Raw genomic sequence first — 111,757 nt, 5'->3', positions numbered from 1 at the left:
CGCGCTTGCGCATGGGCGTGGCTCGGATCGTGCTGTCTGCGCTGGGAATGCGCATCACGCACCCGGGCTATGAGGTATTGATTTCCTGGAGCCATATGGAAGGCGTGATCGTGACCGAGCGCGGGCTTCTGTTGCTGATCGACGCCTATGATTACTGCCCCATTGGGCGTTCTGCCTTCAATAGCGACGCCCATATGCAAGAGGTCGCCGACCAGATCGACGCATGGCGCGCCACGGTGATCGCGGACACCAGCGCGACCGACGCTTGACCCGCCCAAATCGGGGCGCTAGGCCACAGGGGCTTGTTTGAAAGGACACAACATGCCCACCTGGACCGCTCTAACCACCCTTGATGGACAAGACGCCGCCGAAGCCCTTGGGGCCGCGATGGAGCATCTTGTGCCCGAACCCACGGGTGTCGGTGTTTTTGAAATCGAAGACGACAGCGGCATTTGGGAAGTTGGGGGCTATTTCGTCGAAGAACCTGACGCCGCCGGGCTTGCGCTGTTGGCGTCCATGCACGGCGCAAATGATTTCAGCGTGTCCGAACTGCCCGAGGTCGACTGGGTCGCCCATGTCAAACGTGAACTGGCCCCGGTCGAGGCCGGGCGTTTCTTCGTTTTTGGAAGTCACGACGCCGCATCTTTGCCCGACGACAAGATCGGGCTGTTGATTGACGCGGCGATGGCTTTTGGTACAGGGCATCATGGCACCACTTTGGGCTGCCTGCGTGCGTTGGATCATCTGGCGCAAACCGGGTTTGTGGGTAAAAATGTGGCCGATATCGGCTGCGGCACCGCCGTTCTGGCGATGGCGGCGGCTAAGATCTGGCCCAATCCCGTCATCGCAAGTGATATTGACGAGGTCGCCGTTGATGTCGCCCGCGCCAATGTCGCGGCCAACGATTTGTCGGACCGCGTGCAGTGCGTCGAGGCCGCTGGGTTTGGCGCTGAAGAGCTTGCGTCCAAGGCCCCGTTCGATCTGGTTTTTGCCAATATTCTCAAAGGTCCACTGATCGGTCTGGCACCCGATATGGGAAAAAATATCGGTAAAAATGGCTATGCGATCCTGTCTGGGATTCTTAACCCTCAGGCTGAAGATGTATTGGAAAGCTACAATCAAAACGGGTTCAAGTTGACCTTACGTGAAGAAATTGGGGATTGGACAACATTGATTTTGCAGAGAAAATGAAGAAAATGTGGCAAGAAACAATAGGTTTCCTAGCAATTGCCACAAATTTGCTTTAATCTGGAATTGCTGCAATAGTATTAATCTGGGCTCATCAACTAGGGGAAGTTGACCATGGCCGAAACTCAAGTACGAGATTTTCGAAAACGTATCCGGCAAATTGATCGCCGTCACAACAAAATGGCTCGGGGCTATGTCCACCTTGTGGAACGCGACGGGCTGTTGGTTCCGAAGGAAAAAAGCTTCAAAAGCCGCAGCTTCCCGCTGCGTGCGATTTTGCTGGCTCTTGTTGGTCTGGTCCTATTCAAAGGGATTTTGGTCAGTCAGGTCGGTCTTTCCAGCTATTCGACACGGCTTGAAAGCCTTGCCGAAGGTGGAGCGATTGAAAAAGCCGGTGCTTGGCTGATGCAAATTGACCCGCTGACACGGGCCGTTGCCGAGTACCTTTCGGGCCTCTTCTAAATTCACTTTCTGTTCCCGCGATCAGAAGTCTTACCCATCCGAAGCGATTCGGGTGGGTTTGTCGTGTTTGTCTCGCAAACGGGCTTGTGAAGCCCACGCGACATTTTTCGCCGTTTTTAGGCTCGAAATTACGTGATTTCATTGCTATCTGGTCTGTCGAACGAAATGACCGTCGTCCGCGTGGAGGAAGCAAACCCATGCGCGATGCGCCAGAGAACGGAGAGGCCACATGGCTAAGATCACCTATATCGAGCACAACGGAACCCAACACGTCGTGGACGTTGCTCCTGGCCTGACTGTCATGGAAGGTGCGCGCGACAATAATGTTCCCGGAATCGAAGCAGATTGCGGCGGCGCCTGCGCCTGTTCGACCTGCCACGTCTATGTGGACAACGCATGGATCGAAAAGATCCCCGCGAAGGACGCAATGGAAGAAGACATGCTGGACTTCGCCTTTGAACCCGATGCAGCCCGTTCGCGCCTGACCTGTCAGATCAAAGTCACGGACGATCTGGACGGTCTGGTCGTGCATATGCCCGAAAAACAGATCTAATGCGCGGCTACACAGCTGCTCTTATATCTTTGTGTCTGGCCGCGCCTGCTGCGGCCGACATTGTCTCGGCTCGCTATGTCGAACCGACCGACCGCTACGGCCATGGGGCGGTGCCTGGCGGGGAATACGGCGCGCTTGAGGTCACGCTGACGGACGGTACACGCCTTGTGACGCGGGCAAGCACAGGCGTCTTCGAAGACACAGCCCCGCGCCTGCATGATTTCGACAGCGATGGCTCGCCCGAGGTCGTCACCGTCTTCAGCGGAGACACCACCGGTGCGATGATCCGCATCTATGGAATGCAAGATGACACGCTGACCGCTCTTGGGCACAACGCCCCCATTGGCACCCGGCACCGCTGGCTGGCCGTGGCTGGGATCGCTGATTTCAACGGCGACGGGCTGGACGAGATAGCCTTCGTCGACCGCCCCCATCTTGCGCGCCAACTGCGGTTGCAAACGGTCGAAACCTCTCAAGCGCCATTTACCTTCACCGAGATCGCATCCGTCGGCGGGCTGACCAATCACAAATACGGCAGCCCCGAGATCGAAGGCGGTGTAAGGCTTTGCCTGGGCCAACCGCCCGTGGTCGTGACTGCCAGCGCAAACTGGTCCCGCGTGATGGAAGCGCGCTTGATTGATGGCGAATTCGAGATCAGCCCGTTCGGCCCCTACAAAGACCCCAGCAGCCTAATCGCAGCACTCCGCTGCGACTGACCTTGTGTTCTTGTCATAAATACCTTGGGGGAACGTGTCCCCGATAGGGCGCGCGTGGGGGCAAAGCCCCCTAAAGTCTCACGACGTCAGTTGCCGCCCTAAAGCGCCCGCCAGCCAATATCCGAACGGTTGAAGCCTTCCGGCCAATCAATCCCCTCGATCATCGCATAGGCCCGGTCACGCGCTTCTTGCAGGCTTGCCCCGCGCGCGGTGACGTTCAGCACCCGCCCGCCCGAGGCTGTGATCTTACCATTCACTTCGGTCGTGCCCGCGTGGAACACCATGTTCTTAGAATCCTCAGTCAAAGCACCCAATCCGTTGATCACGGATCCTTTTTCATACGACCCCGGATAGCCATTGGCGGCCATTACCACTGTCATCGCGTGATCGTCCGCCCAGTTCACCTGCGCCTCGTCCAGACGTTCCTCGGCGCAAGCCAGCATCAGGTCCAACGCCTGAGCGCCCAGGCGCATCATCAATACCTGGCATTCCGGATCACCGAACCGCACATTGTATTCGACCAGTCGCGCCTGTCCGTCCTTGATCATGAAGCCCGCATAGAGAACCCCCTGATAAGGCGTCCCGCGCTTTGCCATTTCGTCCACGGTTGGCTGTACAATCTCGCGCATCGCGCGGGCAGCGATCTCGTCCGTTAGAACGGGGGCCGGGGAATAGGCACCCATGCCGCCGGTGTTCAACCCGGTGTCGCCATCGCCCACGCGTTTGTGGTCCTGTGCGGTGCCGATGGGTAAGGCGGTTTTGCCGTCACAAAGGATGAAGTACGAGGCTTCTTCGCCTTCCATGAACTCTTCAATCACAACCTCGGCCCCCGCGCCCCCGAAGGCGCCGCCGAACATATCGTCGATTGCATCCAGTGCGGTCGTTTCGTCCATCGCAACGATCACGCCCTTGCCAGCAGCCAGCCCGTCGGCTTTCACCACAATCGGCGCACCCTGTTCGCGGATATAGGCCTTGGCGGCCTCGGCGTCTGTGAAGTGGCCATAAGCGGCAGTCGGCGCGTTTGCCGCGTCGCAGATTTCCTTGGTGAAGCTTTTTGACGCTTCCAGCTTTGCGGCTTCGGCTGATGGGCCAAATACCTTGATGCCCGCCTCGCGAAGACGGTCCGCTACACCCGCAGCCAGCGGGGCCTCGGGGCCGACAATCACGAAGTCGATGGTGTTGTCTTGAGCGAAAGTCGCCACCGCGCCGCCATCCTCGATATCGAGCTTTGCGCATTCCGCGATCTGAGCCATGCCCGCGTTGCCCGGCGCAACAATCAGTCGGTCGCATTTCGGGTTCTGCATCACGGCCCACGCCAAAGCGTGCTCGCGCCCGCCGCTGCCCAGAATAAGGATGTTCATGGATGCTCTCCCGCTTGGCCTTCCGTTACGGGCGTTCTAAGGTCGCAACACGCAATGCACAAGAACCGAGACCACATGTCAGACCTGATTGACGACCCAACCCCCGGCGAAAACACGCCCGAGTTCACCGTTTCGGAAATTTCCGGCGCGGTTAAGAAAACCATCGAGGGCGCTTTTGGCCGCGTTCGCGTGCGCGGAGAGGTCGGGCGCGTGATGCTGGCACGCTCGGGCCATCTGTATTTCGATGTGAAAGACGACCGGTCGGTGATCGCAGCGGTCAGCTGGAAAGGGCAGGTCAGCCGCCTGTCGATCATGCCGGAAGAGGGGATGGAGGTCATTGTCTCGGGCAAAATCACGACCTTTGGCAGCCAGTCGAAATACCAGATCAACGTCGATGACGTCGTAGTCGCGGGCGAAGGCGCGTTGATGGCGATGTTGGAAAAGCGCAAGAAAGCGCTGGCGGCCGAGGGGTTATTTGCGCCCGAACGCAAGAAAAAGATACCTTTCCTACCCGAAGTGATTGGGGTCGTGACGTCACCTTCCGGGGCGGTGATCCGCGATATCCTGCACCGCCTGCGCGATCGTTTCCCGCGCAAGGTGCTGATTTGGCCCGTGGCCGTGCAGGGGGACGCATGTGCACCGCAAGTGGCGGCGGCCATTGAAGGGTTTAACCGGCTGACGCCGGGCGGAGCACTGCCGAGACCCGATTTGCTCATCGTCGCGCGCGGAGGTGGCTCGATCGAGGATTTGTGGGGATTTAACGAAGAGGTGGTCGCACGGGCTGCTGCCGCTTCCGAGATTCCGCTGATTTCGGCGGTGGGACATGAAACCGACACCACACTAATTGACTTCGTCTCGGACCTGCGGGCGCCGACGCCTACGGCTGCTGCTGAACATGCAGTGCCTGTGCGATTGGAGCTGCTGGCATGGACCGAGGAACAAGGCACGCGCCTGACCCGCGCTCTGGAACAGGGCGTCACGCAACGCAGCCAGCGCCTTCGTGATCTTTCCCGCGCGCTGCCCCGCTCGGATGCGCTTTTGGATGGGCCACGACAGCGGCTGGACACGGCATCCTTGAAGCTTCCTATCGCCTTGACCCAAATGACGCAAGCGCGACGCGTGAAGCTGAGCGAGGCGTCAGCCGGCCTGCGCCCGCGCGCTCTGACCGCACGCCTTGCGCCGCTACGAGACCGGCTGACCATGGCGACCACCCGCCTTGGGCCGGGCCTGTCACGTGGCACCGCTCAGCATCGACGCGAGCTTGACCGTTTGGCCGCGCGATTGGATGCGGGGCGTTTTGTGCAGGCAAATCAACAGCGTGCGCAAGCCTTGCAAGACACGGCGTCCCGACTGGACAACGCCTATCTTTCGACCGTCATGCGCCAACAGGACCGGCTGACCGCTCTGGAGCGGATGCGCCAGACACTTGGCTATACCGAGACCTTGAAGCGCGGCTATGCAGTGGTGCGGGATGATGGCGATGTGGTTACAACACAAGACGCCGCCAGCAAAGCCACCGCGTTAGAGATCGAGTTCGCCGATGGACGCCTGACGCTAAGCGATGCACTACACTCAACAGCGGCCACATCACCGAATCCAGCCACCAAACCCAGCAAGCCCAAGAAATCAGACCCCGGACAAGGGTCTCTGTTCTAAGAAAGCTCAGGCGCTTTTTCTTGTTTTAAGTATCCCGGGGTGAGCGGCCCCGGCCGCGAGGGGCAGCGCCCCTTTTCCCCGGTTTCATCCCGCGCTTCGGCTGAGGTTTCCCAGCCGTCCCGCGATTGCCTTTTGCTGGGCCAGATCGTTTGCGCGCGGGAGCTTTCGCAGGGGCTTCCATTCCCAATTGTTCACGCACCACGCGCTGGCGGATCTCTTCGACTTCGCCTGCTTTCAGCTCGCCCAGTTGGAACGGGCCGTAACTCACACGAAGCAGGCGGTTCACGGATAGTCCAATCGCTTCCATAGCGCGGCGAATCTCGCGGTTTTTGCCTTCGCGGATGCTGATGGTCAGCCACGCGTTTGCACCCTGCTGCCGATCAAGCGAAATCGACATCGGTTGGAACCGCTCGCCATCGACGGTGATTCCTTTGCGTGCCGGAGCCAGCATGTCATCCGTCGGTTTACCTTTCACCCGCACACGATACTTGCGGGTCCACCCCGTCGAGGGCAGCTCAAGCTTGCGTTTCACGCCACCGTCATTGGTCAGCAAAAGCAGCCCTTCCGAGTTCAAATCCAAGCGCCCCACGCTCATCACGCGCGGCATATCCTCGGGCAGCTTGTCAAAGACAGTTTCACGACCTTTCTCGTCCTTGGCCGTGGTCACCAGCCCGGTGGGCTTGTGATACAGCCAGATGCGCGGGGGCTCGGGCTCGGCCACGGGTTTTTCATCCACAAGGATCTTGTCCTTGGGGGTCACGTTCAGGGCGGGGCTGTCGATCACAGAGCCGTTGACGCTGACGCGCCCGGCTTCGATCATGCGTTCGGCCTCGCGGCGGCTGGCAATGCCTGCGCGCGAAAGCACTTTGGCGATCCGGTCGCCTGCTGGGGTGGGTTTATCCGTCATACCCCCGCATAGCCTGCGCAGTGCGAAAGGGGAAGCCTTGGCAATCGCCGGCAGGGAAGGCATGAAGGGGCATGACCCGTTTCAAAAGCCATATGGACACTGCCATGGCCGAGGCCCGCGCCGCTGCCGCCCGCGGCGAGGTGCCTGTTGGCGCCGTTTTGGTCTCGCCCGAAGGGAAGGTTGTTGCGCAGGCCGGAAATCGGACCCGCGAGTTGAACGACCCCACCGCACATGCCGAGATTCTTGTGATCCGCGAGGGCTGTGCCCAAGCTGGGTCCGAACGGCTGCCGGGCTATGACCTCTATGTCACGTTGGAACCGTGCCCGATGTGCGCCACGGCCCTGTCTGCGGCGCGGATCCGGCGAATCTATTACGGGGCCGATGATCCCAAATCGGGCGGCGTTGCTCATGGGCCGCGCATTTTCAGCCATCCGCAATGCCACCATGTCCCCGAGGTCTATGATGGCATTGGGGCCGCGCCATCCGAGGCACTTTTGAAATCCTTCTTTGCAGCAAAGCGGGATTGAGCCCCTTCAACACCCACACCGCTTGCAGCCTGCCGTCCTGCGCGATAAATGACGATGCAACGCGCCCTCGCGCACACACATCCGGAGACACCTACATGTCGATTGATATCGAAACCGCGCGCAAGGTTGCGCATCTGGCCCGCATCAAGGTCGAAGACGACCGCCTGCCGGAGCTGGCCGAGAATTTCAATGCGATCCTTGGGTTCATCGAGCAACTGAACGAAGTAGATGTGGAAGGTGTCGAGCCGATGACCTCGGTCACGCCGATGCGTCTGAAGCGTCGTGAAGATGTGGTGACGGATGGCGGCATGCCGGAAAAAATCCTGTCCAACGCACCGGATGCGCGCGAAGGCTTCTTCGCCGTTCCGAAAGTTGTCGAATAAGGGGGCAGGGATATGACCGAGCTGAACAAACTGACCATTGCCGATGCCCGTGACGCGCTGCGTAAGGGCGATGTGACCTCGGCCGAGATTACCGAAGCCTGCTTGACGGAAATCGAAGGCGCCGGTGCGCTGGGCGCTTTCGTGCACAACACCCCGGATCTGGCGCGCGAGCAGGCTAAAGCCGCTGATGCGCGTCTTCAGGCTGGCGACGCACCTGATATGTGCGGCATCCCGCTGGGCATCAAAGACCTGTTCTGCACCAAGGGCGTGCCCTCGCAGGCGGCCTCAAAAATCCTTGATGGTTTCAAGCCGGAATACGAATCGACAGTCAGCCAGAACCTGCTGGACGCTGGCACGGTTATGCTGGGCAAGCTGAACATGGACGAATTCGCCATGGGCTCGTCGAACGAAACCTCGGTTTATGGCAACGCTGTAAACCCGTGGAAAGTGGACGACCGCGATCTGACGCCGGGTGGCTCGTCGGGTGGTTCGGCGAGCGCCGTAGCCGCTGACCTGTGTCTGGCCGCAACCGGCACCGACACCGGCGGCTCGATCCGCCAGCCTGCGGCCTTCACCGGCATCACCGGCATCAAGCCGACCTATGGCCGCTGCTCGCGCTGGGGGATCGTGGCTTTTGCATCCTCGCTGGATCAGGCCGGGCCGATGACCAAATCGGTGCGTGACGCGGCGATCATGCTGGAAGCTATGTGTGGCCATGACGCGAAGGATTCGACCAGCGCCGATATTCCGGTGCCGAACTTCGAAGCCATGCTGACCGGCGACATCAAAGGCAAGAAGATCGGGATCCCGAAAGAATACCACATGGAAGGTATTCCTGCTGAGATCGAGAAGCTTTGGGCCGATGGTGCCGACATGCTGCGCGATGCAGGGGCCGAGATCGTCGACATCTCGCTGCCGCACACCAAGTACGCGCTGCCTGCCTATTACGTGATTGCACCCGCCGAAGCCTCGTCGAACCTTGCCCGCTATGACGGTGTGAAATACGGCCACCGCGCCAAGCTGGAAGCTGGTGACGGCATCAACGAGATGTACGAGAAAACCCGCGCCGAAGGCTTCGGTGACGAGGTTCAGCGCCGCGTGATGGTCGGCACCTATGTGTTGTCGGCAGGTTTCTACGATGCGTACTATAACCGCGCGCGTCGCGTGCGTGCATTGATCAAGAAAGACTTCGACGATGTCTTCGCGGCTGGTGTTGACGCGATCCTGACCCCAGCCACGCCGTCGTCGGCCTTTGGGCTGGGCGAGATGGCAGACGCGGATCCCGTGAAAATGTACCTGAATGACGTCTTCACAGTGACAGTGAACCTCGCTGGCCTTCCGGGCATCTCGATTCCTGCGGGTCTGGATGCGCAGGGCCTGCCCCTTGGCCTGCAATTGATCGGCCGTCCGTGGGAAGAAGGCGACCTGCTGAATATCGCCCACGAGGTCGAAACCCGCGCGGGCTTTGTGGCGAAGCCGTCGAAATGGTGGTAAACCGCGCCCCATTGGCGTGACCGAAACCCGAAGGAGCCCCGCGATGCGCATCACAGTTGGACTTGCTTTCCTTGGCCTTATGGCTGGATGCGTCGGACCCATGCCGGACAGCCGGTCGCCGGAAAACCTGCAGGGCCGCGCCGCGGCGGTGGGCGCAAACGGGCAGCCTTTGTCTGCCTTTGGTGACGGAAGTTCGGTTGATGCATCGCCGACAGCAGCGTCCGAGGCGGCAACGATTTCGGACGAACAGGATTTCGCCGCTGTGTCTTCGCGTGAAAGCATCGAAAGCGATGCTGCGCGCCTGGAAGGCTATCGCGCGAATTACGAGCAAGTGCAGCCCGAAGCTTTGCCGGATCGACCTGCTGGAAGCTCGGCTTCGATCGTGCAATATGCGCTGTCCACGACCAATTCGGTTGGGCAGGCTGCGTATCAACGCTCAGCGCTGTCGGGTGACGCGCGCGCGCAACGCAACTGTTCGCGTTATACCTCGGCTGATTTCGCCCAGATCGCTTTCCTTGAAAGCGGAGGCCCGCAGCGGGACCGCTATGGGATCGACCCGGATGGCGATGGCTTTGCCTGCGCGTGGGATCCTGCACCGTTCCGCGCAGCGCGCGGTGTGCCTGCGATCGCCCCGAACACAGAAGAAGTGATCAGCTCGACAGAACTGGAAGCCATCGGCATCACGACCCAGCCGACCACGACGCCAGCACCTTCGGTCACACCTACATCTCCGGTCGCTCCCACGCCTTCTGCACAGCCTGTTCCCTTACCCGGCGATACAATGAACATCTCGACCGAGTGATGCAGCCGGTCTCGCACCCCTCGCCAAATTTCGGCGCGCGCCGGGATGGGTTGGTGCCGTCTTTGATCGTCCTGCACTATACCGCCATGTCGGAACCGGAAGAGGCGCTAGAGCGTCTTTGCGACCCAGAACATGAGGTGTCTGCACACTATCTGATACATCGCGACGGACGGCTGTTTCAGCTGGTAGATGAACAGATGCGCGCGTGGCATGCGGGTGTCGGGTCGTGGGGCGGGGTGGATGACATCAACTCTCGATCCATTGGAATCGAGATGGATAATGACGGCGGCTCGCCGTTTTCCGAACCACAGATGGCGACGCTGGAAGCGCTGTTGCCCAACATCATGACGCGTTGGAGCATCCCGCCTAAAGGTGTGATCGGCCATAGCGACATGGCACCGGGGCGCAAGACCGACCCCGGCCCGCGCTTTGATTGGGCGCGGTTGGCACGACAAGGGCTGGCTGAACGATCAGGCAATGCAAACCCGGTCCCCGCGCCCTCTGCCGAGACCTTTCGCGCCTGCGCCGAAACTCTGGGCTATCCAATAGACGTCGACGACGCCACACTGCTGGCCACTGTGCGCCTGCGCCACCGCCCATGGGGCGAGGGACCGCTGTCAGCTGACGACCTCGCCGCCCTGCCTGCCTAATCCTCATTTTCTTGTCAAAAATACCTCGGGGTGAGCGGCCCCAGCCGCGAGGGGCAGCGCCCCTTACCCCCTTGCGCCTTGACGCCATGCCCATGCATATCTAAGTCCAGCCTTGCGCGGATGGCTGGATGACCGCGGGTGACTGTCGAGGCGTGCTTCGGCGTGACGCGAGGAAAGTCCGGACTCCACAAGACAACGGTGCCGGGTAACGCCCGGCCGGGGAAACCCGAGGGACAGCGCCACAGAGAACAGACAGCCTGCGCATGCGCAGGTTATGGTGAAACGGTGGAGTAAGAGCCCACCGCGCTTCTGGCAACAGCGGCGGCACGGCAAGCCCCACCTGGAGCAATGCCTAATAGGGATCGCGCGGGGGTAACCCCAGGGGTGTCTTGCCCCGAGCGGATCCGGGTTGGCAGCTTGAACCTGTTGGCAACAGCAGGTCTAGAGGAATGGTCATCCATGGTGGCAACACCAAGACAGAATCCGGCTTACAGGCCGTCCGCGCATATGATTCTTTCGGGTTTTGTTGATTTCATGCCTCCGGCGGGGATATTTGTGACAAGAAAAAGCGGGCGGGGGTGCGAATCCTGTGGATTGCGGTTGACTCGGGTTGGATTGGCGCTAAAAGGCGGGTTCCAGAGATTTACCCCGGGCGGCATGCGCCCGCCCGATGAGGAGCTGACGATATGGCGAAGCCGACCACGATCAAAATCCGCCTGAACTCGACCGCGGATACCGGCCACTTCTATGTGACCAAGAAAAACGCACGCACCATGACCGAGAAAATGGTTGTCAAAAAATACGACCCGGTTGTGCGCAAGCACGTTGAATACAAAGAAGGCAAGATCAAGTAAGATCGCCGTTCTTTGGGTAAAGAGCCGTCCCTTTGGGGCGGCTTTTTTCGTTTGGGGTTAACGGTGCAGGATCCGCTGCGCCACTTTCTGCCCCATCAGGTGATAGGTGTTGGGACCGGGGTGAAAGCCGTCCTCGGCCATCATCTCGGGCGTCAGCGGAAGATCGAACGGGATATAGTCGATCCCTAGCTGATTGGCCTGCTGGGCCAGCGCACGATCGAAACGACGTGCTTGCAGGCCCAGAAACCACCTCAGCGGGTTGGGCAAAAGCGGGAAATCTTTCAAAGGGGGAACGCCTGCAACGATCACGCGCTTGGCCTGCCAGTCGTTCATCAAATGCGCATAGAGCGTTTCGCGTTGGCGCAGAAGGCGCTTTAACGGAACTTGGCTGGTGACGTCGTTCACACCCAGAATAACAAGCGCGACATCGATGGGCTGAGCCTGTTGCGCACGCAGCAGGGGCAGTGTTGTGCGGGTGGTGTTGCCGGTGCGGGCGATCAACTGCCACTGCACCCGGTACGAGGCCCCAAGCGCTTGAACAAGCTGTCCAGACAGGGCTTCGGTCTGGTGGGTGGCGCCGACCCCGGCGGCAGACGAATCCCCGGTGATCAGAAGCGACAAGGGCAGCCCGCGCCCACTTTCCCCAGACCGGTGCCCACGCGGCTCTGGCAGAAGTTTGGCGGTCTTGCGGACGCTCAGCGCCTGATAAGTCAAAAGCGGGCTAAGCAGCAGCTTGGAGATGGTTTCCAGAAATACGAACACAGGGCTATCTCACAACAAAAAAGGGCCGGTCGCAATGACCGGCCCTGATGTCTTTCATGCGGAGCAGATCACTCACGGTTGCCCAGGAACTGCAACAGGAACATGAACAGGTTGATGAAGTCCAGATACAGGCTGAGTGCGCCCATGATCGCAGATTTCGCCAGCCATTCGCTGTCCATAGCGTGGGCATGTGCGATGTAGTCTGTCTTGATCTTTTGGGTGTCATAGGCGGTCAGGCCTGCAAAGATCAGAACACCGATCACCGAGATGGCAAAGTGGATCATCGACGAACCGATGAAGATGTTCACGATCGAAGCGACGATGATGCCGATCAGACCCATGATCAGGAAGGCACCCATCGGTCCAAGGTCGCGCTTGGTCGTGTAGCCATAAAGGCTGAGACCCGCGAAGGCGATGGCGGTGATCAGGAAGGTTTGAGCGATGGACACACCGGTAAAGATCACGAAGATATAGGCCAGCGAGACGCCCATAACCGCCGAGAACGTATAGAAGAACAGCTGTGCACCAGCTGCCGACAGGCGGTTGATGGCCGCGCCAAAGGCAAAGACCATGATCAGCGGGGCAAACATAACGATGTAACGGGTAAAGCCGGTGAACAGCGTTTCCATCATCGCAGCGTTGTTGCCAACAGCCCATGCAGCAGCGAAGGTCAAAAGCAGACCCACCGACATGGTGCCGTAAACCTTATTCATATGGGCGCGAAGCCCTTCGTCGATCGCAGCGCGTGTGCCAGCACCAGCGCGGATCGTGTCAAACTCAGCCATAGAGACCTCCAAGCAAACTTTCGTTGGCAGTCCCCAAAACAGAAACCGCCCTTGGCCTTAATATTGGCAAGGGCGGCGCATTTTTCAAGTGCTTAACGGTGCAAATTGTTTTGTATTACCAATGCGAAGGCACGTCCCAGATTGGGCGGTTTGCTTCGCGATCCGCCTGTGCGCGGGTCAGGCCAATATCTTCCAAACGGCTTGCGTCCAGTTGAGCCAGTGCCGCACGCTCGCGGCGGGTTTCAACAACGGTCGCAATCCATGCCAGCAGCGAGAAGTTGCTTTTTGCGGCGGGGGCGTTTGTGCAGGTTACAGCGGTCATCTCGTCTCTCCTTCGTGTTTGCGATGAATGATGTTTGTTGCATCAAATTTCTTGATCGTTATGTTTGAAGTTGGGAAATAAGTAAAATGAATGATTTTGTAGTGATGTATCACGGAGGGTGATGTGCCGCGTAATCTTGACCTGACTGCTTTGCGCAGTTTCGCGACTGTAGCCGATGCAGGGGGTGTCACCCGCGCCGCCGGGCTTTTGCATCTGACACAATCTGCCGTGTCCATGCAATTGAAGCGGCTCGAGGAAAGCCTGGGTCGTCCGCTTCTGGACCGTTCAGGTCGGGGCGTGTCTCTGACCGCAGATGGCGAGCAGCTGTTGGGATATGCGCGCCGCATTCTGCGCCTGAATGATGAAGTCTATGCGCGCCTAACTGATCAGGCGTTCGAGGGCGAAGTCGTTTTGGGCGTTCCCGCCGACGTGGTTTATCCAGCGATTCCCAAGGTGCTGCGCCAGTTTCATGCGGCCTATCCGCGGATGCGGGTTCAGTTGATCTCGTCCTATACCAGCCGGTTGAAGGCGATGTTCGCGCGGGGGGAATGTGACGCGATTCTAACCACCGAAGAAGAGATGGACGCGGGCGGCGAGACCTTGACCGCACTGCCACTGGTCTGGGTTGGGGCGCCGGGCGGGCAGGCGTGGCGGCAACGCCCCTTGCGGCTTGCGTTCGAACACAACTGCATTTTCCGCAAACGCGTGCAAGAGGCGTTGGACGATGCGGGCATCCCTTGGGAAATGGGCGTCGAAAGCGATTCGACACGCACCATCGAGGCCTCGCTGTCGGCGGATCTGGCCGTTCATGCGGTGATCGAGGGCACGGTGCGCAGTGATCTGGACTTGGTCGACCACGGCGGCGCGCTGCCGGAACTGGATATCACCAAAGTGAACATGTACGCAGCGAAAAGCAGCAATCAGGCGATGGACGACTTGTTGGATATGATCCGCCGTGCGTTTGGCGAGCTTTAAGGCCGCCTAGACGTTCGGCCCCATCGTCACCACGACTTTTCCGGTGGATTTGCGCTCGCGCAAAAGCGCCAGCGCATCCTCGGCTTGGTCAAGCGGCAGGGTGTGGCTGACATGCGGTTGGATTTTTCCGTCTGCATACCAATCAAGTAACTCACGCAGGCTGTCGGTTAGAACCTCGGGTTTGAATTTCAGGTAGCCGCCCCAGTAAAGGCCAATCGCCGTTATGTTCTTCACCAGCATATGGTTTGGTTTCAGGTTCGGCATGTCGCCTGACGCGAACCCGATATATAGAAACCGCCCATCGGGATTGGTGGCACGGAAAGCGGCTTCTCCCTGTTCGCCGCCCACCGCGTCATAGACCACATCTGCCCCACCAAGCGCCTTCACGACCTCGCGGATGTCTTCCCGCGTGCTGTCGATCACATGATCGGCCCCGGCTTTCTTGCAGATTTCCAGCTTATCCGCCCCGCGCGCGCATGCGATGACCCGCGCACCCATCACTTTTCCGATCTCGACGGCGGTCAGGCCAACACCGCCCGCAGCGCCCAAAACCAGCAATGTTTCGCCGGGTTTCAGACGGGCTTTATAGTCTAGCGCCACATGGCTTGTGCCATAGGCGATCTGAAAAGCGGCGGCGTCCTCAAAGCTCATTTTGTCAGGCAAGGGTAGGCAGCGGTCGGCGGGAAAGACGCCTTCATCGGCCAAACCATCCTTGCCGGAAAACACGACCACGCGCGTTCCCGGGACTGGGCCGTTCGTATCTGGGCCAAGCTCGGTCACGATGCCGGCGGGCTCCATTCCCAGCGAAAACGGGGTCTTTGGCGTGTCTTGATAGGTGCCCTTGGTCATCAAAAGGTCCGCGAAATTCAAGCCGCAGGCGCGGATGTCCACGCGGGCCTCGCCTGTTGTGATGGGCAGGGGTGACAGGTCCGTCAGTGCGGGGCGTTTGCCAAATTCGGTGACGCGAAAAGTTTTCATGGGGCCTCCTGCCGGTGATGTAGCGCGGTTGCCTGAAAAAATCGAGAGCCGTCTGCGCGGATATGGCCTTGTTCACTTAGCGTGTGAAATTGCAATGTTTTTATGAGTATGTTAAACCGTTTTTGCGTGTGGACTGCGCAAGATATTTATTGCCAAGATAGTGTTAATCCGATTGTGAATACCATCTTTCTTCGATTGGTTTGCAGGTTCCAATAGTCGATCGCCAAATCGCGGCTGGCACGCAAGAAGTGAGTAAAGCTGCCTTTGCAGCTGATTAACGAGGAGTTATTGGATGAAGCATCCTGTGGATATCCATGTGGGTAAACGCATTCGCCATCGCCGCTGGATGGTTGGAATGACCCAACAACAGTTGGCCGAAAAGGTCGGTATCAAATTTCAACAGATCCAAAAATACGAAACAGGGATGAACCGCGTATCGGCGTCTCGGCTTTGGGATATGGCTGCGGCATTGTCGGTGCAGGTGAACTTCTTCTTTGAGGGGCTCGAGAGTCACGCGGATGAAACGGGTGACGAAGCTATGCCCAGCGACATTCTTGCTGACAAGGAAGCGTTAGAACTGGTGCGCAGCTATTATGCGATCCCAGAAAATCAGCGCCGCCGCCTGTTTGAACTAGCCCGCGTTCTGTCGGATGTCGCCTGACGCTTGACGCCAGTTAGGCATCGCTGCTACCGCGCTTAAGACAGCATAAGGGATCCGCGATGAAGCCGTTAGACGCAGACACACAAATTGACCTTATCCGCGTTGCAAATGCCTTAGCAGATGCTGCGCGTGGTGCTGTGCTTCCATTTTTCCGATCTACGGACCTGACAGCGGACAACAAACTGTCCAAGGGATTTGACCCGGTGACAGAAGGCGACCGTGAGGCGGAAAAGGCGATGCGGAAATTGCTGGCCGAGCTTCGCCCCGACGACGCGATTTTTGGGGAAGAGTTCGGAGCTAAGGAAGGCACCAGCGGATTGACTTGGGTTTTGGACCCAATCGACGGAACGCGCGGGTTTCTTTCGGGCACCCCCACATGGGGCGTGTTGATTGCTGTTGGGCGCAAAAATGGGCCTGAACTGGGCATCATCGACCAGCCCTATATCAAGGAACGGTTCCTTGGTGGGTTTGGTCAGGCTTGGGTTGAAGGTCCAATGGGAAAGCGCGATTTGAAGACCCGCGCAACCCGCAACCTGTCGGACGCCATTTTGTTTACAACCTTTCCTGAAGTTGGCACCGCTGAAGAAGGCGAAGCGTTTCACGCCGTGTCGCGCAAGGTAAAGCTGACGCGCTATGGGATGGATTGCTATGCCTATGGGCTGGTCGCTGCCGGTCAGGTTGATTTGGTGGTCGAGGCGGGTCTGCAATCCTATGACGTCCAAGCCCCCATTGCCGTGATCGAGGCCGCAGGCGGTATCGTCACCGACTGGCAGGGCGGCCCAGTCCATCAAGGCGGGCGTGTCGTGGCCGCTGCCAATGCTGACCTTCACGCCCAGTCGCTTGAGGTGCTGTCGAAGGTTTGACCCTTACTTGATCTTTCGGCCCCCGGCCCAAACGGCCGAGATTGCCCGATCATCCCCCATTATGATGGTGGGGAACAGGGCTTCCCAAAGGGTTTCGGCGCGCGCGGCACGCTGGGCGATGGCGGGGGTTGATGCTAGATCAACTGCGATGATGTCGGCCTCAAACCCCTCGGCCAGACGTCCGATCTTGTCCCCCATATGAATGGCCTTCGCGGACCCGGCTGTTGCCAACCACCACAGCTGCGCTGGATGCAGCGCAGTGCCAGACAGTTGCCCAACCTCATAGGCCGCCGCCATGGTCCGCAGCATCGAGAAACTCGACCCGCCGCCAGTGTCCGTGGCCAGCCCAATCCGATGCCCCTGCGTCATCAAGCCTTGCATGTCAAACAGGCCTGACCCGATGAACATGTTCGAGGTTGGGCAGTGGATCAGGCTGGCGTCCAGCTCACGCATCCGGTCGCGTTCTCGTTCAGTCAGGTGGATCGCGTGGCCCATCAAAGCGCCTTTGCCGACAAGTCCAAATTTCTCGTACACATCCAGATAGTCGCGCGCATCGGGAAACAGGTCCGCGACCCATGCGATTTCCTCGTGCTGTTCGCTGATATGGGTCTGCATCAGAAGGTCTGGATGTTCGGCCCACAGCGCGCCAAGGGCCTCCAACTGCTCGGGGGTCGAGGTCGGGGCAAAGCGCGGCGTGATGACATAGGACAGCCGGTCCCGCCCATGCCAGCGCTCGAGCAGCATTTTACTGTCGTCATAGGCCGATTGCGCCGTGTCGCGCAGATCGTCTGGCGCGTTGCGGTCCATACAGGTTTTACCGCCCAACGCCCGAAGCCCGCGCGACCCAGCCGCCGTGAAATAAGCGTCCACGCTTTCGGTGTGGATGGTGCAATAGCTGACGGTTGTGGTGGTGCCCGCTGCGGTCACAAGATCAAAATAGGTCTCGGCGATCTGGGTTGCGTGGTCCGCGTCGCCAAACCGGCTTTCTTCGGGGAAGGTATAGCTGTTCAGCCAGTCGATCAGCCGCTTGCCCCAAGACGCGATGATCGCGGTCTGCGGGTAATGCACATGGGTATCGACAAAGCCGGGCGACAGCAGCGCGTTGCCCATATCGGTCACGCAGGCGTCGGGATGCCTTGCGCGCATTGCGTCAGCTTCTCCTACGGCTTCGATCACGCCGTTATTCATCAAAACCGCGCCGCGCCGGATATGCGTGGCCGCATCCTCGGGGCGTTCCTGAAACGGAGTGTCGTTGAATTGAAGAACTTGTCCTAGCAGCAGTTCCATTGGCGCCTCTCTCTTTGCCGTCGTTCACGCTAGGCCGCGATTTTCCCCTGTTCAATGCCTTTCTGCCGGTTCACTTGCTGGATGGCTTGGCCTATGGTCGGGCCAAACAGCGGACGGAGGGCGCAAGATGCTGGATGACCAAATAATCGATGAGACGCCCGAAGAAGGCGATTACGAGCTGGATCACGAGACGTTTGGCCCCGTTCGTCAGGCGATTGAAGCCGAAGACGGCCCTGCGCTTCAGGCTCTTCTTGAACCATTGCACGCAGCGGATATCGCCGACCTTGTCGAACAGCTGCCAGATGAAGATCGCGACACGTTCGTGCGCCTGTACGGTTCCGAATTTGACGGCGAGGTGCTGTCGGAACTGGACGAGGGTCTGCGTGAAGACGTCGTTGGTGCGATGGAACCTACCGTTCTCGCCGAGGCGGTGCGCGAGCTGGAAACGGATGACGTTGTTGACCTGATTGAGGATCTGGACGATCCCCAGACCGAGGCCGTTCTGGATGCTCTGGACGATGACGACCGGGTGGTGGTCGAACAATCCCTGAACTATCCCGAGGAATCTGCCGGCCGTCTGATGCAGCGCGAGCTGGTCGTGGCGCCCGATCACTGGAATGTCGGCCAGACTATTGATTTTCTGCGCGCTCAGGACGATCTGCCCGAGCAGTTCTATCATGTGATCTTGGTGGATCCGAAAATGCGCCCGACCGGTTATGTCACTTTGGGGCGCTTGATGGGCAGCGCGCGCGAAGTGGCGTTGACCGCCATCACCGAGGAAAGCTTTCGCACCATTCCCGTGATGCAGGACGAGGGCGAGGTCGCCTATGCGTTCAACCAGTATCACCTGATTTCCGCCCCCGTTGTCGATGCGGACGAGCGATTGGTCGGGGTGATCACGATTGACGACGCCATGGCCATTTTGGATGAAGAGCACGAAGAAGACATCCTGCGTCTGGCAGGTGTGGGCGAAGAAAGCTCTCTGTCTGACAAAGTGGTAGAAACCACCAAACGCCGTTTCCCGTGGTTGGCGGTGAACCTTGTGACGTCGATCCTTGCATCGCTGGTGATTGCCCAGTTTGACGAGGTAATCGCCCAGTTCGTGGCGCTGGCCGTGCTGATGCCCATTGTCGCTTCGATGGGTGGGAACGCTGGCACACAGTCGCTGACTGTCGCGGTGCGTGCGATTGCCACGAAAGACCTGACATCCGCCAACTTGTGGCGGGTGATTTGGCGTGAAGCGGCCGTAGGGCTGGTCAATGGGGTCATCTTTGCGGTGGTTATGGGGATCGTCGGCGTCATCTGGTTCGGCACGCCGCTTCTGGGTGTCGTGATCGGCGTGGCGATGGTTGTGAACCTTGTGATCGCGGGGCTGGCAGGCGTTATCATCCCGGTGGTGCTGGACCGTATGGATATCGATCCGGCACTGGCCTCGGGTGCATTTGTGACCACGGTGACGGATGTCGTGGGCTTTTTCGCCTTCCTTGGCCTTGCCGCTATATTGCTGATCTGACGACGTTGACTGGATTTCGACATGACTGATCTGACTGCCGTGAAAGCGGCTGCTCGTAAAGCTGCCTTTGCCCGCCGTAAAGAGGCGCACTCTGAAGCGCGCTCGGCGTTGGGCGTGGCGCATCTGATCTCGGTTTTAAGCGATCACAAGGGCAAAGTGATGACGGGTTATATGCCTATCCGGACCGAGATCAATCCGCTGCCCGCGATGGCCGCAATGGCTGCGTGGTCGACCATCGGTGTGCCCTATATCGAGGGCGCGGGGCTGCCCCTGAAGTTTGCGGGCTGGCGCCCGGACAGCAATATGGTGGATGGGCCGTTCGGGGCGCAGGTGCCAGCCACGCTGGAGTTCATTACGCCAGAGCTTGTCGTGGTTCCGCTGGTGGCGTTTGATCGTAATGGTGGGCGTCTGGGATATGGCGGCGGCTTCTATGATCGCACGCTGGAAGGTCTGCGGGCAGAGCGACCGACCTTGGCGATAGGGTATGCCTATAGCGCGCAAGAGGCTGAGGATCTGCCGCTTGAGCCGACGGATCAGCCACTGGACGCGATTGTGACCGACGAGGGCGTGATCTGGTTCTAAGTGGGCTCACTTCGTGAGCCTGTAGGGGCTTTGCCCCTTTGCGCTTTACGCGCATTCACCCCAGGATACTTATGACAAGAAAATGCGGATTTGGTGAACACTGCGGGAAAGTCGCAGGTGCTCTTGCCCTTGGAGTGAAAGCGTCCTAGGGCTGTTTCCATGAAGATACTCTTTCTTGGCGACATTATGGGGCGTGCCGGACGGCGCGCGGTGACCGAACGGCTGAAGGGCTTGCGTGCGGAATGGAAGCTTGATTTCGTTGTGGCAAATGGCGAGAACGCCACCAGCGGGCATGGGTTGAATGCGGGCCACGCAAAAGCGCTTTTGGATGCCGGCGTGGATGTGCTCACCCTTGGCGATCACGCGTTTGATCAACGCGATATGCTGACGTTTTGCGAGCAGGAAAAGCGCATCATTCGCCCGCTGAACTTCGCCAAGGACTGCCCCGGTGTGGGCGCGCGGGTGTTTGCAGATGCGCGTGGGCGCAAGATTCTGGTCACGCAGGTTTTGGGTCAGGTCTTTATGAAACGCGCCTATGACGATCCCTTCTCGGCCATTGATCTGGTTTTGAAACGGCACACATTGGGCGGGGCGGTTCAGGCGTCTTTGGTCGACATCCATTGCGAGGCGACATCCGAGAAGATGGCCATAGGCCATTGGTGCAACGGGCGCGCCAGCGTGGTCGTGGGAACGCATACCCATGTCCCGACCGGGGATGCGCAAATCCTGTCCAAAGGCACCGCGTTTATGGCAGATGCCGGGATGTGCGGCGATTATGACAGCGTGATCGGGATGCAAAAAGAAGAGCCGATGCGCCGTTTTGTCACCGGCATGGCCAAGGGGCGGTTCACCCCAGCGGAAGGCGAGGCCACTCTGTCCGGTCTCTATATCGAAACCGATGATCGCACCGGCAAGGCAACGCGCGTTCAGATGGTGCGCAATGGCGGGAGACTCGCACAATCTTCGCCGATGGATGCGGGATAACTGCCCACCAAACGTCCAAGACTGTAAAACCGTGCTTGCCCACAGCATTTGTGCAGGGCAAAACTGGTCCAAGCGACTAAACGGGGACTTTGCATGGGTTTATTCGAGTTCAGCGCCACCACACAGGCGGTGATCGCCCTGATGACCGTGGGCGGGATGTTTGTCTTGTTCCTGCGCGAAAGCTTCCCGACCGAAGTCGTTGCCATTGGCGGCGTCTCGATCATGTTGGTCATGGGCATTTTGGATTACGAAAGCGCGCTCGAGGTGCTGTCGAACCCGGCCCCGTGGACGATTGCCGCGATGTTCATTGTGATGGGGGCGCTGGTTCGGACTGGCGCGCTTCAGTGGTTTACACAGATCGCCGAGAAAAAGGCAGAACACAGTCCGATGATGGCGCTGGCCGCGCTGATGGGGTTCGTCGTGATTTCGTCCGCGGTCGTATCTAACACGCCTGTCGTAGTCGTCATGATCCCGGTCTTTATCCAGCTTGCGAAGAAAATTGGTCAATCGGCCTCGAAACTTCTGATCCCGCTTAGCTATGGCGCGATTTTGGGGGGCACTCTGACGCTGATTGGCACCTCGACCAACCTTCTGGTTGATGGTGTGGCACGTGATGGTGGGCTTGAGCCCTTCACGATTTTCGAGGTTACGCCCTTGGGCATCGTTCTGGTCGCTTGGGGTATGATTTACCTGCGTTTCATCGCGCCCAAGATCCTGCCGGATCGCGACAGCATGGCCACGCTTTTGACCGACAGATCCCGAAAGAAATTCTTCACCGAGGCCGTGATCCCGCCGGAATCCAACCTGATCGGACGCGAGGTGAACGGGGTGCAGTTGTTCAAGCGCGAAGGCGTGCGTTTGGTGGACGTCGTGCGCGGTGATACTTCTCTGCGACGCAATCTCGACGAGGTGTCGCTGCAGGTAGGTGACCGCGTGGTTCTGCGAACAGCTATGACCGAGCTTCTTAGCCTTCAACGCGACAAAAGCCTGAAGCGCGTGGATCAGGTGTCTGCGGTGGAAACGACGACTGTTGAGGTGCTGATCTCGCCGGGTTGTAAGATGGTCGGCAAGCAGTTGGGCAAGCTGCGTCTGCGCCGTCGCTATGGTGTTTACCCGTTGGCTGTGCACCGCAAGAACCAGAATATTGGGCGTCAGTTGGACGACCTGATTGTACGCGTGGGTGACACCCTTTTGCTGGAAGGCGCGCCCGAGGATATTCAACGGCTGGCGCAAGACATGGATCTGGTGGACGTGACCGCGCCCTCGGATCGCGAGTATCGCCGAGGTCACGCCCCGATCGCCGTAGCCGCGCTGATCGGGCTTGTGGCATTGGCGGGCCTTGGGGTCGCCCCAATTTTCCTGTTGGCCGTGCTGGCTGTCGCTGTCGTTCTGTTAACCCGTTGCATCGACGCGGACGAGGCGTTCGGCGCGGTGGATGGCCGCCTTCTGGTGCTGATCTTCGCGATGCTGGGAATTGGGTCCGCGCTGGAAAGCTCGGGCGCGGTGGCGTTGATTGCGGAAGGCATTGCACCAATTCTAGGAAACTTGCCGCCTTTCCTGATTGTCTGGGCTATTTACATGCTGACGTCTGTTTTGACCGAGCTTGTGTCAAACAACGCTGTAGCCGTGGTGGTCACTCCGATTGCCATCGGTTTGGCGACTGCGCTGGGTTTGGACCCCCGTCCGTTAGTGGTGGCTGTGATGGTTGCAGCTTCGGCCAGTTTTGCGACGCCCATCGGATATCAGACCAACACGCTGGTTTACGGGCCGGGGGGGTACAAGTTCTCGGATTTCTTGAAAGTGGGAATTCCGCTGAACCTGTCCGTAGGTATTTTGGCTTCGGCCCTGATCCCGTTTTTCTGGCCGCTCTGACCCCTTCTATAGCGGCCAGAAAACCAGAATTGCAGGGATCGATACTGCGACCACGAGAATTTCCAGCGGTAGCCCCATACGCCAATAGTCTCCGAACTTATATCCGCCGGGGCCAAGGATCAGCGTGTTGTTCTTGTGCCCGATAGGGGTCAGGAACGCGCAGGATGCCGCAATAGCAACCGCCATAAGGAACGGGTCCGGGTTCTTGCCAAGGGCGTGCGCCATTTGGATGCCAACGGGGGCTGCGACGATGGTGGTGGCGGTGTTGTTCAACACGTCCGACAAGGTCATCGTGACGATCATCAAGACGGTCAGCACAGCCCATGCAGGCAACCCTTCGGTAAAGCTTACCAAAGCGCCTGCAATCAGCTCGGTCCCGCCCGAGGTTTCGAGCGCAGCACCAAGCGGGATCATCGAGCCCAGCAAGACCACGACAGGCCATTCGATATGGGTGTACAGCTCGGACAGGGGGACAATCCTGGCCAGAACATAGCCCACAACGACCAGCCCCAAGGCGACGGGCAAATAGATCAGGCCAAAGCTGGCCGCAGCGACGGCGGCGGCGAACAAGCCAATGGCGAGCCAAACCTTTTCGTCGCGCGTAACGGTCAATCCGCGTTCCGCCAATGGCAAACAGCCCAGCCATTCGGTGACGTCAGCTTCGGTTCCTTGCGGCACCAGAAGCAGCAGGATGTCGCCCGGCTGCACAACGGTCTTGCGCACCTGTTGGGTGATTCTTTTACCCGCGCGCGAAATCCCCATCAGGACCGAGCGTCGGCGCCAGTTCAATCCGATCGCTTGCGCGGTCTTGCCTGCAATGCGTGCATTTTCGGGAACGACCACTTCGATTTTTGACAGGCCTTCGCCATCCGCTTTCAGCTTTTCCTCGCGGGTTTCTTCGGCGAAGGCCAGCCCGGTGGCTGCGCGAAACTCGTCAAGTGCTTCGGGCGCGGCTTCCAGAACCAGCGCATCCCCAGCTTGCAGCATGGTGCCGCGCTGCGTGCCATAACGGCGTTTTCCGTCGCGCACCAAACCAAGGATGGCGACATCATTCTTTTCGGCAGCCTCCAGCAACTCTTTCACGCGCTTTCCGATGTGTTTCGAGCCCTCGGGCACGGTCAGCTCGGCGACATACAGGCTAAATTCATCCATCGGGTTCGAGCCGTTCTTTCCCGCGTCGGGCTGAGGGATCAGTCGCCAACCGATAACAGCTACAAAGATCAGACCGGCTATGGCGGTAACGCCGCCCACCGGAGCGAAGTCGAACATCTTGAAGGGCTCGCCCAACGAGTCCTCGCGGATCGAGGCGATGATAATGTTGGGCGGCGTGCCGATCAGCGTCACCATGCCGCCAAGGATGGTGGCAAAGGACAGGGGCATCAGGCTCAACCCTACAGGGCGGGCCGCTTTGCGGGCGGTTTGAATGTCGACAGGCATCAGCAAGGCCAACGCCGCGACGTTGTTCATAAAGGCCGACAGCACGCCTCCGATTGCGCCCATCAGCGTGATATGTGCGCCCAAGGATCGCGAGGCGTCCACCAGCGTGCGGGTGATCAGGAACACCGCGCCGGATCGTACCAACCCGGCAGACACAACCAGTACCAGCGCCACAACCAATGTGGCGGGGTGGCCGAAACCGGAAAAGGCCTCTTTCGTGGGGACAACGCCAAGGACGACCCCTAACATAAGGGCGGAAAACGCTACGATGTCATAGCGAAAGCGGCCCCAAAGAAGCAGGCCAAACACGGCCCCGAACAGCGAAAACAGAATGATTTGGTCAGTTGTCATGCCCAACAAGTACCGCGAAGGGCAGGGCGCGTCACCCGTAGATTACGGGGAAAAGCGTGGCAACCAGCAGCAGGGCCATGGTGACGTTGAAGGCACGTAAGCGTGCTGGGTTGGTTAGGATCACGCGGATTTTTTGCCCCAATACGGTCCAAGTGGACACAGACGGCAAGTTCACCGCGCCAAAGATCACAGCCACCAGAATAACTGCCCCCATGTCGCGCGTAGGGGCATAGACGCTGATCGCGGTCAGCGCCATGGCCCAAGCTTTTGGGTTCACCCATTGAAAGGCCGAAGCTTGCAGGAAGGTCATGGGCGTGCCACCCGCCTTGCCTGTGCCGGGCTCGGACGCGCGGGCGATTTTCCAAGCGAGCCACAAAAGATAAGCGACGCTGCCCGCTTTTAAAACCGTGTAGCTGACCGGGTAGAGGTCAAAGAGCTGCATAAGCCCCGCGCCCACCAACACCACCATCAACGTGAATCCTAACGCGACGCCCAGCATATGCGGGATCGTCCGCGCAAAGCCGAAATTCGCGCCTGAGGCCATTAGCATCAGGTTGTTCGGCCCCGGCGTGATCGAGGACACAAAGGCGAAGGCGACAAGCGCAAGAAGAAGATCGTAGGTCATATGTAATTATTGCATTGAGATGGCGCATCTGAATTGCAAAGTTGTGCTGGTTTTGGTTATCTTCACAATAAATGACGAAGCAAGATCGTATAACGCAACAAATATTGCATGAGCTTTCGAAGGATGGCCGTCTGCCCAACACCGAATTGGCGGATCGAGTCGGCCTGTCGCCCTCGGCCTGTTTGCGGCGTGTGCAAGAGTTAGAGCGGCAGGGCGTGATCACCGGATATCGGGCGGTGCTAGATCCCGTGGCAATGGGCGTAGGTTTTGTGGCCTATGTGACGGTCGGCTTGAAGGATCATACTAAGGAAGCACAGGAAGGGTTTGAACGCGCCGTCGCGCGCTATGACGAAGTGCGCGAGTGTCATAATATCACCGGCACCGTGGAATATCTGCTACGGGTCGAGGCAGAAGACCTGATCGCCTATAAGAACTTCCACACCGAAAAACTGGGTACGCTGCCTCAGGTGCATCAACTGGTAACACATGTTGTGATGGGCTCGCCCAAGGATGAGCGGGCCTAGACAAGGGGCTTCGCCACCGCGCCAAAACGCTTTTGACGATCTCCCAGAGTATTTCGGGTCAGAAGAAGGCGGTAAAACGGGCTTTGTCCGGTCGCCCCCTTGCCCCTTGTTAGCTGCTTGCGTTATTGAACCCCGAACAAAGGAACTAGTCGGAGGTCGCCATGGCTGGCCACTCAAAATGGGCAAACATCCAGCACCGTAAGGGTCGTCAGGATAAGTTGCGCTCGAAACTGTTTTCGAAACTCGCCAAAGAGATCACCGTGGCCGCCAAAATGGGCGATCCGGACCCGGACAAGAACCCGCGTCTGCGTCTGGCCGTGAAAGAGGCGAAATCGCAGTCGGTGCCGAAGGACGTGATCGAACGCGCGATCAAGAAGTCGCAAGGTGGCGATGCCGAAAACTATGACGAGATCCGTTATGAAGGCTATGGCCCCAACGGGGTCGCCGTCATCGTCGAGACCATGACTGATAACAAGAACCGCACCGCATCGACCGTGCGGTCGACCTTTACCAAGAACGGTGGGAATTTGGGCGAAACCGGATCGGTGGGTTTCATGTTCGACCGGAAAGGCGAAGTGATCTATCCCGCCGAGGCTGGAGACGCTGACACGGTGATGGAAGCCGCCATCGAAGCTGGTGCAGAGGATTGCGAAAGCGACGAAGGTGGCCACCGTATCGTCTGTGCCGACACGGATCTGAACGAAGTTTCGACTGCATTGGAAGCCGCACTGGGCGAGTCGGAGTCGACCAAACTGATCTGGCAGCCCAACATCACGACCGAGCTGGACCTTGAGAACATGCAAAAGCTGATGAAGCTGGTGGATGCGCTTGAGGATGACGACGACGTGCAGCGCGTCACTACCAATTTCGAAGCCTCGGACGAGGTGATGGCGCAGCTGTAAGCGCGCACTTGGCAAGATTTTTTAGACCCCGGTTCGGTTTTGCCGTGCCGGGGTCTCTTGTTTCTGGATCCAATCCGGTGTCTTGTCGCGAAATGAGCAGCACACAGACTTTGAATCGCCCCGCGCATGGGATCGCATGGATGCTGGCCGCCGGATTTCTGTTCGTCGGTCTGAACGTGCTGGTGAAATATGTAGGCCAAAGCGTGCCGTCGACTCAGGCGGCTTTTCTACGGTTTCTGTTTGGCTTGCTGTTTGTCCTGCCCGCCCTTGTGAAACTGCCGCAGGTGCGGTTTTCACCACTGGTTTGGCGGCTGTTTCTTGTCCGTGGCGTGGTGCATGTTGGGGCGGTTACGTGCTGGTTTTATGCCATGACCCAAATCACCATCGCCGAGGTCACAGCGATGAATTACTTGAACCCCATCTATGTCATGCTGGGCGCGGCTCTGTTCTTGGGCGAGACATTCTCGACCCGCCGTCTTATTGCGGTGGGTGTTGCCTTTCTTGGCGTGCTGATCGTGTTGCGTCCCGGTATGCGCGAGCTGGGAGACGGGCATCTGGCGATGGTCTTCACGGCGATTTTCCTTGGCGCTTCCTATCTGATCGCCAAACGCCTGTCGCAAGACGCCACCGCAGCCCAGATCGTGGCGATGATGTCGGTGACCGTAACCATCGGCCTTCTGCCCGTGGCGTGGTACGTGTGGGAGCCGATCAGCCTTGTCGAAGCCGGTTGGCTGGTGCTGGTGGCATTCTTTGCGACCGCAGGGCATTATGCGATGACCCGCGCTTTTGCTGAGGCTCCGGTGTCTGTCACCCAGCCCGTGACTTTCGTGCAAATCATCTGGGCATCTATGGTTGGCGTCTTCCTGTTTAACGAGCCCATCGACATGTGGGTGGTCATCGGCGCGGGGCTGATCATGGCCGCCGTCACCTATATCACCTGGCGCGAGGCCGTATTGAAACGCCGTGTGACGCCCAATCCGAATGCGACAAAAACATGAAGGGCGCCCGCTGGGGACGCCCTTTGAAGGTCTTTCGGGGATGATCAGTCCGACCAGCTAACGCCCGTCAGGTCATTGGCTTGTGTGGGCGCATTTTCCCACAGCCCATTGATCTTGGCATTCGCCACGCCTGTTTTTGCCAGCTGGAACAAATATCCGTTCACGTAATCATCCGCGATGATCTGTTGGGCCTGTTTGTTCAGCTCGGACCGCATCGCAGGGTCCGAGGTGACGGACAGCTTATCAATCAGCGCTTGGAAGTCCGCGTTTTCATATTGGAAATAATAGTCCGGGCGGGCGTAGATGTTGATGTCTGCGGGCTCGGTATGGCTGACGATGGTCAGGTCGAAATCCTTGCCTTTGAACACTTGTTCGATCCACTGCGCCCATTCGAGGTTCGAGATTTCGGTCTGAATGCCGACTGCACGCAGTTGGGCGGCGATGATCTCGCCTCCGCGGCGGGCATAGGTTGGGGGCGGTAGCATTAGGCGCAAGGTAATCCCCTCGGCGCCTGCTTCCTTCAGCAGGGATTTGGACATTTCAGGATCGAATGCGGATTGGCCGGTCAGATCCACATAGTCCGGGTTATGCGGCGCGAAATGGGTGCCGATGGGCGTGCCGAACCCATGCATTGCGCCGTCGATGATGTCCTGACGATTGATCGCGTGGGCGATGGCCTTGCGCACGCGGACATCCGCCAGCGGCCCAGACTTGTTGTTGGTGGACAGGATCGTTTCGCCTTCGGTCGAGCCGACGATGACGTTGAAGCGGGGGTCGGCTTCGAATTGGGCTAGGGTTTCTTGTGCGGGGAAGTTCGGGAAGGCATCTACGTCACCTGCCATCATGGCCGCAAACGCAGCGTTCGGGTCCGAGATGAACTTGAACGTAGCCGTTGCCAGCGCAGGCGCATCGCCCCAATATGCGTCATTGCGCGCGACCGTCACGTGATCGCCTTTGGCCCATTCAACAAAGGTGAACGGACCAGTGCCGACGGGGTTGGTCGCTGCGTTTTCGATGCTCTCAGACGCGACGATCACAGCATCACCCCATGCCATGTTGAAGGGGAAGTTCCCGTTGGGCGCAGACAGTTTCACCGCGACCGAGGTCGGGCTGATCGCCGTCACGCTTTCGATATCCTTGAACAGCGCTTTCTGTGCGTTGGTCGAATCCTCGGCCCGCGCACGATCGAGTGAGAACACCACATCCTCGGCATCCATCGTGGTGCCGTCGTGGAAGGTAACGCCCTCGCGCAAGGTGAAGGTATAGGTCAGGCCGTCCTCGCTGACCACCCACGCGCTGGCGAGGCCCGGCAGCACTGCACCATCGGGGCCAAACCGGGTCAGGCCCTCGAAAATGTTGGCATAGACGACCTCGTCAATCGCGGCTGCGGCGCCTGCGGTGGGGTCAAGGTTTGGCGGTTCAAGCACCATGCCCAGCGTAATGGCGTCATTGCCTGCCAGCGCGGTTGTTGCCATCAACGCCCAAGCGCCTGCGGAAAGTTTCAGGTTGGTCATCTTGATCCTCCTTACCCGTTCAGCGGGAGATGCCGCCATGAAACGCGGGTTTTTGGGTCAAGGCAAGGGAAAGACGTTCCGTCATTCCCCTTTGAAATTCTGCGCCGCAGCATTATAAACAACGCCAGCGAAGAGGATCAGGGGAGGAGACCATGAGCGCTTCGGCCAAAATTAAGACACCGACTCCGTCGGAAATCCGCGCACGCAAGGGTGAGACGCCCTTGGTGGTGCTGACCGCCTATGCGACGCCGACCGCACAGATGATGGACGCGCATTGCGACATGGTTCTGGTCGGTGACAGCGTAGGCATGGTTGTGCACGGGTTGCCCGACACGTTGGGTGTCACGATGGAGATGATGTGCTTGCATGGTGCTGCCGTGAAGCGCGGTCTGTCGCAGGCCATGATGATCGTAGACATGCCCTTCGGGTCCTATGAAGAAAGCCCTGAACAAGCCTTCCGCAACGCCGCGCGATTGATGCGCGAAACGGGCGCTGCAGCGGTGAAACTGGAAGGAGGCGTGTCGATGGAGGAAACCATCCGCTTCCTGACCAGTCGCTCGATCCCTGTGATGGCGCATGTGGGTCTGACCCCGCAGGCGATCAACACGTTAGGTGGCTATAAGGTGCAGGGCCGGGGTGAAGACCGCGACCGCGTGATGGCCGATGTGAAAGCCGTCGAAGCGGCGGGTGCGTTCTCGGTCGTGTTAGAGAAAGTGCCGGAAAGCCTAGCGAATGAAATCACCGACGCCGTTTCGATCCCGACCATTGGGATTGGGGCTTCGGCACAGTGCGACGGGCAGGTTTTGGTTGTCGATGACATGCTGGGCCTTTTCATGGCCTTCAAGCCCAAGTTTGCCAAGCGCTATGCGACGCTGGGTGAAGACGGCGAAAAAGCCATTGCCAAATATGCTCAAGAGGTGCGAGACCGGAGCTTCCCTGCGCCAGAGCATGTCTTTGCAGATGAGGTCAAAAAGAAATGAAGATCATCCGTTCCAAGGACGAGCTGCGCACACTGCGTCGCAGCTGGATTTTCAAAGGTGAACGGGTGGCCGTGGTGCCGACCATGGGCGCGCTTCATGCAGGCCACCTGTCCTTGGTGGACGAGGCGAAGAAACACGCTGATCGCGTGATCGTTACGATCTTTGTGAACCCTAAACAGTTCAACAATACAGATGATTTGGACAGTTACCCGCGCACCGAAGAAGAGGATGCCGAAAAGCTCGCCCCTTACGATGTGGATGCGCTTTATGCTCCAACGCCTGACCAGATTTACCCTGAAGGGTTTGCCACCAATGTACGCGTGTCGGGTCTGACTGAAGACCTTGAAGGCGCTCACCGTCCCGGCCATTTCGATGGCGTGGCAACCGTGGTGTCGAAGCTGTTCCTGCAATCGCGCGCGGATGTGGCTTGCTTCGGACAGAAGGACTATCAGCAGATGCTTTTGGTCCGTCGCCTGTCTGAAGATTTGGACATCGAGACCGAAGTTATCGGGTGTCCAACAGTGCGCGAAGAGGACGGGTTGGCGATGTCATCGCGCAATGTACGCTTAACCGCGGAAGAGCGTGCTATTGCGCCGGCTCTAAAAGCCGAAATGGACCGGGCTGCCCAGGCCATTCGCCGGGGTGCCGAACCACGCGTCGTTCTGGACAGTGCTAAGGCTCAGATCGAACGGGCAGGGTACAGCAAGGTCGAGTATCTGGAACTGCGCGACGCCGAGACGTTGCAGCCGGTGAAAGACCTTTCGCGTCCTACGCGCCTGTTGGCGGCGGCGATGCTGGGTGATGTGCGGTTGATTGACAATATCGCGGTCTAGGCGTTCGGCTTGGGCTATCCGGCGGTGGTCACGATATGCCCGGCCAGTCCCAATGCAAACCCCAAGATCGCCCCAAGAGGCGGTGACCAGCTGCGCTCGATGCGCAGTTGGGGCGCGATATCTTGAAACATCAGATACAAAATCCCGCCTGCAGCGAACAGCATCAGCCAGCCAAGGACCATTGGCGCCTGTGCTAGTACGGTCATGCCGATCATCGCTGCAATCGGGCCAAGTGGGACCAGCATCAAGAAAAGGACCATGCGGCGGGCGCGGGACAATTGCGTTCCCTCTGCAAGTTCCCTGTCTGCGTTAAACCCTTCGGGCAGGTTCTGCGCAGCGATCAGTGCGGCCAGCAAGACGGCAAGTTGAGGTTCGGCGGTGATGACCGCCCCCAGGGCGATGGTCTCGGGAATGAAGTCCATCAACATGGCCATGAACTGGGCTTTTGACCCGCCTTGGCGTGACAAGCCGATGTCGGCCGCAAGGGCTGCCAGCGCGCCGAGGATTAGGGGGATTACAGCCGAGATCCCGTTTACCCGTTCCAACCCCTCTGGGATCAGCACAAGGGCGACAGCGGACAAAAGCGCCCCCGCGCCGAACGCCATGATCCAATGGTTGGCCTGATCCCGTAACGTGCCAGGGAGCACCCGATCAAACCGCGCAAGCCATGCCCCAAAAGGAATGGCCGCCCCGGCGAGGGCGGCCAATAGAATTGCGTTTTGCAGTTCTGCGATCAAAGCTGACGCTCGACCATCATCTGCTTGATCGAAGCGATTGCCTTGGCTGGGTTCAAGCCTTTTGGGCAAGTCTTCGAGCAGTTCATGATCGTGTGGCAGCGATAGAGCTTGAAGGGGTCTTCCAGCTGGTCCAGACGCTCGCCCGTGGCTTCATCACGTGAATCAATGATCCAGCGATAAGCGTGCAGCAGCGCGGCTGGTCCAAGATAGCGATCACCGTTCCACCAATAGCTCGGGCACGAGGTCGAGCAGCTGGCGCACATCACGCATTCATAGAGACCATCAAGCTTCTTGCGGTCTTCGATGGACTGCTTCCACTCTTTCGCGGGGCGGTTGGTCTTGGTTTCCAACCACGGCATGATGGATGCGTGCTGCGCATAGAAATGCGTCAGGTCCGGGATCAGGTCTTTCACCACCGGCATGTGCGGCAGCGGATAGATCTTCACATCGCCCTTGATCTCGTCCATCCCGTAAATACATGCCAGCGTGTTGATCCCGTCGATGTTCATAGCGCAGGACCCACAGATGCCTTCGCGGCACGAGCGGCGGAAGGTCAGGGTTGGATCAATTTCGTTTTTGATCTTGATCAGCGCGTCCAGAACCATCGGACCACATTTGTCCATGTCCAGGAAATAGGTGTCCACACGGGGGTTTTCACCATCATCCGGGTTCCAGCGATAGATCTGGAACTTGCGGACATTGCTGGCACCCTCGGGCTTGGGCCATGTCTTACCGACGCGAACGGTCGAGTTCTTGGGGAGCTTGAATTGTACCATCTGGCGTCCTCCTTAGAACGTACGCGCTTTGGGCGCGATTTTCTTCAAAGCGATGCCGCCTTCGGCCTCGGTGGTTAGCGGATCAACAACGACTGGACGATAGGACAGGTCAACCTTGTTGCCTTCCACGCGGCTAACAGTGTGGACACGCCACTTCTTGTCATCGCGTTCTGGGAAGTCCTCGTGCGCATGGGCGCCGCGGCTTTCTTCGCGGGCTTCTGCCCCGTGGATGGTTGCCAATGCGTTCGGCATCAGGTTGGCCAGTTCCAGCGTTTCCATCAGGTCCGAGTTCCAGACCAACGAGCGATCGGTCACAGCCAGGTCGTCCATCTTGGCGGCCACGGCGGTCATCTTCTCGACGCCTTCTTTCATCGTCTTGGCGGTACGGAACACGGCAGCGTCAGCCTGCATCGTCTTCTGCATTTCCAGACGCAGATCGGCGGTTGGGACTGCACCACTCGCGTAGCGCAGACCGTCGAAGCGATCAAAGGCTGCGTCAACCGATGCTTGGTTCAGAACCGGGTTGGCGCTGTCCGCGTCTACAACCTTGCCAGCGCGGATCGCAGCGGCGCGGCCGAAGACCACAAGGTCAATCAACGAGTTCGAGCCAAGGCGGTTTGCGCCGTGGACCGATGCACAACCAGCTTCGCCCACGGCCATCAGGCCCGGCACAACGGCGGTCGGATCGTCTTTGGTCGGGTTCAGCACTTCACCCCAATAGTTGGTCGGGATGCCGCCCATGTTGTAGTGAACGGTCGGCAGAACCGGGATCGGTTCTTTGTTCACATCAACACCGGCAAAAATCTTGGCGCTTTCCGAAATGCCGGGCAGGCGTTCGGCCAGAGCCTCGGCAGGAAGGTGGTCAAGGTGCAGGAAGATGTGATCCCCTTCGGGCCCAACACCGCGGCCTTCGCGGATCTCCATTGTCATCGAGCGGGAAACATAGTCGCGCGGGGCAAGGTCTTTATACTGGGGCGCGTAACGCTCCATAAAACGCTCGCCTTCCGAGTTGACCAGATAGCCACCCTCGCCACGTGCACCTTCGGTGATCAGGCAGCCCGAACCATAGATGCCGGTCGGGTGGAACTGAACGAACTCCATGTCCTGCAGGGCCAGACCCGCACGGGCCACCATGCCGCCACCGTCGCCGGTGCAGGTGTGGGCCGAGGTGGCCGAGAAATACGCACGGCCATAGCCGCCCGTGGCCAGCACAACCATCTTCGCGTTGAAGACGTGCATTGTGCCGTCGTCCAGCTTCCAGCAGACGACGCCCTGACATTCACCGTCTTCCGACATGATCAGGTCAATGGCGAAGTATTCAACATAGAATTCAGCGTTGTTCTTCAGCGATTGGCCGTAAAGCGTGTGCAGGATTGCGTGGCCGGTCCGGTCAGCAGCGGCGCAGGTACGCTGTACCGCAGGGCCTTCACCGAATTCGGTGGTGTGGCCGCCGAACGGGCGCTGATAGATCTTACCTTCTTCGGTACGCGAGAAGGGAACGCCATAGTGCTCCAGCTCGTACACCGCTTTCGGTGCCTCGCGGGCCAGATATTCCATCGCATCCGTGTCGCCCAACCAGTCCGAGCCCTTCACGGTGTCGTACATGTGCCATTGCCAGTTGTCTGGGCCCATGTTGGACAGGGACGCGGCGATGCCACCCTGTGCTGCAACAGTGTGCGAGCGGGTCGGGAAAACTTTGGTCACACAAGCAGTGCGCAGACCCTGTTCGGCCATGCCAAGCGTGGCTCGCAGACCAGCGCCACCGGCGCCGACCACGACCACGTCATATTCGTGCGTTTCGTATTCGTAAGCTACAGTCATTTGGCGTATTCCTTCTCGCGCTTTAGGCCAGGGCGAGTTTCAAAAGTGCAAAAAGCGCGGTGGCGATCAGCGTATAGCTGAAGGCCGTCACTGCGATTGAAGCCAGTTTGCCGGCAGTTCCATGCACATAGTCTTCGACGGCCTCGTGAGTTTCCATCATGAAGTGGCGAATGCCGATGACCAAACAGATCGCCATTGCAATTGCCGGAACAGGGCGTGCAAAGAAGCTTTGAACATCTGCGAAGCTTCCGCCAAGTGTCTTGCCGAAAAGGAAGATAAAAAGCGGAACCAAAACGATCAGCAGCACTGAGCTGACAAGCATCTTCCAGTGGTGTTGGGTGCCTTCGCGGCCCGAACCCAAGCCCACGGCGCGTTTGCGGTCGGTCAAATAACGCATGTGCTTCTCCTTAAACGACGAGGGCCGTCAGAACGGCCAACAGGGTTGCGCCGGCAAACATTCCTTTGCCCAGCTTCTCAGCGATATCGATGTCCAGGCAATAGCCAAAGTCCCAGATCACGTGACGCAAGCGGCCCAGCATGTGATACCACAGCGCCCAAGCGGCCAGGAACATCACCAGATCGCCGAACCAGCTGCGCAGCAGGCCGTCAATGAAGCTGAAGGAAGTCTCGGACGTCGCCGCCGCCAGCAACCACCACACAACCAAAGAAGCGCCCCCCAGAAGGGCGATGCCGGTGATGCGTACCATGATTGATGAGATCGACGTGATTTGCGGGCGATAGTAAGGCCCGATCATAAACGGAGAGAGTGGCCGCTTGCCGCGGTTAACATCAGCCATGGCTACTTCCTTTGTCCTGCTTCGGCTTTGCGACAGGAATAGCGCCTTTTGCGGCACTGAGTCACGCAAGAAGCGACCCGAAAACCGGGAAATTTGCGCTAACTGAGGGGTTTTGGGGTTCTTGTGATCACGGTTTTTGTGAATGTGATCACAGAATTGTATGCGGCTGTATTCTGATAGTTTTAGTCGGAATCAACGCATTTCAAGTTGAAGAACTGCCGATGTAATAAACCATCCCTTAGTGCAAAGGCGCCAGAATCTCGTCGATATCCGTGTTGAAATTCACAACATGAAGCCGCGTATCGCCCGTTTCATTCGGAACGCCCAGGGCATAGAAAAAAGACCCGTGGCCCACCGCCTTTCGCGACAAAGCTAGACACTTCTTGCACCATGCCGCCGGTTTCAAGGCGCTGGAGCATGGTCTGGCAGCTGTCAAATCCATTAGGCGCGACCGTTTTGACCTGCGAGAACAAGTTCTCGACGGCTGCTTTGCTGACATCTTCCAAGAACAAAGGAACCATCAGATCGCTGTCATAATCGGCAAAAGCTGCTTTCGTTGCCGCCATAGTGTCGATTTCAACGCCATCATTCAATTCGCATGGCGAGGCGGCAATGCCGGGTGCGGTGGAAAGCGCAAGCGCGATTGCGGCGGGCTTGAAAGGCAATCGAAGCGACATGGGCTGGCTCTCTGAATGAATGAACTGGGGCCACGATACCACGCAGCCCCGGTTGCGTCGTATTTATTTCGGCATCAATGCCCAGTAATCCAGATCCAGCATGACCTCGGGCAGGTATTTGCCGTCTTCACCCTTCAAAGCAAACTCGGGCGCACCGTGTTTGACGGCAACCAGACGCAGACGCACGGCGCCCACGCCGGGGGCGTCGGTGTCGGCTTTGTCCAGCACCTCGGACCACGCGCGGATCGTGTCACCCGAGAAGCAGGGGTTCGCGTGTGCTCCGCCGTTCAAGCCCACGATCATCTGGGCGTTGGCCAAGCCGTTGAAGGACAGCGCGCGGGCCATGGAAATCACGTGGCCGCCATAGATCAGACGCTGACCATCGGGGCGGAAGGTGGCGTCGAAATGGACTTTCGCGGTATTCTGCCACAGGCGCGTGGCCATCATATGTTCGGCCTCTTCGACGGTCACACCGTCTACGTGGTCGATCTTTTCGCCAACCTCGTAGTCGCCCCAGCGATGCGGTTCACCCGCCAGCGTGAAGTCGTAGTCTTCGAAAGACAGCCCCTCGGGGATCGACAGGTCGGATGCGGTCAACACCCCCTTCAACTCGGGGATGACCGTATCCGGCGCGGGGGCGTCCAGATCCCCTTTGCGCACCATCACCCAGCGAACATATTCCATCACCGGCTCGCCCATTTGGTTGAACCCGCTCGTGCGGACCCAGACCACGCCTGACTTCCCGTTCGAATTCTGCTTCAACCCGATCACTTCGGATTGCGATCGCAGCGTGTCGCCGGGATAGACAGGTTTCAGCCAACGACCTTCTGCATAGCCAAGGTTGGCCACAGCGTTCAGCGAGATGTCGGGAACGGTCTTGCCGAACACCACATGGAAGGCGATCAGGTCGTCAATCGGCGATCCTTCCAACCCGCAAGCTCCGGCAAATTCGTCCGACGAATATAACGCGTGGCGGGCAGGATAGAGCGCGTGATACAAGGCGCGTTCGCCCTCGGCCACGGTGCGCGGCACTGCGTGGTCGATCACGTCGCCCAGCTTGTAGTCTTCAAAGAAGCGTCCGGGATTGGTTTTGGCAGCCATCAGTGCTCTCCAAGTTTTGTGTCAGGTGTATAGGTGCCGTCGACCTGTTTGATCACCGCTTGCGCGCAGCGCATCACGCCGGTGGTCGGGTCGTGGGCGTAGGACGGGTCGCCATAAAGCTCCCACCCTTTGTTCAGGGCGTCGGTTACTTTGTGGCAAAAGGCGGATGTGTCATCCTCGGTCAGCAGGCGATAGAGTTTCATGTCACGCACCGAACGGGGACGGGCCGACAAGTCCGTGAATGTATCCGATGACCGCAAGCAGGACAATCGAGGCCACAAAGAACATGGCGTCCTTAGCGATGGTGCCTTTCGGGTTGGGCTTCCATTCGGGCTCGGCGCGGTTGATGACCAGCATCTCAAGCACAGCCCAAACCGTCAGCGCGCCAAACAAGATGAAGGACGCCACATCCGGGTTCACCATGATGTGGGCAACCGCCCAGATGATGAAGCCCGTCAGCATCGGGTGGCGCATCTTGTAAAACAGCGCGCCTTTCGAAGGGCCGGGGCTTGTGAAGTAAAGCGCGATCAGTACCAGCAGGTTGTTCACATGCTTTAATGCAGGCGGATAGGACCACATGTCATAGCTTTCCGTCACGCGATAACCTATCACCATGAACACCACGCCGATCAAGATCAGGGCCGCTGAGAACCCTTTGGCCCGCTGCCCCATGTTTTCATGGGCGCGGGGCAGGGCGCGTTTCCAAAAATGTCCGATATACCACAGGGCGAGACCAGCGATTAGCAGGGTCATGACGAGGTTCCTTCAGATAGGGCCTCAGCCCTCCATCGCGGCGATGGCGTCGGCTTTGGCCAGAATGGATTTTGCCGTCACAACATGCAGGTTTTCGACGATTTTACCATCCACAACTGCGACGCCTTCACCTGATGCTTCGGCTTCCTCGAACGCGGCGATTTGGCGCTGGGCCAGATCGATTTCGGCCTCGGAAGGGGCGAATGCGGCATTGGCGATGTCCAGCTGGGCTGGGTGGATCAGCGTCTTGCCGTCCATGCCCATGTCGCGGCCCTGATCACATTCGGCTTTCAAGCCATCCTCATCCTTGAAGGCGTTATAGACGCCATCCACGATCACGACCCCATGCGCCTTGGCGGCGATCAGGCACATATGCAGACCGCCCATCATCGGCAGACGATCCGCGCGGAAACGGGTGTTCAGCTCTTTCGCTAGATCGTTTGTGCCCATGACGAAGCCCTTCAGGCGGGGATGAGCGGCGATCTCGGCGGCGTTCAGCATGCCGATTGGGGTCTCCATCATCGCCCACAGGTCTACGTCCGGGATCAGCGCGGCCAATTCGTCCAGTTGCGCGGCGGAACCAACTTTCGGCATCAGGATTGCGTCAATGTCGGCACCCACGAAAGCCGCCACATCGTCTTTGCCCCATTCCGTGTCGAACCCGTTGATCCGCACGATCTTGGCGCGGTTGCCATAGCCGCCCTTGTCCAGTTCGGCTTTCAGGATGGCGCGGGCTTCGACTTTGGCGTCGGGGGCGACGGCGTCTTCTAGGTCGAAAATGATGGCATCAGCGGCAAGGCCACGGGCCTTTTCCAATGCGCGCTCTTTCGAGCCGGGGATGTAAAGAACGGAACGATAGGGGCGTGTGGTCATGATTCTGTATCTCCGCAATATTGTTGCGCAAGGGATCACATTTGCGCACCAATTCGCAAGGCAAACTTTGCCGCAATGCAGAAATTTTACGTGGGGTTCACAGTTGCGCCGGGATTGGCGCGCCGCGTTAACCAGTTCTTTGGCCCGTAAGCGCAGGCTTGTTTCATAAGCGCCGAATGACAGGGGGGGCGCGGTTGGCCACGGATGCAACGGGATGCAGTTCGGCGCACGTTGGAACACGGCCTTGATGCCGCCGGTGCGCCGGTTGGCCCGGCAGAACGGCCCAATTGATAGGACAGATCTATGAAGCAGGACATTCTGGCCCTTGGACTTGGTGTCGGTGCAATTCTTCTGACGGCGGGGCAATTGCACGCGCAAGGCGCGGCCCGCTGTGCGGACCGCGACGCTGTGGTGCAACGCCTGACCGAAAACTACGGCGAAACGCGGCAATCCATCGGGCTTGCCTCGGACAGGCAAGTGGTCGAGGTCTACGCCTCGGATGAAACCGGAAGCTGGACGATCACGGTGACCATGGCGAATGGTATGACTTGTCTGGTCGCCGCCGGGCGCGGATTCGAGCGATTGGACGAAGAACTGACCCCGGCGAAACTGGGTGCCCCGGTCTAAGTCAAACCTTCCCAGATCAGTTTCGTTCCGGTCAGGATCAGGAACAGATAGGTGAAGCCAAAAAACAAGCGTTCGGACATTTTGTGATGCAAATGCACGCCGATCCAGACGCCCAGCACGGCAAAGGGGATCAGCAAAAGATCTGCCTTTGCCGTTTGCCATGTGAAGATCCCTAAGGCGAAATAGGGGAAGAACTTCATCAGGTTGATGGCCCAGAAGCAGATGACCGTGGTGGATTGAAACGTGGTTTTGTCCAGCTTTCGAGACAAAAGATACACAGCCGCTGGTGGCCCGCCCGCGTGGCTGATGAAGCTTGTGAAGCCCGCGACCATGCCCCAGAAAGCGCCCAATCGGCTGGACATAGGATGCGCTGCCGGGGCGATCAGCCCATTCGTACGTGCAAGTTGAAACGCCACAAATCCCACCGCAATCAGACCGATCAACAGCCGAAATAGGTCCGGGTTCGCGACAGAATACAACGCCCCTCCGATTGCCACGCCCGGCACCGCGCCTAGCACCAAAGCCCATGCGGATGGCGTATCCCACTTGCGCCAGTATGGCTTCAGCGCGGTCACATCCATCAGCATCAAAAGCGGTAACATCAGGCCAATGGCAGCCCCCGGTTCCAGAATCAGCGCAAGCAAAGGAGTGGCCGCGAACGCCGCCCCTGACCCGAAGCCACCCTTGGAAATCCCGGCGAAGATTACTGCTGGGATGGCGAAGACGAAGAAAGTGAGGTCCAGAACCTCGGGCATGTGACATCCTTCAAAAGGCTGGAAAATGGGCGCTTTAGCGCTATCTCGTGTTGGGTTCGGATGCAAGCTAACTGTGTCGCCGCAGCGCAGCGCTCTTGCGCGAAAGGCTCTTTCCGACTAGGCATGCGCCCGAAAACAACTGATCGGAGATCACACTCATGGCCAGAACCAAGATTGCGCTTATCGGTAGCGGAATGATCGGTGGCACTCTTGCTCACCTCGCTGCACTGAAAGAAATGGGCGACGTTGTCCTTTTCGATATCGCGGACGGCATCCCACAGGGTAAAGCGCTCGACATCGCAGAAAGCGGCCCGGTGGAAGGGTTCGACGCAGACCTGTCGGGCACCACGTCTTACGCCGACATCGCTGGCGCAGACGTCTGCATCGTCACCGCCGGTGTTCCGCGCAAGCCGGGCATGAGCCGCGATGACCTGCTGGGCATCAACTTGAAAGTCATGAAATCGGTTGGCGAAGGCATCAAAGAGCACGCCCCGAACGCGTTCGTGATCTGCATCACCAACCCGCTGGACGCCATGGTTTGGGCTCTGCGCGAGTTCTCGGGCCTGCCTCACAACAAAGTGGTCGGAATGGCTGGCGTTCTGGATTCGGCACGCTTCCGTCACTTCCTTTCGGTTGAATTCGATGTGTCCATGCGCGACGTCACCGCCTTCGTTCTGGGCGGCCACGGCGACACCATGGTTCCGCTGACCCGTTATTCGACTGTTGGTGGCATCCCGCTGCCAGATCTGGTGGAAATGGGCTGGACCAGCCAAGAGAAACTGGACGCCATCGTTCAGCGCACCCGTGACGGCGGCGCCGAGATCGTTGGCCTGTTGAAGACCGGATCGGCTTATTATGCTCCGGCTGCCTCGGCGATCGAAATGGCGCAAGCTTACCTGAACGACCAGAAACGCCTGCTGCCCTGCGCTGCTTACGTTGACGGCCAGTTCGGCCTGGACGGCATGTATGTTGGCGTTCCGACCATCATCGGCGCCAACGGCATCGAGAAAGTCATCGACATCAAGTTGAACAAAGACGAACAAGCCATGTTCGACAAGTCGGTTGATGCGGTGAAAGGCCTGGTTGAAGCCTGTAAGGGCATTGACAGCTCGCTGGCATAAGCCGTTCAAAAGCTCTGAAATTCAAGATGCGCCGCTCGGATCCGGGCGGCGCATTTTTTTTCGCCCTAACTGCGCTGATATTGAATTTGTTCCAGCATCTCGCCCAGAGCCCCTGCATTGATTGCATCAAAGGCTTTAGACGAGAAATCAGGGGTGAATTCGGGAGCGTGGGTTGCGACGGCCTCGGCTATGTCCAGCGGACATTCCATCAACGCATCCCAAGAAAGCAACTTGTCCTGTTGCCTTTGTGTCAGGTGAAACTTCTCGTGATGAAGCTGCACCCCTTCAGACACGGGATCTTGCGCCGCCAGCAAACGCTCGACCGATGCCCTGCGTGACGCGTGCATGGTCTTCAGAAGTGAGGGCCCGGCAATGGCATGGCGCAAGGGTTTCATCATCCAATGACGCGCTGTCATTCCGTCAAAGTGCAAGATCCGCGCTGTTTCAGAGATCAGGTACGGCACGGTGGAACCTTGCCGATCTTCCTTCACCCGATGAATTCCAACGAAGTGTCGATCCGCCAACCGTGCCATGGCCTTGCCAGAACCATGTCCTGACAATCCGTTTTCCAAGTAACGAGATGTCGATCCATATACCTGCTGCACAAGGTGCTTCTCGGATGTGGGCGTGCGAAATAGGCCGTCGAAGATGTTGTCCTCGGGGGTTGTCCAGACGCGCTCGACATTCGGTATGTTCAGCCAGGTTGTTGCACCCGAAAGCTCGGCCTCGATGCCATCTGGCGCCCAAAGATATTCGTCCGCGTCCACGTGCAACAGCCAGTCGGTGCGTTGTTGTTGTGCAATCAGATTGGCATTCAAGGTTTGTCGACGGGTTTGCCAGCCGGGACGGTTTCCATTGCCTATTTCTGCCCAATGATCGGCGTCACAGCGGGTGATTTCAACACCGGGCACCGATGCCAGAATTTCTGCTGCAGGGTCATCGGGGTCGTCGAAGAAAAGGTGCACCGTCTGTGCGCCCATGCTCAGGTGATGACATGCAAAGGCCAGAACAAGTGGCAGCGGTTCGCGGACGGTGGAAACGACGGACCAACTGGGAACAGACATTCTGGAACACTCGAAGCAATGGGTGCATGACGTTATCATCGCGACGAAGATGGCAGCAATAGCAAAGCAGCAAGTGATGCGTGATTGCTGCGGAGATTGGATTGGACTAAAGCGGAGGCGATATGTTGCTTGCTTTCGTTAGGAGCCTCCAGTGACGCTACTTTTCAGTATCCCAGGATGAGGGGTTTGTCTTTGCCGCGACTGGCGCGCAATATCGCGGTTTGGCACAGCGGGCTGCGAGGTCGCTGCGGGCTGTGATGGGGGACGACATCCAGATCGACCTATTCGCGGATGCGCCGGTAGAGGATCCGGTGTTCAATCAGGTCCATATTCTGAAATATGTCGGCACCCGCCCCAAGATGGAGGCCCTGCGCGAAAGCCGTTTTGCTCATACGGTCTATCTGGATTGTGACGTGGTGGCCGTGGCTGACTGCTCGGACATGTTCGCATTGCTTCGGCAGTTTGATTGCATCGGGGCGCATGATCAGTACGGCAATGGCACCGTTCCGATGCATCAGCCTACGCAGGATTTGCCGACCGTATTTCGCCAGATCAACAGCGGTGTGATGGGCATTCGCAAGTCCGAGCAGACGCAGGAATTCCTGCACAGCTGGGAACAGCATATGACCGGCGAGGGCGAGCGCTGGGACCAGCCCGTCCTGCGCGAGCTTTTGTGGAACAGCGATTTGCGGGTCTGGATCCTGCCGCCGGAATACAACCTGATGCACACCGGATACCTGCCTGCGATGGGCAAACGAATGGCCGCGCCGCGCCTTCTGCCCATCACCACGTTGCACGAGATTATCGGCATCGACGAGACGACTGATCAGCCCTTTGACTTGTATGAATTGCTGGGAAAGGGCGCTTTGACTGCGCTGCATGATCTTCTGGGACGCGATCGCACCTTGGGGGCTGCGCCCTCGGCCCGCGACCGGATCGGAGGCCTCCTGCGGCGCTATCCAAAGGTCGAAAAGCGCGCGCGTTCGATCTGGCGTCGCTTGCGGTGAAGCAAGATTCGTAAACGGGCAGGTTTGCCGGATTTTAACGATTTGTGATCACGCATTTTCTGGTGTGATCACAAAATTGGCGTCTTCGCTAGAAATTCGGCCGAAATTGCAGAAAATACTTTTTGCCAAGCGCTTCACCTGTGCATCTTGTTCGGGACCCAATGGACCAACTGGATAGGATGATTTCATGAACATTCATGAATACCAGGCGAAGGCCCTTCTGAAATCCTACGGCGCACCCGTTTCCGACGGCCGCGTTGTACTGAAAGCAGAAGATGCCAAAACCGCCGCAGGTGAACTCGACGGACCGCTTTGGGTGGTCAAAGCACAAATTCACGCAGGTGGCCGCGGCAAAGGTTCCTTCAAGGAAGCTGACGCTGGCGAAAAGGGCGGTGTACGCCTGACCAAGTCGGTGGAAGAAGCCGCTGAAGAAGCCAAGAAGATGCTAGGCCGCACCCTTGTGACCCACCAGACCGGCCCGGCCGGCAAACAGGTGAACCGCATCTATATCGAAGCCGGTTCCGGCATCGAGCGCGAGCTGTATCTGGCTCTGCTGGTTGACCGCCAAACTTCGCGCATTTCGTTCGTTTGCTCGACCGAAGGCGGCATGGACATCGAGGAAGTGGCCGAAGCGACCCCCGACAAGATCCTGAGCTTCTCGGTTGATCCGGCAACGGGCTTCCAAGCTTACCACGGCCGTCGCATTGCATTCTCGCTGGGCCTGGAAGGCGCTCAGGTGAAACAGTGTGTGGCGCTGATGAGCAAGCTGTACCAAGCTTTCGTCGAGAAAGACATGGAGATGCTGGAAATCAACCCGCTGATCGTCACCGATGGCGGCGATCTGAAAGTTCTCGACGCCAAGGTTGGCTTTGACGGAAACGCCATCTATCGCCAGCCTGACATCGCCGAACTGCGCGACGAAACCGAAGAAGACCCGAAAGAGCTGGAAGCGTCGAAATACGACCTGAACTACATCGCTCTGGACGGTGAAATCGGCTGCATGGTGAACGGCGCTGGTCTGGCAATGGCCACCATGGACATCATCAAGCTCTATGGCGCTGAACCGGCCAACTTCCTTGACGTAGGTGGCGGCGCCACCAAAGAGAAAGTGACCGAAGCCTTCAAGATCATCACCTCGGATCCCAACGTAAAGGGCATCCTCGTGAACATCTTCGGCGGCATCATGCGCTGTGACGTCATCGCCGAGGGCGTTGTTGCCGCTGTGAAAGAAGTGGGCCTGCAGGTTCCGCTGGTCGTGCGTCTGGAAGGCACTAATGTGGAAGCCGGTAAAGACATCATCAACAACTCGGACGTTGATGTGATCGCTGCCGACAACCTGTCGGACGGTGCAGAGAAAATCGTGAAAGCGGTGAAAGGCTAAGACAATGGCAGTCCTTATCGACGAAAACACTAAGGTAATTTGTCAGGGCCTAACCGGCTCGCAGGGTACCTTTCACTCGGAACAGGCCATTGCATATGGCACCAAAATGGTCGGCGGTGTCACGCCGGGCAAAGGTGGCCAGACGCATCTGGATCTGCCGATCTTCAACTCGGTTCACGAAGCCAAGCACGTCACCGAAGCCAACGCTTCCGTGATCTATGTGCCGCCGCCCTTCGCAGCGGACTCGATCCTGGAAGCCATCGACGCTGAGATGGAACTGATCGTCTGCATTACCGAAGGCATTCCGGTGCTGGACATGATGCGCGTTCAGCGTGCTCTGGAAGGCTCGGCCTCGCGTCTTGTGGGCCCGAACTGCCCCGGCGTGATCACGCCCGGCGCTTGTAAAATCGGCATCATGCCCGGCCACATTCACCAGCGCGGCAGCGTTGGCGTTGTGTCGCGCTCGGGTACGCTGACCTATGAGGCTGTGAAACAGACCACCGATATCGGTCTGGGCCAGTCGACCGCGGTTGGCATCGGTGGCGACCCGATCAAAGGTACCGAGCACATCGACGTGCTGGACATGTTCCTGGACGACGACGAGACCCAGTCGATCATCATGATCGGTGAAATCGGTGGTTCGGCAGAAGAAGAAGCTGCTGAATTCCTGGCCGAACAGAAGAAGAAAGGCCGCTGGAAGCCGGTCGCTGGCTTCATCGCTGGCCGTACGGCACCTCCGGGCCGCCGCATGGGCCACGCCGGTGCCATCGTTGCTGGCGGCAAAGGCGGTGCCGAAGACAAAATCGAAGCCATGCGCGCCGCTGGAATTGTGGTGGCAGACAGCCCCGCAACGCTGGGCGAGGCCGTGCTGGAAGCGATCGGTAAATAAGACGACCCTCGCGCGCCCTTGAAACACAGGGCGCGCGTTTTCAAATACTCAGGTGATCCCATGAACGACCAGAGCCCCAACGATATCTTTCATGCCTCCAGCTTCATGCAAGGCCACAACGCCGAGTATCTGGAGCAGCTTTATGCTCAGTATGTGAAAGACCCCAACGCGGTTGATGCCGCTTGGCATGCGTTTTTCGCCGAGCTTGGGGACGACGCCCGTGACGTAACCGCCGAGGCCGCTGGCCCCAGCTGGGCGCGCGGTGACTGGCCTCCGATGCCGGATGGGGATCGGGTGCATGCGCTGGACGGTCAATGGCCCGAAGCTCCTGCCGAAGAAGGCAAGGCGGCTGCCAAGAAGATCGAAGCGAAAGCCGCCGAGAAAGGCGTGTCGCTGTCGGATGATCAGGTAAAACGCGCTGTGCTGGACAGTATCCGCGCGCTGATGTTGATCCGTGCCTATCGTATTCGTGGTCACCTTGTTGCGGATCTGGACCCGCTGGGAATGCAGGATCAAACCCCGCATCCCGAGCTGGACCCGGCATCCTATGGCTTCACCGAAGCCGACATGGATCGCCCGATCTTTATCGACAACGTGTTGGGGCTTGAGGTCGCGTCGATCCGCCAGATCCTCGACATCGTGAAGCGCACTTATTGCGGCACTTTTGCCCTGCAATACATGCATATCTCGAACCCGGAAGAGGCCGGCTGGCTGAAAGAACGGATCGAAGGGTTCGACAAAGAAATCCGTTTTACCCAGAACGGGCGCAAGGCGATCCTGAACAAGTTGGTCGAGGCCGAGGGCTTCGAAAAATTCCTGCACGTGAAATACATGGGCACCAAGCGTTTCGGCCTTGATGGTGGCGAAGCGCTGATCCCGGCGATGGAGCAGATCATCAAGCGCGGCGGTCAGCTGGGCCTGAAAGAGATCGTCATCGGTATGCCTCACCGTGGCCGTCTTTCGGTTCTGGCCAACGTGATGCAGAAGCCGTACCGCGCGATCTTTAATGAATTCCAAGGCGGCAGCTTCAAACCAGAAGAAGTCGACGGTTCGGGCGATGTGAAATACCACCTTGGTGCTTCGTCGGATCGTGAATTCGACGACAACAAGGTCCACCTGTCACTGACCGCCAACCCCTCGCACCTTGAGGCGGTGAACCCGGTGGTGCTGGGTAAGGTTCGCGCCAAGCAAGAACAGATGAACGACGTGGATCGCGATCAGGTTCTGCCGATCCTTCTGCATGGCGACGCGGCCTTTGCGGGTCAGGGCGTTGTGGCCGAAGGCTTTGGCCTGTCGGGTCTGGTCGGTCACAAGACCGGCGGTACGATGCATATCGTGGTGAACAACCAGATCGGCTTTACCACCGCACCGCATTTCAGCCGCTCGTCGCCCTATCCGACGGACATCGCGCTTATGGTGGAAGCTCCGATTTTCCACGTGAATGGTGACGACCCGGAAGCCGTAGTGCACGCTGCTCGCGTCGCGACCGAGTTCCGCCAGAAATTCCACAAAGACGTGGTTCTGGACATCTTCTGCTATCGCCGGTTTGGTCACAACGAAGGCGACGAGCCGATGTTCACCAACCCGATGATGTACAAAAACATCAAGAAGCATAAGACGACGTTGCAGCTGTATACCGAGCGTCTGGTCAAGGACGGCCTGATCCCAGAAGGCGAAATCGAGGACATGAAAGCGGCTTTCCAGGCCCACATGAACGAAGAATTTGATGCTGGGAAGAACTATAAGCCTAACAAGGCCGACTGGCTGGACGGGCGCTGGTCGCATCTGGACACCAACAGCGACGAATATCAGCGCGGCAAGACCGATATCACAACCGAGACCTTCAACGAAGTTGGCAAAGCTCTGTCGACGGCACCGGAAAACTTCCCGATGCACAAGACGGTTGGGCGACTTTTGGACGCCAAAGCTAAGATGTTCGAAAGCGGCACCGGCTTTGACTGGGCGACCGCAGAGGCACTGGCCTTTGGCTCGCTTTTGACCGAAGGGTTCCCGGTGCGTTTGTCCGGTCAGGACTGTACCCGCGGCACGTTTAGCCAGCGCCACTCGGGCCTTGTGAACCAAGAGAACGAAGAGCGTTACTATCCGCTGAACAACATCCGCGAAGGTCAGGCCCATTACGAGGTCATCGACTCGATGCTGTCGGAATATGCGGTTCTGGGCTTTGAATACGGCTATTCGCTGGCCGAACCGAACGCGTTGGTGATGTGGGAAGCCCAGTTTGGCGACTTTGCCAACGGCGCGCAGATCATGTTCGACCAGTTCATCTCGTCCGGTGAATCGAAATGGCTGCGCATGTCAGGCCTGACCGTCCTTCTGCCGCATGGCTTCGAAGGGCAGGGACCCGAGCACAGCTCGGCCCGTTTGGAACGTTTCCTGCAAATGTGTGGTGGCGACAACTGGATCGTGGCGAATTGCTCGACCCCGGCCAACTATTTCCACATCCTGCGCCGTCAGTTGCACCGTGGGTACCGTAAGCCGCTGATCCTGATGACGCCGAAATCGCTTCTGCGCCATAAGCTTTGCGTGTCGGACGCCAAGGACTTTACCGAAGGCTCCAGCTTCCACCGCGTGTTGTGGGACGATGCGGATCGCGAAAACGGCACCGGCCGGTCCGAGGCCAAGCTGGTCAAGGATGACAAGATCAAGCGCGTCGTCATGTGCTCGGGCAAGGTTTACTACGACCTGCTGGAAGAGCGCGACAAGCGCGGCATCGACGATATCTATATCCTGCGTCTTGAGCAGTTCTATCCGTTCCCGGCCATGTCCTGTGTGAAAGAGCTTGAGCGCTTCAAGCAGGCGGAAATCGTCTGGTGTCAGGAAGAGCCGAAAAACCAAGGGTCTTGGTCCTTCGTTGAACCGAATATCGAATGGGTACTGACCCGCATCGGCGCGAAACATACGCGTCCGGTTTATGCTGGTCGTGCCGCCGCGGCATCGCCCGCAACGGGTCTGGCATCGGCCCACAAAGCACAACAAGAAGCGCTGGTTGATGCCGCGCTGACCATTGAAGGGAAATAAGCCATGAGCATTGAAGTACGTGTCCCCACGCTGGGCGAAAGCGTGACCGAAGCCACGGTCGCAACATGGTTCAAGAAACCCGGCGACGCCGTTGCCGTTGACGAAATGCTCTGCGAGCTGGAAACCGACAAAGTTACCGTCGAAGTGCCGTCACCTGCTGCTGGTACGCTGGGCGAGATCGTTGCCGCCGAAGGTGAAACCGTTGGTGTTGACGCCCTGCTGGCCATGATCGGCGAAGGCGAGGGCGCTGCCCCGGCACCCGCCGCTGCTGCTGAAGCCGCACCTGCTGCTGCCCCTGTTGGCGATGCCGGTCAGGCCGTGGATGTCATGGTTCCTGCGCTGGGCGAAAGCGTTTCGGAAGCAACCGTTTCGACCTGGTTCAAACAGGTTGGTGACGCTGTCGCACAAGACGAAATGCTGTGCGAGTTGGAAACCGACAAGGTGTCGGTCGAGGTGCCCGCCCCCGCCGCTGGCGTTCTTGCCGAGATCCTGGCCCCAGAAGGCTCTACCGTTGACGCGTCGGCCAAACTGGCAGTTCTGTCGTCTGGCGGTGCTGTTGCCGCCGCACCGGCTGCTGCGCCTGCCGCGACTGCTGCACCTGCGGCGGCTGGAAAGGACGTGGAAGACGCACCTTCGGCCAAGAAGGCGATGGCAGAAGCTGGCCTGAACCCTGCCGACGTGCAAGGCACAGGCCGCGATGGCCGCGTGATGAAGCATGACGTTGCTGCTGCCTTGGCCGCACCGAAAGCTGCCGCGCCTGTCGCTGCTCCGGCTGCCCCGCGCGCTGCCGGTGACGCATCGCGTGAGGAACGCGTGAAGATGACGCGCCTGCGTCAGACCATCGCGCGCCGCCTGAAAGACAGCCAGAACACAGCCGCCATGCTGACCACCTATAACGAGGTGGACATGACCGAGGTGATGGCCCTGCGCAACGAATACAAAGCCGAGTTCGAAAAGAAGCACGGCGTGCGTCTGGGCTTCATGTCTTTCTTCACCAAGGCCTGCTGCCACGCGCTGAAAGAGGTGCCCGAGGTGAATGCCGAAATCGACGGCACCGACATCGTGTACAAAAACTACGTGAACATGGGTGTTGCCGCGGGCACGCCCACGGGTCTTGTGGTGCCGGTCATCAACGATGCGGACGCCATGTCCTTCGCCGCGATTGAAAAAGCGATTGCCGAGAAGGGACGCAAAGCCCGTGACGGTAAGTTGTCGATGGAAGAAATGCAGGGCGGCACCTTCACCATCTCGAACGGTGGTGTCTATGGCTCGCTGATGTCCTCGCCGATCCTGAACCCGCCGCAGTCGGGCATCCTTGGGATGCACAAAATCCAGGACCGCCCGATGGCGATCAACGGAGAGGTCGTCATCCGCCCGATGATGTATCTGGCGCTGAGCTATGACCACCGCATCGTTGACGGCAAGGGCGCCGTGACCTTCCTTGTGCGCGTGAAAGAAGCGCTGGAAGATCCGCGTCGCCTGTTGATGGATCTGTAACAAAGACGAGGCGCCGCAACCAACGCGGCGCCTTACTTTCTTGCCAAAAATATCCCGGGGTGGTGACAAGTCGCAGATTTGGCGTAAGGGGCAGAGCCCCTGATCCCGTTAAGACAAAGGAAAGACCATGGCAGACTATGACGTAATCGTAATCGGCGGCGGCCCGGGTGGCTATGTATGCGCGATCCGCTGTGCACAACTGGGCCTGAAGACCGCATGTGTTGAAGGGCGCGAAACCTTGGGTGGCACCTGCCTGAATGTGGGTTGCATCCCGTCGAAAGCGCTTTTGCACGCGTCGCACAGCCTGCACGAGGCCGAGCATAACTTCGCTAAGATGGGCCTGAAGGGCAAAAGCCCCTCGGTCGATTGGAAAGAGATGCTGGCCTATAAGGACGACGTCATTGGTCAGAACACCAAGGGCATTGAGTTCCTGTTCAAGAAGAACAAGGTGGATTGGCTGAAGGGCTGGGGCTCGATCCCCGCTGCTGGTCAGGTCAAGGTCGGTGACGAGGTGCATAACGCAAAGCACATCGTGATCGCCTCGGGGTCCGAGCCGTCGAGCCTGCCGGGTGTCGAAGTGGACGAGAAGGTTGTTGTGACCTCGACCGGCGCGCTTGAGCTGCCGAAAATTCCCAAGAAGATGGTTGTTATCGGTGCGGGTGTGATCGGTCTGGAAATGGGCTCGGTCTATGCGCGTTTGGGGTCGGAAGTGACTGTGGTTGAGTTCCTCGACGACATCACCCCCGGTATGGACAAGGACATCCAGAAGACTTTCCAGCGTACGCTGAAAAAGCAGGGTCTGAACTTCATCATGGGTGCCGCCGTTCAAAACGTGGACGCCAAGAAAACCAAGGCGACCGTGAACTACAAGCTGCGCAAGGATGACAGCGAGCACGCGATTGACGCCGATGTGGTGTTGGTTGCCACTGGTCGCCGTCCGTTCGTGGATGGTCTGGGTCTAGAAGATGCTGGCGTGAAGATGACCGAGCGCGGCCAGATCGCCACCGACCACTGGAAGACCTCGGTTCCGGGTATCTGGGCCATTGGCGACGTGACCGAAGGTCCGATGCTGGCGCACAAAGCCGAAGACGAGGGCATGGCGGCCGCGGAAAGCATCGCTGGTCAGGCGGGCCACGTGAACTATGACGTGATCCCCGGCGTGATCTACACCACGCCCGAGGTCGCATCTGTCGGCAAGACCGAGCAAGAGCTGAAAGAAGCTGGCGTTGACTATAAGGTTGGCAAGTTCAGCTTCATGGGCAATGGCCGCGCGAAGGCCGTGTTCCAAGGCGACGGGTTCGTAAAGATCCTTGCTGATAAAGCCACAGACCGCGTGCTGGGCGTTCATATCATGGGCCCAGCGGCTGGCGACATGATCCACGAGGCCTGCGTGCTGATGGAATATGGCGGATCGGCTGAAGATCTGGCCCGCACCTGCCATGCCCACCCGACCTTCTCGGAAGCGGTGCGTGAGGCAGCATTGGCTTGCGGTGACGGCGCGATCCACGCGTAAAGAAACGCGACAAAGACGACTTAACAAAGCGCCCTTTGCGGGGCGCTTTTTTGTTTTCCGACGGGTATAATCGAAGAAGTGATCCTTAAGTGCGATGCGCGCGTACCTATATTAGGGAAAACAATCATTACGGGGAAAGCAGATGAAAAAAGTCTTAGGTCTTGATCCAACCCTCGCGGCTGGCATTGCGCTTGCATTGGCTGCGTTGGCCGGGCTTGTGTTCGAAAACACACCAAGTCTTCAACCAATCTATGCCTCGATGCTGACAACACGGGCAACATGGGCAATCGGAGAGCTGGCGGTTTCGAAACCGTTGATCCTATGGATCAATGACGGGCTAATGGCGGTGTTTTTCCTGCTTGTTGCGTTGGAAATCAAACGAGAGATCAAACAAGGAACTCTTGCGAGCTGGCAACAGGCATCACTTCCCGTTTACGGCGCTATTGGCGGTATCACATTGCCAGCTTTGATCTTCGTGGGCATTGTGGGGATCGATAGCTTCGAGGCCAAGGGTTGGGCCATTCCCGCCGCAACCGACATTGCCTTTGCGCTTGGAGTTCTCAGCCTTTTTGGTGATCGTGTTCCATCGCATTTGAAGACCTTCCTGCTTACTTTGGCTGTGGTCGATGACCTTGCAGCAATCGTGATCATCGCGCTGTTCTATACATCGAACTTGTCCCTTTTCGCTCTGTTTATCGCCGCACTTTGCCTAAGTGCGTTGGTCGTCATGAACCTGCGCGGCGTCTTCAACTTGACGGCTTACCTTTTGGTGGGGTTCATTTTGTGGTTGGCAGTTTTGAAATCTGGCGTGCATGCGACTTTGGCTGGTGTCGCGCTGGGTTTTGCCATCCCTCTGGCTCCGAATGCAAAAGGCAACTCACTGGCGCAAAGTCTTGAACACGACCTGCATCCAATTGTGAACTTTGCGATTCTGCCACTTTTTGCATTTGGCAATGCGGGTGTGCCGCTGGCGGGACTGTCATTGGAAACGCTCATGGCGCCACTAACAATGGCAGTCGCCTTGGGACTGTTCCTTGGCAATCAGATCGGCATCACGGGAATGGTTTACCTGGCTGAGCGCACCGGTCTTTCTAAACGCGCCGATGGGGTTAGTTGGCCGATGGTGTATGGCCTTGCCTGTCTTGCAGGGATCGGCTTCACAATGTCGCTGTTTATCGGCGGGCTCGCATTTGACACGATGGAAAAGCAAAACATGGTCCGGTTGGGCGTGCTAACCGGCTCGCTTATGTCGGCGCTGTATGGCTCCTTGGTGCTGTACATTGCCACATCTTCGGCAGCAGTTACCCAACGAGCATCTTAAGGCCCTGTGTGACATCCGTGCGGACGGCCAGTCTCAGCGCCGGTTCGTCCCCCGCCGCGAGGGCTGATAGGATCATGCGGTGGTGACGTTGCAGGTCTGTGCGCTGGCCACTTGCATAAAGCGCGCGCATGGTGGGGCCAAGTTGCAGCCAGACCGTCTCGACCATCGCCAAGATCGCGGGCGCTTGTGCGCGCAGATAGATCGTGCGGTGAAATTCCAGATTGGTGCGTAGGTAACCGCTGGCATCCTGATTGGCGACGCATTCCGACACGCGGGCGTTGATCGCGCGCAGGCGGTCGATCAGGGTCATATGGGCACGGGGCAGGGCGCGGGCTGCCAGTTCCGGCTCTAGAAGCGCACGCAAGGCTGTCAGTTCTTCGATGCGCTCCGCCGTCAGGTCCGGCGCGGTAACCCGACCCGAGCTGGACAACGTCAGCGCACCTTCGGCGGCCAGCCTGCGCACGGCCTCGCGCGCGGGGGTCATGGACACGTCGTATTCCGCGCCGATGCCACGTATGGTCAGGCTTTCGCCCGGATCCAATTCGCCATGCATGATGCGGGTGCGCAGATGGCGATAGACACGCTCATGTGCGCTGGTGCTGTCGGAAGTCGGGCGGATCTGGTTTTGCATGTATCAATTGTGATCACAAAAGCCGAAAGGGTCAATCGCGAAAGCGATAGCGGTGCAAATCCGTCCCGTGATCCTTCAACCATTTCCGTGGGGCTTGATAGCCCGGAAAGATCGCTTCGACCTGTGCCCAGAAGGCCCTGGAATGGTCCATATGCACCAGATGCGAGACCTCGTGCGCGGCGACATAGTCAAGCACCGCGGGTGGGGCCATGATAAGCCGCCACGAGTAGCTGAGGTTCCCACGCGAGCTGCACGATCCCCAGCGCGAGCGCGTGTCGCGTAGGGTGATGCGTCCATAAGGTCGTCCGACCTTGGCCGCATAATGGTCGCTGGCAGCCCCCAGCGCGGCACGGGCCGCTTCTTTCAGAAACGCCTCGGCGCGGATGGCATCACGGTCGGGGGATTGCGGCGGCAGAAGCATCTGTTCTCCCGCGATTTGAACCACCCGCGCTTGCCCGCGTATCAGCGTCACGGGCTGTCCGCGAAAGGGCAGGGTGGTCCCGACGCCCGGTACCTCGCTGGGGGCAGTTTGCGCCAGATGACCCCTGATCCAGTCCAGTCGTTCGGTCGCGAACTTTATGGCTTCGTCGGTGTTGGCACCATGCGGGGCGGTCAGCGTCACGCGCCCATCCAGCCGCGACACCCGCAAAGACAGCCTTCGCGCGCGTTTTGACGCGCGAAGCTCGATCTCGACCGGATCGGGCGACCCTAAGGTCAGGGTCGTGTTCTCGGTCAGCCGATTGCGTGAATTTCGAAAAAACATACCCCTCAATGCGGCCTGAATCCGTCCAACGTCAACCCTTCGCTGCAAAAGGCTTTGACACCCCCCCCGCATTGTGGCAGTTGCCTGAAATCTCAGACGAGTCAGTATGAACGGAAAGGGTTTCAAATGCCCAAAGCTGAATGGGGCGTCAAACGTGTATGCCCGACGACCGGAAAACGCTTTTACGACCTGAACGCCGATCCGGTGGTCAGCCCCTATACGGGTGAAGTCGTGAACTTCGAGACCGGCAAAGGGTCGCGCACGATGGTTGCCGACAAAGAAGACAAAGCTGTCATGAAGGACGATCTGGTCGAAGACGCAGATGCGGTTCTGGAAGATGACGATGCATCGGATGTTGATCTGGGCGATGATGTCCTGGACGACGATGATGATGAAGAAGTGTCGCTGGACGAGATTGCGGACATGCCCGCAAACGACGACGACTAAGCGTCGATTATTTTTAGCAAAGGCGCATTTTTTGGGTTGAACCCCTTCGCGCCTTTGCATAAATACCGCGCACAGACAGCAACGCGGCTGTCATGGATGGGGCCTTAGCTCAGTTGGTAGAGCGCTTGCATGGCATGCAAGAGGTCAGCGGTTCGACCCCGCTAGGCTCCACCAAATCTCCTTCCCAGAATTGACAATGGTTTGAACCGGTTACACGGTATCCATCTACCGTTCGCGCATTGTGTCACTAGTTTGCATGCAATCCTGTGTCACCTCCGTGTCACTCGGATTGGGTGGCAAATGTGAAGAACAGATCGGAGCGGGCAATGTAATGCTGGGACTGAAACAAGTTGGGAGATTTCAAACTGAGTTAATTGATCTTCAGTTCAATCGGGTATTGTGAAATCGTTGTTCGGTTCTACATCGCTTAAAACCGGGGTCAACAAATGATGAAATGTGGTCGCCTATATCGTGAAACGCTTGGGTTGATGAAACCCTATGTCCAGCACAGGCTTCTGTTTTTTGGTTAAAGAGCTTCTTTTATTGTGTTTGCATGGGCCAAATATGCGGATCGTTTGTCATCGTCCATCCTGTCCCAATTCCGAAAGACATGCCCCAGACGCGGGTTGGACCGCAACTTGGCTTGGTTTCGGATCAGGAAATCCCAATAGAGTGCATTGAACGGGCAGGCGGACTCGCCGATTTTTTGCTTCACATCATATCGACACTGACCACAGTAATCGGACATCTTATCTATGTAATTCCCGCTCGCCGCATACGGCTTGGATCCAAGCAGGCCACCATCAGCAAATTGGCTCATCCCGATCACGTTTGGGGCTTCGACCCATTCGTAAGCGTCCAAATAAACGGCTAGGTACCATTCATGAACTTGTCTTGGATTCACGCCGGCCAGCATGGCAAAGTTTCCGGTCACCATTAACCGGTGGATGTGATGTGCATAGGCGTAGTCACGGGTCTGGCCGATTGCTGCCACCAAACAGGCCATATCGGTTTCGCCGGTCCAAAAGAATGCGGGCAAATCACGCTCTGCTGAGAAGAAGTTCTCGTCTGTATAACCCGGCATCTTCAGCCAATAGATACCGCGGACAAATTCACGCCAACCTATGATTTGCCGGATGAACCCTTCGGCGGCATTGAGTGGTGCGTCGCCATCAAGATATGCCTGTTCGGCGCGGCGGCATACGTCCAGCGGGTCTAGCAGGCCGACATTGATATAAAGCGATAGAACCGCGTGATAAAGAAAGGGTTCACCGTCCAGCATCGCATCCTGATAGTCCCCGAATTGCGGCAGAGAGTGCTCTATGAAATGGCTGAGAGCATCATGCGCGCCGTCCCGTGTGACGGCGTACCAGAACGGGTGAAGCGTGCCGAAATTGTCTGCGAACTCGGCCTCGACCAAATCAAGGACCTCGTTTGTAATAGTGTCCGGACTGATCTGAAACGGCTGGGGCATGAATAGGTCGCGTTTGGCCGGTTTGCGGTTCTCGGCGTCGTAGTTCCACCTGCCGCCCTCCGGCTGATCTTCCTGCATCAGCAAGCCGGTCTTCCGCCGCATTTCGCGATAGAAAAACTCCATTCGAAGCTGTTTGCGCCCCTTAGCCCAGAGTTGAAATTCTGCATGGCTGGCTACGAACCGAGTGTCTTCCAAGTATTGAACGTCCACGCCCAGTTCATCCGGCCAGGCCTGCATGTCGACCTTCAACCGATACTCACCCGGCTCGGTTACGATTACACCCCCGGCGCGGTGCTGGGTGACGGCACGCTGAACCTCGCCACGCAGCGATCCGGTGTTTTCAGGATCGGTCAGGCGCGTATAACTGACTTGCCACCCGGCTGCCCTTAGTTCCTGGGCAAAGTGGCGCATAGCCGAGAATATGAACGCAATTTTCTTTTTGTGATGCCGGACATAGGTGGCTTCTTCGAGAACCTCTGCCATCAGAACGATGTCTTTATCCGGGTTCGCGTTCCTTAATGCGTGCATGTCGGGTGAAAGCTGATCCCCCAGAATCAGAACGATACGTGGACGGTCGCTGGAGGTACTCGCTTCAGAGGGCGCGCTCACCATGGAACCCTTTCCCCGGCCCAGTCGAAAAACTGTCCGCTGTCGTCAGGCGTAAGGTTGTCGATGACATTCAGCAGGTTGCCTGCCGCTTCTTGTGGGGGAACCGTTTTGTGCTGAGGGTAATTCCGTGTGAACTCCGTCGCAACAGTGCCGGGGTGTAAGGCGGCGCAAATCAGGTGCTTATGCGTGCGCTTCAATTCAATGGAAGCCGTTCTGATCACTTGGTTGAGGGCCGCCTTTGAGGCGCGATAGGAATACCAACCGCCGAGGCCATTGTCCCCGATCGAGCCAACACGCGCCGAGAGTGCCGCAAATACGGTTCTCTTATCTTTTGGCAATAAGCGCTTGGCATGTTTCAGAACCAAAGCAGGACCAATCGTATTCACCGCGTACAGATTTGCCATCTCATCCGCGGACAAGGCCAATAGCGACTTTTCCGGTCCTTTTTCCCCCGACAAGATGCCGGTTGCCACGATGATCCGGTCGAACTGGAGCTCTAGACGACCAAGGGCCGTAGAAACAGCTTCTTCGTTGGTGATGTCCAGATCGTCCCGCGAGCGAGAAAGGCATGTCACGTACGTTCCCCTCGCCTTCAGCTCATCTGCCAAGGCCTGACCGATGCCTCCTGAGGCACCAATGATGAGTGCATGTCCTTCCACAGCTGATCTCTTGACTAGTTGAGAAAAACGATCGCGGCATTCAGGGCTGATGCAAAGCCCACCCAAGCGATGTATGGAGCGAAAAGAAAAGCGGACGGTCGATCTGGATGCCACGCGGCCCGAATGAAGACTGCTATTGTCAGTAGCAGGCAAAGTATGATGATGAGCGCCAGCGCGGGCTTCTGAGCGGCAAAAAACACCGGCGACCAAGAGAAGTTCAAGGCTATCTGAATGATCCAAAGGCGCTGCAAAGCAGAGAGATGTTCATGCCGCCATACGCGCCAGCCAACGTAGGCGATTGCCAGATATAACACCGTCCACACTGGGCCAAATACCCAGTTTGGCGGATTGAAGAAGGGTTTTTGCAGGTTCTGATACCATTCGCCCGGCGCGGTGAGCGTGCCAATAACGATCCCACCTCCGACGACGAAAACAAGGAAAAATAGTAGCGAGCCGATTTGTTTCATGATGTCCTGCCAGTTAGTTTTTGTAGTTTTCTAAAGCCCCATACGATTACGGGGCGAGCTTTAAGGAACAGGCAGTATAGCACTTCCAGAACGCGTACAGCTCCCGGAAAGCTTGCCAACCTTGCAAGCCAGCGCCAGCTTGGAATAAGCCGCCAAACCTCAATAAACGCGCGTGCGCCTGACACCTGCCGACCGTCTGACAAACGAACATGAAAACGTGTCATTGCGTCGGCCCGATTTATCCTGTCATCCCCTGAAAATTGATCTGATGAAACGTCGATGAGATCCAACGCCTGATCTCGATCGACCCGTTTATAGTATCCGATTTCCGACGCGCATAGTGGACAGGATGCGTCGTAGAAAACGGTCAACTTCGATGGTGTTACCTTGCACGTAGATTTCAAATCAGAAGACCTCCGATGGCCTCCGGGGACGCGCGCAATGCAAGTCGTTTCTCGCCAAATGCAGCCAAAGCGAATGCGAACAACAGTGCTATTCTGATCATTTCGGTGCCTCCTATTTCCTTAATACGGCTCAAAGGTGCCTTTGGACCAATTGAGGTTCGAACAACTAGAATTTGCGGAAGGCCTTTCCCAAAGTGGTTTAGAAGCAGTCGAGCGCTGTCGTGGAAAGATCCTTGAAACATTGGCCGCCCAAACACAGTTCTATTGTAGCGCAATTTGTACAGGATGAAGGCAAATGAAGACACTTGCAGCGGCTTTGGGCCTTTGCCTTTCATTCTGTTATTTCGCCACAACTGCCTTCGGAGAACAAGAAATGCTGGAAACTTTCGACAATGACCCCGAAAGCCGTTGGGAGTACTTGGCCGACACTGTTATGGGTGGCGTCTCAACAGGCCAAGTCCGCTTCGAGAAGGAAAACGGCGCTGGGTATGCGCGTCTGACAGGAAATGTCAGTACTGAAAATTGTGGTGGTTTTATTCAGTTCCGAACAGAACTCGACGCGAAGCTTTCAAACGATACAACGGGTGTAAGGCTTGTCACGCGCGGGAACGGTCAAGCATATTTCATACACCTTCGCACTGGCGGAACAGTGCTGCCGTGGCAATTTTACCAAGCAAGCTTCGAAGTCACGTCTCAGTGGACGGAAGTGCGCATACCATTCTCTGCCTTCAAGGCATCCGGCCGGATGCTCAGATCGGAACCGCGCGCAGGTTCGGTCAAGTCACTAGGAGTCGTGGCCTACGGTCGGGACCACCAAGCCCAAGTCGACGTTCACGAAATAGGCTTTTTCTGACGTCAGACACCTCGATAATCGTTCCGGAATCCTTAGGAAATATTAGAGGGCGGGCGCTGAATTCATGTGAAGTGGCGGGAGCTTCATAAACGCCAAGCAAGAGGTCAGCGTTCTGAAGATCGTTTTGCCAGTCCTGAAAAGTGAGAAGGGAGATCCTCCCCTGCCAATGGTCCCTTACAGATCGAAATCATCCAGATCGTCCAAAGCGGACTTTAGCGATTCACTCCAAGCGTTCCGGATCTTCTGGAAAAACGGATCGTCTTCTTCAATACGGCCCTTGCGACCTTCTTTCAGGCTGTTAGCCTCGTAGAGATGATAGTCAAACGGTGCGCCGACAGTCAGATTGGCCTGAAGAGTGCTGTCAAAGCTGACCAACAACAGTTTCATTGCCTCTTGGAACTTCATCTTTGGATCATAGGCCCGGACCAGAATAGGGCGTCCATATTTCATTTCGCCGATCTGAAAAAACGCCGTGTCCTCGCCGGCTTCGATGAAGTTGCCTTCCGGGTAAATCAGGAACAAGCGCGGCGGCCCTCCAACGATTTGGCCACCCAGAATGATTGTTGCGTTAAAGGTGCTGTCGGCACGTTGGCCCTCGTCTCCCTGCCGCGCGATGATTTCGCGCAACGAGTCGGCCACAAGACGCGCGGCTTGGAACATCGACGGGACTTCCAGCAATGTCTGTGCGCGTTCATCGGGGGCCTTGGTCCGTTCGTCCAAAAGGCTGACCACGGATTGGGTCGTTGCCAGATTGCCCGCCGTCATGATGGTGATCACCCGATCTCCGGGCGTTTCCCACGTCGTCATTTTGGTGAAGGTGGAAATATTGTCGAGCCCGGCATTCGTCCGGGTGTCCGACATGAAAGCAATGCCCTGATCCAGCATCATGCCGACACAATAAGTCATGAAAGCCTCTTACTGCTGAGCCACTTCGATTTGAACATCCAGCGCTTCGCCCGCGCCGCCAATTCGTGTTCCAGTTACAGGTGCTGCCCCGTCATAGTCCAGCCCGGTTGCAACCCGAACGTAACGTTTATCGGGTGAAATACCGTTTGCGGGGTCGAAACCGACCCAGCCAAGACCATCGACATGAACCTCGGCCCATGCATGCATGGCATCCTGATCGACGCGGTTGTCCAACATCAGATAGCCCGAGACATACCGCGCCGGAAAGCCGATGTGGCGAGCTGAGGATAAGAACACATGCGAGTGATCCTGACACACCCCAGCCCCATGAGCGAGCGCCTCTTCCGCGTTCCACTCGGGATCAGACGACCCGACCTCGTAGCGTATCGCGCCATGTACTGCGCCCATAAGCTCGTGAAGCCGATCCAGCTCGGCCTCGCTTGTTAAATTGCGCGCAAGCGCCTTGACCGCGCTGCCCGGCTGGGTGCGGGCGGTCTGTCGCGTATAGAGCCACAGGGGCGCGGGGCCCGGATGCTTTCCGACGACGCCGTGGTTTTCCTTCAGTTCTACTTCGCCCTCGCTGCTGACCACCAGCTCGGTTGCGTCCCGGTCAAAGCTGATCAGTTCCACCACGTTGTGATGATGATCTTCGAACTGCACCTCTTTCTTTCCCCCGGTAATCCTTGTGGCCCAGTTCAGCACCAATTGTTGATGCCCCGTTTTTGGCGTCTTGCGCAGTTGCTGCAGGCCATACGAGACCGGCGTGCTAAAAATATATCGGGTGGAATGGCGGATTTTTAGGCGCATGGCTTACTCGTAGAAGCGATAGTCATGTTCGATCTGCTGGCCCAGTTCGGACAACAAGGTCAGCATTTTCTGGATGAATTCGTGCAGGCCATATTCGAACACTGCGTTGATATCATGGGACAGATACGTCCGCTCTAGATGGGCCACCTTGGAACAGGACGTTGTGCGATGTCCGTACTCAGCAGCGAGATGACCCAGATTGTCACGCAGCTTGCGAGTGCAGAAAGAGAGGCTGCGTGGCATACGTTTGTCAAGGATAAGGAACTGCGCGATATCCACTGGGTCCGACGCCGATCCATATTCCATACGAAATCCACCACGCCCGGATACGGCCGAAAGGATCGTTTCCCATTGCACGTTGTCCATGGCCGATCCCACCGCTGAAAGCGACGGTAGAAGCACATAGTATTTCACGTCAAGGATGCGGGCTGTGTTGTCAGCGCGTTCAAGAAACGTGCCGATCCGCGCAAAATTATAGATGTCATTTCGCATCATCGTGCCGTGCGTTGCGCCGCGCACCAGTGCCGTGCCCTGCCGGATTGCCCCAAGCGTCGCGGGCAGGTCGCGCTCGTTCACCTTGCGTTGGGTAAGATCTTGGGCGCGCATATAGGCACCGTTCAGTGCCTCCCATACCTCTTCGGTCAATGCTGTGCGTACCATGCGCGCGTTCTGCCGGGCGGCCGAGATATCAGACATCACAGAGGAAGGATTGGCCTTGTCGCGCAGCATCCAGTCGATTGCAGTATCCTTGCTTAGAGTGTCATGGGCCGCGTCAAACCCTGCCTCGACCCCGGCGGTTTGCATGATCGACCGCCATTCTGCATCCGAGCTGCCCAGCCGCGTTAGCGCGATCCGCTGTCCGGTCTCGATCAGCCGCGCGGCATTTTCGGCGCGTTCAAGATAGCGATACATCCAGTAAAGCCCGTTTGCCGTCTTGCCGAGCATCACGCCTCCAATACCCAAGTGTCCTTGGTGCCGCCACCTTGGGACGAGTTCACCACAAGTGACCCTTTCTTCAGCGCCACACGCGTCAGTCCGCCGGGAGTAATCTGCACGCCGTCGGGGCTGACCAGAACGAATGGTCTCAGGTCCACATGGCGTGGTGCAAGGCCCGAACGTGCAAAGATCGGCACCGTGGATAAGCTGAGGGTTGGCTGAGCGATATAGTTATCTGGGCGCGATGTGAGTTTCTTGCGAAACGCGGCGATTTCGCGTTTCGAGGCGGTGGGACCGATCAGCATCCCGTAGCCACCCGATCCGTGTACCTCTTTGATCACCAGCTCTTCCAGATTGTCGAGCACATAGGCAAGGCTGTCCGGTTCGGTGCAGCGCCAGGTCGGGACGTTTTCTAACAGTGGCCGCTCGCCGGTATAGAACTCGACGATTTCGGGCATATAGCTGTAGATGGCTTTGTCATCGGCGATACCCGTGCCGGGCGCATTGGCGATGGTAATGCGTCCCGCGCGATATACATCCATGATCCCCGGCACGCCAAGCTGGCTTTCAGGATTGAAGTTTAGCGGGTCGAGATATTCGTCATCGACCCGTCGATACAGCACATCAATCGGTTGGTAGCCTTGGGTCGTGCGCATTGCGACATGCCCGTCCACGACGCGTAGATCGTGCCCCTCAACCAGTTCCACGCCCATTTCGTCTGCAAGGAAGGCATGTTCGAAATAGGCGGAGTTGTAGATCCCCGGCGTCAACACGGCAACGGTCGGTCTGCGATCCAATCCCGTCGGGACGCTGGCCTTTAACGAGCGCAGAAGCTGTGCGGGATATTGTTGCACGGGCTGCACCCTGTTCTGAGAGAACAGCTCGGGAAACATCTGCAGCATCGTCTCGCGGTTTTCCAACATGTAGCTCACACCAGATGGCGTGCGGGCGTTGTCCTCGAGCACATAGAACTGATCTGGCCCGGTACGCACCAAATCAATGCCGACAATGTGTGTGTAGATATCGCCCGGAGGTCTAAGGCCGATCATGCTGGGCTCGAACGCGCTGTTCTTGGCAATCATCTCAAGCGGGATTCGCCCGGCTTTTACGATTTCCTGTCCGTGGTAAATGTCGTGGAGGAAGGCGTTGATGGCACGGACCCGCTGTTCAATGCCGCGACTGAGCCTTGCCCATTCGCTTCCCGAGATGATGCGGGGAATAATGTCGAAGGGGATCAATCGCTCTTCCGCTTCCGCCCGTCCATACACATTAAATGTAATGCCGGTCAGACGAAACAACTCTTCCGCTTCGCGCTGCTTGGCGCGCAAACGTTTGGGGTCTTCGTCATTGAACCACTGGTCGAACTGTTGATAGGGGCCACGCACGTTTTTGTCGCGGCCCAACATTTCATCGAAAACAGAATCGTCGCTCATAGGACCAGTGTTGGGAAAGTATCGGTGAGGTCCATCGAACTGCTTCGACTGAGGCGACAAAGTCGGGAATGCGCGCCAAATCGTTCATTAATTATGCAGTGCGCCCAAAATATATGCATCTAAGGTGCCGCGTTTACGAAACTCCACCGATGGCGCGAATGTGGCTCCAGACCTCATCGACGCCAACGCGTTGTTTCAAATTGGCAAACAGAATCGGCAGGTTACCCACTGATGTTTGCCGATCTGGTCATGTTGGCATTCCTGGGAATTGTTTTGTTCTATGCGGTCGTTTTCCTTGAACGCATTTTGCGGGCTGGGCGGATCGATAGATGAATGTCATGCACACAACTTTGACACGCGCGCGTAGTGGAAGTGATGGGCTAAAACTACATTGTATGTACGAATGGTCTCGAACGTTTGGAACTGAGAGTAACTCGATATTCAGTCGTTTAGGTAGGTTAGGACCTGTCACTGTCCGGTCACCGGCACTAAACTCAACCACTTTCAACTTAACTCAGCGAAATTGAACCTTTTGTTCTGATTGCTGCGCCTCACGGGAATTCTAAATTTTGTTCATTCTCCTTCATTTTGGTTCAATCAACTCAACGGGACTAACAAATTCATCTCGCCCATGGCATGCAAGAGGTCAGCGGTTCGACCCCGCTAGGTTCCACCAAATCTCCTTCCCAGAATTGACAATGGTTTGAACCGGTTGCGGGATGCTTGCGTCGCCTGAGGTCGCGAAGACGTTCGGGGCTATTGGTGGTGTGAAAATTCCGATCATCATGTTGACCACTGTGATGATACTCTGATGGATCTGGCTTTTGCCCAGCATGATTGCAAGCGGGAGCACCCTTGGTGCGATTGTGACGATCAAGCTCGGTGGCTCCCTGAGGTGATCTGCCCAAAGCGTAGATTGCGCCGTCAATAGGCCAGCATCACGTACACGGTTTCAATAGCATTGTTTTTGAAAACTGCATGGAAAGCTTCGTTGGGGTATAAAGGTTAGGGGCGGTTAGCCCAGGTTTGCGGTGGTTCCGAGCTTTCCCCAATAGTCAATCAAGTTATTGTAATATAATGATAATAGTATGATTCCTGGTCGCTTGTTTGCCATTCTCTGATGCGGGTTCCCTTAGTTACTAATTTATTAGTTGACTGTTAACGCTGTCTTTGCCAACGTTAAGCATCCGGCGGGAGGCCGGCTTATAATAACTGGGAGGACAAGATGCGGACGTATCTTATGTCCGCAGTTGCGGCGACCGCCGTGATTGCGGGGACGCACTCGCTTTATGCCGACGAAGCGGCTGCAACGCGCTGGATTGACAGCGAATTTCAGCCTTCGTCGCTAAGCAAAGACGAACAAATGGCCGAGATGAAATGGTTCATCGACGCCGCTCAACCCTATGCCGGGATGGAGATCAACGTGCTGTCGGAAGGCATTCCGACCCACGGTTACGAAGCCGAGGTTCTGACCAAGGCATTCGAAGAAATCACCGGCATCAAGGTAAACCACCAGATCCTAGGTGAAGGCGAGGTTGTGCAAGCTGTACAAACACAGATGCAGACCAAGCGAAACCTCTATGATGGCTATGTGAATGACTCGGACCTGATTGGGACACATTCGCGCCTGCAGCTGGCCTATAACTTGACCGACCAGATGGCTGGCGAATGGGCCGCGACAACGTCGCCTACGCTGGATCTGGATGACTTCATGGGCACCCAGTTCACCACCGGACCGGATGGCGATCTGTACCAGTTGCCTGATCAGCAGTTCGCAAACCTTTACTGGTTCCGCAAAGACTGGTTCGACAATGAAGACCTGAAGACGCAGTTCAAAGCGAAATATGGTTATGACCTTGGCGTTCCGGTGAACTGGTCGGCCTACGAAGACATTGCCGAGTTCTTCTCGAAAGACGTGAAGAACATCGACGGTGTCGATATCTATGGCCATATGGATTACGGCAAACGCGCGCCTGACCTTGGCTGGCGTATGACCGATGCATGGCTTTCAATGGCCGGCGCGGGGTCGAAAGGTGAACCCAACGGTGTGCCGATCGACGAATGGGGCATCCGGATGGAAGCCGGTTCGTGTAACCCAGCGGGCGCAAGCGTGTCCCGTGGCGGCGCTGCAAACGGCCCAGCGGCTGTTTATGCGATTCGCAAATGGGATGAATGGCTGCGCAACTATGCCCCTCCGGGCGCTGCAAGCTATGACTTCTATCAGTCGCTGCCTGCTTTGGCGCAAGGCAATGTAGCTCAGCAGATCTTCTGGTACACAGCCTTTACCGCCGACATGGTGAAGCCACAGTCCGAAGGTAACAACACGGTAGACGGTGATGGCAACCCGCTGTGGCGCATGGCGCCCAGCCCGCATGGCCCCTATTGGGAAGAAGGCCAGAAGGTTGGGTATCAGGATGTTGGATCCTGGACCTTCCTGAAGTCGACCCCGTCGGATCGTGCACAAGCGGCTTGGCTTTACGCTCAGTTCGTGACCTCGAAAACCGTGGACGTGAAGAAGTCGCATGTGGGTCTGACCTTCATCCGCGACAGCTCGGTCAACCACGAGTCGTTCACCGAACGCGCGCCCAAACTGGGTGGTCTGGTCGAGTTCTACCGCTCGCCTGACCGTGTGGCGTGGTCGCCGACTGGCGTCAACGTTCCGGACTATCCGAAGCTGGCCCAAATCTGGTGGCAGCAGATCGGTGACGTGAACTCGGGTGCATTTACCCCACAGGAAGCGATGGATCGTCTGGCCGAAGAAATGGACATCACTATGGCCCGTATGCAGCGTGCAGACGAAGCCCAGAATGTCTATGGCGGCTGTGGTCCGCGTCTGAATGAAGAGAAAGACGCAGAGTGGTGGTATGCCAATGGCGGCGCTAAGCCCCCGTTGGAAAACGAGAAACCGCAAGGCCAGACCGTCAACTATGACGAACTGGTCGCCCGTTGGAGCGCGAACTAAGCATTCCCGCATCACAGGCATAGCGTCTTGTGAAAATACAGGGCTAAGGCTTCGCGGCCTTAGCCCACCTGTCACCCGAAGGCGCAAATCTGATCAAGGACGAACCATGGCACTTGTGCTGAAAGACATCACCAAAGTGGTGCAGGGGAATATACATATCAAACCCACCAGCCTGACGTTGAAAAAAGGGCACTTCAATGTGCTTCTAGGCGAAACCGGAGCGGGCAAAACATCGTTGATCAAAATGATGGCCGGGTTGGACCCGATTGCATCTGGGCAGATTTTTATGGACGGTGCGGATGTTACGAAACTGACGACGCAGAAGCGCAAGATCAGCTTGGTGCACCAGTTCTTCGTCAACTATCCCCATATGACAGTTTACGACAATATCGCCTCGCCACTGAAAGTGGCTGGGATGGCGAAATCGGAAATTCAAGGCCGCGTAGAAGAGGCCGCAGACATTCTGAAGTTGCGCCCGATGCTGCACCGACGCCCGCACGAGCTTTCTGGTGGCCAGCAACAACGCTGCGCGCTCGCTCGCGCGATTGCGAAGGACAGCCAAGCAGTGTTTCTGGACGAGCCGTTGGCGAACCTCGACTACAAACTGCGCGAGGAATTGCGCGAGCTGTTGCCCGAGCTGTTTGCCGGGCGCGGGGCCGTAGTGGTCTATGCGACCTCGGAACCGGAAGAGGCCTTGCTGTTGGGTGGTCAGACCGCGCTGATGTCGGATGGATCGGTTGCGCAATTCGGCCCAACGGCCCAGATCTACCGCGCACCTGATACCTTGGCGGCCGCGCGCATCTTCTCGGATCCACCAATCAACTACGCGCCGGTGGTGAAACAAGGTGACAGCTTCCGAATGGGCGATATCGATTGGGCGGCCAGTCCGGAAACATCTGGGCTGTCGGATGGTGAATATACCGTCGCTGTGCGTCCAAATCACATCGTGCCGCAGCCAAGTGCCTTGGCGACCGTCCCGCTTGAAGGCCGTATCGCGGTGACCGAGCTTAGCGGCTCGGAAAGCTCTGCTCATTTCGAGTTTGACGATCACGGTTGGGTGTCACTTGCACATGGTGCTCACCCGTATGAGGTCGGCGAAAATCACACATTCTTCATGGATGCCAGCGCGTGCCTTTACTTTGCACCCGATGGCAGCCGCGCCGTCTAAGGGGGACGAGATGGCCAAGATCACGCTAAAGAACCTTCGGCATTCCTATATGCCGGACCCGCAAGGTCCCGAGGATTACGCGCTGAAGCAGCTCGATATCGATTGGGAAGATGGCGGGGCCTATGCGCTGCTCGGCCCCTCCGGCTGTGGGAAATCCACGCTGTTGAACATCATTTCCGGGCTTCTGATGCCGTCCGAAGGGCAAATCCTGTTCGATGATCAGGACGTCACGCCTTTGCCGCCGGATCAGCGCAACATCGCACAGGTTTTCCAGTTTCCGGTCATCTACGACACGATGACGGTTTACGACAATCTTGCCTTCCCTTTGCGTAATCGGGGCAGGGACGAGGCGACCGTGCGCGAGCGCGTGCTTGAGATTGCCGAGATGCTGGAAGTCACGGATATGCTGGATCGTCGCGCGGCGGGGTTGTCACCAGACAACAAGCAGAAGATTTCGATGGGGCGCGGGTTGGTGCGCAACGACGTGAATGTCGTGATGTTCGATGAACCGCTGACGGTGATCGACCCGCATCTGAAATGGAAACTGCGATCGAAGCTGAAAGAACTGCATCAGCGGGTGAAAGCGACGATGATCTATGTGACCCATGACCAGACCGAAGCGCTAACCTTCGCAGATCAGGTCGTGGTTATGGAAGAGGGCGAAGTGGTTCAGATCGGCACCCCGGTCGAGCTGTTTGAACGTCCCGCGCACACCTTCGTCGGACACTTTATCGGGTCGCCCGGCATGAACGTGCTTCCGGCCGAGTTGCGAGATGGCGGAGCCTTTTTCCTAGGGCAGAACATCCCACTAGAAGGGGCGGTGAAGCCCGGAACAGAAGGTCGGATCGAAATCGGGGTACGCCCCGAATTCGTCGCGGTTGGTGACAGCGGCATTGCAGCGCGGGTCAGGCGCGTGGCCGATGTGGGACGTCATAACGTGATCGAGGCGATGGTCGGAGACCAAAAGGTCGCCGCCATTCTGAACGGACCCGCCCCGGCGCAGGGCGATTTGGTCCATCTGCAATTCCAACAGAACCAAACCCGCATCTATTCCGATGGCTGGATCGCCACTGATCCCGCCGCGCAGGAGGTTTCAATATGAAAACCGAAAACCAAAAGGCGTGGCTCTTCGTGCTGCCGGTTTTGATCCTGGTGGCCTTCAACGCGCTGATCCCGATGATGACGGTCGTGAACTATTCGGTTCAGGAAACCTTCGGCGACAACCTATTCTTCTGGGAAGGGCTGACGTGGTTTGAGCAGATTTTGCGATCCGAACGCTTCCACGCCGCCCTTGGCCGTCAGTTCCTTTTCACCTTCTTGATCCTGATCATCGAGGTGCCACTGGGCATCGCCATCGCCCTTTCCATGCCGCGCAAAGGCCCTTGGGTGCCGGTCTGTCTGGTTCTGATGGCTTTGCCGATGTTGATCCCGTGGAACGTGGTGGGCGCGATGTGGAACATCTTTGCACTGCCGGATATCGGTCTGCTGGGGTACTTCATCAACCATGTTCTGGGCATCAGCTATGATATGACCCAGAACCCGTTCGCGGCATGGGTGACCATCATCACGATGGATGTTTGGCACTGGACATCGCTTGTAGTTTTGCTGGCCTATGCGGGGTTGGTGTCGATCCCGGATGCGTATTACCAAGCGGCTAAGATCGACGGCGCGTCCAACTGGTCGGTGTTTCGCTTTATCCAACTGCCGAAGATGAAGAACGTGCTGACCATCGCGATCCTTCTAAGGTTCATGGACAGTTTCAACATCTATACCGAGCCCTTCGTCCTGACGGGCGGTGGCCCCGGCAACTCGACCACGCTTCTGTCCATCGACCTTGTGAAAATCGCCCTTGGGCAGTTCGATCTTGGACCGGCGGCGGCGATGTCCCTGATCTATTTCGCAATCACGCTTTTGGTGTCTTGGGTGTTTTACACCGTGATGACCAAAGACGACTTGAACTAAGGGCGGCACCATGAAGAAACGATCCCTCGTCCCGATCATCTACATCATCTTCCTGATGTTGCCGATCTATTGGCTTGTCGCGATGAGCTTTAAGACCACGAACGAAATTCTTGCGGGCTTTTCTTTGTTCCCGCAGACCTTCACGCTGGATGCCTATAAGACGATCTTTACCGATCCGACGTGGTACTGGGGCTATATCAACTCGATCATTTATGTGACCATCAACACGGTCATTTCGATCGCGGTGGCTTTGCCTGCGGCCTATGCGTTTTCGCGCTATCGCTTCTTGGGTGACAAGCACCTGTTCTTCTGGCTGCTGACCAACCGGATGGCCCCGGCGGCGGTGTTTGCCCTTCCGTTCTTCCAGCTTTATTCAGCCGTGGGTATCTTTGACACGCACCTTGCTGTCGCGCTGGCGCATTGCCTGTTCAACATCCCGTTGGCTGTGTGGATCCTGGAAGGCTTTATGGGTGGCGTTCCGAAGGAATTGGACGAGACCGCCTATATCGACGGCTATTCCTTCCCACGCTTCTTCGTGTCGATCTTTATCCCGACGATCAAGGCGGGCGTCGGTGTCGCCGCGTTCTTCTGCTTCATGTTCTCGTGGGTCGAGCTGCTTCTGGCGAAAACCCTTACAGCCGTGGCCGCCAAGCCAATCGCTGCGACCATGACCAAAACCGCGTCCAGTGCGGGATACGAGCTGGGATTGTTGGCAGCTGCAGGCACACTGACGATTATTCCGGGCGCAATCGTGATTTACTTCGTCCGCAACTACATCGCGAAGGGCTTCGCGATGGGGAGGGTTTGATATGCTAAGTTGGATGGCTTGGACGTGGCCAACGGCGTTGGTGTTCATCGGAATTTTCACAGGCATCGCGATCCTGACAATCACCGAGATTAAATACCCCGGCGGGGCAGAACGTCAGGGCATACTAGGGCTGACCACGACGCGTGGGGATCGCTATTTCCTTAGCCTTCTGGGCACCAGCTTCATCTTCCTGATCTGGCTGGGACTAATCGGAATGCCGCTTTGGGGGCCGCTGGTAATTTCGATTGGTTGGGGCGTGTTCTGCTTCTGGAAAGTTTAGGTTTTCACCCCATCACTCACGAGAACCAAAGAAACGGCCCAGCTTTCTGGGCTGTTTTCTTATTGGATGACTACCAGCTGCGCTGCGCCAGAGTATTCAACTGGTTCAGCCTCTCAAGATTGGCAACCGTAGACAGCATGATGCGCTCGTGGCTCCAATCCGCAGGTTGCGCCAGAGACGTCGCACCGACGAATACACACGTGGTCACAGCGATCGACATCGCGATCCCCACAAACCGGCGTTCGCGCCGTGGATTGGCTTGGTTGTCGGCAATCTCGAGAATGCGATCTTTCAGCATTGACCGCCGCCCGATCAAAGGGATCGTCCGCCCAACCAAAGGCACCCCAAAAGCGCGGGGGTGGCCGGGTGTTTCGCTGTTGCGTCGGGCAATGCTGAGAAGCCGGATCGAATAGCTGTGGGCATCAAACCCCCTGCGCGCCAGATAGGCACGGTCACAGGCCAGTTCCCCCAGCTTGCGCAGCCGCCCCGACAGGAACCAGAAGCCGGGGTTCAGAACCGCCAAAGGCGAGATCAGCGACAAGATCACCTCGGCGTCTACATCGCCTTGGCGAATGTGTTGCATCTCGTGACCAATGGACATCTGCATCGCATCGCGGTCTCGGTAAATATTCTCTGGCAGTACGACATAGTAATACCACAGCCCTCGCGTCGAATAGGGTACAGTAATCTCGGGGCTTAGTACGACGCGCATGCGCCGGCTTTGACCCATCACATGCCCAGCCCGAATGGAACGGCGAATGCGCGCGACATTGATGGCCAGGTAAAAGCTTCGGCCAATGAACGCTGTAAAAAACGCGGCGACCAACATGATGACCAATGTTGAGCCACCGGTTGTGATGTGGTCAATCATCTGCGTTTTGATGGAAATCAGCGCGTTCATTTCACTGGCGCTGACTGAAAGATTGCCCTTCAGGTACTGCGCAACAATAGCATCTGTCGCATTTACGGATGTCGCCAGCGGCGAGGACACCAGAAACGGCAGAAGAAATGGTAATACGACAAGGCTGGCACAGGCAGTTACGCCCAATCGGCGGCGCGTCAAGAAGCATCGCCGTTGTCCACTCAGCAGGAATGCTGTTTCAAAAACGGCGAAGACCAAAGCGGCCAGCAAGATCATGGATTGAATCCAGATCACCCCCCCTACGATTTGTTCAATCGTCATCCTTTCTGATCCTTGTATCAATGATCTCTTTTATTTCCTGGATCATTTCGTCCGTCAGATCTTCGTTATCCACCAGTCGCGCAACCAGCGCGGTCGGTGTTCCTCCAAACAAAGCATCTGACAAATTTTTGAGGGACCGTCCCTCGTACTCATGTCTTTGGATGGCGGGCACATACACGAGACTTCTGGCCTGCCGCTCGGAAGTGACATACCCTTTATCATCCAAAATTTTCATGACGGTCGCCACGGACGTATAGGCCCGCTTGGTACTGCCCTTCAGGGCCCCCATAACATCACGCACCGATCCAGAGCCAATGCTCCAGAGGGCGATCATAAATTCGAGCTCAACTTCGGTGAGCAGTTCGCTGCGTCGGCGCGCCACGGCAATTCTCCGTCAATAGTAACTAGAAAATTAGTATACAGAAAACCGTTCTGTGCATAGCTAAAATCCATCAGTGGCATAGGTAGGTGATTTTGAAATCTTAGTTGGGTAACCTATTTGCTTGGAGCTGCGCTTTGCAAAATCGAATGAAGTCGCTTCATCGTGATGCTGTTGGAGGAGCTCGTCTGACACCATTCCGAGGGCTGACAGTAGGCTATTTGTCCAACACTTCATTCGCGAAAGTTAGGTCGAGATCTCTCAGCATAGTCAGGCAGTTCGACAGCTGTTCGACCGCAAGAAACTCATTCGCCTTGTGCGCCTGATCGATGCTTCCTGGCCCACATACGACCACGTCCATGCCAAGCTGTTGAAAAATCCCGGCCTCGGTTCCGAAGGGGACGACATCCGCGGAATTGGCCCCGGTCAGTTCGGTCAGGATGCGTTTTGCTTCGTTGTCTTTCGTCGGGATCAAACCTGCGACCTCGCCGATAATTTCAGTCTCGATTGAAGCGTCGGGGTGGACGGCCTGCATTGCGGGCAGAAGCGTGTCATTGCAATATGTGGTGATGGCCTGCTTTACGAACTCGGCGTCCGAGCTCTGCACAGGCCGCATCTCCCAGTCCAACTGTGCTTTCGGGGCGATGACATTGTGCACACTGCCGCCATGTAAGGCCCCCACGTTCATCGTCGTCCAAGGTGGGTCGAACGGGCTGTCTTTTGGGGCCATGGTTTTCAACTGCTCGCGCAGTTCCAGCAGCCACGACACATAGCGCACAGCGTACTCTATCGTATTCACACCCAGATCGGGGGCGGAGCCGTGTCCTTCGAGACCCTGAAACCGCGTCGTGTACTCAAAGCAGCCTTTGTGGCCTTCGATGATGCGCATCATGGTCGGCTCTCCGATGATGGCCATTGCCGGGCGTATGCCACGCTCGGTCAGTGCTTTCGCCAGATGCCCCGCACCGATACAGCCGGTTTCTTCGTCATATGTGAAGGCAAAATGGATGGGTGCCGTGCGCGGGGTTTGCGCGAAATGCGGGGCCTTCGCCAGTGTCGCTGCGATGAATCCCTTCATGTCACACGTTCCGCGCCCATAAAGCCGCCCGTCACGTTCAACCATTTCGAACGGATCCGAGGTCCACTCCTGATCCGTAACCGGTACGACGTCACAGTGCCCAGACAGGACCAGTCCCCCGTCAGTTTCTGGCCCCAGTGTGGCAAAAAGATTGGCTTTCTGTCCTGTTGGGTCGTGAAAGACCTCGACCCGTGCTCCGCAGGCTTCAAGGTGATCAGCCAAGTAACCGATCATCGCCAGATTGCTGTCTGCCGAGACCGTCGGAAAGGCGATCAGATCCTTCAGAATGCGCTTGGCCTGATCCAGCATGGGTTAGCCTTTCACAAATAGCTTACGGTCGATGGAGCACATCGGCTCTGCCGCGCCACTGTCGCGGATCAGGATAGTCTCGGTCGTCTCAAGCCCCCAGCTGTCCATCCAAAGCGCAGGCATGAAATGGAAGACCATGCCGGGTTCCAACAGCGTTTCATCCTCGCTGCGGATCGACGCGGTACGTTCGCCCCAGTCGGGTGGATAGCTGAGGCCGATGGGATAGCCCATGCGGCCCGACCGTTTGATCCCGTGCTTGGCAAGGACGACCATGAAGGCATTGGCGATGTCACAGGTCCGATTGCCTGCGCGGGCTGCGTTCAAACCCGCTTCGATGCCTTCAAGCTGCGCTTCCTCCGCGCGCAACATCTCGTCCGAGGGTTTGCCAAGGAACACGGTCCGGCAAAGCGGCGCGTGATAGCGACGATAGCAGCCTGACAGCTCAAAGAAGGTTGCTTCGCCTTCGCGCATCTGGGCGCCGTTCCACGTCAGGTGGGCGGCAGTGGCGTCGATGCCAGAGGGTGTGAGGGGCACGATTGCGGGAAAGTCGCCCCAATCGTCGCCGACCCCGGTGATGCCCGCATGCATGATATCCGCCACCAGATCGTTCTTGCGTACGCCTGGTGCTGCGCGGTCAATCGCGGTCTGGACGACCTTGTCGGAGATGCGCGCGGCTTTGCGGATGAAGGCAATCTCGTCCTCGGATTTGACCAGCCGCTGCCAGTTGACCAAGGCCGTTGCGTCCACCAGCTTGGCCTCGGGCAGCTCGTCGGTCAGAACCGCATGGGCCTTGGCCGAGTAGTAATAGTTCTCCATCTCGACGCCGATCCGTGTGGTGCCAAGCCCGCGCGCTTTCAGATGCGCGGCCAGGTCCTGCATGGGGTGAACCAACGTCGACTGAACGAAATGGTCGCCATAGCCAAGGATGTTTTCGTGATCCATCCAACAGGTGCGGCGTCCGCCCATCATATCCATGTAGCGACCCCACCAAATGGGTTCGCCTTCCATCGTCAGGATCACCCCCTGATGGACATAGAAAGACCAGCCGTCATAGCCGGTCAGCCACGCCTGATTTGAGGGGTCAGTGACAAAGATTGCCTCCAACCCGGCCTGCGCCATCGCGCTTCGGGTCAGGGTAATCCGTCGTTGGTATTCCGCTTGGCTGAAAGGAGCGTTTGTCTGAGTCAATGAAACCTCCTTAGCCGAGAACCGCGTGAATTGCCCGTGCCGTGGCGGCCACGATTTGATCTGCTTCGTCCTTGGTAAGGCAGAAGGGCGGGGCGAAGCCCAGAATGTCCCCCTGCGGCATGGCACGTGCGATGATGCTGTCTTGTTCCAGCAGTTTGGCAGCGATCTGCGGTCCGATCTTATCGTTGGCATCAAAGAAGCTGCGGCTGTCTTTGTCGGCAACGAACTCGACCGCACAGAGCATACCTTCGCCGCGGACCTCGCCCACGTTTGCGTGGGACCCAAGCGCGTCCTGCATCGCGCCGTTCAGATAAGCCCCGACGGCGCCCGCATTCGTGACCAGATCCAGATCGTCGATCAGCTTCAGGTTCGCGACCCCTGCCGCCGCACCGATCGGGTGGGCGGAATAGGTCCAGCCGTGCCCGATGGGTCCGGTTTCGTCGGTCCCTTGTTCCAGAACCTTCCACATCTTGTCTGACACGATGGTGCCCGATAGCGGCGCATAGGCCGATGTCAGCCCTTTGGCGATGGTGATCAGGTCTGGGCGCAGACCATAGTGATCCGACCCAAACATCGTTCCCAAGCGGCCGAAGCCGGTGACAACCTCGTCCGCGACCAAAAGGATGTCATGCTTTTCAAGCACCGCTTGGATCGCCTCCCAATAGCCTGCTGGGGGCGGGACGATCCCGCCCGTGCCCAATACCGGCTCGCCGATGAAGGCGGCGATGGTGTTGGCGCCTTCGCGCGCAATTAGCGCTTCCAGCTCGACCACGCAATGATCGACGAACTCGGCCTCGGTTTGGATGGTGTCTGGACGGCGGAAGTAATATGGCGCTTCGGTGTGGATCACTTGGGCCAAGGGCAGGTCGAATTTGTTGTGAAACAGTTCAAGCCCGGTCATTGATCCCGTCATCAACCCGGACCCATGATACCCCCGCCAGCGCGAGATGATCTTCTTTTTCTCGGGGCGGCCAAGGATGTTGTTGTAATACCAAATAAGCTTGATGTTGGTTTCGTTCGCGTCCGACCCTGACAGACCGAAATAGACCTTCGACATATGATCCGGTGCGCGATCAAGGATCATCTTGGACAAGGTGATCGACGCCTCGGTCCCATGCCCGACATAGGAATGGTAATAGGCCAACTCGCGGGCCTGGTCGGCGATGGCTTCGGCGATCTCGGGGCGGCCATAGCCCACATTTACGCAGTAAAGCCCGGCAAAGGCATCCAGCATACGGTTTCCGTCGCGGTCTTCGATGTGACAGCCGGTGCCACCGGTGATCACACGATGTGGAATGTTGCCACGTGCAAACTCGGCCAGATGTGTCGATGGGTGAAAAAAGTTCTCACGATCCCAGGTTTCAAGTTGGTCGTTGTGAAGCATGGAGTGCCCCTCAGGTTTAGGCGGCGCGCCGCCGGTTGTCATGAAAGGAGCCTGTTGCACGCATCAAACCGCATTGGTTCGACCTGAGCAGACGGGCTCCGCTCACCCCGACAGCAGCGCGCAATGCCTTTATTGTCTGGGTCATCCAGAAGATGCATGAAGGCACCGGTTTCATCAATGAATAATTATTGCCGCGGGACAATTGACTTGGCGGACCTTGAGTGAAGATGTCTGTGCCAGTGGCTGCGATGGCTTGCCATGCGTCGCCATCTGAAACGTCACAATCGGCTTCGTTTCCTCGTCCTCAAGGTCGGGCATTCCTGACGTCGGATTGCAGGATGTTCTGGGGGCGGGCAGGTTAGACCACAAGCGGAATCGGTGTTTCAAAGGTTTTGGCGATGATACCCTCTTAACCAGTCCGTCATTGGTCTAAGCTGCAATTTGACAGCTTTCTTCAGGCTGCCGCCGGATTGCGGTGTGTAGGGGTTGAGCTGCGAAATGATCTTGGGAAGCCGCTTTTTGATCGGATGGATGCAAAAGACGCAGGGTCGCTTGTCAAAGAACATGGGTTGCGGCTGCTGGGTTTGTCACAAGTATATCCTTGCAACCGATGCTCAAACGAGGTCTCGAGCCAAGTCGAAACCCTGATCGAGGCAGCAGTTCTGTCGGGGGCAGAAACCATCAGCTTGATACCTTGCAACGATGGCTCGGGCACAGATGAAACTGCTCGTATTCAAGATCTGACATTCGCGCTCGATCGCTATCTGCCACTGTTGAAGGAAGCAGGAGTTGTGGCTTTGGTCGAGCCGCTTGGGTTTGACAGCGCGTCATTGCGCTTCAAGTCCGAAATTGTAAGCGTCGTTGAAGCGCTGGATGCGTCTGACCACATCAAAATAGTCCACGATGCGTTCCATCATGCGCTTGCAGGTTGCGGGCAGCTTTATCCAGAGCAGACCGGAATTGTACATGTCTCGGGCGTCATGGCCAAGCTGCCCTTTGAGCGGCTGCGGGATGAACATCGCAGTTTGGTTGGACCAGCAGACCAGATAGACAACGTTGGCCAAATTCAAGCTTTGATGGATGCTGGATATACCGGTGTCTTCTCATTCGAATGCTTCGCACCCGAGGTTCACGACCTGTCTGATCCTGTTGCTGCGATCAAACAATCTATCGACTTCATTACTTCGCAAATGCAGCAGAGGGCTGCGTGATGCGAGGTGCTAAACTGCCCCGCTTTTGGGCATTCCGGTGAAAGAAACGGCGTGCCGGACGCCAATTTCTGGGAGGAAAATCATGAAGAAAACTATTCTGGCGGCAGGTATGGCCACACTGATGGGCACGAGCGCAATGGCTCAGGAAATCGGTGCAACCTTTTCTAGGTTCGATGACAACTGGCTGACCGTTCTGCGCAACGGTATGGTCGAATATGCCGCAACCATTGATGGCCTGTCATACCAGCAGGAAGACGCGACTGACGACGTCGCCAAACAGATCGACCAAGTTAAAAACTTTGTCGCTTCTGGCGTTGACGCGATCATCGTGAATATCGTGGACACTTCGGCTGGTGCGGCTGTCTCGGCGGCGGCTGGCAATGTGCCTCTGGTCTACGTGAACCGCGAGCCCGACAACGTGGACGAGCTGCCCCCGACGCAGGCGTTTGTGGCATCGAACGAAATCGAATCCGGCACATTGTCTGCCTTCGAGGTTTGCAAAAACCTTCGTGCAGCTGGCAAAGCTGACGGCGCACGTGGTTATCTGATGAACGGTCAGCTGTCGAACCAAGCGGCGGTTCAGCGTTCGAAGGACGTTCACGACGTGATCGGCATGGACATGTGTAACTTCATGACCCTGATCGACGAGCAACCGGCAAACTGGTCACGTGACGAAGCGCAAGACCTTATGACCAACTGGATGTCGACGGGTGAACCGTTTGATTTCGTTCTGGCCAACAACGACGAGATGGCAATTGGTGCGATCCAGGCCATGAAATCCGCCGGAATGGACATGGCAGCGGTTCAGGTCGGCGGCGTTGATGCCTCGCAGGACGCGTTGGTTGTGATGTCTGCCGGCGACTATGACGTCACTGTTTTCCAAGATTCAGTGGGGCAGGGGACCGGGTCGATCGACGCCGCGCTCAAGCTGATCGCTGGCGATGACGTGGACAGCAAAGTCTATATCCCATTCGTGCTGGTGACCCCAGAGAACATGGGCGACTTCTTGGACAAAAACTAAGTTTCCAACCTGAAAAAAACGGGGTGGCGCCGGATTGGTGCCGCCCTTTCGTAACTGACCCTAATGGAGGCGGCGAACATGGTCGATACCAGCCACGGCACCGGCGGGCTTATTTTTGACAAGAGTAAAAAATCTTGGTCCAACGAGCTCAACATTTTCATGGCGCTGATCATCATCATCGTCATTTTCGAGATCCTCGGGCAGGTGCTACCTTATATGAGAGGACAGAGCTTTCTCTTTGACACCAAAGACCGTTTCGATGGCGTGTTCGGCATGTTTAATGTCGCCCGACTTCAGATTATCATCCTTCAGGTGGCCATCATCGGCATCATCGCCCTTGGCGTGACACAGGTGATTATCACCGCCGGTATTGACCTAAGCTCGGGTCCATTGGTTGCTGCAACAGCCATGATTGCAATGAGTTTTGCGCAGACCGAACTGGTTAACAGAAACCCCAATCCAAAGGCACTGTTCGGACCGTGGGCGATGGATTTGCCGGTCATTGTGCCTGTTTTCATAGGGATTGCATTCGGTGCGTTGATCGGCGCGATCAATGGTACGTTCATTGCATACCTGCGCATTCCACCCTTTATCGCAACGCTTGGTATGTTCCTTGTTTACCGTGGCATCGCCTTGTGGTGGTCGAGCGGCAATCCGATTTCATTCCCGACCGATTCATATGCCTTTATCGGATCTGGCATGATGCCGGTTGTCTGGTTCGTGCTTCTGGCGATCCTTTTCCACATCATCATGACGCGTACGCTTTATGGCAAGCACACTTACGCGATCGGCTCTAATGAAGATGCTGCGCGCATGTCGGGTATCAACGTCAGACGGCACAAGATCATGGTGTACATGATCGCCTCGATGCTGGCTGCTTTTGCTGGGATCGTGCTGAGCTCTAAAGCTGTAACTGCGCAGGCTGGTATGGGCGAATTCTATGAACTCTTCGCAATTGCCATGGCAGTGATTGGCGGCATCAGCCTGATAGGTGGTCGCGGGTCGATCATCGGCACTGTGCTGGGCGCCATGGTTTTGGGCGTGATCCGGTCGGGCTTTACCTTCGTCAAGCTGGACGGTTCGTATCAGCTTATGGCGATGGGGAGCATCATCGTTGCCGCGGTGGTCCTTGACCAATATCGACAAAGAAATAGCGTTTAATCAGGAGATCTAGAAAATGAGCGACATCATTCTCGAAACCAAAGGCCTGACCAAGCACTATGGCGGCGTACATGCCCTGACTGATGCGAATATGGTTCTTCGCAAGGGCGAACATATCGCGGTGATGGGGGACAACGGTGCAGGAAAGTCCACATTTGTCCGTCAGATCACCGGCGTTGAACAGAAGACCAGAGGGCAAATTATCTTCGACGGGAAAGAAGTGAATTTCTCGGGCCCCATCGACGCACGCGAAGCTGGGATTGAAACTGTGTTTAAGGCGCTTGCTCTGGCTGATGAGTTGAATGTCCCTGACAACCTGTTTCTGGGTCGCGAAATGACCAAGTTCAATTGGTTGGGGCCGTTTCGTTTCTTGGACTACAAGGGGATGCGCGACGCAACCATGGCTGGTCTGGAAAAAACAGCGGTGAAAATCCCGAACATCAGAAACTCGATCCGCAACATGTCCGGTGGCCAACGTCAATGTGTGGCGATCGCCCGAACGGCGACCTTCCATTCAAAGCTTACGATCATGGACGAACCCACGGCAGCACTTGGGGTTCAGGAAACTGCTCAAGTGGAAAATATCGTCCGCCAGCTTAAAGAGCAGGGCGAGCCTTTGATCCTTGTCAGCCATAACATGCGTCAGGTCTTTGATCTTGTTGATCGGATTTATGTCTTCCGGCGCGGCCGGATCGTGGCTAACCTCGACATCAAGTCCGGCGACTATACCGGGGAAGATGTGGTGTCCTATATCACCGGCGCCAAAACGGGCGAGGAGTATATGGAACACGCGCTGTAGACCGAAGATGGGCACTCAAAGCGATGCCCATCATCAATGGCTTGAAGAAGGAGGGCACATGTCAGGATATTATTCGATTGAAGATTGCAGGGTCGATGAATTCAAGGACCTGATCTTGCAGCCCCTTGACCCATCCAAGCTGCGTTTCACTAACCAAATAGAAGCCAATATCCCAATCTATGATGCGACGGATGTTCAGGCGGCACTTGCCACGCCCAAAGACAGCCGCGAGCTGATGGCAGAATGGGCGACGGTGCTGGGCGATCTTTCAGGCATCTTGGTTCTGAAGGGCGCGATCCCTGACCATAATGCAATCGACAGCGCGACCGCGATTTTCGAGGCGATCATCGAGGAAGAGCGTGCTGCGTCGAGTGGAGGAGATCACTTCGGCGAGCGCGGCGCGAATGATCGCATCTGGAATTCGCTTCAGAAACTCTGCCTGCGTGACCCAAAAGTTTTCGCCTGCTACTTTGCCAGCCCTGCCATCGCTGCTGTCTGCGAGGCGTGGCTTGGGTCGTGGTATCAGATGACGACACAGGTCAATCTTGTTCGCCCTGGTGGCAAGGCCCAATCCTGCCATCGGGATTACCACCTTGGCTTCATGACGGAAGCGCAAGCGCAAAGCTTTCCTGTGCGGTCTCATCTTTTGTCCCCAAATCTGACATTGCAAGGAGCGGTCGCGCATTGCGACATGCCCATAGAAAGCGGCCCAACCAAGCTGCTTCCCAATTCGCAACGCTTCGGGCCGGGGTATGTGGCAACGCTTTTGCCAGAGTTCCGAGAGGTGTTCGAAGATCACCATGTGCAGCTGCCATTGGCGAAGGGGGACGGGTTGTTTTTCAATCCTGCAACCTTCCACGCAGCAGGTGAAAACCGATCGAAAGATATTGATCGGATGGCGAACCTGATGCAGATCGGGTCTGCCATGGGGCGTACTCTTGAACGGATTGATCGGACCGAAATGGTGCGCCGGCTTTTCCCTGCTCTTAGGGAATTGGATCTAAGCGCGCCCGAGCGTAAGGCTGCCATTGGCGCTGCCGCGGAAGGCTATCCTTTTCCAACCAACCTTGATACCGATCCCCCAATCGGCGGGTTGGCTTCGGAAAGTCAGGCAAAGCTACTGGCCCGCGCGTTGGACGAGCGTATGCCGCAGGACGCATTCAACCGGGCTTTGGATGAAAACAAGGCGCGGCGAATGCCATAGAATAGACGGAAATGCATCATAGACGATGCCAGAGGGACAGCCCAAGTGACAGATGATTTCGCGAAATACCCTAGTCTTGAAAATAAGGTTGTGTTCATCACAGGTGGCGCATCCGGCATCGGGGCTGAAACAGTCCGGGCATTTACAGAACAAGGGGCCAAGGTGGGCTTTGTTGATCTGGACGAGACCAAAGGTCAAGCCCTGGTGTCAGAGCTTGAAGGCGAACTTGCTTTTGCTGCCTGTGACCTTCGCGACATCGACGGTTTGAAGGCTGCTCTGGGGGAACTCGAGCAATCGCTCGGGCCTGCGCAAGTCCTTGTTAACAATGCGGCGCGCGATGATCGCCATGACTGGCGAGACGTGACCGAAGAATTCTGGGATGAACGCATGGCGACAAATCTCCGCCACATGTTCTTCGCTATTCAGACCGTAGCTCCAAATTTGATCGAAGCTGGCGGCGGCTCGATCATCAACATCGGATCAAATTCATGGTGGGAGGCAGGGGGTGGGTTTCCGGCCTATACGACCGCCAAGGCAGCCGTGCATGGATTGACCCGAACGATGGCCCGCGATCTTGGGAAGCATCGAATTCGTGTGAACACTGTCGTGCCCGGGTGGATCATGACAGACAGGCAGAAAGAGCTGTGGGTCACACCAGAAGCATTAAGCAAGCACCTTGATCGCCAGTGCTTGCCCGACCCAATTGACCCCGTATATGTAACGCGCATGATCCTGTTCCTTGCCTCGGATGATGCTGCCATGTGCAGTGCGAACAATTTTATGGTCGAGGGAGGATCGATCTAGCGCGTCAGGTTCCCAACACCATGCGAAGCACATAGAAGTGTTTGCCTATGTAGGAATTGGCGAGCGCCAAGAGAGGAAAGCGGAATGGCAGTCACGTTGAAAGAGGTTGCAGAGCGTGCAGGGGTATCCCGTTCGGCGGTTTCGCGCACTTTCACGGTTGGTGCCTCTGTCTCGCTCAAAACCCGCCGTAAGGTCGAGAAGGCCGCCGAGGAACTGGGTTATCATCCCAACGCGCTTGCCTCGTCGCTGACCACTGGGCGGACCAAGCTGATTGGTCTGATTTCGAACAACTTCCACAACCCGATTTTCCTGCAGGTGTTTGATCTGTTTACCAGCGGTCTGCAAGACAGAGGACTGCGCCCTTTGCTGGTTAACCTGTCTGACGAGGTCGATCCCGAGAACTCGGTCCGCATGATGCGGCAGTATTCCGTGGATGGTGTGGTGGTTGCCTCTTCAACCCTCCCGCCGGGGTTTTCAAAAGCATTTCGGGACGCGGGTGTTCCGGTGGTACATGCATTTGGAAGGTCGTCATCCACGCCCGAGGTGCATGTGGTCGGGATCGACAATACCGAATGCGGCCGGATGGCAGCGCGCACGCTGGTTGCGCGCGGTCATGACCATATCGCCTTTCTTGGCGGGCCCGAGGCCGCGACCTCGACCCAGGACCGATATACCGGGTTCATGTCGGAGATGGCCGCTCATCCAAAGATCAAGGCCACTTACTCTTTCGCCGAAGCCTATTCCTTTGAAGCAGGACGCAAAGAGATGCTGCGCCTTCTGAAATCCGATCACGCCGAAGCCTATTTTTGTGGTGACGATGTTTTGTCCATCGGTGCACTTTCAGCGGTTCAGGACAGTGGGTTGTCCTGTCCGGAAGATATCGGACTGATCGGGCTGAATGACATGGAGATGGCAGGCTGGGAAAACATCAACCTGACCACCATTCACCAACCGATCCGGCAGATCGTATCCTCGTCGATCGAGCTGATGTTGGCGACGCTCGATGACCCGCAGCGCCTGCCCGAGGCGCGGATCTTCCCATGCTCGGTGGTGGATCGAGGCACATTGCGCCCGACCGAAATCTAGCAATAGAAAGCCGGGCGTTCACCCGGCTTCCTTCGTTTGATTTTAGTGCTCTTTAGCGAAAGATCGACGGCCGCGCGTCCATCCACGTACCGCCACCCTTGGCTGACGCCACCGCAGTATGCACGGCGGCCATCGACCGGACACCATCTGCGGCATTGGGCAGGCCATCTCGGACCTCACCCTGAATGGCATCCGCCAGATCGCAATAGATATTGGCAACCGCCAGCGGGAACCCCTCGGGGTGCGCAATGGCCACACGGCTTAGTCGCTGTGCGTCCTCATACAATCCGTCTTCGCCTTTCTCGATGATCTGAGTGCGCCCACCCACAGGCGTATAGATCAACTGGTTCGGCTGCTCGGATGCCCAACGTAGTCCGCCGGTTTCACCAAACACCTGAATGTCGAACCCATGCTGGCGCCCGATGGCAACAGAGGACGTCCAAAGTCGCCCGACGGTCCCACCTTCCATACGGAAGTTGACCATCGCGTCATCCTCAAGCTCGCGGCTTGGAATGGTCGAGGCGAAGTCCGCCGACAGGGTCGCAACTTCGTCATTGCTGATAAAGCTGGCCATATGCAGCGCATGGATGCCGCAATCCGCAAATTGCCCTGACACGCCTGCCATTTTGGGATCATAGCGCCAGCGAACTCGCGGGTTATCTGCGTCCGTTGCATCCCCGTGATGGCCATGGCTAAAGGCGGTTACGACCAAGCGCACCTTGCCGATTTCGCCATTTTGCACCATTGCACGTGCCTGCCGCACCATCGGATAGGCCGAGTAGCAATAGTTCACCGCGCAGATCTTGCCGGTCCTCTTAACGACGCGGACGATTTCTTCGCCTTCTTCGACTGTCATCGTCATTGGCTTCTCGCACAGAACATTGAACCCTGCCTCAAGGAAGGCTTTGGTGATCTCGAAATGTGTCGAGTTCGGTGTGGCCACTGTTACCAGATCAATCCGGTCGTCACGGTCCTTTTCGCCCGCCAGCATTTCTTTCCAATCGCCATAAGCACGGTCTGCCGACACGCCCAAGCGTTGGGCATATTCGCGGCCCGCTTCTGGACGGTGATCCAATGCGCCAGCTGTCAGTTCAAAGCGACCATCGGCCAATGCGCCCAGACGATGCGCCGGGCCAATCTGGCTGCCTTCGCCGCCGCCAATCATCCCCCATCTCAATTTGTTCATTTCGCGGCCCCTTTATTTAAAGCCAATGGATTCAAGGTATTCGCGGTTGTCGCGATTGTCTGCCATCGGGGTGACATCCATCGTCGGGTCAATATCCTGTTCAACGGTGCACCAACCTTCGAACCCAGCATTAAGCAACACTTGCCGCACAGCCGGGAAATCGACGTCACCCTGACCCAGTTTGCAGAAAATACCTTGCCCGCATGCGTCATAGAATCCGGTGCGGTTCTTGATCACATCGGTCTTCACCTTCGGATCGATATCCTTGAAGTGCATATAGGAAATCCGGTCCATGTGGCGCTTCATGAAGGCCACTGGATCGAAGCCCGCGTAGGAGTGATGCCCGGTGTCGAAGCAGATCTTCAAAAGCGTCTCATCAACTTCGTCCAACAGGCGTTCTAGCTCCGGCTCGAAGTCCATGAACCCGGCGGCATGGGCATGGATGCCCACGGTCAGGCCATATTCCTCGGTCCCGATACGGGCGCTTTCTGCGATGCGATCACGAAAGGCAATCCATTCGGCTTTGTCCATCTGCTCGGCTTCAGAGGCACGACCGGCGGTGGGGGCTCGACGTGGTGAAATCGAGTCGATCAGGACCATATGCTCGGCTCCATGCGCTTTCAGCGCGCGGGCGGTGCGATGTGTGGCGTCCAGCACATCGTCCCATGCGTCCGGGTCGTGATAGGGGCGAAAGACCACGCCGCCGATCAATTGCAGATCATGTTCTGCCAATCCATCGGTCAAGATAGAAGGGTCTTCAGGCATGAAGCCCACCGGGCCTAGCTCGATGCCTTTATACCCGGCCTCGGCGCATTCTTTCAGCACCGTCTTCCAAGTTGGGTTGCGCGGATCATCCGCAAACTCAACCCCCCAAGAACAGGGGGCATTTCCGATTCTGATAGTCATGTTTGTGTCTCCGGTAATCAGAAGCGATTGATATCTTTCCATGTTTCATCTTCGGACGAGGCCAGCACGGCCGCCACCACCCGGTTAACCTCGTGGCCATCGCGAAAGGTGGGCCAAACAGGCTTTCCGGTCTCGATGGCTTGCAGGAAGTCGCGGGCTTCGATGATGATTTGGTCTTGGTAACCTGTGCCGTGACCGGGGCCTTGGCAAAAGGGCTCATAGTTCGGGTGGGCTGGGCCGGTCAGAATCTTCCGAAAACCGCGTTCGGCTTCGGGTCCTTCCATACGGTAAAGCCAGATCGCATTCTGATCTTCCTGATCAAACCGGATCGCGCCTTTGGTCCCTGTGACCTCATAGGCATAGCCCATCTTCCTTCCGGTCGCGACGCGCGAGAAATACAGATGCCCCATTGCCCCGTTTGTGAAGCGGCACATCATCTGTGCGTGGTCGTCATTGGTGACCTTGCCGCCGGGGCGGGTTTTATGAACCGTTTCAACCGATCCCATGACACGTGTGATCGGCCCCATTAGGGCCAATGCTGCGTTAATCATGTGCGGGGCCAGATCGCCCATCGTGCCATTGGCCATGCCGCTGGTGCGCCAATTGGCGGGGGCCTGCGGATCGGCCAGAAAATCTTCGGTATGTTCGCCGCGGAACCAAGTGATGTCCCCGATTTCTCCGTCCGCGATCAGTTTGCAGGCATATTGGCTGGCGGGCGTGCGGATATAGTTGAACCCCACCATATTCGCGCGGCCTGAAGCCTCGGCCGCCGCGACCATGGCTGCACTGTCTTCTAGGGATGAGCCCAAGGGTTTCTCACACAATACCGGCTTTCCAGCGGCAAAGGCGGCCTCGGCAATTGCACGATGCGTTTCCTGAGGCGAGGCAATCACGATGGCCTCGACTAAAGGGTCATTTACCAGCTTGCGCCAGTCATCTGTCCCCTGTGCAAACCCATATGCCTTGCGATAGCGCTCGGCGCTTTCTGGGCTGGAGGCGCAGACCATCTGAAGTCGAGGGCGCAATCCAGTATTGAAAACCGCCCCTACGGACGACATTGCGACAGCATGGGCCTTGCCCATATAGCCGCCACCAACGATGCCAATTCCAATTTCTGTCATCTGTGGCCCCTGAGTTGAGATTCCATTTGCAACCGGTTGCAAAACTTGTATCCTGAGAATCGAAAACTCGCAACCTGTATTCGGCATTCGACCGGCATTATCCGAAGGATCCACGCTGACATGAGCATGACAAATGAGACGATCCGTCTGACCACCGCACAGGCCATCATTCGTTGGTTGTCGAACCAGTTTATCGAAATTGATCGCGAAGAGCTGCGCTTGTGCGGCGGGGGTTTCGGAATTTTTGGGCATGGCAATGTTACATGCTTAGGCGAGGCGCTCTATGGCGTTCAGGACGAACTTCCTTTGTATCGAGGTCAGAACGAACAAAGCATGGGCTTTGCGGCGGCCGGGTATGCCAAGCAGTGGCTGCGCCAGCGGTTCATGTTCTGCACGGCAAGTGCTGGGCCGGGGACGTTGAATTTGGTCACAGCATCGGCGCTGGCTCATGCCAACCGTCTGCCAATGCTCATGCTGTGTGGCGATGGGTTTTTGACCCGGTTGCCCGACCCGGTTCTTCAGCAGATGGAGAACTTTGGCGACCCGACTTTTGGCGCTAACGATGCCTTCAAGCCGGTTACACGGTACTGGGATCGGATCACTCATCCAGCGCAGGTGATTCAATCGCTTCCCAACGCCATTGCCACCATGTTGGATCCCGGCGATTGCGGCCCAGCTTTCCTTGGCCTGCCGCAGGACGTGCAAGGATGGACTTATGATTATCCGGTCGCCTTCTTCGCCAAGAAAGTGCATCGCATTCGTCGTCAGGCGCCTGATGTCGCTGAAATCGCCGACGCAGTGGCGCTGTTGAAAGGCGCCGAGCGCCCGATGATTATTGCAGGTGGTGGGGTGCAGTATTCAAAAGCTGCGGCCGAACTGACCGCCTTTGCCGAGACCCATCAGATCCCGGTGGTCGAAACCATCGCGGGTCGCGCCAACCTGATCAATACCCACCCGTTAAACATCGGCCCCATCGGCGTGACCGGGTCGAACAGTGCCAATGCGATTGCCGAAAAGGCTGATGTCATTGTGGCAGTCGGAACCCGGTTGCAAGACTTTACCACCGGATCGTGGACCGCGTTCGACAAAGGGGCTCAGATCATCTCGGTCAATGCTGCGCGTTACGATGCAGGCAAGCACATGTCCTTGCCAGTTGTGGGCGACGCCAAAGTGTCGCTAAAGATGCTGACCGCCGCACTGGACTATACTGCGCCGACCAAGTGGGTCGCGCAGGCGCAGAAGGAACGGGCCGGCTGGGATGCTTACGTGGCCGAAAATGTTTCCTATGACGATAATCGCCCGAACTCCTATGCCCAAGCGATCGGAGTGGTAAACGCGTTGTGCGACCCGCGCGACCGGGTTGTTGCCGCTGCAGGTGGCTTACCTGCCGAGGTGACCGCCAACTGGCGCACACTCGATGTCGGGACCGTGGATGTGGAGTTCGGCTTTTCCTGCATGGGCTACGAGATCGCAGGAGCTTGGGGCGCACGTATTGCCCAGTCTGAGCGTGAGCCGGATCAGGACACCATCACCTTCTGCGGGGATGGCTCGTATCTGATGTTGAACTCCGACCTCTATTCGTCAGTGCTGAGCCAGAAAAAGCTGATCGTTCTTCTGCTGGATAACGGCGGATTTGCTGTCATCAACAAACTGCAAAACAACACAGGCAATGAAAGCTTCAACAACTTGCTGGCCGATTGCCCAACAATCCCACAAGCCTTTGGAGTCGACTTTGTGGCCCATGCGGCCTCGATGGGGGCTGTGTCGGAAAAGGTGTCCAACCCCGCTGAACTGGGCGAGGCGTTCAAACGCGCCAAGGCCAGCGATCGGTCCTATGTGATCGTGATGGATGTCGACGCCTATGAGGGCTGGACCACCGAGGGTCACGCATGGTGGGAAGTTGGCACGCCGCATATCACTGAAAGTGATCGTGTCCGCGACGCCCATGTTGATTGGGAAGCGGGCCGTGACCGTCAGCGAAAGGGCATTTGATGAGCGCTTTGATTGACGGCATCCGCAAAGGTAATTTCGTGGTCTTTGGTCGTGCGGGCATGGACATGTTCGCTGATCCACCTGGCACACCTGCGGACGAGGCCGAGGTTTTTCGCGCTGATTTAGGTGGGTCTTCCGCCAATATCTGTGCAGGGCTGTGCAAATTGGGCTTGTCCTCGGCGCTGGTCACTTCGGTCAGTGACGACACTGTTGGTCGGTTCTGTACCAACAAGTTGAACCACTACGGTGTTGATACAAAGTACCTGAAAGTGCTTGGCGGCGAACATCGGGTTTCGCTTGCGGTTTACGAAAGCAAGATGGAGGACTTTCAGCTATGCATCTACCGCAACAATGCGGTGGACTTTCAAGTCACAGAAGAAGACGTCGATCGGGTCGATTATGCCGACTACGGCGCCTTGATCACAGCCGGAACCGTCTTTGCCGCCGAACCATCGCGCGCTTCAACCTTCCGCGCCTTTGACAATGCCCGTGCCACCGGTGTGCCAATCATCTTTGACATCGACTATCGCGCTTACAGCTGGCCGTCGGCAGAAGTTGCCGCCGACGTGCTGTCGCGCGCAGGTGCGGCAAGCGACCTGATCGTGGGCAATGATGAAGAGTTCGGCTTTATGGCAGGCGGCATCGAAAAAGGTTTGGATAAAGCCCGCGAGCTGGCCGCCAAGGGTAAGATGGTCATCTATAAGATGGGCCATGAAGGGGCGATCACCCTGTTTGACGGCGAAGAGATGCGGACCGGCATCTATCCGGTCACCGCGATCAAACCCAACGGTGCAGGGGACAGTTTCATCTCGGGCCTGCTGGCTGGAATTGCCGAAACACGCCCCCTGCGCGAGGCGGTCCTGCGGGGCTCGGCCTGTGCTTCTATCGTCGTCAGCCAACCCGGCTGCGCCCCCGCCATGCCAACAACCGAACAGCTGGATGCGTTCCTTGCAACGCATCCCGGTCCGACGGATACCTGAAAGGAAACGACGATGCATATCGCGCCCCATGACAACCAAAACAAACCCATCGTTGATGTCGATCACGACCTTGTCCCGCTGAACTATTTCAACATCGTTAAGCTGAAAAAGGGTGAGGACTTCGATTACGCTGTTCCTGGATACGAGACCTGCGTCGTGCCCGCCACTGGGACGGTGCATGTCGATGTCGACGGTGCGGGGTTCGACACGCTTGGCAATCGAGGCGTTGATGTGTGGGATGGTGAGCCGGAAGGCGTTTATGTGCCAACAGGTGCCAAAACCCGGATCACCTGCCTGTCCGAAGAAACCGAGGTCTTCATCGCGGGTGCGAAATACGACAAGGTTCTGGAGCCGTTCGATGTGCGAGCTGACGAATTGGACCTTGTGCAATACGGCTCGGACGACACCAAGACACACCGCAAGATCAAGCATATCCTTGGTGCCAATCAGCACGACAAGGTTGGCCGCTTGCTGGTCAGCGAACTTTACACCGTGGGTGCGGGTGGCTGGTCGGGCTTTCCGTCGCACAAGCACGACACGGATCGTCTGCCCGAGGAAACCCGCCATGACGAGACCTATAACTTCCGCTTCAAGCCGAACTATGGATCGGGTTTGCAAATGCTTCAGCGCGAAGACAACGAACCGGGCGATGCATATCACATCATGGACCGCTCAACGATCCTGATCGACAAGGGCTATCACCCATGTGCCGTTTTGCCGGGATACGAGATGTATTACTTCACCATTCTGGGCGGTCTAAGCCAGCGGTCGCTAAAGCAGTATTTCCAGCCGACCCATGAAGAACAGTTGCACACGATCCCCGGCATCATGGACATGGTGGCCAAGTTCAAATGAGCCTCGTAACGCTAGCAGATGTGCTTCAGCCTGCACTGAAGCAGGGCCATGCTGTGGCCGGGTTGGTCACGCTGGGCTGGGAAGATATGCGCGCATATGTGGCCGCCGCCGAGGCTGAAGGTTTGCCTGTGATCCTGCAGGCTGGTCCCGGGTGCCGCGAACACACACCATTGCCGATCCTTGGCAAGATGTTCCGCTATTTGGCTGAAAATTCCAGCGTGCCGGTTGTTGCCCATCTGGATCACGGCTACACCGTTGAAGACTGCCGGATCGCAATTGACAGCGGCTTTACGTCGGTGATGTTTGACGGCTCGCGCAAGCCGTTGAACGAAAACATTAATGAAACCGCCGCGATCGTAGAGATGGCCCATCGCGCAGGCGTGTCCTGCGAGGGCGAGATCGGGTTTGTCGGCTATTCCGGCGGCGAAAGTTCAGCGGGAACCGATCCCGACGAAGCCGCAAAATTCGCGCGCGAAACTGGCGTCGATGCGATGGCGATCTCGGTCGGCAATGTGCATTTGCAACAGGATGCAAGCGACGGTCTGGACGAAGCCCGTATCCGCGCAATCGAGGCCGTAACCGAGGTGCCTCTGGTCATCCATGGCGGCTCGGGTGTTCCAACAGCACAGCGCACTGACTTGGCGCGCACCAGCGCGATTTGCAAATTCAATATCGGAACCGAGCTGCGCATGGCCTTCGGTGCCGCTTTGCGTGACGCCGTAAACAGCGATACAGACCGCTTTGACCGGGTGCAGATCCTGAAGGAAACTCACGATCCTTTGGTCAAAGCAACGCGGCGAGTCCTGCAAGCATTTAAGGGAAGTTAGAATAGTAAAGATCGGACTATTAGGCTGTGGGCGCATCGGACAGGTCCATGCACGCTCGATTAACCAGATCGAAGGCGCGATTGTTCGCGCAGTTTCTGATGCGTTCCCCGAAGCGGCAAAGGCGCTGGCGGCAAAGACTGGTGCCGCAGTGCTTGGCACGGAAGCTTTGATCGACAGTCCCGATGTGGATGCAGTGGTTATCGGCACGCCCACTGATACCTACTTTGATTTGATCCATACAGCAGCTCGTGCAGGTAAGGCGATCTTCTGTGAAAAGCCTGTGGACCTGTCGTCGGACCGGATCCGCGACTGCATAAAAGTGGTGGAAGAAACAGGCGTTCCCTTCATGACCGCCTTCAATCGGCGCTTCGACCCCAATTTCGCCAATGTGCAAAGGTGCATAGCAAACGGAGAAATCGGAGAGGTCGAGATCGTCACCATTCAGTCACGCGATCCGACTCCGCCTCCTCATAGCTATGTTAAAAGCTCGGGGGGATTGTTTCGGGACATGATGATCCACGATTTGGACATGGCCCGATTTTTGTTGGGTGAGGAACCCATCAGCGTCTATGCAGTCGGTGCGGCGTTGGTGGACCCAGAAGTTGGCAAACTAGGAGACGTCGATACAGTTGCCGTTACCTTGACCACGGCCAGTGGGAAGATTTGCCAGATCTCGAACTCTCGCCGAGCCAGTTATGGCTATGATCAGCGGATCGAAGTGCATGGTGCAAAAGGCATGATCCGTGCCGAAAATATGCTTGAGAACACCGTTGAGTTAGCAACCGAAACAGGCTTTGCGAAGGCACCCGCCCAGCACTTTTTCCTTGAGCGGTACGAGGCTGCATACCGTGCGGAAATGGATCATTTTGTGCAAAACCTTTCACAGAAGGCCCACCCGGCACCGAGTATAACTGACGGTCTGCGCGCTCAGTTGTTGGCGGATGCAGCAACGGATTCGCTAGAGCGTAGCGCGCCAATTTTCTTGGGTTAGCCACCATTGGACAAGTCCGTGTAAAGCCGTGTTAGGTCTGATTAAACGCGCGTGGCGGGGAGGGGCTCGGTGGTGTTGTGGCACCTAACTTCGGGTTTGACGAACTGCGCCTGCGGGGTCGCAAATGCAGCGTTCGAGTGCTTCCCGATGATGCCTGAACATATTCTGGCCGAAAAACACCAGAATCAGTCGACCCATTCGGTGCAGGCAGCAGAATTTTACATATCACCGAGCATTACAAAACCGAGGGACTTGGCGGCTTATCTGTTTTGATCTCATCCCAATTTGGCACGAATAGAACTGCATCGAAAATCGGCAGACCCAGAAATATGACGCTGAAACCTCTAAAAAAAGAGGGTCACCTGAATAGAACTCTTTACTGGGGTTTGCGTCGCTTACATAGTGATATGGCTAAGTCCTAAACGAAACAATGCGTCCGCCACGAAGACGGGCCGAACCAATAACCAACCGGGAGAGAAACATGAAACCTAAATCCATTCGGAAAGCCATTGCGGCTCTGGCCGCTGGGACCGCCATGCTGACCGCGTCGCATGCCAGCGCTGAAGAAATCACAGTGGCCTATTTCCTCGAATGGCCGATGCCGTTCGAATATGCCAAGCAAATGGGCACCTATGACGAAGCGCTGGGCGTTAAGGTTAACTGGGTCAGCTTTGAATCGGGCGTGAAAATGTCTGCCGCCATGGCGTCGGGCGATGTGCACCTTTCGGTCAGCCAAGGCCTGCCGCCTTTCGTGGTTGCCACTTCGGCAGGGCAGGACCTGCAGATCCTCGACGTGGCCGTAAGCTATGCTGACAACGACAATTGCGTCGTTCGCTCGGAACTGGAAATCGACAAGACCAACGCAGGCGAACTGGCCGGCAAGAAAGTGGCCGTGCCACTTGGTACTGCTGCGCATTATGGTTTCCTGAAGCAGATGAGCCACTTCGGCGTGGATGTGGCAAGCATGGACGTGGTGGATATGGATCCGCCTGATGCTGCGGCCGCAATTGCCCAAGGCTCGATCGACATGTTCTGTGGCTGGGGCGGATCACTGCGTCGAGCGCTGGAGCATGGCAACGTGTTGCTGACCGGCGACGAGAAAACCGAACTCGGCATCCTTGTATTCGACGTGACATCGGGCCCGGCGGGCTGGGTTGCCGAAAACAGTGAACTGGTGTCAAAGTTCCTGAAAGTAACTGCTGATGCCAACGCGATGTGGGCGGACGAAGCAAACCACGCCGAAATGCTGCCGGTGATCGCCAAAGATGCGGGCATGGATGAAGATGCCACCATGGCGACCATTTCGACCTTTAGCTTCCCAACTGTGGAAGAGCAGCTGGGCGAAGCCTGGCTGGGTGGCAATGCCCAGACCTTCATGAAAGGTGTGGCCGACGTGTTTGTCGAGGCACAAAGCATCGACAGCGCGCTGGACAGCTATGACGGTGCCGTAAACACCGGTCCGCTTGCCGCCGCAGGCAGCATGTAAGACGTTACACAAGTGCGGCCCGGAATGTCCGGGCCGCCTTTATCTCACAGCTGCTATTGCGTCCTGCCGGTTGGCCCTTTCGGGCACGTATGAACGGACACGACAAGCAGCCAGTGCAAAGCAACACACAATCAGGAAAGGCAGGCCATGTCAGGACTGTCCATCGAAAACGTCTCTATGCGTTTTGACCTGCCAAACGGCAGTTCAGTGCAGGCGTTGAAAGACGTATCGCTCCACCTTGAAGAAGGCGAGTTGATGAGCGTGCTTGGCCCATCGGGCTGTGGCAAGACAACGCTTCTTAATATCGTGGCCGGTTTTCTGGCCCCCACCGAAGGTCAGGTGGTTATGAACGGCCATACCTGCATTGGACCAGATGCCGAACGCGGCATGGTGTTCCAGCAGGGCGCGCTTTTTGAATGGATGGATGTGCGTGAAAACGTCAGCTTCGGTCCACGTATGAAGGGCCAGAAAGAGGCTCAGTGGGGCGAGCATGTCGATCATCTGCTTGATGTCACCGGTCTGGGCGATTTCAAGGATAAAGCGATTTACGAATTGTCCGGTGGGATGCAGCAGCGTGTTGCCTTGGCCCGCTGCCTTGCCAATGACCCTGATGTCATCTTGATGGATGAGCCCTTGGGTGCGCTTGACGCGCTGACCCGTGAAAAGATGCAGGGCTTGGTTCTGAAGCTTTGGAAAGAGACCGGCAAGACCATCATCCTGATCACCCACTCGGTGGAAGAGGCGCTGCTTCTGGGCGAACGCCTGCTTGTGATGGCCCCGCGTCCGGGACGTATCCACAAGGAATACCGGCTGCCCTTTGCAGACATGGGCGTCGGCGCCGACCTGCGCGAGGTTAAGAAACACCCTGACTATGCCCCGACCCGCGAAGAGATCCTCGAGATGATCTGGGATATGGAAGAGGAAATCATGGGACGCACGGAGGACAACCAATGACCGGCTTCATCATCCTTCTTGTCTATATCGCGATCTTTGCTGGGTCGTTCTTTGTCATCAAGTTCCTCGTGCAACGCGCACGGGCGGACTATACCTCTCTGAAAACCGTCACCTTTGGCGATGAAAGCGCGGTGGTCTCGAACCGATGGGCCAGCGTCATTTCGGTGCTTACGATCTTCCTGATTTGGGGGGCGTTTACCGGCTCGAGTTGGGTGCCGGGGTTCCTACAGGCACCATCCCCGTTTGTTGGCGAAACCTCGTTTGACTACACGTTGGACGACGGCAACGGAAATCGCGATGACGCCACGGTCTTTGTTAAGGTTTTCAACTTCGGTGAAGACTTGGTGAAATTCAAAGTCGAGCCGGGCGAAGGGATCGCCAAGGACGACGCCGTCGCCATGACCGCCTCGCGTACACAAACGGTTCTGTTTGACCAGAACGACGACGCCACGCGAAAAGAGGGGGCATCGATTGTTGCGATCGAAGGCGCGCCGATTTCGGCAGGCGAGGTTATTACCAATGACAAAGGCCGCTTTACCCTGACTGACAAGGGTGCGATCAGTTTCACGCCCCCCAAAGGCCTGCAAATGGACCCGGTCTATCTTCCTCCGCCCGAGGCCGTGGTGGACCGCGTGATCGAGATTGGCAGCGAAGGCTATCGTGGCAGCACGCTTGCGGTGCATCTGGGATATTCGCTGTTCCGCGTCATTGCGGGCTTCGTTGCTGGGGCGCTGGTCGGCATCCCGCTTGGCTATGCAATGGGTCTTAATGGCTGGTTCCGCGGTTGGTTCGACCCGATTGTAGAATTTATGCGGCCCGTACCGCCATTGGCCCTGATCCCACTGATCATCATCTGGTTCGGTATCGGCGAGACAGGCAAGATCATCCTGTTGTTCTTGGCCGCGCTTTGGATCATGGCCATTGCGGCCCGGTCTGGCGTGTCGGGCGTGAACATCTCGAAAGTACATGCAGCATATTCACTGGGGGCAAGCAAGTGGCAGATCATGCGCCACGTGATCGTGCCCAATTCACTGCCCGAAATTTTCACCGGCGCCCGAGTGGCAATGGGAGTCTGTTGGGGTACGGTGGTCGCCGCCGAACTTGTTGCCGCGTCCGAGGGGGCAGGGATGATGATCATGGTCGCGTCCAAGTTCACCCTGACCGACATCGTTCTGATGGGGATCATCCTGATCGGCGTGATTGGCTTCGGCATCGACATATTGATGCGCAAAGCCGAGAACATTTTGGTGCCTTGGAAGGGCAAACACTAGGCGCTTTCCGCCTTAGGTGAGAAATGAAACGCGCCGGGCTTAAGTGTCCGGCGCGCTCGAGGGTTGGTTTCTTGAGCATCTCAAAACTTTGAAATGTGCATAAGCCAGACACACGCTTTTGCCCCGGCGAAGGTCAATAAAGGGGCAGCAGCATGCCCGTGTTGTGGCTTGATGAAAGGCGTAACTGCGTGTTGCTTTGACGGCCTGGCGGGCGATTTGGATGTAACATCAGGGCAAACAGACCTATACAAACGCTGTTTCACCCGATAGACCGCGCCCTTAACCTTGGATAAGGCGCAGGCAGTGGGTTTGCGCCAGCCGGGACATGCAAAGAACCTCTATCGTGAAACAAACCATCGCAGATGCGCTTGCCCGCAAGGGCTATGACACTTTGACCCCTGTTCAGCAGGCGGTCACAAATCCAGAACTGGAAGGCCGCGACCTGTTGGTGTCGGCCCAGACCGGATCGGGGAAAACGATTGGGTTTGGGCTTGCCATCGTGCCAACCTTGCTGGGCGAGGACGACACGTTCGGCCAATCCGGCGCACCGCTGGCCTTGATCATCGCCCCCACGCGCGAACTGGCGATGCAGGTGAAACGCGAGCTTGGCTGGCTTTACAAGGATGCGGGTGCCTTTCTGGCGTCTTGTGTGGGCGGCATGGATATGCGCGACGAACGCCGCGCCTTGGCACGTGGCACGCATGTGGTTGTCGCCACGCCGGGCCGTTTGCGTGACCATATCATGCGCGGGTCCATCGATCTGACGCAGATCCGCGCTGTGGTGCTGGATGAAGCGGACGAGATGCTGGATCTGGGTTTCCGCGAGGATCTTGAGTTCATTCTGGAAGAAACGCCTGAAGGTCGCCAAACGCTGTTGTTTTCGGCCACCGTGCCTGCTGCGATCAGTAAGCTGGCGAAAAGCTATCAGCGCGATGCCGAACGTGTGTCGACCGTGGGCGAGCAGAAGCAACACAGCGATATTGAATATCGCGCGATGACCGTCGCTGCCCAAGACAATGAAAACGCGATCATCAATGTTCTGCGCTATTACGAAGCCCCGAACTCGATCGTGTTCTGCAACACCCGTGCCATGGTCTCGCGCCTGACGACGCGCCTGTCGAACCGAGGCTTTGCAGTCGTGGCCCTGTCGGGTGAGCTAACGCAAAGCGAACGCTCCAACGCGCTTCAGGCGATGCGTGATGGCCGCGCGCGGGTTTGCGTGGCGACCGACGTAGCCGCGCGCGGGATTGACTTGCCAAATCTGGATCTTGTGGTCCACGCCGAGCTGCCCTCGAGCCACGAAACGCTGCTGCACCGCTCGGGCCGCACCGGGCGCGCTGGGCGCAAGGGCGTCAGTGCGTTGGTGGTGGTGCCGTCAGCACGCAAAAAGGCCGAACGCATTCTGAAGTTCGCCAAGCTGAAAGCCGATTGGGGCCCTGCGCCCTCGGCCGAGGCGGTATCGGGGCGTGATGAGGAACGGATGCTGGCCTCGGACGATTGGACGGTCGAGATCACAGAAAGCGAACAATCCGCTGTCGCGCAACTGGTCGAAAAATTCTCTCCTGAACAACTGGCCGCTGCTTATCTTCGGCAATACAAAACCCGCCATTCGGCTCCGGAAGAGTTGCAGGAATTCACGGACCAGAAACGCAAGCCGAAGGGCCCGTTTGGTCCCAGTGTGTGGTTCTCGATCTCGGAAGGACGCAATCAGAACGCCTCGCCGCGTCATTTGCTGCCGATGATCTGCAAGGCGGGCAAGATCACCAAGGACGAGATTGGGGCGATCCGTATCGCCGACGATCAGTCCTATATCGAAATCCGTGAAAGCGCCGTGGATGGGTTCGTATCCGCCATCGGTTCGGGAATGCGGATCGAGAAAACGAAAGAAGTCGTGCGGCTGGACGGCGTGCCGGATGTTCCGGAATTCAAGCGTCCGAAGCGGGATTTTGACAAGCCCGGAAAGCCGCGTCACCGCAAGGGTAACACGCCCCCGGTTGATTGGAACGACGATCCCGCGCCCAAGCGCCGCAAGCCAAAGCCCGAAGATCGCAAGCCGCGTAACAAAGGTCCGAAGAAAGAACGCGACCCCAGTGTGCACGGCGCGGTGGCCCCAAAGCGGTCCTCTGATGAAAAGCACAAGGGCAAGCCGAAAGGGGCCGCAGGTACGTCCGAACGTGGAAAAGGCAAACCCCGCAAGGACGTACCGAAGGGACCGCCTCCGCCCAAGGGCAAGCCCAGCAGCAAGAAAAACCGCGCCCGCGCGGCGGCCGCAAAAGCACGCAACGGCAACGACACGCCGAAGCGTCGTAAGGGTTAAAGGCCGCCGATCTCGCGAATGCGGTCGGAAATGTCTGCAACGCCTGCGCCTTGGCGAAGGGATGCAAAGATCGTGGGAAGGGCAGGGCGCATCTTGGCTGCGTCCCGTTCCATCACCGACAGGCTGGCGCCGACATGCGGTGCCAGATCAGTTTTGTTGACGACCAGAATATCGGACCGTGTGATTGCGGGACCGCCCTTGCGGGGGATCTCTTCGCCCGCGGCAACATCGATGACATAGATGGTCAGGTCCGCCAGCTCGGGCGAGAACGTGGCCGACAGATTGTCGCCGCCGGATTCGATCAGCACCACATCCAAATCGGGATGCTGCGCGTTCAAATCGGCAATCGCTGCCAGATTGATCGAGGCGTCCTCGCGGATTGCGGTATGCGGGCAGCCACCGGTTTCCACTCCCTTGATCCGATCCGAGGGCAGCACTTGCCGTTTCAACAGCGCGTCTGCGTCTTCCTGCGTATAGATGTCGTTGGTCACGACCGCCATTGACAGCTCGTCACGAAAGGCTTCGCACAGCGCGGCGGTCAAAGTGGTTTTGCCCGCGCCGACGGGGCCACCGATGCCGATCCGAAGGGGGCCATTTGGGCTGCTCATGTGCGGAAAATCCTTGAGTATTGGGTTTCGTGGCGCATCGCGGCGATGTCGGTCATCAGGGCTTGGGCGTGGATTTGCTCCAGATCCCCATCTGCGGTCTGTTCGGCTAGCGTTTCGCACAGCTGTGACAGGCGTCGCAGCATGCCAAGCGCCTCTTGCTGACCCACTGGCAGCAATCTTTGCCCGGCGGCAATCAGGTTTGACAGAAAGGCTTGCAGGTACATTTTCTGGGTCAGTGCGAGCGGCAATTCTGCATGTGCGGCAGCTGCACCCAGCGCGACCGGATAGGTGAACCCCTGCAGGGCAATGTCCCAGACATTGACTGCGATGCCAAAGGCGGTGCCTTGAGTCGTTGTTTCAAGAAGCCGTTCTTTCGAGGCCGACAGAGCGCGGGCAAATTGGTCGATCTCGGTCAGTCGGGCAGGGGTGTCGGCGTGATAAGCAGCGGCCAGAAGAAGCGCATCCGCCTGACCGGCGCCGTGCTCCAGCACATCAGAAAGCCAATTCTCAAGGTCCGAACCGTTTTGAACCCAACCCCGATCAACTGCGCCTTCCAGTCCGTGGCTATAGGCATAGGATCCCACCGGAAACGCCGGCGACAACCATTGTACTAAGGTCAAAACCTGCGTTTCAGTGTGCATGAGAATGCGTCCGTCCGTGACCATAAGCGCCGCCTTCGGGCGTGAAAGGTTCACGCACATTTGTAACGTCCGCCCCAAGTTTGATCAGCATGTCCCGCAACACGTGATCGCGCTGGATCAGAATGCGGTCGGCTTCGATCTGACAAGGGGTGTGGCGGTTGCCGATATGCCAAGCAAGCCGCACGAGGTCGCCGCGCACGTCCAGAAGGTCTTCGGTCGCGGCAACCACACCGACCAGACGCCCATCGTCAAGAAGGAAGGCCTCGTTACTGCTGACGGATTTGGTTTGCGACAGATCGACCAGAAACCGCATCCCACGTTCGGTTGTAAGCACTTTGCGGCGCAAAAATCGCGCGTCATAGTCCAAGACCACTTGATCATCGTCGACATGGGCGTGTTCGACTTTGCGACAGACGGGTAAGGTCACGGGGGTCTCCTTAGAACATGAAATAGCGTTGCGCCATGGGCAGAACTTCGGCGGGTTGGCAGGTCAAAAGCTCGCCATCCGCGCGCACCTCATAGGTCTCGGGGTCGACCTCCATATGGGGGGTGGCGTTGTTCAACATGAGGTCTTTCTTTCCGATGTCGCGGGTGTTGGTTACCGCCAAAGTGGACTTGGCCAGCCCTAGTCGATCCCTGATCCCCGCCGCCTGTGCCGCTTCGCTGACAAAGGTGACGGCCGAGTGTTCGACCGAACGGCCATAGGCCCCAAACATTGGGCGCGAATAGACCGGCTGCGGCGTTGGGATCGAGGCATTCGGATCCCCCATCTGCGCACACGCGATGGTGCCGCCCAACAGAACCATTTCCGGCTTTACGCCGAAAAAGGCCGGGTTCCACAGGACCAAATCCGCACGTTTGCCTTCTTCGATGCTGCCAATTTCGTGGCTGATCCCATGCGCGATTGCCGGGTTGATCGTGTATTTCGCGATATAGCGGCGGACACGGTGATTGTCGTTGTCGCCCACCTCTTCAGACAGCCTTCCGCGCTGTTTCTTCATCTTGTCGGCGGTCTGCCATGTGCGGATCAGCACCTCGCCCACGCGGCCCATGGCCTGACTGTCCGACGCGATGATGCTGAAGGCCCCCATGTCGTGCAGAATATCTTCGGCAGCGATGGTCTCACGGCGGATGCGGCTTTCAGCAAAAGCCACGTCCTCGGGGATGGACTTGTCCAGATGGTGGCAGACCATCAGCATGTCCAGATGTTCCTCGACCGTGTTCACGGTGAAGGGGCGTGTCGGGTTCGTGGACGACGGCAAGACGTGTTGTTCGCCGCAGATTTTGATGATGTCCGGTGCGTGCCCGCCGCCCGCGCCTTCAGTGTGGAACGCGTGGATGGTGCGGCCTTTCATAGCCTTCACGGTGTTTTCGACAAAGCCGCTTTCGTTCAGCGTGTCGGTGTGGATCATCACCTGCACATCCATGTCGTCAGCCACCGACAGACAGCAGTCAATCGCGCCCGGCGTGGTGCCCCAATCCTCGTGCAGTTTCAGCGCGCAGGCGCCGCCCAAGACCTGTTCTTCCAGCGCCGCAGGAAGCGAGGCATTCCCTTTGCCCGCGAAGGCCAGGTTCATTGGGAACGCATCCGCTGCTTGCAACATCCGCCCGATATGCCAAGGCCCCGGCGTGCAGGTGGTGGCCAGGGTGCCATGGGCCGGACCAGTGCCGCCGCCCAGCATCGTGGTTAGACCGGAATGCAGCGCGTCCTCGATCTGTTGTGGGCAGATGAAATGGATATGGCTGTCGAAGCCGCCAGCGGTCAGGATGCGACCCTCGCCGGCAATCGCCTCGGTGCCGGGGCCGACAATGATGTCGACGCCCGGCTGAGTGTCTGGATTGCCTGCCTTGCCAATCTTGGCGATGCGCCCTTCTTTCAGGCCCACATCGGCCTTGTAGATCCCTGTATGATCCACGATCAGCGCGTTGGTGATCACCGTGTCCACGGCCCCTTCGGCGCGTGAGGTCTGGGCTTGGCCCATCCCATCGCGGATCACCTTTCCACCGCCAAACTTGACCTCTTCCCCATAGGTGGTCAGGTCGCGCTCAACCTCGATGATTAGGTCTGTATCAGCAAGCCGCAGCTTGTCGCCCGTGGTTGGGCCAAACATGGCGGCATAGTCTTGGCGGGAAATCGTGGCTGGCATATTGGATCAGTCCTTGGGGGAAGCTTTCGCAGCGAAATCAGGCACCGCGGGCTTCGAGGGTGTGCGCGAGCGGCGGGAGGGGCTCGATTTGGTGTCTTTCGCGCCGGTTTTCGGTTTGGCCGAAGCGGGGGTCGATTTGGATTTCGCCGCGGGGGGCTTGGTTTTTGCCGTTGATGCCTTTGCCTTGGGGGTCGGTTTGGCCTTCGGCGTTGCGGTTTTGGCTGGCGGCTTTGACGCGGCTGCTTTTGGTTTCTCTGCTGGGGTTTTGGCCTTGGGCTGGACCATTTTCGCGGCGGGCTTTTCGGCTGCTGTCTTTGGCGTCGCCGCCTTCGTTTTCGGTGCTACGACTGCGGTCTTCGGCTGAACGACCTTAAGCGCGGGCTTGGAGGTGTCAGCCTTGGAAGGGGATGCCTTTGCTTTAGATGAGGCAGCTTTCGTCTTCGGTGCCGCAACCTTCGCCTTGGGTGCCATGGATTTTGCGTTTGGCAGCGGCATCCGGATCAAGGGGTTGGCGCTGAGCGCGGATTTATAGAATGCCATGGCCGCCTTTTCTTGCTGGGCCAAAACCATCTGTGTGAAATACATGGCGTCCAGTGTAGCGCCTACGGAAAGTGCAGCAATATTCATCGTATTCTCCGTGTTTATAGGGGGTTACAGATCTCCCATGACCTGTTGATTGAAGCCAAAAATGCGCCGCGCGCCTGCGATGGGCACCAGCTGCACCTCGCGGCGCTGGCCGGGTTCAAACCGGACGGCCGTGCCCGCCGCAATGTCCAGACGATAGCCATGGGCGTCTGCGCGATTGAAATCGAGCGCCGCATTGGCTTCGGCGAAATGATAGTGTGATCCGACCTGCACCGGGCGATCGCCCGTATTGGCGACCATAAGGGTGATCGTGTCGCGCCCTGCGTTCAGGGTGATCGTGCCCTCGGCGGGGAAAAGCTCTCCTGGGATCATGAGCGGTTCCAGACGGCGGCAATCGCGACCAGCAAAAGAACAGATAAGGCCAGCCCCAGAAAATCGGCGGCGTGGAAATGGGCTGTCTTGTCGCCATGGGCGAAGGCCGGCGTGGCGGCTAGGACGAAGGGAAGTGCGTATTTCAAAGCAAGCCTCGCTTAGCGGATGGGGTTGTGTACGGTCACCAGTTTGGTGCCGTCTGGGAAAGTCGCTTCGACCTGAACGTCGTGGATCATCTCGGCGATGCCATCCATGCATTGCTCGCGGGTCACTACGTGAGCGCCCGCTTCCATCATGTCGGCGACCGACCGGCCATCGCGCGCGCCTTCGACCACGGCGTCGGTTATCAGGGCGATGGCCTCGGGGTGGTTCAGTTTCACCCCACGTTCCAAACGTTTGCGCGCGACCTCGGCGGCCATGGCGATCAACAGTTTGTCTTTTTCTCTTGGCGTTAGGTTCATGTCACAGCATCCAGCAACGGGGCAGCCCATCAGGGCTGAGAAGGTTTAGAATTGGGATCAGGGCTTGGCGCAGAGCAAAGCTGTCAGGGGCAAGCGCGCGCAAGACCAGCACGTCGTCCTGCAGAAGGCTGGCACCGCCATGATCGGGCAAGAGGTTTCGGACCGGGCCCAACTGCGCCTCGGCATCTGGGGCGACATAGACCAGAGAGACCATCGCCCGCGCGCCATCTGCGACGCCGGGGCGGTCAAGCTGTGCCTGTACATCGCCTTGCCAACGGGTGGCGTCCAGATAGATCGGACTGCCTGCGCGTCGGATCTGAACGCGATCCCGGAAATGGGCGTAACGCACGGTTTCGCCCATGGCCGCGCGCCCGAACATCAAAGGCTCGACCATCATAAAACGAGCATCGTCTTCCAGTTGCACGGTCAGCGATCTGTCCAGCGCGCAATCGTTGAACAAAATGGTTTCTTGCGGCAGCCAATTCAGTCGTGCACCCGGGCCCACGGTCAGACAGGTTTCCAGGGCACCAACTTCGCCGGGCTGAGCGCGATAAGCACGTTCCGCGGTTTGGGTCGACAGGGTCAACATTGATCCAGGCAGAGCCTTGGCTTGAACTTGGAAATGATCGCCGCCTGTGATGCCTCCGGCGGTGTTTACAAGCACAGCCTCGAGCGCTGTGCCCGAGGTGCGGGGGAATAGGCATTTCAACGATCCCGACTGTCGTAATCGGTCCAAAGACGTACCCGCGTCACCACGTTTAACACCTAGCGCGACGGCCCCGCGTGCCCGCGTCATGACGGGTACGGCAGACTGCGAAGATATGTCGAGATGACGTGTGATGGCGGCCCCCCAAAGGCATGTCGTTCAAGGAGAGTTTGGGGAACGTCTTTGGGACTCACCACGAAAACCCGCAGTCAATCGCCCGCCTGTTTGTCGCTGCCTGTTTTTCAGGCGATCGTTGTGCGACTTGCCCAAATTTCTAGCAACAGCAAGTAATCTGTGGTCTACATAATGTAGACATTTGCCATTTGCCTTACCTTGCCGCGACGCTGCGGTTGCCTGCAGGGGAAAGAGCCTCGGATGTCGGGTGTGTGGGACTGGACAGCTTGCGATCCCGTTCAATGACCACACAGAAGCAACAATAAGTTGCGGAGATTGGGACTGGAACATCGCGCTTCAGATAAGCGTTGGCCAGCCGCTCTGCAGGGAGAACCATATGACTTTTATAAGAAAAACCCTTGCCGCCTCTGCTGCTGCCATCGCGCTTTGCAGTGGTGCGGCACTTGCTGAAACCTCGGTCCCTTTTGCGCTGGACTGGAAGTTTGAAGGACCCGCAGCGCCGTATTTCGTCGCCATCGACAAAGGGTACTTTGCAGACGCCGACCTGTCGGTCGAGATCAGCGCAGGCTCTGGCTCGCTGGATGCGATCCCGAAAGTGGCAACGGGTGCGTTTCCAGTGGGCTTTGCCGATATCAACAGCCTGATCAAGTTCCTGGACCAGAACCCCGACGCCCCTGTGACGGCTGTCATGATGGTCTATGACAAACCGCCCTTCGCCGTGATTGGCCGTAAATCGCTTGGGGTCGAAGCCCCTGCCGATCTTGCAGGTAAAGTGCTGGGCGCGCCGCCCCCTGATGGCGCTTGGGCGCAGTTCCCGATCTTTGCCGCTGAAAACGGGCTGGACATGGCCGACATTACGGTCGAGCCGGTGGGCTTCCCCACCCGCGAGCCGATGCTGGCGGAAGGCAACGTCGCGGCCATTACCGGGTTCAGCTTCTCGTCCTTTCTGAACCTTGTCCGTCTGGATGTGCCCGAGGATGATATCTCGACCATTCTGATGGCGGATTATGGCGTGGATCTTTACGGGAACGCGGTGATCGTGAACACTGAATTCGCCGCCGAACAGCCGGACGTAATCAAGGCCTTCTTGGGTGCCGTCGCGATGGGCTGGAAAGACGCCATTGCGGACCCGTCCCGGGCCATTGCCGGCTTGATCGAGCGCAACCCCGCCGCCGATGCCGCCCTTGAAGAGCGTCGTCTGCAACTGGCCATCGATGCAAATGTGGTGACAGATTACACCATGGCCAACGGCATGGGTGGCGTGGACGCCGCGCGCTTTGCCAACGCGCTTGAGCAGATCGGAACCACTTACGAGTTCCAGACTGCGCCCGATGCCGCGCTGTATTTCTCTGACGCTTACCTGCCCGAGGGCGGTTTTGCGCTGAAGTAATCAGGCGGGCTGCGCGGTTTGAACTGCGCGGCCCTCTAACAAGGGCTTTCTGATGTCATCCATGATCAAGATCGAAGGCGTGCGCCACGCTTATCAAACTCCGACCGGGCCATTGCCAGTTCTGGACGGGTTGGAACTGTCGCTGGACGAAGGTGGTTTTGTCGCTGTGGTTGGCCCATCCGGTTGTGGCAAATCCACATTGACCCGGCTAGTGTCTGGCCTGATGAAACCGGACGAGGGCCGCGTGTTGCTGCGTGGCGAACCTGTCACGGGCCCGCGCTCGACCGTGGGGATGGCTTTTCAGAACCCAGTCTTGCTGGAATGGCGATCTATCCTGCAAAATGTCATGCTGCCGCTCGAGATTGTACCAAACAAACTGTCGAAAGCTGAACGGATTGAACGAGCGCGCTATTTATTGGCGCTTGTCGGGCTTGAGGGTTTTGAAGACAAACGGCCTTCGGAACTGTCGGGCGGGATGCGCCAGCGGGCGTCCCTGTGCCGCGCACTGGTTCACAAGCCCGAGGTCTTGATTCTTGACGAACCCTTCGGCGCACTGGATGCCTTCACCCGCGAGGATCTGTGGCAGACGATGCACACCGTCAAGGAACAAGAGCCCTTTACCGGTGTACTGATCACCCATGACCTGCGCGAGGCGATTTTTCTGGCCGATCAGGTGGTGGTTCTGTCCGGGCGGCCTGCGCGGACACAGTACGTGCTGGATGTCCCCAACACCGGCCCGCGTGATCTGGAACATCTTTACACGCCGGAAGCGTCCGACATGTTGGCGACACTGCGCCACCAAATTGAAATTGCTCAGAACCGTGTTCCTGCGGACGAGGAGGAGCCGGCATGAAACGCGCGCTGAACAATTTTCTGATTCCCTTAACCGCCATGATCGTCTTTCTGATCCTGTGGGAGGCGATCGTTTGGGCCGCAGGCTGGCCGAACTACAAAATGGCGTCGCCGTCGGACCTTTTGCCCGCCTATTCCAAGTATTGGGGCCTGTTTGTCACCATGGGCTGGCAGACGCTGTGGCGCACCGTTGTTGGGCTGGTTCTGGCGATCATCGTAGGCACCGGAATTGGAATGGTCATGGGCCTGTCACGCGTGATGCGTGACGCGCTTTATCCGCTGCTGGTGGGGTTCAACGCGATCCCCAAAGCGACCGTGGTACCCATCGTGGCGCTGATGTTCGTGGGTGCCCACAACTTCAACACGGTCATGATCGCCTTCATGATCTCGTTCTATCCGATTGCGGTTTCGGTCTCGATCGGGTTGTCAACGCTCGAGCCTGAGTACCGCGACATCCTGCGGTCTCTGGGGGCCAGCCAGTCGCAGATCTTCTGGAAAATCGCGCTGCCCAAGACCTTGCCAGAGTTCTTCGGAGCTTTGAAGGTGGCGGTCACGCTGGCCTTCATCGGTACAAACTTGATGGAGATCGTCAGCCCTCATGGTCGGGGGTTAGGCGCGCTGTTTGACAGCGGCAAGACCAACTCGGACTATCCTTTGATGTTTGCTGTTCTGATCGCACTCGCCGTGTTGGGGATATTCCTCTATTACGTCGTTGTCGCGCTTGAAAAGATCTTCGCGGGCTGGGCTGAGAGACCAACCTGACCGCATTGGCGTCAAAGTCGATACCGGCGACACGACCCACGACGTGCGTCGGTATCCATGGTTATTGTATTGGAAAGCGGAAAACTCTTATCCGATTGCCGCCATTTTATCTGGATAATCAAGCTTTATATCGCATCCGAACACGATAATACGTCAACGGAGACACCCATGAACATCCAGACCGATATTCAGGCTCAGATCCAAACCCAGATCAAAGACGCCTTCAATTTTCGCCATGCTACCAAAGTTTTCGACCCCGAGCGTAAACTGAGCGATGACGAGATCGAGACCATTTTGGAGGCAGGTCGCCTGTCACCCACATCTTTCGGGCACGAGCCATTCAAGATCCTGATGATCCAGACCCCGGAAAAACGCGAATTGTTTCGCGAGTTCTCGTGGGGTGCGAATGGTATTATGAACGGTTCGACCGGCCAGCTGGGCACCGCCAGCCATTTCGGTATCATTCTGGCCAGCACCTCGGAACTGATGGCTGCGGGGTCGGACTATCTTCAAAACCACTATCGTCAGGTCAAACAGTTGCCCGACGAAGTGATTGAGATGTTCGATGGCGCCTATGGCAATTTCCAGACCACCGACCACCACGTCACCTCGGATCGTGAGATCACCGATTGGTCGGGCAAGCAGGCTTATATCGTTCTGGCCAACATGATGACCGCAGCCGCGCTGATGGGGATCGACTCCTGCCCGATGGAAGGGTTCGACATGGATCTGACCACTAAAACTCTGGCAGATCATTTCGACATCGACACCACCCAGTGGAAACCCTCGGTCATGTTTGCATTCGGCCACCGTGCAGGTGATCCCGAGTTCGACAAAACCCGCCGTACGATGGAAGATACCGTTAGCTGGTATTAATCCATCCCAAAGGGCAAGAACCCGTGTCGGACGTTCATTTGCAAGATTTCCCCACCCTCAACCGCGCTTATGGTCAGGTGTTCCAGCCGGGACGCCTGAGCCTTGGGTTGGTGGTGCCGCTCGAGGCATATCCCAACAGCGCAGTGCCCCGGATGGACAAGCATATTGAACGGGCGCAGCTTGCGGATCAGCTTGGGTTTTCGGCCTTGTGGCTGCGGGATGTTCCGTTCAACGTGCCAAGTTTCGGCGATACGGGGCAGATTTTTGACCCGTTCGTCTATCTGGGCGCGCTGGCCGCGACGACGCAAAATATCGCACTGGGGGTGGCATCCATCGTGCTGCCCCTGCGCCATCCGGCCCATGTCGCCAAAGCGGCGGCCAGTGCGGATGTGCTGTCTGGCGGGCGGCTTTTGCTGGGCGTTGCGTCCGGTGACCGGCCCGAGGAATACCCGGCGATGAATATGGACTTTGCCACCCGTGGCGACAGGTTCCGTGACAGTGTCGACTATATCCGTGCAATGGCTCAGGATTATCCCGTGGCGCAGACCGCGCATGGCAGCCTGACGGGCCGTGCCGATATGCTTCCCAAGCCTGCTGGCGGGCAATCGCCGCTGTTGATCACCGGAGGCTCGCAGCAATCGCCTGACTGGGTGGCGCAGAACGGCGACGGGTGGATGACCTATCCACGTGATCCGGCCAGCCAAGGCCGCGTGGTCGGTGACTATCGCCGCCGCATCGCCGAGGCAGGCGGGCAGAACAAGCCCGTGATGCAGTCGCTCTATGTTGACCTGCTCCCCGACGCCGACGCGACTCCGCGCCCCATTCATTTGGGATTTGCCTCGGGAACCACATACTTGAAGACATATCTGCACGAGGTGCAAAACCTTGGCATCAACCATGTCGCCTTGAACTTGCGGTTCAATCAGGCGGATATGGAAGACACAATGAAACGGTTGGCGGAAGACCTGCTGCCCACATTCAGCAACGAAGGAACACACGCATGACCAAGACGATCCTGATCACGGGTGCCACGGATGGTATCGGGCTTCTGACGGCGCAGAAACTGGCAGCGGACGGCCACAACGTGCTTCTGCATGGCCGCAGCGAAGCCAAGCTGGCCAAAGTGGCCGAGGCGGTCGGCGGGGCCAAGACCTATCTGGCAGATCTGTCGCGTATGGGGGACGTGACCGCTATGGCTGAGGCGATCCGCGCTGATCACGCGCAGTTGGACGTTCTGATCAACAATGCAGGCATCCTGAAAACGCCAGAGACACGAACCGAGGCGGGCCGCGACATTCGCTTCGACGTGAACACCATTGCGCCCTATCTGCTGACCCGCGCCCTGCTGCCAATCATGCCCGACGATGGTCGCGTGGTGAACCTGTCTTCAGCCGCTCAAGCGCCAGTGGACGTGGCCGCAATGACAAGTTTCCGCGCGATGGGCGATATGGACGCCTATGCGCAAAGCAAACTGGCGATAACCATCTGGACCTCAGAACTGGCGCGCGAACTGCCCGGCGGCCCGGTCTTTGTGTCGGTCAATCCGGGATCTCTGCTGGCCTCAAAAATGGTGAAAGAGGGTTTCGGGGTCGCAGGCAATGATCTGAGCATCGGTGCCGATATCCTGATCCGGGCGGCCCTGTCGGAAGAGTTCTCTGGTGCAAGCGGCAAGTATTTCGACAATGACGCTGGCCGGTTCGCTGCACCAAATGCCGCGGCGTCGGACCCCGCGCAGGTCACCGCTGTGATGAACGCAATCAACAAGATTTCCAACGTAACCTAGTCCGTGGCGCCGGTGCCCGGCTCATACGTCTATCGCTTGCACCTCAGGGTAGATCTGTCTAGATCTTCCCTGTTACCGGAGCATAGATTTATGTATTTGAGAATTATTGCAATTTTCGCACTTTGCCTTGTGCTGCTTCCAGAACCCGTCAAGGCGCAGGATATCGAACAATATGTGACTCTTGGCCCAGCTGAAGACTGGGTAAAACAGCACGAACCAGCGCGCGGCCCATTTGAATTAGCGAAAGACCAAGACCGGACCTATCACCTGATCGACCGGCAAATGATGGCGACAGACGCGGTCGAAAGGTACTTCCATCGGGATGTGACCAGCCTTCATCGCAGCGAGGCGGTGGATGACCTCGGCACCCTTCGAATTTCGTTCAACCCGGCTTTTGAAACCGTGGTGCTGCATCACGCGCGCATCACCAAACCGACAGGAGAGGTTCTGGACGTCACCCAACATGGCGAAATGCAGCTTTACCGCGTGGAAACAGATCGCGAGCAGTTGATCTATGACGGCCGGCTTGAACTGGCTTTTCTGGTGCCGCAGCTGAAGAAGGGCGACACGCTGGACTATGCCTATACGCTGAGTGGTCGCAATCCGGCGCTGGGGCCGCATTGGCAGTTTGGAGTAACGCACCAATACTCGGTCCCAGTGCAGAGAACGCGGGATCGCCTGTTGGTGCCCGAAGGAGTACCGGTTTTCCTAAGGGAGCATGGAGGAGCACCAGACCCCACTGTCTCGACATCAAATGGGTTCACTGAATATGCGTGGCAGGGCGAAAACGTCCCGGCGGAAATCATTGAAGACGACGTTCCCAACGGCTATCGCGCCTGGATGCTCACCTCGCTCAGCAGTACCGAGTATTGGAGCGACATTGGCCGGTTCTTCGCGCCGCTTTATGACCCGGAACAGTTTCAAAGCGCGCAGATCAAGGGCATCGCTGATGGCATTCGCTCCGCACATCCTGATGATAAGAAAGCACAGCTGCGCGCCGCATTGGCTTTCGTGCAAAGTGAACTGCGCTATACCGCGGTTCAGCTTGGGGCAGGCGGGTTTGTCCCGCGCGATCCGGCCCGCGCGCTAAGCCGAGGGTTTGGTGATTGCAAGGATATGACGGTGCTGATGACCTCGATCCTCTATGCGCTGGGGATCGAGGCGACCCCCCTTCTTGTGAACACCGACTATGGCGCTGGGCTTGATGACGACCTGCCGCGCATCCGTGCCTTCGATCACGTGGTTGTTCGCGCCAAAGTCGGAGAGCGGCATTATGTTCTGGACCCAACCCGGGGCGAACAACTGGGCGATCTGGATCACCTGCAACAGGGGTATTTCGGCAAGGGTGTGATCGTGGCGCCCGACAGCGTCGGGATGATTACGGCCTATATTTCCCAGCCGGAGTTCTACACGGATGTAGTCGACACGTTCGATTTCGTGACCGAGCCGGGCGTGATCCTGCTGACCTCGAAAGTCATTTATGCGAGGCACGAGGCCGATCATATGCTGGGCTGGAAGCGCTCGGTCGGCGAGGCGGAGGTTGAAAGCACGTTCTTTGAGTATTTCAAGGGCCTCTATCCCAGCATCGAGACTGTCAGCCCCTTGGTGTTCGAGGTCGACGAACAAAACGCGCTTGTGACCATCACCACGCAATACCGGATCACCGAGCCTTGGGACAAAGACGTGGAGACCGGAGGGCGCGTGTTCTGGGCCAGCCCGGACGACTTGATCTCGAAACTCCCCAAGCTAGAGGACGATACGCGCAAGGCCCCCTTTGCCATTTCCCATCCCGTTCGGTTTCGCCATCAGCTGAAATACCTGATGGATCGGTCCTGGGGTTACGAGAACTCGACAAACACCTACCGCACCGCTGCCTTTGATTTGCGTCTGGAAGCACGTGGCAAACCGGGCGAGGGGACTTGGACCTCGACCTATGTGACCAAATCAGATCGCATTCCCCCGAAAAACTGGCAGGATTCGCGCGATGCACTGGCGGAATACAGTGACATTCGTTGGGTCCGTCTTGACCGCCCAAGCGAGGATGCTTTGCTGGTGCGTCTGGGGCTGGAAAATTTGTCTGAGGACGAATGGGTTATGGTGGTTGCCGGATACTTGATTGCGCTCGTT

The 111,757-nt window shown here is 57.6% G+C and carries 115 protein-coding genes, 1 tRNA gene and 1 other RNA gene (2 of these 117 cut by a window edge); 68 read left to right on the top strand and 49 right to left on the bottom strand.

Going from position 1 to position 111,757, the window contains the following annotated elements; translation table 11 throughout:
* The 5 genes from ACXAH3_RS11545 to ACXAH3_RS11525 form a co-directional block, all read left to right on the top strand.
* A protein-coding gene (locus ACXAH3_RS11545; protein ID WP_474862229.1) for a YcxB family protein crosses the window boundary here: on the top strand, positions 1-269 show its end. Its footprint begins 277 nt before the window's first position; only the last 269 of its 546 coding nucleotides appear in the window; its start codon lies beyond the left edge, outside the window; the stop codon is at positions 267-269.
* A gap of 52 nt (positions 270-321) precedes the next feature.
* Positions 322-1,191 carry a 50S ribosomal protein L11 methyltransferase gene (locus ACXAH3_RS11540; RefSeq protein ID WP_474862228.1) on the top strand — a complete coding sequence of 290 codons (870 nt, stop codon included), beginning with the start codon at positions 322-324 and terminating at the stop codon, positions 1,189-1,191.
* A gap of 111 nt (positions 1,192-1,302) precedes the next feature.
* A complete protein-coding gene (locus ACXAH3_RS11535) occupies positions 1,303-1,650 on the top strand; it encodes a hypothetical protein (RefSeq protein ID WP_474862227.1) in 348 nt (115 codons plus the stop codon).
* 229 nt (positions 1,651-1,879) lie between these two features.
* Complete coding sequence (locus ACXAH3_RS11530; protein ID WP_474862226.1) at positions 1,880-2,203, top strand: 2Fe-2S iron-sulfur cluster-binding protein; 324 nt, start codon at positions 1,880-1,882, stop codon at positions 2,201-2,203.
* Positions 2,203-2,919, top strand: coding sequence for an FG-GAP repeat domain-containing protein (locus tag ACXAH3_RS11525; RefSeq protein ID WP_474862224.1), 717 nt, complete (start codon positions 2,203-2,205; stop codon positions 2,917-2,919). Before ACXAH3_RS11530 ends, ACXAH3_RS11525 begins: the two co-directional genes overlap by 1 nt.
* Positions 2,920-3,017: 98 nt before the next feature.
* Here ACXAH3_RS11525 and purD read toward each other — a convergent pair whose 3' ends face one another.
* Positions 3,018-4,280: a phosphoribosylamine--glycine ligase gene (gene purD, locus ACXAH3_RS11520; protein ID WP_474862223.1), complete on the bottom strand. Its 1,263-nt coding sequence runs from the start codon at positions 4,278-4,280 to the stop codon at positions 3,018-3,020.
* Positions 4,281-4,355: 75 nt separating this feature from the next.
* Between purD and xseA the strand changes: the two genes are divergently transcribed.
* Positions 4,356-5,936, top strand: coding sequence for an exodeoxyribonuclease VII large subunit (gene xseA, locus ACXAH3_RS11515; protein ID WP_474862222.1), 1,581 nt, complete (start codon positions 4,356-4,358; stop codon positions 5,934-5,936).
* 25 nt (positions 5,937-5,961) lie between these two features.
* On the opposite strand, the gene ACXAH3_RS11510 is transcribed toward xseA, so the two are convergent.
* Entirely contained in the window at positions 5,962-6,843 is an 882-nt protein-coding gene (locus ACXAH3_RS11510) for a pseudouridine synthase (RefSeq protein ID WP_474862221.1), read from the bottom strand.
* A 71-nt stretch (positions 6,844-6,914) separates the two neighbouring features.
* Here ACXAH3_RS11510 and ACXAH3_RS11505 point away from each other — a divergent pair, with 71 nt between their 5' ends.
* From ACXAH3_RS11505 to rpmG, 7 genes are all read left to right on the top strand, one after another.
* Positions 6,915-7,370: a nucleoside deaminase gene (locus ACXAH3_RS11505; protein ID WP_474862220.1), complete on the top strand. Its 456-nt coding sequence runs from the start codon at positions 6,915-6,917 to the stop codon at positions 7,368-7,370.
* A gap of 95 nt (positions 7,371-7,465) precedes the next feature.
* On the top strand, positions 7,466-7,753 hold the full coding sequence (gene gatC / locus ACXAH3_RS11500; protein WP_108857251.1) for an Asp-tRNA(Asn)/Glu-tRNA(Gln) amidotransferase subunit GatC: 288 nt from the start codon (positions 7,466-7,468) through the stop codon (positions 7,751-7,753).
* A gap of 12 nt (positions 7,754-7,765) precedes the next feature.
* Positions 7,766-9,247 (top strand): Asp-tRNA(Asn)/Glu-tRNA(Gln) amidotransferase subunit GatA, encoded by a 1,482-nt coding sequence (gene gatA, locus ACXAH3_RS11495; protein WP_474862219.1) that lies wholly within the window; start codon positions 7,766-7,768, stop codon positions 9,245-9,247.
* A gap of 43 nt (positions 9,248-9,290) precedes the next feature.
* Positions 9,291-10,049: a hypothetical protein gene (locus ACXAH3_RS11490; protein WP_474862218.1), complete on the top strand. Its 759-nt coding sequence runs from the start codon at positions 9,291-9,293 to the stop codon at positions 10,047-10,049.
* On the top strand, positions 10,049-10,699 hold the full coding sequence (locus tag ACXAH3_RS11485; RefSeq protein ID WP_474862217.1) for an N-acetylmuramoyl-L-alanine amidase: 651 nt from the start codon (positions 10,049-10,051) through the stop codon (positions 10,697-10,699). The genes ACXAH3_RS11490 and ACXAH3_RS11485 overlap by 1 nt, the downstream gene beginning before the upstream one ends.
* A 116-nt stretch (positions 10,700-10,815) precedes the next feature.
* Positions 10,816-11,206, top strand: an RNA gene (rnpB, locus tag ACXAH3_RS11480) — RNase P RNA component class A.
* 179 nt (positions 11,207-11,385) lie between these two features.
* The gene (rpmG, locus tag ACXAH3_RS11475) at positions 11,386-11,553 is read left to right on the top strand and encodes a 50S ribosomal protein L33 (RefSeq protein WP_008034579.1); all 168 of its coding nucleotides are present in this window, start codon (positions 11,386-11,388) and stop codon (positions 11,551-11,553) included.
* A gap of 57 nt (positions 11,554-11,610) precedes the next feature.
* Here rpmG and ACXAH3_RS11470 read toward each other — a convergent pair whose 3' ends face one another.
* From ACXAH3_RS11470 to ACXAH3_RS11460, 3 genes are all read right to left on the bottom strand, one after another.
* Entirely contained in the window at positions 11,611-12,315 is a 705-nt protein-coding gene (locus ACXAH3_RS11470; RefSeq protein ID WP_474862216.1) for an SGNH/GDSL hydrolase family protein, read from the bottom strand.
* Positions 12,316-12,383: 68 nt separating this feature from the next.
* On the bottom strand, positions 12,384-13,100 hold the full coding sequence (locus ACXAH3_RS11465) for a Bax inhibitor-1/YccA family protein (protein ID WP_298907808.1): 717 nt from the start codon (positions 13,098-13,100) through the stop codon (positions 12,384-12,386).
* 115 nt (positions 13,101-13,215) lie between these two features.
* Entirely contained in the window at positions 13,216-13,422 is a 207-nt protein-coding gene (locus tag ACXAH3_RS11460; RefSeq protein WP_474862215.1) for a DUF1127 domain-containing protein, read from the bottom strand.
* A 123-nt stretch (positions 13,423-13,545) separates the two neighbouring features.
* On the opposite strand from ACXAH3_RS11460, the gene ACXAH3_RS11455 reads away from it, so the two are divergent.
* On the top strand, positions 13,546-14,397 hold the full coding sequence (locus ACXAH3_RS11455) for a LysR family transcriptional regulator (RefSeq protein WP_474862214.1): 852 nt from the start codon (positions 13,546-13,548) through the stop codon (positions 14,395-14,397).
* A gap of 6 nt (positions 14,398-14,403) precedes the next feature.
* On the opposite strand, the gene ACXAH3_RS11450 is transcribed toward ACXAH3_RS11455, so the two are convergent.
* Entirely contained in the window at positions 14,404-15,375 is a 972-nt protein-coding gene (locus ACXAH3_RS11450; RefSeq protein WP_474862213.1) for an NADPH:quinone oxidoreductase family protein, read from the bottom strand.
* 292 nt (positions 15,376-15,667) lie between these two features.
* Here ACXAH3_RS11450 and ACXAH3_RS11445 point away from each other — a divergent pair, with 292 nt between their 5' ends.
* On the top strand, positions 15,668-16,036 hold the full coding sequence (locus ACXAH3_RS11445; protein ID WP_474862212.1) for a helix-turn-helix domain-containing protein: 369 nt from the start codon (positions 15,668-15,670) through the stop codon (positions 16,034-16,036).
* A 59-nt stretch (positions 16,037-16,095) separates the two neighbouring features.
* A complete protein-coding gene (gene hisN, locus ACXAH3_RS11440) occupies positions 16,096-16,899 on the top strand; it encodes a histidinol-phosphatase (protein ID WP_474862211.1) in 804 nt (267 codons plus the stop codon).
* 3 nt (positions 16,900-16,902) lie between these two features.
* Here hisN and guaD read toward each other — a convergent pair whose 3' ends face one another.
* The gene (gene guaD / locus ACXAH3_RS11435) at positions 16,903-18,186 is read right to left on the bottom strand and encodes a guanine deaminase (RefSeq protein WP_474862210.1); all 1,284 of its coding nucleotides are present in this window, start codon (positions 18,184-18,186) and stop codon (positions 16,903-16,905) included.
* A 127-nt stretch (positions 18,187-18,313) separates the two neighbouring features.
* Here guaD and mgtE point away from each other — a divergent pair, with 127 nt between their 5' ends.
* From mgtE to ACXAH3_RS11415, 4 genes are all read left to right on the top strand, one after another.
* On the top strand, positions 18,314-19,699 hold the full coding sequence (gene mgtE / locus ACXAH3_RS11430) for a magnesium transporter (protein WP_474862209.1): 1,386 nt from the start codon (positions 18,314-18,316) through the stop codon (positions 19,697-19,699).
* 21 nt (positions 19,700-19,720) lie between these two features.
* Positions 19,721-20,281 carry a 5-formyltetrahydrofolate cyclo-ligase gene (locus ACXAH3_RS11425; protein WP_474862208.1) on the top strand — a complete coding sequence of 187 codons (561 nt, stop codon included), beginning with the start codon at positions 19,721-19,723 and terminating at the stop codon, positions 20,279-20,281.
* A gap of 159 nt (positions 20,282-20,440) precedes the next feature.
* Positions 20,441-21,265: a TIGR00282 family metallophosphoesterase gene (locus ACXAH3_RS11420; protein WP_474862207.1), complete on the top strand. Its 825-nt coding sequence runs from the start codon at positions 20,441-20,443 to the stop codon at positions 21,263-21,265.
* A 93-nt stretch (positions 21,266-21,358) separates the two neighbouring features.
* Positions 21,359-23,137, top strand: coding sequence for an SLC13 family permease (locus ACXAH3_RS11415; protein WP_474862206.1), 1,779 nt, complete (start codon positions 21,359-21,361; stop codon positions 23,135-23,137).
* A gap of 6 nt (positions 23,138-23,143) precedes the next feature.
* Here the strand turns inward: ACXAH3_RS11415 and ACXAH3_RS11410 are convergent, their stop codons facing one another.
* Together ACXAH3_RS11410 and ACXAH3_RS11405 are read right to left on the bottom strand one after the other, a co-directional pair.
* Positions 23,144-24,925, bottom strand: a complete 1,782-nt coding sequence (locus tag ACXAH3_RS11410; RefSeq protein WP_474862205.1) for an SLC13 family permease — start codon at positions 24,923-24,925, stop codon at positions 23,144-23,146.
* Between the two features lie 31 nt (positions 24,926-24,956).
* Complete coding sequence (locus tag ACXAH3_RS11405; RefSeq protein ID WP_474862204.1) at positions 24,957-25,550, bottom strand: LysE family translocator; 594 nt, start codon at positions 25,548-25,550, stop codon at positions 24,957-24,959.
* Positions 25,551-25,621: 71 nt separating this feature from the next.
* Here ACXAH3_RS11405 and ACXAH3_RS11400 point away from each other — a divergent pair, with 71 nt between their 5' ends.
* The 3 genes from ACXAH3_RS11400 to ACXAH3_RS11390 all read left to right on the top strand — a co-directional run bounded on the left by ACXAH3_RS11400 (position 25,622) and on the right by ACXAH3_RS11390 (position 27,974).
* A complete protein-coding gene (locus ACXAH3_RS11400; RefSeq protein ID WP_474862203.1) occupies positions 25,622-26,074 on the top strand; it encodes an Lrp/AsnC family transcriptional regulator in 453 nt (150 codons plus the stop codon).
* A gap of 161 nt (positions 26,075-26,235) precedes the next feature.
* On the top strand, positions 26,236-26,976 hold the full coding sequence (locus tag ACXAH3_RS11395; RefSeq protein WP_474862202.1) for a YebC/PmpR family DNA-binding transcriptional regulator: 741 nt from the start codon (positions 26,236-26,238) through the stop codon (positions 26,974-26,976).
* Positions 26,977-27,068: 92 nt separating this feature from the next.
* Positions 27,069-27,974, top strand: coding sequence for a DMT family transporter (locus tag ACXAH3_RS11390; RefSeq protein ID WP_474862201.1), 906 nt, complete (start codon positions 27,069-27,071; stop codon positions 27,972-27,974).
* A 44-nt stretch (positions 27,975-28,018) separates the two neighbouring features.
* On the opposite strand, the gene ACXAH3_RS11385 is transcribed toward ACXAH3_RS11390, so the two are convergent.
* The gene (locus ACXAH3_RS11385) at positions 28,019-29,488 is read right to left on the bottom strand and encodes an ABC transporter substrate-binding protein (protein WP_474862200.1); all 1,470 of its coding nucleotides are present in this window, start codon (positions 29,486-29,488) and stop codon (positions 28,019-28,021) included.
* Positions 29,489-29,640: 152 nt separating this feature from the next.
* On the opposite strand from ACXAH3_RS11385, the gene panB reads away from it, so the two are divergent.
* On the top strand, positions 29,641-30,468 hold the full coding sequence (gene panB / locus ACXAH3_RS11380; protein WP_474862199.1) for a 3-methyl-2-oxobutanoate hydroxymethyltransferase: 828 nt from the start codon (positions 29,641-29,643) through the stop codon (positions 30,466-30,468).
* On the top strand, positions 30,465-31,301 hold the full coding sequence (gene panC / locus ACXAH3_RS11375) for a pantoate--beta-alanine ligase (RefSeq protein WP_474862198.1): 837 nt from the start codon (positions 30,465-30,467) through the stop codon (positions 31,299-31,301). The genes panB and panC overlap by 4 nt, the downstream gene beginning before the upstream one ends.
* Before the next feature lie 14 nt (positions 31,302-31,315).
* Here panC and ACXAH3_RS11370 read toward each other — a convergent pair whose 3' ends face one another.
* From ACXAH3_RS11370 to ACXAH3_RS11325, 10 genes are all read right to left on the bottom strand, one after another.
* Positions 31,316-32,038, bottom strand: coding sequence for a ZIP family metal transporter (locus tag ACXAH3_RS11370; RefSeq protein ID WP_474862197.1), 723 nt, complete (start codon positions 32,036-32,038; stop codon positions 31,316-31,318).
* On the bottom strand, positions 32,035-32,814 hold the full coding sequence (locus ACXAH3_RS11365) for a succinate dehydrogenase iron-sulfur subunit (RefSeq protein WP_474862196.1): 780 nt from the start codon (positions 32,812-32,814) through the stop codon (positions 32,035-32,037). The genes ACXAH3_RS11370 and ACXAH3_RS11365 overlap by 4 nt, the downstream gene beginning before the upstream one ends.
* A 12-nt stretch (positions 32,815-32,826) precedes the next feature.
* A complete protein-coding gene (sdhA, locus tag ACXAH3_RS11360; protein WP_474862195.1) occupies positions 32,827-34,635 on the bottom strand; it encodes a succinate dehydrogenase flavoprotein subunit in 1,809 nt (602 codons plus the stop codon).
* 22 nt (positions 34,636-34,657) lie between these two features.
* Positions 34,658-35,032 carry a succinate dehydrogenase, hydrophobic membrane anchor protein gene (gene sdhD / locus ACXAH3_RS11355; RefSeq protein WP_474862194.1) on the bottom strand — a complete coding sequence of 125 codons (375 nt, stop codon included), beginning with the start codon at positions 35,030-35,032 and terminating at the stop codon, positions 34,658-34,660.
* A 10-nt stretch (positions 35,033-35,042) separates the two neighbouring features.
* A complete protein-coding gene (gene sdhC / locus ACXAH3_RS11350) occupies positions 35,043-35,432 on the bottom strand; it encodes a succinate dehydrogenase, cytochrome b556 subunit (RefSeq protein WP_474862193.1) in 390 nt (129 codons plus the stop codon).
* Between the two features lie 311 nt (positions 35,433-35,743).
* Positions 35,744-36,109, bottom strand: a complete 366-nt coding sequence (locus ACXAH3_RS11345) for a hypothetical protein (RefSeq protein ID WP_474862192.1) — start codon at positions 36,107-36,109, stop codon at positions 35,744-35,746.
* A gap of 63 nt (positions 36,110-36,172) precedes the next feature.
* Complete coding sequence (locus ACXAH3_RS11340; protein WP_474862191.1) at positions 36,173-37,210, bottom strand: MaoC family dehydratase; 1,038 nt, start codon at positions 37,208-37,210, stop codon at positions 36,173-36,175.
* Positions 37,210-37,413, bottom strand: coding sequence for a DUF1737 domain-containing protein (locus ACXAH3_RS11335; RefSeq protein ID WP_474862190.1), 204 nt, complete (start codon positions 37,411-37,413; stop codon positions 37,210-37,212). Before ACXAH3_RS11335 ends, ACXAH3_RS11340 begins: the two co-directional genes overlap by 1 nt.
* Before the next feature lies 1 nt (position 37,414).
* Positions 37,415-37,963 carry an NnrU family protein gene (locus tag ACXAH3_RS11330; RefSeq protein WP_474862189.1) on the bottom strand — a complete coding sequence of 183 codons (549 nt, stop codon included), beginning with the start codon at positions 37,961-37,963 and terminating at the stop codon, positions 37,415-37,417.
* Between the two features lie 24 nt (positions 37,964-37,987).
* Positions 37,988-38,836: an HpcH/HpaI aldolase/citrate lyase family protein gene (locus ACXAH3_RS11325; RefSeq protein WP_474862188.1), complete on the bottom strand. Its 849-nt coding sequence runs from the start codon at positions 38,834-38,836 to the stop codon at positions 37,988-37,990.
* Positions 38,837-39,139: 303 nt separating this feature from the next.
* Between ACXAH3_RS11325 and ACXAH3_RS11320 the strand changes: the two genes are divergently transcribed.
* On the top strand, positions 39,140-39,463 hold the full coding sequence (locus tag ACXAH3_RS11320; RefSeq protein ID WP_474862187.1) for a hypothetical protein: 324 nt from the start codon (positions 39,140-39,142) through the stop codon (positions 39,461-39,463).
* On the opposite strand, the gene ACXAH3_RS11315 is transcribed toward ACXAH3_RS11320, so the two are convergent.
* The gene (locus ACXAH3_RS11315) at positions 39,460-40,218 is read right to left on the bottom strand and encodes a sulfite exporter TauE/SafE family protein (RefSeq protein ID WP_474862186.1); all 759 of its coding nucleotides are present in this window, start codon (positions 40,216-40,218) and stop codon (positions 39,460-39,462) included. The two genes, ACXAH3_RS11320 and ACXAH3_RS11315, sit on opposite strands and share 4 nt — an antisense overlap.
* Before the next feature lie 158 nt (positions 40,219-40,376).
* Between ACXAH3_RS11315 and mdh the strand changes: the two genes are divergently transcribed.
* Complete coding sequence (gene mdh / locus ACXAH3_RS11310; protein WP_474862185.1) at positions 40,377-41,339, top strand: malate dehydrogenase; 963 nt, start codon at positions 40,377-40,379, stop codon at positions 41,337-41,339.
* A gap of 65 nt (positions 41,340-41,404) precedes the next feature.
* Here the strand turns inward: mdh and ACXAH3_RS11305 are convergent, their stop codons facing one another.
* Complete coding sequence (locus ACXAH3_RS11305) at positions 41,405-42,403, bottom strand: glycosyltransferase family 2 protein (RefSeq protein WP_474862184.1); 999 nt, start codon at positions 42,401-42,403, stop codon at positions 41,405-41,407.
* Positions 42,404-42,660: 257 nt separating this feature from the next.
* On the opposite strand from ACXAH3_RS11305, the gene ACXAH3_RS11300 reads away from it, so the two are divergent.
* The 7 genes from ACXAH3_RS11300 to nhaA all read left to right on the top strand — a co-directional run bounded on the left by ACXAH3_RS11300 (position 42,661) and on the right by nhaA (position 53,050).
* Positions 42,661-43,410 (top strand): putative nucleotide-diphospho-sugar transferase, encoded by a 750-nt coding sequence (locus ACXAH3_RS11300; RefSeq protein ID WP_474862183.1) that lies wholly within the window; start codon positions 42,661-42,663, stop codon positions 43,408-43,410.
* 187 nt (positions 43,411-43,597) lie between these two features.
* Complete coding sequence (sucC, locus tag ACXAH3_RS11295; protein WP_474862182.1) at positions 43,598-44,791, top strand: ADP-forming succinate--CoA ligase subunit beta; 1,194 nt, start codon at positions 43,598-43,600, stop codon at positions 44,789-44,791.
* Positions 44,792-44,795: 4 nt separating this feature from the next.
* Complete coding sequence (gene sucD / locus ACXAH3_RS11290) at positions 44,796-45,680, top strand: succinate--CoA ligase subunit alpha (protein WP_108857213.1); 885 nt, start codon at positions 44,796-44,798, stop codon at positions 45,678-45,680.
* 60 nt (positions 45,681-45,740) lie between these two features.
* Complete coding sequence (locus ACXAH3_RS11285) at positions 45,741-48,719, top strand: 2-oxoglutarate dehydrogenase E1 component (protein ID WP_474862181.1); 2,979 nt, start codon at positions 45,741-45,743, stop codon at positions 48,717-48,719.
* A gap of 3 nt (positions 48,720-48,722) precedes the next feature.
* The gene (odhB, locus tag ACXAH3_RS11280) at positions 48,723-50,216 is read left to right on the top strand and encodes a 2-oxoglutarate dehydrogenase complex dihydrolipoyllysine-residue succinyltransferase (RefSeq protein WP_474862180.1); all 1,494 of its coding nucleotides are present in this window, start codon (positions 48,723-48,725) and stop codon (positions 50,214-50,216) included.
* A gap of 127 nt (positions 50,217-50,343) precedes the next feature.
* Entirely contained in the window at positions 50,344-51,729 is a 1,386-nt protein-coding gene (gene lpdA / locus ACXAH3_RS11275) for a dihydrolipoyl dehydrogenase (RefSeq protein WP_474862179.1), read from the top strand.
* Between the two features lie 142 nt (positions 51,730-51,871).
* On the top strand, positions 51,872-53,050 hold the full coding sequence (nhaA, locus tag ACXAH3_RS11270; RefSeq protein WP_474862178.1) for a Na+/H+ antiporter NhaA: 1,179 nt from the start codon (positions 51,872-51,874) through the stop codon (positions 53,048-53,050).
* Here nhaA and ACXAH3_RS11265 read toward each other — a convergent pair.
* Positions 53,031-53,681, bottom strand: a complete 651-nt coding sequence (locus tag ACXAH3_RS11265; protein WP_474862177.1) for a GntR family transcriptional regulator — start codon at positions 53,679-53,681, stop codon at positions 53,031-53,033. The genes nhaA and ACXAH3_RS11265 overlap by 20 nt on opposite strands.
* Positions 53,682-53,712: 31 nt before the next feature.
* Entirely contained in the window at positions 53,713-54,444 is a 732-nt protein-coding gene (locus ACXAH3_RS11260; protein WP_474862176.1) for a M48 family metallopeptidase, read from the bottom strand.
* 126 nt (positions 54,445-54,570) lie between these two features.
* Between ACXAH3_RS11260 and ACXAH3_RS11255 the strand changes: the two genes are divergently transcribed.
* Both ACXAH3_RS11255 and ACXAH3_RS11250 read left to right on the top strand, forming a co-directional pair.
* Positions 54,571-54,891, top strand: a complete 321-nt coding sequence (locus ACXAH3_RS11255) for a TIGR02300 family protein (RefSeq protein WP_474862175.1) — start codon at positions 54,571-54,573, stop codon at positions 54,889-54,891.
* A gap of 98 nt (positions 54,892-54,989) precedes the next feature.
* A tRNA-Ala gene (locus ACXAH3_RS11250) sits at positions 54,990-55,065 on the top strand.
* A 352-nt stretch (positions 55,066-55,417) separates the two neighbouring features.
* Here ACXAH3_RS11250 and ACXAH3_RS11245 read toward each other — a convergent pair.
* The 4 genes from ACXAH3_RS11245 to ACXAH3_RS11230 are packed head-to-tail and all read right to left on the bottom strand — an operon-like array spanning position 55,418 to position 58,471.
* A complete protein-coding gene (locus ACXAH3_RS11245) occupies positions 55,418-56,977 on the bottom strand; it encodes a cryptochrome/photolyase family protein (protein WP_474862174.1) in 1,560 nt (519 codons plus the stop codon).
* Positions 56,971-57,633, bottom strand: coding sequence for an SDR family NAD(P)-dependent oxidoreductase (locus ACXAH3_RS11240; protein WP_474862173.1), 663 nt, complete (start codon positions 57,631-57,633; stop codon positions 56,971-56,973). The genes ACXAH3_RS11245 and ACXAH3_RS11240 overlap by 7 nt, the downstream gene beginning before the upstream one ends.
* A gap of 14 nt (positions 57,634-57,647) precedes the next feature.
* Positions 57,648-58,100 (bottom strand): TspO/MBR family protein, encoded by a 453-nt coding sequence (locus tag ACXAH3_RS11235; RefSeq protein WP_474862172.1) that lies wholly within the window; start codon positions 58,098-58,100, stop codon positions 57,648-57,650.
* A complete protein-coding gene (locus tag ACXAH3_RS11230) occupies positions 58,097-58,471 on the bottom strand; it encodes a thiol-disulfide oxidoreductase DCC family protein (RefSeq protein WP_474862171.1) in 375 nt (124 codons plus the stop codon). The genes ACXAH3_RS11235 and ACXAH3_RS11230 overlap by 4 nt, the downstream gene beginning before the upstream one ends.
* 328 nt (positions 58,472-58,799) lie before the next feature.
* Here ACXAH3_RS11230 and ACXAH3_RS11225 point away from each other — a divergent pair, with 328 nt between their 5' ends.
* Entirely contained in the window at positions 58,800-59,357 is a 558-nt protein-coding gene (locus tag ACXAH3_RS11225) for a CIA30 family protein (RefSeq protein WP_474862170.1), read from the top strand.
* A 174-nt stretch (positions 59,358-59,531) separates the two neighbouring features.
* Here ACXAH3_RS11225 and ACXAH3_RS11220 read toward each other — a convergent pair whose 3' ends face one another.
* The 5 genes from ACXAH3_RS11220 to ACXAH3_RS11200 form a co-directional block, all read right to left on the bottom strand.
* Positions 59,532-60,263 carry a proteasome-type protease gene (locus ACXAH3_RS11220; RefSeq protein WP_474862169.1) on the bottom strand — a complete coding sequence of 244 codons (732 nt, stop codon included), beginning with the start codon at positions 60,261-60,263 and terminating at the stop codon, positions 59,532-59,534.
* 9 nt (positions 60,264-60,272) lie between these two features.
* Positions 60,273-61,070: a transglutaminase family protein gene (locus ACXAH3_RS11215; protein WP_474862168.1), complete on the bottom strand. Its 798-nt coding sequence runs from the start codon at positions 61,068-61,070 to the stop codon at positions 60,273-60,275.
* A gap of 3 nt (positions 61,071-61,073) precedes the next feature.
* On the bottom strand, positions 61,074-62,015 hold the full coding sequence (locus tag ACXAH3_RS11210) for an alpha-E domain-containing protein (RefSeq protein WP_474862167.1): 942 nt from the start codon (positions 62,013-62,015) through the stop codon (positions 61,074-61,076).
* Positions 62,015-63,439 carry a circularly permuted type 2 ATP-grasp protein gene (locus tag ACXAH3_RS11205; RefSeq protein WP_474862166.1) on the bottom strand — a complete coding sequence of 475 codons (1,425 nt, stop codon included), beginning with the start codon at positions 63,437-63,439 and terminating at the stop codon, positions 62,015-62,017. The genes ACXAH3_RS11210 and ACXAH3_RS11205 overlap by 1 nt, the downstream gene beginning before the upstream one ends.
* Before the next feature lie 646 nt (positions 63,440-64,085).
* A complete protein-coding gene (locus ACXAH3_RS11200; protein ID WP_474862165.1) occupies positions 64,086-64,316 on the bottom strand; it encodes a TRAP transporter large permease subunit in 231 nt (76 codons plus the stop codon).
* A gap of 348 nt (positions 64,317-64,664) precedes the next feature.
* On the opposite strand from ACXAH3_RS11200, the gene ACXAH3_RS11195 reads away from it, so the two are divergent.
* The 6 genes from ACXAH3_RS11195 (at position 64,665) to ACXAH3_RS11170 (ending at position 70,619) form a co-directional block, all read left to right on the top strand.
* Positions 64,665-66,401: an ABC transporter substrate-binding protein gene (locus ACXAH3_RS11195; protein ID WP_474862164.1), complete on the top strand. Its 1,737-nt coding sequence runs from the start codon at positions 64,665-64,667 to the stop codon at positions 66,399-66,401.
* 106 nt (positions 66,402-66,507) lie between these two features.
* On the top strand, positions 66,508-67,569 hold the full coding sequence (locus tag ACXAH3_RS11190; RefSeq protein ID WP_474862163.1) for an ABC transporter ATP-binding protein: 1,062 nt from the start codon (positions 66,508-66,510) through the stop codon (positions 67,567-67,569).
* Between the two features lie 10 nt (positions 67,570-67,579).
* Positions 67,580-68,671: an ABC transporter ATP-binding protein gene (locus tag ACXAH3_RS11185; RefSeq protein WP_474862162.1), complete on the top strand. Its 1,092-nt coding sequence runs from the start codon at positions 67,580-67,582 to the stop codon at positions 68,669-68,671.
* The gene (locus ACXAH3_RS11180) at positions 68,668-69,531 is read left to right on the top strand and encodes a carbohydrate ABC transporter permease (RefSeq protein ID WP_474862161.1); all 864 of its coding nucleotides are present in this window, start codon (positions 68,668-68,670) and stop codon (positions 69,529-69,531) included. The genes ACXAH3_RS11185 and ACXAH3_RS11180 overlap by 4 nt, the downstream gene beginning before the upstream one ends.
* Positions 69,532-69,541: 10 nt before the next feature.
* A complete protein-coding gene (locus ACXAH3_RS11175; RefSeq protein ID WP_474862160.1) occupies positions 69,542-70,339 on the top strand; it encodes a carbohydrate ABC transporter permease in 798 nt (265 codons plus the stop codon).
* 1 nt (position 70,340) lies between these two features.
* Positions 70,341-70,619, top strand: a complete 279-nt coding sequence (locus tag ACXAH3_RS11170) for a DUF2160 domain-containing protein (RefSeq protein ID WP_474862159.1) — start codon at positions 70,341-70,343, stop codon at positions 70,617-70,619.
* A 70-nt stretch (positions 70,620-70,689) separates the two neighbouring features.
* Here the strand turns inward: ACXAH3_RS11170 and ACXAH3_RS11165 are convergent, their stop codons facing one another.
* From ACXAH3_RS11165 to ACXAH3_RS11145, 5 genes are all read right to left on the bottom strand, one after another.
* Positions 70,690-71,802 carry a M56 family metallopeptidase gene (locus ACXAH3_RS11165; protein ID WP_474862158.1) on the bottom strand — a complete coding sequence of 371 codons (1,113 nt, stop codon included), beginning with the start codon at positions 71,800-71,802 and terminating at the stop codon, positions 70,690-70,692.
* Positions 71,792-72,184: a BlaI/MecI/CopY family transcriptional regulator gene (locus ACXAH3_RS11160; RefSeq protein WP_474862157.1), complete on the bottom strand. Its 393-nt coding sequence runs from the start codon at positions 72,182-72,184 to the stop codon at positions 71,792-71,794. Before ACXAH3_RS11160 ends, ACXAH3_RS11165 begins: the two co-directional genes overlap by 11 nt.
* Positions 72,185-72,398: 214 nt before the next feature.
* Positions 72,399-73,568: an acetylornithine deacetylase gene (argE, locus tag ACXAH3_RS11155; RefSeq protein ID WP_474862156.1), complete on the bottom strand. Its 1,170-nt coding sequence runs from the start codon at positions 73,566-73,568 to the stop codon at positions 72,399-72,401.
* Between the two features lie 3 nt (positions 73,569-73,571).
* Positions 73,572-74,756 (bottom strand): M24 family metallopeptidase, encoded by a 1,185-nt coding sequence (locus ACXAH3_RS11150; protein ID WP_474862155.1) that lies wholly within the window; start codon positions 74,754-74,756, stop codon positions 73,572-73,574.
* A 10-nt stretch (positions 74,757-74,766) separates the two neighbouring features.
* Positions 74,767-76,140 (bottom strand): aminotransferase class III-fold pyridoxal phosphate-dependent enzyme, encoded by a 1,374-nt coding sequence (locus tag ACXAH3_RS11145; protein ID WP_474862154.1) that lies wholly within the window; start codon positions 76,138-76,140, stop codon positions 74,767-74,769.
* Positions 76,141-76,610: 470 nt separating this feature from the next.
* Between ACXAH3_RS11145 and ACXAH3_RS11140 the strand changes: the two genes are divergently transcribed.
* The 7 genes from ACXAH3_RS11140 to ACXAH3_RS11110 all read left to right on the top strand — a co-directional run bounded on the left by ACXAH3_RS11140 (position 76,611) and on the right by ACXAH3_RS11110 (position 83,426).
* Positions 76,611-77,351 carry a TIM barrel protein gene (locus tag ACXAH3_RS11140; protein WP_474862153.1) on the top strand — a complete coding sequence of 247 codons (741 nt, stop codon included), beginning with the start codon at positions 76,611-76,613 and terminating at the stop codon, positions 77,349-77,351.
* 82 nt (positions 77,352-77,433) lie between these two features.
* Positions 77,434-78,372 carry a substrate-binding domain-containing protein gene (locus tag ACXAH3_RS11135; protein WP_474862152.1) on the top strand — a complete coding sequence of 313 codons (939 nt, stop codon included), beginning with the start codon at positions 77,434-77,436 and terminating at the stop codon, positions 78,370-78,372.
* A 78-nt stretch (positions 78,373-78,450) separates the two neighbouring features.
* Positions 78,451-79,533 carry an ABC transporter permease gene (locus ACXAH3_RS11130; RefSeq protein ID WP_474862151.1) on the top strand — a complete coding sequence of 361 codons (1,083 nt, stop codon included), beginning with the start codon at positions 78,451-78,453 and terminating at the stop codon, positions 79,531-79,533.
* Positions 79,534-79,549: 16 nt separating this feature from the next.
* Positions 79,550-80,332: an ATP-binding cassette domain-containing protein gene (locus tag ACXAH3_RS11125; protein WP_474862150.1), complete on the top strand. Its 783-nt coding sequence runs from the start codon at positions 79,550-79,552 to the stop codon at positions 80,330-80,332.
* Between the two features lie 58 nt (positions 80,333-80,390).
* Positions 80,391-81,536 carry a phytanoyl-CoA dioxygenase family protein gene (locus tag ACXAH3_RS11120; protein WP_474862149.1) on the top strand — a complete coding sequence of 382 codons (1,146 nt, stop codon included), beginning with the start codon at positions 80,391-80,393 and terminating at the stop codon, positions 81,534-81,536.
* A gap of 45 nt (positions 81,537-81,581) precedes the next feature.
* Complete coding sequence (locus tag ACXAH3_RS11115) at positions 81,582-82,340, top strand: SDR family NAD(P)-dependent oxidoreductase (RefSeq protein WP_474862148.1); 759 nt, start codon at positions 81,582-81,584, stop codon at positions 82,338-82,340.
* 84 nt (positions 82,341-82,424) lie between these two features.
* Entirely contained in the window at positions 82,425-83,426 is a 1,002-nt protein-coding gene (locus ACXAH3_RS11110) for a LacI family DNA-binding transcriptional regulator (RefSeq protein ID WP_474862147.1), read from the top strand.
* Positions 83,427-83,478: 52 nt separating this feature from the next.
* Here the strand turns inward: ACXAH3_RS11110 and ACXAH3_RS11105 are convergent, their stop codons facing one another.
* Genes ACXAH3_RS11105 through ACXAH3_RS11095 form a run of 3 tightly spaced genes read right to left on the bottom strand, consistent with a single transcriptional unit; the run spans position 83,479 to position 86,639 of the window.
* Positions 83,479-84,612 carry a Gfo/Idh/MocA family protein gene (locus ACXAH3_RS11105; protein WP_474862146.1) on the bottom strand — a complete coding sequence of 378 codons (1,134 nt, stop codon included), beginning with the start codon at positions 84,610-84,612 and terminating at the stop codon, positions 83,479-83,481.
* A gap of 12 nt (positions 84,613-84,624) precedes the next feature.
* Positions 84,625-85,518, bottom strand: coding sequence for a sugar phosphate isomerase/epimerase family protein (locus tag ACXAH3_RS11100; RefSeq protein WP_474862145.1), 894 nt, complete (start codon positions 85,516-85,518; stop codon positions 84,625-84,627).
* Between the two features lie 17 nt (positions 85,519-85,535).
* Positions 85,536-86,639 (bottom strand): Gfo/Idh/MocA family protein, encoded by a 1,104-nt coding sequence (locus tag ACXAH3_RS11095; RefSeq protein WP_474862144.1) that lies wholly within the window; start codon positions 86,637-86,639, stop codon positions 85,536-85,538.
* Between the two features lie 126 nt (positions 86,640-86,765).
* Here ACXAH3_RS11095 and iolD point away from each other — a divergent pair, with 126 nt between their 5' ends.
* The 9 genes from iolD (at position 86,766) to ACXAH3_RS11050 (ending at position 98,312) form a co-directional block, all read left to right on the top strand.
* Positions 86,766-88,631: a 3D-(3,5/4)-trihydroxycyclohexane-1,2-dione acylhydrolase (decyclizing) gene (gene iolD, locus ACXAH3_RS11090; protein WP_474862326.1), complete on the top strand. Its 1,866-nt coding sequence runs from the start codon at positions 86,766-86,768 to the stop codon at positions 88,629-88,631.
* The gene (gene iolC / locus ACXAH3_RS11085) at positions 88,631-89,611 is read left to right on the top strand and encodes a 5-dehydro-2-deoxygluconokinase (protein ID WP_474862143.1); all 981 of its coding nucleotides are present in this window, start codon (positions 88,631-88,633) and stop codon (positions 89,609-89,611) included. The genes iolD and iolC overlap by 1 nt, the downstream gene beginning before the upstream one ends.
* A 12-nt stretch (positions 89,612-89,623) precedes the next feature.
* The gene (locus ACXAH3_RS11080) at positions 89,624-90,466 is read left to right on the top strand and encodes a 5-deoxy-glucuronate isomerase (protein WP_474862142.1); all 843 of its coding nucleotides are present in this window, start codon (positions 89,624-89,626) and stop codon (positions 90,464-90,466) included.
* Positions 90,463-91,293 (top strand): class II fructose-bisphosphate aldolase, encoded by an 831-nt coding sequence (locus tag ACXAH3_RS11075; RefSeq protein ID WP_474862141.1) that lies wholly within the window; start codon positions 90,463-90,465, stop codon positions 91,291-91,293. Before ACXAH3_RS11080 ends, ACXAH3_RS11075 begins: the two co-directional genes overlap by 4 nt.
* A 1-nt stretch (position 91,294) precedes the next feature.
* Positions 91,295-92,284, top strand: coding sequence for an inositol 2-dehydrogenase (gene iolG, locus ACXAH3_RS11070; RefSeq protein WP_474862325.1), 990 nt, complete (start codon positions 91,295-91,297; stop codon positions 92,282-92,284).
* A gap of 535 nt (positions 92,285-92,819) precedes the next feature.
* Positions 92,820-93,770 carry a taurine ABC transporter substrate-binding protein gene (locus tag ACXAH3_RS11065; RefSeq protein ID WP_474862324.1) on the top strand — a complete coding sequence of 317 codons (951 nt, stop codon included), beginning with the start codon at positions 92,820-92,822 and terminating at the stop codon, positions 93,768-93,770.
* A 147-nt stretch (positions 93,771-93,917) separates the two neighbouring features.
* Positions 93,918-94,724: an ABC transporter ATP-binding protein gene (locus ACXAH3_RS11060; protein WP_474862140.1), complete on the top strand. Its 807-nt coding sequence runs from the start codon at positions 93,918-93,920 to the stop codon at positions 94,722-94,724.
* Positions 94,721-95,995 (top strand): ABC transporter permease, encoded by a 1,275-nt coding sequence (locus ACXAH3_RS11055; RefSeq protein WP_474862139.1) that lies wholly within the window; start codon positions 94,721-94,723, stop codon positions 95,993-95,995. Before ACXAH3_RS11060 ends, ACXAH3_RS11055 begins: the two co-directional genes overlap by 4 nt.
* A gap of 343 nt (positions 95,996-96,338) precedes the next feature.
* Positions 96,339-98,312 carry a DEAD/DEAH box helicase gene (locus tag ACXAH3_RS11050; RefSeq protein ID WP_474862138.1) on the top strand — a complete coding sequence of 658 codons (1,974 nt, stop codon included), beginning with the start codon at positions 96,339-96,341 and terminating at the stop codon, positions 98,310-98,312.
* On the opposite strand, the gene ureG is transcribed toward ACXAH3_RS11050, so the two are convergent.
* Genes ureG through ureC form a run of 4 tightly spaced genes read right to left on the bottom strand, consistent with a single transcriptional unit; the run spans position 98,309 to position 101,708 of the window.
* Complete coding sequence (ureG, locus tag ACXAH3_RS11045) at positions 98,309-98,920, bottom strand: urease accessory protein UreG (protein ID WP_474862137.1); 612 nt, start codon at positions 98,918-98,920, stop codon at positions 98,309-98,311. The genes ACXAH3_RS11050 and ureG overlap by 4 nt on opposite strands.
* Positions 98,917-99,561: an urease accessory protein UreF gene (locus ACXAH3_RS11040; protein WP_474862136.1), complete on the bottom strand. Its 645-nt coding sequence runs from the start codon at positions 99,559-99,561 to the stop codon at positions 98,917-98,919. The genes ureG and ACXAH3_RS11040 overlap by 4 nt, the downstream gene beginning before the upstream one ends.
* Positions 99,551-99,988 (bottom strand): urease accessory protein UreE, encoded by a 438-nt coding sequence (locus ACXAH3_RS11035; protein WP_474862135.1) that lies wholly within the window; start codon positions 99,986-99,988, stop codon positions 99,551-99,553. The genes ACXAH3_RS11040 and ACXAH3_RS11035 overlap by 11 nt, the downstream gene beginning before the upstream one ends.
* 10 nt (positions 99,989-99,998) lie before the next feature.
* Entirely contained in the window at positions 99,999-101,708 is a 1,710-nt protein-coding gene (gene ureC, locus ACXAH3_RS11030) for an urease subunit alpha (RefSeq protein WP_474862134.1), read from the bottom strand.
* Here ureC and ACXAH3_RS11025 point away from each other — a divergent pair.
* A complete protein-coding gene (locus tag ACXAH3_RS11025) occupies positions 101,698-102,072 on the top strand; it encodes a hypothetical protein (protein ID WP_474862133.1) in 375 nt (124 codons plus the stop codon). The genes ureC and ACXAH3_RS11025 overlap by 11 nt on opposite strands.
* Positions 102,073-102,105: 33 nt before the next feature.
* A complete protein-coding gene (locus ACXAH3_RS11020; RefSeq protein WP_474862132.1) occupies positions 102,106-102,240 on the top strand; it encodes a hypothetical protein in 135 nt (44 codons plus the stop codon).
* Positions 102,241-102,359: 119 nt separating this feature from the next.
* Here the strand turns inward: ACXAH3_RS11020 and ACXAH3_RS11015 are convergent, their stop codons facing one another.
* Genes ACXAH3_RS11015 through ACXAH3_RS11000 form a run of 4 tightly spaced genes read right to left on the bottom strand, consistent with a single transcriptional unit; the run spans position 102,360 to position 103,922 of the window.
* A complete protein-coding gene (locus ACXAH3_RS11015; protein WP_474862131.1) occupies positions 102,360-102,665 on the bottom strand; it encodes an urease subunit beta in 306 nt (101 codons plus the stop codon).
* A complete protein-coding gene (locus tag ACXAH3_RS11010) occupies positions 102,662-102,811 on the bottom strand; it encodes a hypothetical protein (protein ID WP_474862130.1) in 150 nt (49 codons plus the stop codon). Before ACXAH3_RS11010 ends, ACXAH3_RS11015 begins: the two co-directional genes overlap by 4 nt.
* A gap of 12 nt (positions 102,812-102,823) precedes the next feature.
* Positions 102,824-103,126, bottom strand: a complete 303-nt coding sequence (locus ACXAH3_RS11005) for an urease subunit gamma (protein ID WP_474862129.1) — start codon at positions 103,124-103,126, stop codon at positions 102,824-102,826.
* Position 103,127: 1 nt separating this feature from the next.
* Complete coding sequence (locus ACXAH3_RS11000; RefSeq protein ID WP_474862128.1) at positions 103,128-103,922, bottom strand: urease accessory protein UreD; 795 nt, start codon at positions 103,920-103,922, stop codon at positions 103,128-103,130.
* Positions 103,923-104,343: 421 nt separating this feature from the next.
* Between ACXAH3_RS11000 and ACXAH3_RS10995 the strand changes: the two genes are divergently transcribed.
* The 7 genes from ACXAH3_RS10995 to ACXAH3_RS10965 all read left to right on the top strand — a co-directional run.
* Positions 104,344-105,357, top strand: coding sequence for an ABC transporter substrate-binding protein (locus tag ACXAH3_RS10995; RefSeq protein ID WP_474862127.1), 1,014 nt, complete (start codon positions 104,344-104,346; stop codon positions 105,355-105,357).
* A 52-nt stretch (positions 105,358-105,409) separates the two neighbouring features.
* The gene (locus ACXAH3_RS10990; protein ID WP_474862126.1) at positions 105,410-106,210 is read left to right on the top strand and encodes an ABC transporter ATP-binding protein; all 801 of its coding nucleotides are present in this window, start codon (positions 105,410-105,412) and stop codon (positions 106,208-106,210) included.
* A complete protein-coding gene (locus ACXAH3_RS10985) occupies positions 106,207-106,971 on the top strand; it encodes an ABC transporter permease (protein ID WP_474862125.1) in 765 nt (254 codons plus the stop codon). The genes ACXAH3_RS10990 and ACXAH3_RS10985 overlap by 4 nt, the downstream gene beginning before the upstream one ends.
* A gap of 168 nt (positions 106,972-107,139) precedes the next feature.
* Positions 107,140-107,847 carry an NAD(P)H-dependent oxidoreductase gene (locus ACXAH3_RS10980; RefSeq protein WP_474862124.1) on the top strand — a complete coding sequence of 236 codons (708 nt, stop codon included), beginning with the start codon at positions 107,140-107,142 and terminating at the stop codon, positions 107,845-107,847.
* Positions 107,848-107,870: 23 nt separating this feature from the next.
* Positions 107,871-108,851, top strand: a complete 981-nt coding sequence (locus tag ACXAH3_RS10975) for an LLM class oxidoreductase (RefSeq protein ID WP_474862123.1) — start codon at positions 107,871-107,873, stop codon at positions 108,849-108,851.
* A complete protein-coding gene (locus tag ACXAH3_RS10970; protein ID WP_474862122.1) occupies positions 108,848-109,630 on the top strand; it encodes an SDR family NAD(P)-dependent oxidoreductase in 783 nt (260 codons plus the stop codon). The genes ACXAH3_RS10975 and ACXAH3_RS10970 overlap by 4 nt, the downstream gene beginning before the upstream one ends.
* Positions 109,631-109,720: 90 nt before the next feature.
* Positions 109,721-111,757: the 5' portion of a DUF3857 domain-containing transglutaminase family protein gene (locus ACXAH3_RS10965; RefSeq protein ID WP_474862121.1), read on the top strand. Its footprint extends 561 nt past the window's final position; the window shows 2,037 of its 2,598 coding nt (coding positions 1-2,037); the start codon lies at positions 109,721-109,723; its stop codon lies beyond the right edge, outside the window.

The organism is Aliiroseovarius sp. ABM4_368 (assembly GCF_056161205.1).
Note: the sequence above shows the minus strand (reverse complement) of the source record. Positions and strands in the feature narration are given on the sequence as shown.

What these genes read in the sequence shown, in the direction of transcription:
- ACXAH3_RS10970 (WP_474862122.1), top strand. Translation starts at nt 108,848, where the DNA reads ATGACCAAGACGATCCTGATCACGGGTGCCACGGATGGTATCGGGCTT.
- ACXAH3_RS11130 (WP_474862151.1), top strand. Translation starts at nt 78,451, where the DNA reads ATGGTCGATACCAGCCACGGCACCGGCGGGCTTATTTTTGACAAGAGT.
- ACXAH3_RS11320 (WP_474862187.1), top strand. Translation starts at nt 39,140, where the DNA reads ATGAAGCAGGACATTCTGGCCCTTGGACTTGGTGTCGGTGCAATTCTT.
- ACXAH3_RS11170 (WP_474862159.1), top strand. Translation starts at nt 70,341, where the DNA reads ATGCTAAGTTGGATGGCTTGGACGTGGCCAACGGCGTTGGTGTTCATC.
- ACXAH3_RS11125 (WP_474862150.1), top strand. Translation starts at nt 79,550, where the DNA reads ATGAGCGACATCATTCTCGAAACCAAAGGCCTGACCAAGCACTATGGC.
- ACXAH3_RS11015 (WP_474862131.1), bottom strand. Translation starts at nt 102,665, where the DNA reads ATGATCCCAGGAGAGCTTTTCCCCGCCGAGGGCACGATCACCCTGAAC.
- ACXAH3_RS11265 (WP_474862177.1), bottom strand. Translation starts at nt 53,681, where the DNA reads ATGCAAAACCAGATCCGCCCGACTTCCGACAGCACCAGCGCACATGAG.
- ACXAH3_RS11235 (WP_474862172.1), bottom strand. Translation starts at nt 58,100, where the DNA reads ATGAAACAAATCGGCTCGCTACTATTTTTCCTTGTTTTCGTCGTCGGA.
- ACXAH3_RS11425 (WP_474862208.1), top strand. Translation starts at nt 19,721, where the DNA reads ATGACTGATCTGACTGCCGTGAAAGCGGCTGCTCGTAAAGCTGCCTTT.
- sdhD (WP_474862194.1), bottom strand. Translation starts at nt 35,032, where the DNA reads ATGCGTTATTTGACCGACCGCAAACGCGCCGTGGGCTTGGGTTCGGGC.
- ACXAH3_RS11300 (WP_474862183.1), top strand. Translation starts at nt 42,661, where the DNA reads ATGGGGGACGACATCCAGATCGACCTATTCGCGGATGCGCCGGTAGAG.
- ACXAH3_RS11055 (WP_474862139.1), top strand. Translation starts at nt 94,721, where the DNA reads ATGACCGGCTTCATCATCCTTCTTGTCTATATCGCGATCTTTGCTGGG.
- ACXAH3_RS10990 (WP_474862126.1), top strand. Translation starts at nt 105,410, where the DNA reads ATGTCATCCATGATCAAGATCGAAGGCGTGCGCCACGCTTATCAAACT.
- odhB (WP_474862180.1), top strand. Translation starts at nt 48,723, where the DNA reads ATGAGCATTGAAGTACGTGTCCCCACGCTGGGCGAAAGCGTGACCGAA.
- ACXAH3_RS11530 (WP_474862226.1), top strand. Translation starts at nt 1,880, where the DNA reads ATGGCTAAGATCACCTATATCGAGCACAACGGAACCCAACACGTCGTG.
- ACXAH3_RS10995 (WP_474862127.1), top strand. Translation starts at nt 104,344, where the DNA reads ATGACTTTTATAAGAAAAACCCTTGCCGCCTCTGCTGCTGCCATCGCG.
- ACXAH3_RS11075 (WP_474862141.1), top strand. Translation starts at nt 90,463, where the DNA reads ATGAGCCTCGTAACGCTAGCAGATGTGCTTCAGCCTGCACTGAAGCAG.
- ACXAH3_RS11040 (WP_474862136.1), bottom strand. Translation starts at nt 99,561, where the DNA reads ATGCACACTGAAACGCAGGTTTTGACCTTAGTACAATGGTTGTCGCCG.
- ACXAH3_RS11390 (WP_474862201.1), top strand. Translation starts at nt 27,069, where the DNA reads ATGAGCAGCACACAGACTTTGAATCGCCCCGCGCATGGGATCGCATGG.
- ACXAH3_RS11410 (WP_474862205.1), bottom strand. Translation starts at nt 24,925, where the DNA reads ATGACAACTGACCAAATCATTCTGTTTTCGCTGTTCGGGGCCGTGTTT.
- ACXAH3_RS11385 (WP_474862200.1), bottom strand. Translation starts at nt 29,488, where the DNA reads ATGACCAACCTGAAACTTTCCGCAGGCGCTTGGGCGTTGATGGCAACA.
- mgtE (WP_474862209.1), top strand. Translation starts at nt 18,314, where the DNA reads ATGCTGGATGACCAAATAATCGATGAGACGCCCGAAGAAGGCGATTAC.
- ACXAH3_RS11305 (WP_474862184.1), bottom strand. Translation starts at nt 42,403, where the DNA reads ATGTCTGTTCCCAGTTGGTCCGTCGTTTCCACCGTCCGCGAACCGCTG.
- ureG (WP_474862137.1), bottom strand. Translation starts at nt 98,920, where the DNA reads ATGAGCAGCCCAAATGGCCCCCTTCGGATCGGCATCGGTGGCCCCGTC.
- ACXAH3_RS11465 (WP_298907808.1), bottom strand. Translation starts at nt 13,100, where the DNA reads ATGGCTGAGTTTGACACGATCCGCGCTGGTGCTGGCACACGCGCTGCG.
- ACXAH3_RS11110 (WP_474862147.1), top strand. Translation starts at nt 82,425, where the DNA reads ATGGCAGTCACGTTGAAAGAGGTTGCAGAGCGTGCAGGGGTATCCCGT.
- ACXAH3_RS11315 (WP_474862186.1), bottom strand. Translation starts at nt 40,218, where the DNA reads ATGCCCGAGGTTCTGGACCTCACTTTCTTCGTCTTCGCCATCCCAGCA.
- ACXAH3_RS11345 (WP_474862192.1), bottom strand. Translation starts at nt 36,109, where the DNA reads ATGTCGCTTCGATTGCCTTTCAAGCCCGCCGCAATCGCGCTTGCGCTT.
- ACXAH3_RS11100 (WP_474862145.1), bottom strand. Translation starts at nt 85,518, where the DNA reads ATGACTATCAGAATCGGAAATGCCCCCTGTTCTTGGGGGGTTGAGTTT.
- gatC (WP_108857251.1), top strand. Translation starts at nt 7,466, where the DNA reads ATGTCGATTGATATCGAAACCGCGCGCAAGGTTGCGCATCTGGCCCGC.
- ACXAH3_RS11105 (WP_474862146.1), bottom strand. Translation starts at nt 84,612, where the DNA reads ATGAACAAATTGAGATGGGGGATGATTGGCGGCGGCGAAGGCAGCCAG.
- ACXAH3_RS11095 (WP_474862144.1), bottom strand. Translation starts at nt 86,639, where the DNA reads ATGACAGAAATTGGAATTGGCATCGTTGGTGGCGGCTATATGGGCAAG.
- ACXAH3_RS11260 (WP_474862176.1), bottom strand. Translation starts at nt 54,444, where the DNA reads ATGTTTTTTCGAAATTCACGCAATCGGCTGACCGAGAACACGACCCTG.
- ACXAH3_RS11005 (WP_474862129.1), bottom strand. Translation starts at nt 103,126, where the DNA reads ATGAACCTAACGCCAAGAGAAAAAGACAAACTGTTGATCGCCATGGCC.
- ACXAH3_RS11540 (WP_474862228.1), top strand. Translation starts at nt 322, where the DNA reads ATGCCCACCTGGACCGCTCTAACCACCCTTGATGGACAAGACGCCGCC.
- sucD (WP_108857213.1), top strand. Translation starts at nt 44,796, where the DNA reads ATGGCAGTCCTTATCGACGAAAACACTAAGGTAATTTGTCAGGGCCTA.
- ACXAH3_RS11180 (WP_474862161.1), top strand. Translation starts at nt 68,668, where the DNA reads ATGAAAACCGAAAACCAAAAGGCGTGGCTCTTCGTGCTGCCGGTTTTG.
- ACXAH3_RS11145 (WP_474862154.1), bottom strand. Translation starts at nt 76,140, where the DNA reads ATGCTTCACAACGACCAACTTGAAACCTGGGATCGTGAGAACTTTTTT.
- ACXAH3_RS11210 (WP_474862167.1), bottom strand. Translation starts at nt 62,015, where the DNA reads ATGCTCGGCAAGACGGCAAACGGGCTTTACTGGATGTATCGCTATCTT.
- ACXAH3_RS11330 (WP_474862189.1), bottom strand. Translation starts at nt 37,963, where the DNA reads ATGACCCTGCTAATCGCTGGTCTCGCCCTGTGGTATATCGGACATTTT.
- hisN (WP_474862211.1), top strand. Translation starts at nt 16,096, where the DNA reads ATGAAGCCGTTAGACGCAGACACACAAATTGACCTTATCCGCGTTGCA.
- ACXAH3_RS11505 (WP_474862220.1), top strand. Translation starts at nt 6,915, where the DNA reads ATGACCCGTTTCAAAAGCCATATGGACACTGCCATGGCCGAGGCCCGC.
- ACXAH3_RS11195 (WP_474862164.1), top strand. Translation starts at nt 64,665, where the DNA reads ATGCGGACGTATCTTATGTCCGCAGTTGCGGCGACCGCCGTGATTGCG.
- ACXAH3_RS11000 (WP_474862128.1), bottom strand. Translation starts at nt 103,922, where the DNA reads ATGACGCGGGCACGCGGGGCCGTCGCGCTAGGTGTTAAACGTGGTGAC.
- ACXAH3_RS11285 (WP_474862181.1), top strand. Translation starts at nt 45,741, where the DNA reads ATGAACGACCAGAGCCCCAACGATATCTTTCATGCCTCCAGCTTCATG.
- iolC (WP_474862143.1), top strand. Translation starts at nt 88,631, where the DNA reads ATGAGCGCTTTGATTGACGGCATCCGCAAAGGTAATTTCGTGGTCTTT.
- ACXAH3_RS11225 (WP_474862170.1), top strand. Translation starts at nt 58,800, where the DNA reads ATGAAGACACTTGCAGCGGCTTTGGGCCTTTGCCTTTCATTCTGTTAT.
- ACXAH3_RS11445 (WP_474862212.1), top strand. Translation starts at nt 15,668, where the DNA reads ATGAAGCATCCTGTGGATATCCATGTGGGTAAACGCATTCGCCATCGC.
- ACXAH3_RS11065 (WP_474862324.1), top strand. Translation starts at nt 92,820, where the DNA reads ATGCTGACCGCGTCGCATGCCAGCGCTGAAGAAATCACAGTGGCCTAT.
- sucC (WP_474862182.1), top strand. Translation starts at nt 43,598, where the DNA reads ATGAACATTCATGAATACCAGGCGAAGGCCCTTCTGAAATCCTACGGC.
- panB (WP_474862199.1), top strand. Translation starts at nt 29,641, where the DNA reads ATGAGCGCTTCGGCCAAAATTAAGACACCGACTCCGTCGGAAATCCGC.
- ACXAH3_RS11405 (WP_474862204.1), bottom strand. Translation starts at nt 25,550, where the DNA reads ATGACCTACGATCTTCTTCTTGCGCTTGTCGCCTTCGCCTTTGTGTCC.
- ACXAH3_RS11415 (WP_474862206.1), top strand. Translation starts at nt 21,359, where the DNA reads ATGGGTTTATTCGAGTTCAGCGCCACCACACAGGCGGTGATCGCCCTG.
- xseA (WP_474862222.1), top strand. Translation starts at nt 4,356, where the DNA reads ATGTCAGACCTGATTGACGACCCAACCCCCGGCGAAAACACGCCCGAG.
- ACXAH3_RS10980 (WP_474862124.1), top strand. Translation starts at nt 107,140, where the DNA reads ATGAACATCCAGACCGATATTCAGGCTCAGATCCAAACCCAGATCAAA.
- ACXAH3_RS11190 (WP_474862163.1), top strand. Translation starts at nt 66,508, where the DNA reads ATGGCACTTGTGCTGAAAGACATCACCAAAGTGGTGCAGGGGAATATA.
- ACXAH3_RS11490 (WP_474862218.1), top strand. Translation starts at nt 9,291, where the DNA reads ATGCGCATCACAGTTGGACTTGCTTTCCTTGGCCTTATGGCTGGATGC.
- ACXAH3_RS11175 (WP_474862160.1), top strand. Translation starts at nt 69,542, where the DNA reads ATGAAGAAACGATCCCTCGTCCCGATCATCTACATCATCTTCCTGATG.
- ureC (WP_474862134.1), bottom strand. Translation starts at nt 101,708, where the DNA reads ATGCCAGCCACGATTTCCCGCCAAGACTATGCCGCCATGTTTGGCCCA.
- ACXAH3_RS11420 (WP_474862207.1), top strand. Translation starts at nt 20,441, where the DNA reads ATGAAGATACTCTTTCTTGGCGACATTATGGGGCGTGCCGGACGGCGC.
- mdh (WP_474862185.1), top strand. Translation starts at nt 40,377, where the DNA reads ATGGCCAGAACCAAGATTGCGCTTATCGGTAGCGGAATGATCGGTGGC.
- ACXAH3_RS11525 (WP_474862224.1), top strand. Translation starts at nt 2,203, where the DNA reads ATGCGCGGCTACACAGCTGCTCTTATATCTTTGTGTCTGGCCGCGCCT.
- rpmG (WP_008034579.1), top strand. Translation starts at nt 11,386, where the DNA reads ATGGCGAAGCCGACCACGATCAAAATCCGCCTGAACTCGACCGCGGAT.
- ACXAH3_RS11185 (WP_474862162.1), top strand. Translation starts at nt 67,580, where the DNA reads ATGGCCAAGATCACGCTAAAGAACCTTCGGCATTCCTATATGCCGGAC.
- ACXAH3_RS11325 (WP_474862188.1), bottom strand. Translation starts at nt 38,836, where the DNA reads ATGACCACACGCCCCTATCGTTCCGTTCTTTACATCCCCGGCTCGAAA.
- ACXAH3_RS11245 (WP_474862174.1), bottom strand. Translation starts at nt 56,977, where the DNA reads ATGGTGAGCGCGCCCTCTGAAGCGAGTACCTCCAGCGACCGTCCACGT.
- ACXAH3_RS11450 (WP_474862213.1), bottom strand. Translation starts at nt 15,375, where the DNA reads ATGAAAACTTTTCGCGTCACCGAATTTGGCAAACGCCCCGCACTGACG.
- ACXAH3_RS11340 (WP_474862191.1), bottom strand. Translation starts at nt 37,210, where the DNA reads ATGGCTGCCAAAACCAATCCCGGACGCTTCTTTGAAGACTACAAGCTG.
- sdhC (WP_474862193.1), bottom strand. Translation starts at nt 35,432, where the DNA reads ATGGCTGATGTTAACCGCGGCAAGCGGCCACTCTCTCCGTTTATGATC.
- ACXAH3_RS11460 (WP_474862215.1), bottom strand. Translation starts at nt 13,422, where the DNA reads ATGACCGCTGTAACCTGCACAAACGCCCCCGCCGCAAAAAGCAACTTC.
- ACXAH3_RS11215 (WP_474862168.1), bottom strand. Translation starts at nt 61,070, where the DNA reads ATGCGCCTAAAAATCCGCCATTCCACCCGATATATTTTTAGCACGCCG.
- purD (WP_474862223.1), bottom strand. Translation starts at nt 4,280, where the DNA reads ATGAACATCCTTATTCTGGGCAGCGGCGGGCGCGAGCACGCTTTGGCG.
- ACXAH3_RS11400 (WP_474862203.1), top strand. Translation starts at nt 25,622, where the DNA reads ATGACGAAGCAAGATCGTATAACGCAACAAATATTGCATGAGCTTTCG.
- ACXAH3_RS11335 (WP_474862190.1), bottom strand. Translation starts at nt 37,413, where the DNA reads ATGAAACTCTATCGCCTGCTGACCGAGGATGACACATCCGCCTTTTGC.
- ACXAH3_RS11060 (WP_474862140.1), top strand. Translation starts at nt 93,918, where the DNA reads ATGTCAGGACTGTCCATCGAAAACGTCTCTATGCGTTTTGACCTGCCA.
- ACXAH3_RS11080 (WP_474862142.1), top strand. Translation starts at nt 89,624, where the DNA reads ATGCATATCGCGCCCCATGACAACCAAAACAAACCCATCGTTGATGTC.
- ACXAH3_RS11365 (WP_474862196.1), bottom strand. Translation starts at nt 32,814, where the DNA reads ATGGTACAATTCAAGCTCCCCAAGAACTCGACCGTTCGCGTCGGTAAG.
- nhaA (WP_474862178.1), top strand. Translation starts at nt 51,872, where the DNA reads ATGAAAAAAGTCTTAGGTCTTGATCCAACCCTCGCGGCTGGCATTGCG.
- panC (WP_474862198.1), top strand. Translation starts at nt 30,465, where the DNA reads ATGAAGATCATCCGTTCCAAGGACGAGCTGCGCACACTGCGTCGCAGC.
- sdhA (WP_474862195.1), bottom strand. Translation starts at nt 34,635, where the DNA reads ATGACTGTAGCTTACGAATACGAAACGCACGAATATGACGTGGTCGTG.
- ACXAH3_RS11165 (WP_474862158.1), bottom strand. Translation starts at nt 71,802, where the DNA reads ATGACGATTGAACAAATCGTAGGGGGGGTGATCTGGATTCAATCCATG.
- ACXAH3_RS11510 (WP_474862221.1), bottom strand. Translation starts at nt 6,843, where the DNA reads ATGACGGATAAACCCACCCCAGCAGGCGACCGGATCGCCAAAGTGCTT.
- ACXAH3_RS11220 (WP_474862169.1), bottom strand. Translation starts at nt 60,263, where the DNA reads ATGACTTATTGTGTCGGCATGATGCTGGATCAGGGCATTGCTTTCATG.
- ACXAH3_RS11120 (WP_474862149.1), top strand. Translation starts at nt 80,391, where the DNA reads ATGTCAGGATATTATTCGATTGAAGATTGCAGGGTCGATGAATTCAAG.
- ACXAH3_RS11135 (WP_474862152.1), top strand. Translation starts at nt 77,434, where the DNA reads ATGAAGAAAACTATTCTGGCGGCAGGTATGGCCACACTGATGGGCACG.
- ACXAH3_RS11485 (WP_474862217.1), top strand. Translation starts at nt 10,049, where the DNA reads ATGCAGCCGGTCTCGCACCCCTCGCCAAATTTCGGCGCGCGCCGGGAT.
- ACXAH3_RS11395 (WP_474862202.1), top strand. Translation starts at nt 26,236, where the DNA reads ATGGCTGGCCACTCAAAATGGGCAAACATCCAGCACCGTAAGGGTCGT.
- ACXAH3_RS11535 (WP_474862227.1), top strand. Translation starts at nt 1,303, where the DNA reads ATGGCCGAAACTCAAGTACGAGATTTTCGAAAACGTATCCGGCAAATT.
- ACXAH3_RS10985 (WP_474862125.1), top strand. Translation starts at nt 106,207, where the DNA reads ATGAAACGCGCGCTGAACAATTTTCTGATTCCCTTAACCGCCATGATC.
- ACXAH3_RS11255 (WP_474862175.1), top strand. Translation starts at nt 54,571, where the DNA reads ATGCCCAAAGCTGAATGGGGCGTCAAACGTGTATGCCCGACGACCGGA.
- iolD (WP_474862326.1), top strand. Translation starts at nt 86,766, where the DNA reads ATGACAAATGAGACGATCCGTCTGACCACCGCACAGGCCATCATTCGT.
- lpdA (WP_474862179.1), top strand. Translation starts at nt 50,344, where the DNA reads ATGGCAGACTATGACGTAATCGTAATCGGCGGCGGCCCGGGTGGCTAT.
- guaD (WP_474862210.1), bottom strand. Translation starts at nt 18,186, where the DNA reads ATGGAACTGCTGCTAGGACAAGTTCTTCAATTCAACGACACTCCGTTT.
- argE (WP_474862156.1), bottom strand. Translation starts at nt 73,568, where the DNA reads ATGCTGGATCAGGCCAAGCGCATTCTGAAGGATCTGATCGCCTTTCCG.
- gatA (WP_474862219.1), top strand. Translation starts at nt 7,766, where the DNA reads ATGACCGAGCTGAACAAACTGACCATTGCCGATGCCCGTGACGCGCTG.
- ACXAH3_RS11205 (WP_474862166.1), bottom strand. Translation starts at nt 63,439, where the DNA reads ATGAGCGACGATTCTGTTTTCGATGAAATGTTGGGCCGCGACAAAAAC.